We start from the raw sequence: 110,411 nt of genomic DNA, 5'->3' as shown, positions 1-110,411 counted from the left end.
GACGATCTGCGGGCGCTGGCGCACCGGCCGGAGGTCGACGACAAGCTGGCGGGGCTGCGGGCGGAGGTCGGCGACCTCAAGACGATCGTCCGGGTGGACCGGACGGAGCTGTCCAAGAACATCCTGCGCGGCCTGCTGGCGTACCGGGAGCTGCTGACGACGCACCCGGAGTGGCGCGAGCGGGTGGTGCACATGGCCTCGGCGTACCCCTCGCGGCAGGACCTGGCGGTGTACCGGGAGTACACGGCGGCGGTGCGGGACCTGGCGGCGGAGATCAACGCGGAACTGGGGACGGCGGACTGGCAGCCGGTGTTGGTGTCGGTGGAGGACGACTTCGCGCGCTCGCTGGCGGCGTACCGGATGGCGGACGTGGCGCTGGTGAACCCGGTGCGGGACGGGATGAACCTGGTGGCGAAGGAGATCCCGGTGGTGTCGGAGGCGGGGTGCGCGCTGGTGCTGTCGACGGGGGCGGGGGCGTACGAGGAGCTCCGCTCGGACGCGCTGACGGTGAACCCGTACGACGTTTCGGAGACGGCGGCGGCGTTGCACGCGGCGCTGTCGATGCCGGAGGCGGAGCGGGCGGAACGCACGAAGCGCCTCGCCGCGGCGGCCACGTCCCTTCCCCCGACGGCCTGGTTCACGGCCCAACTCTCGGCCCTCCGCGAGCCGTGACGCCGCCCTTGCCGGGGTGCCCGGACGCTGCCCCGGCCTGAGCCTGCCCTTGTGGGCCGGAGCGCCGGCCATGGCCGCGGCCGGAACCCTGGACCGTGCCCTTCCCTGGACCGTGCCCTTCCCTGGGCCGGGGCCGGGGTGCCCGTGCCGTGCGCGAGGCCTGACGGCGCTGGGCGGGGTGCCCTGCCCTTGCCGCACCCGGGCGGACGGGCGGCCCGTATCCGGGCCCTGATCGGCTGCGGCGCCGCCGCGCAAGCGCCCCCGGGCTCCGCCCGGGCCTCGCGGGGCTCCGCCCCGCACCCCGCGCCTCAAACGCCGGCGAGGCTGAATATGCCACCCCCTGGCGCTTGCTTCCCAGGCGGAGCCCGGCCTCTCAGCCCCGTCCGGGCTGCTTTCAGCCCCGCCGGCGTTTGAGGCGCGGGTCCGGGCGGAGCCCGGGCCTCTCAGCCCCGCCGGCGCTTGAGGCGCCGGTCCGGGCGGAGCCCGGGGAACCGTGGAAGGGCGGGTGGGGGACCGGCTCCGCGCCGCGGCACCCCGGTACCCCGCCCAGCGGGACGGTACTCCGCTCGGGCAACCCCGCAGGCCCCGCTCAGCCCCGCAGGGCCCCCGCCAGGGTCGCGAGGAACGCCGCGACCTCCGCCGGCCCCGGCAGGACCAGGTCCGCCCGGGAGGCCAGCTCCGGGACCTCCGAGGAGCTGCACACCAGCAGCCCCGGCACCCCCTCCGCCCGCCGCTTCTCGACGGCGGCGTACGCCGCGAGGTCCCCCAGGTCGTCCCCCGCGTAGAGCACCGCCTCCGCGCCGACCTCATCCAGGTACTCCGTCAGGGCGACGCCCTTGTCCATCCCCGGCGGCCGCAGCTCCAGCACCGCCCGCCCCGGCTCCACCATCAGCCCGTGCCGCGCCGCCAGCTCCGCCAGCGGCTCCCGCAGCGCTTCGAACGCCGCCTCCGGGTCCTCGGCGCGCCGGGTGTGGACGGCCAGCGCCCGGCCCTTCTCCTCGATCCAGGTCCCGCGCCAGGCCCCGATCGACTCCAGGAACCCCGGCAGCTCGGCCCGTACGGCCGCCACCCCCGGGTGCTCGGCGGGCGCGTGGACGAGCCCGCTGACGGCGTCCCACCGCTCGGCCCCGTAGTGCCCGAGGACGACGAGGTGTTCCAGGCCGGGGACCTCCGCGAAGCCCCCCTTCCGGACGGCGACCCCGGCCGGCCGGCCGGTGACGACGGCCACGGCCAGCACCTCGGGCGCGAGCGCGGCCAGCGCCGGTACGGCGTCCGGGTGGGCGCGCGCCTGGTCGGGGTCGGGAACGATGTCGGCGAGGGTGCCGTCGAAGTCGAGGGCTACGACGGATCGGCGCGGCGCGCGGAGGAGGGCTTCGAGTCCCTCGCGTCCGGCGGCGGTGGCGGGCACGGGCATCGGCGTTTCGTGCGCATGGCTCCCCATGGGGAAGACCCTAACGGTCCAGTCGTACGACTGCTATCGCCGGGCGCGCTGTGCCGCGCGGATCCGCCGGAGCCGGTTGACCGTGCCCGGCGCGTGCTCCAGTGCCCGCGGGTCGTCCATCAGGGCGTTGAGCAGCTGGTAATACCGGACCGGGGTCATCCCCAGCCCTTCCCGGATGGCCCGTTCCTTGGCTCCGGGCCCCGACCAGGTGCGTCCCTCGTACGCGAGCACGGCGGCCTCGATGGCCGTCAAGCGCCCGTCGTCCGTCATACCGCCAGATTAACGCCGCCCACCGACACGCCCACGTGCACACCCCCGGCACACCCCGGTACACCCCGGCCGGAGCCGGCGATGGCCTCAGTGGTTGCCGTCCGCCTTGCGTGCCGCGTCGGCCATGTCCCCGAGCACCTTCTCCGGCTGACCGCCCGGTTGGACCACCTTGCCGATGTTCTGCTTGACGTCCTCGCTCACCCCGGCCCACGACTTCTTGCCGACGGGGTACAGCCGCGCGGTCGGCAGCGCCGTCAGGAAGGTCTTGAGCTGCGGCGCGGGGCCCCCGCCGCCGACCGCCGCCGCCTCCATGGCCCGGTAGCCGCTGGTGGTCACGGGCAGCAGGTCGTACTTGTTGGTGAAGGCCGTCACGTTCTTCGCCTCGTAGAGGTAGTCGAGGAACTTGCCCGTCTGCGACTTGTGGCCGTTCTTGAACGCCATGACCCAGTCGGCGACCCCCATCGTGGGGTGGTCGGTGCCGTCGGCCGTCGGCATGGGCACCATGCCGAACTTGATCCCCTTGTCGCCGGCCTGCTTGAGCAGCGTCGGGTGGCCGTTGAGCATGCCGACCTCGCCCCGCGCGAAGGCGTCGAAGGCGGCCTGGCGGTCGAGCCTGCCCGGCTCGACGGGGCCGGTGAGGCCCTGGCCGACCATCCTGTCGCGCAGGAACTCGAAGGTCTTGACGTTCTCGGGGGAGTCGATCTCGTAGCTGTCCTCGTTGTCGGTGTAGCCGCCACCGCCCGACAGCATCCACATCATCGACTCGGCCTGTGCCTCTTCGCGGCCGAGCGGCAGCGCGAAGGGGGTCGGGACTCCGGCGGCCTTGAGCTTCTTGGCGGCCGCCTCCAGGTCCGCCCAGCTCTTGGGCTGCCAGCCGGCCCTGCTGTCCTTGGGTATGACGCCGGCGTCGGTGAGCAGCTTCTCGTTGTAGAAGAGCAACCGGGTGCTGGCCACGAAGGGCATGCCGTACTGGGTGTGCTTGACCTTGCCGGCGTCGGCGAGCGGTCCGAGGAAGTCGGCCTCGGTCTGCACGGAGAGCAGTTCCTCGGCGGAGTAGAGCTTCCCGGCTTCCGCGTAGTCGGCGTAGGCGCCGATCTGCGCGATGTCGGGGGCCTTGTGTGCCTTGACCATCTCGGCGACCTTGGCGTCGACCTCGGTCCAGGAGTAGACGCTGACCTCGACGTTGATCCCGGGGTGGGTCTTCTCGAAGGAGTCCCCGAGCTGCTTCCAGTAGGCGGCGGAGGAGTTCTGCGGATTGTCGCCGTAGTCGGCCGCCACGACCCGGAGGGTCACCTCGTTGTTCCCGGTGAGGCCGAGGGCTCCGCAACCCGTCAGCGTCACGGCGGTCAGGCAGAGCGCGACCCCGGTCGCGGCCACGCTCAGGTAACGGCCCTTCACAGTTCTGATCCACCCCTTGTCGTACCTACTATTCGTCGTAAGGTCTACACCACTTTCCGGCTGCTTCACATTCGGAACGCGCCGCTCGCCCGGACCGTGTCCGGACCGTTGCCGGAGCGGGCCCCGGATTTGTATGGCGACTCAACATTCCCCCCAATGGACTAGACCTTTGCCTCCCGAGCACGCGAGACTGTCCTCTGTGAAACCCGTGAAACACGTCATCGCCCTCGATGTGGGCGGCACCGGGATGAAGGCCGCCCTCATCGCCGAGGACGGCACCCTGCTGCACGAGGCGCGCCGCGCCACCGGCCGCGAGCGGGGCCCCGGGGCCGTCGTCGAGACGATCCTCGACTTCGCCGCCGCCCTCCTCGCCCACGGCCGTGAACACCTCGGCCGGGCCGCCTCGGCCGCCGGCGTCGCGGTTCCGGGCATCGTCGACGCCGAACGCGGGACCGCCGTCTACGCGGCGAACCTGGGCTGGCGCGACGTACCGATGCGGGACCTGCTCGCCGCCCGCCTCGGCGGCATCCCGGTGGCCCTCGGGCACGACGTGCGCACGGGCGGCCTCGCCGAAGGCCGCATCGGCGCGGGCCGCGGCGCCGACCGGTTCCTGTTCGTCCCGCTCGGCACCGGCATCGCCGGCGCCATCGGCCTGGCCGGCCGGATCGAGGCCGGCGCCCACGGCTACGCGGGCGAGATCGGCCACATCGTGGTCCGCCCCGGCGGACCGGCCTGCGGCTGCGGCCAACACGGCTGCCTGGAGACCCTCGCCTCCGCCTCCGCCGTCAGCCGCGCCTGGGCCGCCGCCTCCGGCGACCCCGACGCGGACGCCGCGCACTGCGCCAAGGCCGTCGAGTCCGGCGACACCCGCGCCCGGGAGGTGTGGCTCACCGCCATCGGCGCCCTCGCCGACGGGCTGGTCACCGCGATCACCCTGCTGGACCCGCGCACGGTGATCATCGGTGGCGGCCTCGCGGAGGCGGGGGAAACCTTGTTCACACCACTTCGGACGGCCGTGGAGGAACGCGTGACGTTCCAGCGACTGCCCGAGATCGTTCCGGCCGCCCTCGGGGACACCGCCGGATGCCTGGGCGCAGGGCTGCTCGCCTGGGACCTACTCGCCACGGAGGTACCTGCCTGATGGCCGCAAGCACACAGAGCACTGTTCTGTCCGGTGCCAAGGTGGTGCTGCCCACCGGGACCGTGGCGGGCGGCCGCGTCATCGTCGACGGCGAGCGGATCGCCGGCAGCGCCTCCCCCGACGCCCCCGTCACCGACCTCGCCGGGCACTGGATCGTCCCCGGCTTCGTGGACATGCACAACCACGGCGGCGGCGGCGCCTCGTTCACCTCCGGCACCGCCGAGGAGGTCCTCAAGGGCGTACGCACCCACCGCGAGCACGGCACCACCACCCTCGTCGCCTCCACCGTCACCGGCGAACTCGACGAACTCGCCCGCCGCGCCGGACTGCTGGCCGAACTGACCCAACAGGGCGAGATCGCGGGCATCCACTTCGAGGGTCCCTTCATCAACGCCTGCCGCAAGGGCGCCCACAAGGCGGAACTTCTGCGCGACCCCGACCCGGCCGAGGTCCGCAAACTGGTCGACGCCGCGCACGGCGCCGCCCGGATGGTCACCCTCGCCACCGAACTCCCCGGCGGCCTGGACTCCGTACGCCTGCTGGCCGAGCACGGCGTCATCGCCGCGATCGGCCACACCGACGCCACCTACGACCAGACCCGCCGCGCCATCGACGCGGGCGCCACCGTCGCCACCCACCTCTACAACGCGATGCCCGGCCTCGAACACCGTGCCCCCGGCCCGATCGCCGCGCTCCTGGAGGACGAACGGGTCACCGTCGAGCTGATCAACGACGGCACGCACCTGCACCCGGCCATGCTGGAACTGGCCTTCCACCACGCGGGCGCCCACCGCGTCGCGCTGATCACCGACGCGATGGACGCGGCCGGCTTCGGCGACGGCACCTACCACCTCGGGCCGCTGGAGGTCGAGGTCAAGGACGGCGTCGCCCGCCTCGTGGAAGGCGGCTCCATCGCCGGCTCCACGCTGACCCTGGACACCGCCTTCAAGCGAGCGGTGACCGTCGACAAGCTGCCCGTCGAGTCGGTGGTCCAGGCGATCTCCGCCAATCCGGCCAAACTGATCGGCCTGTACGACCAGGTCGGCTCGCTGGAGCCCGGCAAGTACGCCGACCTCGTGGTCCTGGACGCCGAGTTCGCGCTGCGGGGCGTCATGCGGCGGGGCGAATGGATCGTCAACCCCGGTCTGGTCCCAGGGCGCTGAGCGGCCGATCGGCTGGACGGCAACGGGCCGTCGCCCGCCGGACTGGGCGGACGGCCCGCGGTTTGGCATGATCCCGGCACACACCAAGACCGGGGCTGACCATGATCCTCACCGTGACCCTCAACACCGCGCTCGATGTCACCTACCGGGTGCCGCGACTGCTCCCGCACACCTCGCACCGCGTCACCGGCGCGACCGAACGCCCCGGCGGCAAGGGCATCAACGTCGCCCGCGTACTCGCCGCCCTCGGCCACAAGGTCACGGCGACCGGCTTCGCGGGCGGCGCGGTGGGCGCGGTCCTACGGGAACTGCTGGCCGCCGACCCCGGCGTGACGGACGCCCTGCTGCCCTGCGCCGGCGCCACCCGGCGCACGCTCGCGGTGGTCGACGAAGCCTCCGGCGACACCACGCAGTTCAACGAACCGGGCCCGCAGATCACTTCCGCGGAATGGGCGCGCTTCCAGTCCCGCTACGAGGAACTCCTGGACGGGGCCCGCGCGGTCGCCCTCTGCGGAAGCCTGCCGCCGGGCGTACCGGTGGGCGCGTACGCCGTGCTTGTCCGCACCGCCCGCGCGGCCGGGGTCCCCGTACTGCTCGACACCAGCGGTGAGGCGCTGCGCCGCGGTGTCGCCGCCCGCCCCGAGATGATCAAACCGAACGCAGCCGAACTGGCCGAACTGACCGGCTCCCGCGACCCGCTGCCCGCCACCCGCGACGCCCGCCGGCGCGGCGCCCACGCGGTGGTCACCTCCCTCGGCCCGGCGGGGCTGCTCGCCGCCACCGCCGACGGCACCTGGCAGGCCTCGCCGCCCCGCCCGCTGGCCGGCAACCCCACCGGGGCCGGCGACTCCGCCGTCGCGGGCCTGCTCTCGGCCCTCACCGAGGGCCTGGACTGGCCCGCCCGTCTGACCCGCGCCGTCGCCCTCTCGGCGGCCACCGTCCACGCCCCGGCGGCGGGAGAGTTCGACCCCCGCACCTACGAACAGGTACGGGGGTCGGTGAAGGTGACGAACGCTCAGGCGTGACGACCCGCTACGGCTTCTGAAGCCAGAGCTGGTCGATGATGATCTCGCACTGGTTGCCCGTCTCGCACGACATCCTGATGGTGTTCGGACCCTTCTTCAGGTCCACCAACGAGTACGTGTACGTCCACTTGTCCCACTCGCCCGGCTTGGCCTTGGCGAAGTTCTTCATGTTTATCGGACGGCTCTGCTTCTCGCCGTTGACGGTGAGCGTGGTATTGGCGTCATTGCCGGGAACGGAGTAGCTGATGTAGACCGCGTACTGGGCCTCCTTGGCCACGTCCAGGCTCCAGGTCAGCGCAGCACCGGGCTGGTTGAAGTTGCCGACGTACTGGCCGCCCGTGCTCTTCGCACCGGGCACCGTGCTCGTCAGCGCCGCGCCGCCCGTCAGCGTCATGCCCGCACCCGAGGCGTCCGCCTTGGGCAGCGGGCCCTCCGACGGCTGCGGGGAACCGCTCGCCTTCGGACTCCCGGAGTTCTGCGGGGCGGCCGACTGCTGGTTCTGGCCGTTCGCCTGATTCTTGTCCTTGTCCTTGCCCTTGTCACCGAAGGCCAGGGCCGCGCCGATGCCGATCGCCACGGCGGCGACCACCGCGACCGCCGCGATGAGCAACCCACGCCGACTCGACCCGCCGCCACCGCCGCGCCCCCCGTGACCACCGTGGCCGTCGCTGCCGGGGAGCGGCTGGGACTGCGTCTGCTGCTGCGGAACGCCGTAGCCACCGGCCTGGAGCGCCTCGGGAGCCTGGTACTGGGCCTGGTAGCCCTGCGGGCCCGGCTGCGCCGGCCCCGGCTGGTACGGGACGGCACCGCGCTGGCCGCGCCGGTCGCCGACCGTGCGCACCTGGTTGTACGAGGTACGGGGGACACCGGGCTGCACTCCGCCCTGCCCCCCTGCCGCGGGGCCGGGGTATCCGTATCCGCCCGGGGAACCGGGCGGGGTGGCACCGGCGGCCTGGCCGTCCGCGTAGAGGTAGCCGAACGGATCTTCGTCCTCGGGCTGGTTCGCCCCGCCGTGCGGACCGCTGTTCGCGGGCGTCGTCATCGCAGGTCACTCCTTTCGACCCACGGGAGCCTACCCCGAACACGTGCGCCCACGGGCGGCCGATCGGCTCAGCCGGCCCGGCGGTGGGCCTTGGAGCGAGACCTCTTCTCGATGTACATCCGCTGGTCGGCGGAGCGCAGCACCTCGTCCGCGGACATGCCGCAGCTGGCCCAGCCGATGCCGAAACTCGCCCCGACGCGGACCGCGCGGCCGTCCACCCGGATCGGCGGGATGATCGCGTTCCGCAGCCGGACGGCCAGGTCGGCGGCGTCGGCCGCGCCCAGCCCGTCGGCGAGGACGACGAACTCGTCACCGCCGAGCCGGGCGACCGTGTCACCGTCGCGCACGCCCGTCGTCAGTCGCCGGGCGACCTCGATCAGCACCGCGTCGCCGGTGTGGTGACCGAACCGGTCGTTGATCGACTTGAAGCCGTCGAGGTCGCAGAAGAGCACCGCGAGCCCCTTCGTCCCGTCGTCGATGTCAGTGGCGGGTGCGACGGTGTGCACGTGGTGGTCGTACGGGCCCACCTCCCCCGGTCCCGTGCCCGGTCCCGCCCCCGCGACCGGCCCCACGCCCTGCCCCACGCCCTGCCCCACGCCCTGCCCCTCGAAAGGGTCGCCGTACCCGTCGGGGCGAAAGCCGTGCTCGACGGCACCACCTCCCGCCTCCGGACGCCCCTCGAAGGCCGCGTCCAGCGCCTCCACGGCCGTCGCCCGCACGGACTGTGGCCGGCGGCACAGCCGCGCCCCGAGCCGCGAGCGCAGTTCGGCGCTGTTGGGCAGGCCGGTCAGCGCGTCGTGGCTGGCCCGGTGCGCGAGCTGGAGCTCGTGCCGCTTGCGCTCCTCGATGTCCTCGACGTGGGTGAGCAGGAACCGCGGCCCGTCGGCGGCGTCCGCGACCACGGAATTGCGCAGCGAGACCCACACGTACGTCCCGTCGCGCCGGCCCAGCCGCAGCTCGGCCCGGCCGCCCTCGGCCGAGGTGCGCAGCAGCGTGCCGATGTCCTCGGGGTGGACCAGGTCGGAGAAGGAGTACCGGCGCAGTACGGAGGCCGGCCGGCCCAGCAGCCGGCACAGCGCGTCGTTGGTCCGCAGCAGCCGGCCGTGCTGGTCACCGCCCATCTCGGCGATGGCCATACCGCTGGGCGCGTACTCGAAAGCCTGACGGAACGACTCCTCACTGGCGCGCAAAGCCTGTTGCTCGCGCTCCAGCCGGACCAGGGCCCGTTGCATGTTCGCGCGCAGCCGCGCGTTACTGATCGCAATCGCCGCCTGGAAGGCGTACATCTGGAGCGCCTCGCGCCCCCACGCGCCCGGCCGGCGGCCGTTGCGCGGTCTGTCCACCGAAATGACACCCAGAAGTTCCCCGCCGGACGCATACATGGGGGCGTAGAGCCGGTCTTCGGGATGCCACTCGTCCACGAAGCGGGGATCGGGACCCTCGGTGTGCCACTGGGGCACGTCGTCCTCCAGCAGGACCCAGCCCTCGGTGTGCGGGATGAAGCGGAGCCCGTCCCAGTTCTCACCCATCGTCAGCCGGCGCTCCCAGGAGAGGCGTGACCCGACGCGACCGGTGATCAGGGCCTCGGCGGCCGGGTCACCTGCGAAGGCGGCCACGACCAGATCCCCGTCAGGGCGTACGAGGTTGACGCAGGCGAGTTCGTAACCGAGGCCCGCGACGATGCCGTCCACGACGGTCTGCAGAGTGTCCGCCAGGCTCCGGGCCGTATTGAGGTCGGCCACCACCCGGTGCAGTTGCCGCAGGGTCGCAAGACGGACGTACGGCTCCGACTCGGTCTCCATTGCTCGCTCTCCCCGAGACCTCGACAGCAACTCCAGGTGTGTCATCGGCGGTTCGTTGCGGTGTCCCGTCCACTGAATCACAGTGAGCTGTGCGGCAGGTACACAGGGTCAACAAATCTTGCCGTCTGTGACTCAAGTCACATGAGATGAAGAACGTGTCCTGAAAAGGCGCGAGAGCCTCCGCCACCACTGGGAGCGCTCCCTCCCCTTTCCGCGGGCAAACGATACGCGCGGTCCTAGGACCGGGGGTCCGTACGCGCTTGGGACCAGGGCCCGATGTGCGCGCGGGAGAGCGAGACTAGCGTTCCAGGCGTGCCGAAGACGACCCTGGAACCCACTGCCGCAGCCGACACCCCGCATCCTGAGGGGGTGACCGAGGAAGAATTCCGGGCCGCCATGTCCCGACTGGCGGCCGGCGTAACGCTGATCACCGCCCACGAGCCCGCCCTGACGTCCGACGGCCCGCGGGGGGAGGACGTGGGCATGACGGCGACCGCCTTCATGTCGGTGTCCCTGGACCCGCCGCTGGTACTGGTGAGCCTGCGCGAGGGCTCGCGGATGGACGACCTGCTGGCGGAGCAACCGATGTGGGCGGTGTCGATCCTCGCGGACAGCCAGCTCCAGGTCGCCGGCCGGTTCGCGATGAAGGGCCGGATCAGCGACCGGCTGCTGTTCGAGGGCGTGCCGTACGAGCGGGGCCCGCTCTCCGGGGCCCCGCTGCTGACGGGGGCGCTGGCCACGCTGGAGTGCCGTACGGAGTCCCGCGTCCCGGCGGGCGACCACACCCTGGTCATCGGCCGCGTCCTGTCGGCCGCCCTCCCCGCCTCGGACGCCCCACCCCTCACCTACTTCCGCGGCCGCTACCGCCACCTGTCCGGGTAGGCCTCCTTCCGGCCCCGCCGGGGCAAACTCAGCCCCGCCGGCGATTGAGGCGCGGGGTCCGGGGCGGAGCCCCGAAAGCCCGGCGCAGCCGGGGCCGCTCGCGCAGCGGCGCCGCACCCCACCACCACCGCCCCGCCGGAGCAACCGGCGGAGCAACCGGCTACCAGTCCCGCCCCGTCCGCCCCCGCTTGGTCTCCGCCCGCACCTTCTTCTCCCGCAGCCGCCGCTCGTTGATCCCGCGCGGGATCTTCGTCGCCCGCCGCTGCTTAGGCGGCGGCGCCGTCGCCTCCGCCAGCAGCGACGCCAACCGCACCAACGCCATCTCCCGGTTACGGAACTGCGAGCGGTGCTCGGACGCCCGGACCGTCAGCACCCCGCCGACCAGCCGGGACGCGAGCCGTTCCAGCGCCCGCTCCTTCCACACCTCCGGCAGCGCCTTCGTCGCCCCGAGGTCGAACAGCAGTTCAACCCGCGAGTCGGAGGTGTTCACGTGCTGGCCCCCCGGCCCGGAGGAACGCGAGAACCGCCAGCCGAGCTCCCCCTCGGGCAGCACGACGGAACCACGGATGACATAGGGACCAGGCATGCCCCTATGATCCGCCCCGCCACCGCACCCCGTCACCCCATTTCCCCGCCCGGGCCGGCCCCGTACGCCCGTCGGACGGGCCTGCGGAACCTACCGCCCCCCTCCCCGCGTTATGGAGGGCAGCGGTACCTTGACCACGTCCGGCGGTCATGTGATTGAGGAAGGGACACCAGTCAAAATGGCAGTAAGCCTGTCCAAGGGCGGCAACGTCTCGCTTAGCAAGGAGGCCCCCGGCCTCAGCGCCGTCACGGTCGGCCTCGGCTGGGACGTCCGCACCACCACCGGTGTCGACTTCGACCTCGACGCCTCCGCCATCGCGGTCAACGCGACGGGCAAGGTCGTCTCCGACGGTCACTTCGTCTTCTTCAACAACAAGTCCACCCCGGACCAGACCATCGTCCACACCGGTGACAACCGCACCGGCGAGGGCTCAGGCGACGACGAGTCCATCAAGGTCAATCTCGCCGGCCTCCCGGCCGATGTCGACAAGATCGTCTTCCCGGTGTCCATCTACGACGCCGAGTCCCGCAGCCAGAACTTCGGCCAGGTCCGCAACGCGTACATCCGCGTCGTGAACCAGGCCGGCGGCGCCGAGATCGCCCGCTACGACCTCTCCGAGGACGCGGCGACCGAGACCGCCATGGTCTTCGGCGAGCTCTACCGCAACGGCGCCGAGTGGAAGTTCCGCGCCGTCGGCCAGGGCTACGCCTCCGGCCTGACCGGCATCGCCCAGGACTTCGGCGTCAACGTCTGACCTTCCGGCACAGCCGCCGACGCGGCCCCCTCCCGCCATCCGGGAGGGGCCCCGTCGCAGCACGTCGGCGCTACGGCTTCGGGCTGTCCCCGCCGTACAGCCATACGTCCCAGACCTTCTTCAAATCGCGGCCCGTCTTCTGCTGCGCGTAGGCGGTGAAGTCCGCCGTACTCGCGTTCCCGTGCCGGTGGTCCGCGGCCCAGCCCCGCAACAGGGCGGAGAACCGCTCGTCGCCGACCTCCTGCCGGATGCGGTGCAGCACCATCGCGCCCCGGTAGTACACCGGCCCGTCCGAGATGTCCGCGGGCCCGGGCGGGGCCGCGGGCGGGAACGCGTCCCAGTCGGAAGCGAGCGTCCCGTCGAGGGACGTATCACCGGCAAGGAGCGCGTCGAACCGTTTCTGCGCGCTCGGCCCGCCGTGGTCCTCCGACCACAGCCACTGCGCGTACGTCGCGAACCCCTCGTTGAGCCACATGTCCTTCCAGGACTTCGGCGACACCGAGTCGCCGAACCACTGGTGCGCGAGCTCGTGCACGACGAGTTCCGCCGAAGGCGCCCCCGAGTAGACGGGTTTGGTCTGCGTCTCCAACGCGTAGGGCAGCGTCCCGTCCGGCATCACGACCGTGCCCACCGTGGCGAAGGGGTAAGGCCCGAACCGTCCCGCACCCCACTCCACCACCTCCGGCAACCGCCGCAGCGCCGCCGCGCTCCCGGCCTCTTCCCCGGGTGCGACCGCGTCGTAGACGCCGATGCCCGAGGCCGTGCGGCCCGTGGCCACCTTGAACTTCCCGATGGCCACCGTGGCCAGGTAGCTCGCCATCGGCTCGGCGCTGTGCCAGGCGAAGGCGGTCCGCCCGTCGCCGGTGTCCCTGCGGGAGCGCAACTCCCCGTTGGAGACCGCCTCGTAGCCCTGCGGGACGGTGAGGGTGATGTCGTAGGACGCCTTGTCGCTCGGATGGTGGTTGCCGGGGAACCAGGTCATCGATCCGACCGGCTCGCCGACCGCGACGGCGCCGTCCGCCGTCGTGATCCAGCCCTCCGGGGAACCGTCCGCGTCGGTGAGGGGCTTGGGCGTGCCGCTGTAGCGGACCTCCGTACGGAAGACCGCGCCCTTGCCGATGTCCTCGCGCGGGCGCACGGTGAGCTCCCGGCCCGTCCGGTTGTACCGGGCCGGCTCGCCCTCGACGGTGACCGCGTCGACGCGCAGCCCGCTGAAGTCGAGGTTGAAGGCGCTCAGCGTCTGTTCCGCGCGGGCGGTGATGACGGCCCGGCCGGTCAGCCGGCCGCCGGGGGGCCGGTAGCCGAGGTCGAGGGCGTAGTGGTCGACCTGGTAACCGCCGTTGCCCGCCTTGGGGAAGTACGGGTCCCGCAGCCCCGACGCGCCCGGCCGCCCCTGCACGGTCGTCCCCGTACAGCCCGCGGTGAGGGCGAGGAGGACGGCGACCGCTGGGGCGGCGAGGCGGGCGAGCGTGCGGTGATCCACGCGTTCGATCCTATGCGGGCGGGCGGAAGGCGGCCCGTTCCGCGGTCAGCCCCGGTCGTCCGGGGCGTCGACCCCTGCGTGTCGAGGACGTCGACCCCTGCGTGTCGAGGACGTCGACCCTACTTGTCCAAGGCGTCGACCCCGGCCTTGGCGAACTTCTCGTCCAGGTCACCGCTCGGGGCGCCGGCCACGCCGATTCCCGCGACCGGGGCGCCCTTGGTCTGCACCGGGGTGCCGCCGGCCAGGAAGAGGGTGCCGGGGATGTCCTTCAGGTTCGGGGTCTGGGCGAGCCGGCCGGCGAGCACCGAGGTCGGGGCGTTCCAGGACACGGCGGTGAACGCCTTGCGCTGCGCCGACTCGTAGGACTGCGGGCCGGCTCCGTCGCCGCGCAGCGTGACGACGGTGTTGCCACTGCGGTCCACCACGGCGACCGTCACCTTCTGGCCCTCCTTCTCGGCGGCCTGGAGCGCGGCCTGCGCGGCGCGGGTGGCGGCGTCGACGGTCAGGTGGGTCGTGGTGGTGAAGTTCTTGTCGTCGCCGCCGCCCTGCTGGGTCTCGCTCTTCACGGCGACGGCCGCCGGGGCGGACTCGGTCTGCGCGGCGCTCGCGCTGACGGCGCCGAAGGCCCCGGCGCCGAGCGCGACGGCGAGGGCGGTACCGGTGAGGACGCGGGTGCGGATGTTCATGTCTGCTGCTCCTGAGGGCGTCGGGGCGGGCGGCCTGTGCGGCCCGGGCGACTGCCACGGCCGCCGCTGCTCCAAGCCTCGGGCCGCACCCCGGGGCCGGCCGTCCCCGTACCGGCTCGCGACGGCGAGCGCACCGGATGACGGCGGGGTCATCCGATCGGTCGATGCGGACCCGGCAGGTCGAGGGATTGGCTCAGGATGGACGTACGCACCACCCACCCCAGGAGCACCCCGTGAGCAGCCAGGCACCATCGCCGGGGCCCGCCGACACCCACACCGGCACACGGACGGTGGCCGCCGTCACCCACACGGCGTTCTTCCTCCTCCTCGGCGCCTCGATGGCCCGCTTCCTGCTCCACCACCCCGGCGACCCCCGCACGCCCTGGGTCATCGCACTCGGCACCGCCCTCGCCCTGCTCTACGTCCTCGGCCCCGCCCTCGGCGCCGCGCCCACCCTGCGGCGACTGCTCTGGCTCGGCGTCGTCGTCACCACGTACGTCGTCCTCGTCCTCCTCGCACCCAGCTTCGCCTGGTGCGCCGTGCCGCTCTTCTACACCGCGCTGCGCACCCTGCCCCCGCGCGCGGCGGTCGTCCTGGTCGCCCTGCTCACCGCCCTCGTCGTCGCCGCCCAACTCAAGCTCTCCCCGTCCTTCGACCCGAACCTGCTCCTGGCCCCGCCCGCGGTCGCCGCGCTCGCCACCGCCGTCTTCGTCCACATGGAGCGCCAGGCTCGGGCCCAGCGGACCCTGATCGACGACCTCATCCGCACCCGCCGGGAACTGGCCGCCACCGAGCGCCGCGAAGGCACCCTCGCCGAACGCCAACGGCTCTCCATGGAGATCCACGACACGCTGGCGCAGCACCTGTCCAGCCAGCAGATGCTGCTCCAGGCCGCCGACCGCACCTGGGACAGCGACCCCACCACCGCCCGCGCGCACGTCCGCACCGCCACCGACATCGCCGCGCGCGGCCTCGCCGAAGCCCGCCGGCTGGTCCACGACCTGGCGCCGCCCGAGCTGGCGGGCGGCGGACGCCTCGCGGACGCCCTGCGCGCGCTGGACGCCGGCCCGGACATCGAGGTCCGGTTCCACCTTGAGGGCACGCCCGCGCCACTGCCCGACCGCGCCGAATCCGCGCTGCTGCGGATCGCCCAGGGCGCCCTGGCCAACGTACGGGAGCACTCGGGGGCCCGTACCGCGGCCCTGACCCTCAGCTACCTGGGCGATCAGGTCGTCCTGGACATCGCGGACGACGGCCGGGGCTTCACCGCGCTCCGCGAACCCGGCGGCGAAATCCCCGACCGGGGCCACGGCCTCCCGGCGATACACGCCCGCGTGCGGCAGCTCGGCGGCACCCTGACCCTGGAATCCGCCCCCGGCGAAGGCACCGTCCTGTCCGCCGCGATCCCCCTGGAGCCGGTCCGATGACCACGATCCTCCTCTGCGACGACCACGTGGTGGTCCGCGCCGGTCTGCTGGCCCTGCTGGGCAGCGAACCCGACATCGAGGTGCTCGGCGAGGCGGGCAGCGGCGAGGAGGCGGTCGCACTGGCCGCGAAGCTCCGGCCCGAGGTGGTGCTGATGGACCTCCAGCTCGGCGAGGGCATCGACGGCGTGGAGGCCACCCGCCGCATCACCTCGGCACCGAACCCGCCGCACGTGCTGGTCCTGACGACCTACGACACGGACGCCGACATCACCCGCGCCATCGGAGCGGGCGCCACGGGCTACCTCCTCAAGGCGGAACGCCCCGAGGAACTCTTCGCAGCGATCCACTCGGCGGCAGTGGGCCGCACCACCCTCTCCGCACCGGTGGCGAGCCGCGTGATGGCCCACATGCGCGGGTCCCGCCCCACCCTGACGGAGCGCGAACTGGACATCCTCGGCCAACTCGCCCGCGGCCTCGGCAACCGCGACATCGCCCGCGCCCTCTTCATCAGCGAAGCCACGGTCAAGACCCATTTGCGCCGCATCTACGACAAACTCGGCGTCGACACCCGCGCGGGGGCCGTCTCGGTGGCCAAGGAGCAACGCCTCCTCCCGTAACCCCCGCCCACCCGGCCGGGCACCCTCCCACCGGGCCCCGCCCCCCGCACCGGCCCCACCCGTCACCGTGACACCATCAATACGTGCTCGACATCGGCTACTCCCTCTCCCGCCGCTTCCCCGACCCCCCGCAGACCGACTACCGCTCCGCGGACGTCCACACCCTGCGCCACGACCTCTTCTGCGGGGACGTCTACCTCGCCGACACCCACGCCGACCGCGAACTGTCCACAGCCTGGGGATGGGTGCCCGTCCTCGACTTCGCCTGGGCACTGTGCGACATCGTCGAGCAGCTCGACCAAGACCCCCGCGGCAGCCGCTCCGCCAACCGCCAGTACGCCGAACTCGACTTCACCGAGTCCTCCGACCGCATGCTCTTCGAGCGCCGCTTCGGCTGGGTCGACATCGAGGCCGACTGGATGCCGCCCGAGGAATCCCCCCTCACCTTCACGCACCGCCTCCTCCGCCGCGAGGCCCGCGACTTCCTGCAGGACCTCATCGCCGACCTGATCGACATGCACGACGGCCTCGCCGACAACCCCGCCATCTGGACCCTCCAGGCCCGCTTCCCCCGCGTCCCGGCCTAGGCCCCGCGGCCCGGGCCCCGCCCCGCTACGGGACCACCCGCAGCCCCAGTTGCGCCGCCAGGGCCGGGGCCAGGTCGTAGAGCTGCGCCGGGCTGATCACCGCTCCGGCCAGGGCGTCCACTCCCCGCGCGATGCCCAGCTCCGCAGCCTCCCGCAGGTCCACGTCCGTCATCCGCGCGCCATGGAAGTCCGCCCCCCGCAGCGTGCAGTCCCGGAACTCCACCCGCTCCAGCACCGCCCCCGCGAAGTCCGGCTCCACCAGCACGCACCCCTCGAAGACCACGTCCTTGAGCCGCGCCTTGCGCAGGTTCAGGTAATCGATCTTGCCGCCCCGCACGACCACCCGCTCCAGCACCGCCCCGTGCAACTGGACGCCGCCCAGCCGAGCCTCCACCAGTTCCACGTCCCGCAGCGACGCCCCCGACAGGTCCGTCCCCACCCCCCGCACCCCCTCCAGCACCGAGTCCAGGATCCGCGCCTTCGCCAGCCCCGCCTCGTCCAACGCACACCGCCGCACCGCACAGTCCATGAACCGGGCCCCGATCCCCTCCTGACCGCCCAGGTCCAGGTCCGCGAACTCCACGCCGTCGTAGTCCCCGTCCGGCTCCAGGCCGCCCCCCTCCCACGCCACCAACTCCGGCAGCCGCACCTCCGTCCGCTTCGCCGCCCTCACCGAGCCACCCGACCCCCGACCCTGCCCATTGCGCACCATCCCCCCATCGTGACGCACACCACTGACAGCGCCCCTTCTAGACCCCGTCGTCGAAGGGCAGCCCGGCCAGCCGGCCCAGCGCCTCGTCCGTCAGCCGGTACACCGTCCACTCGTCCTGCGGCCGGGCGCCCAACGCCTCGTAGAACGCGATCGTCGGCTCGTTCCACTTGAGCACCGACCACTCCAGCCGCTCGTACCCCCGCTCCCGGCAGATCCGCGCCAGCTCCGCCAACAGCGCCTTCCCGTACCCGCCGCCGCGCGCTCCCGGACGTACGTACAGGTCCTCCAGGTAGATCCCGTGCACCCCGCGCCACGTCGAGAAACTGAGGAACCACAGCGAGAACCCGACCGGCTCCCCCTCCTCCGTCTCCGCGACGTGCGCGAACGCCGCCGGCCGCTCCCCGAACAGCGCCTCCCGCAACTGCTCCTCGGTGGCCCGCGCCTCCTGCGGCACCTTCTCGTACTCCGCCAGCTCTCGGATCATGGAATGGATGACGGCGACGTCCGCCACCTCAGCGCTACGAATCATGCCCGCACCCTACGACCGCCCCGCCCGACCGCCCCGCCCGGCCACCCCGCCCGGCCACCCCGTGCGCATCAGCCAACCGGCCCCCGATCCGCCCCCGAAACGCGACACCCCGTCCCTGGACACCCCTCGGAAACCGGGTGTAGCAACTCCCCCATGACGATCAACGGCGGCATTTCCTTCTGGTACGCGACGGATCACACCGCCACCGCACCGCCCCGCGCCCCCCTCACCTCCGACACCACGGCAGACGTCGTCATCGTCGGCGGCGGCTACACCGGCCTGTGGACCGCCTACTACCTCAAGGCATCCGCACCCGACCTCCGCGTCACCGTCCTGGAGCAGAAGTTCTGCGGCTACGGAGCCTCCGGCCGCAACGGCGGCTGGCTCTACAACGGCATCGCCGGACGCGACCGCTACGCCGCGCTCCACGGCCACCAGGCCGCGCTCCGCCTCCAGCGGGCCATGAACGAGACCGTCACCGAGGTCATCGACATCGCCGCCAAGGAGGACATCCGCGCCGACATCCACCACGGCGGCGTCCTCGAAGTCGCCCGCACCCCCGCCCAACTCACCCGTCTGAAGACCTTCCACGAGGCCGAGCTCTCCTTCGGCGAAACCGACCGCGTCCTCCACGACGCCGTCGACACCCGCGCCCGCGTCGATGTCGCCGACGCCGTCGGCTCCAGCTGGTCCCCGCACGGCGCCCGCATCCACCCGCTGAAGCTGGTCACCGGCCTGGCGGCGGCCTGTGAACGGCTCGGCGTGGTCATCCACGAATCGACCCCCGTCACCGAGATCGTCCCCGGTCGCGCCGGCACCCCGTACGGCGCCGTCCGCGCCCCGTACGTCCTGCGCTGCACCGAGGGCTTCACCGCCGCCCTCAAGGGCCACAAGCGCTCCTGGCTCCCCATGAACTCCTCGATGATCGCGACGGCCCCGCTCCCGCCCGAGGTGTGGGACTCCCTCGCCTGGTCCGGCCGCGAGGTGCTCGGCGACATGGCCCACGCCTACATGTACGCCCAGCGCACCGCCGACGACCGCATCGCGATCGGCGGCCGCGGCGTCCCCTACCGCTACGGCTCCCGCACCGACAACGACGGCACCACCCAGGAACGCACCATCGCCTCCCTCACCACCCTGCTGACCTCCTTCTTCCCGGTCCTCACCGGAGTGGAGATCACCCACGCATGGTCGGGGGTGCTCGGCGTCCCCCGCGACTGGTGCGCCACCGTCGCCCTCGACCGCACCACCGGCCTCGGCTGGGCCGGCGGCTACGTCGGCTCGGGTGTGGCCACCGCAAACCTCTCCGGACGCACCCTGCGCGACCTGGTCCTGGGCGAGTCCACGGACCTCACCGCCCTCCCCTGGGTCAACCACCGCGTCCGCCGCTGGGAGCCGGAACCCTTCCGCTGGCTCGGCGTCCAGGCCCTCTACGCCGCCTACCGCGAGGCCGACCGCCGCGAAACCGCCACCCACACCCCCACCACCACCCCCCTGGCCCGCCTCGCCAACCGCATCTCGGGCCGCCACTGACCGCCCCCGGAACACGCGGAATGCCCCGGACCCTGAGGGCCCGGGGCATTCCGCTTCCGTACGAATCCCTGCGGCAGGCAAACACCTGACCTGGGACAGAGCCCCCTGTCGGATTCGAACCGACGACCTACGCATTACAAGTTGTCCGATCTTGGTCCGCACTCATCCGTCGGCATTCATCACACGCGCGAAACTCCAGCTCAGACCATGGGCCGGACCCCCACAGACATCCAGACGCGAGGATGGATTTCCCTCTCATTGAGCCCACGGCTGAGACCACGCGGACAGCAGCGATCACTTCAGTCGCAACTGATCACCGGCGGCCGTGACCTGCGGCCTTCTAAACGCTCAGTGTCCTGACCTGCTGCTGAACTGTCGGCGGTTGTCGGCGTTGGTCCTTGTTGAGCGCCCTTCCAACGGCCCCGGAGACGGCCAGTGGGAGGGCGCTCAGCTATCGAAGGCGACACCCGCTTTGTAAGTTCGATCCGAGCGCGGTGACGCTTCCTCTCCCTGGCGGGGTCCGGCTGGCAGCTATTGCAGTGCCTGCTAACCCATGCGGTTACTGGGCGATTAGGGGTCAGAAGCGGGGGGCGCTGTGACTGATCGCCACAACCGTCCGTCTGGTGGCGGCGAGACACTGCCGTTCGCAGCAGTGAGTGGCCCTTCTGTATCTCGAATCAAACCTTGACGGCTGAACAAGCGCGCGGCAGGCCAGCGTCCTAGGCTAGTTGTAACAGCCTCAGAGGGTAACCCGGAATCTCCGACTATAGACCAGGAAACGTGATGTCGAACTCCCGCAGAGCGGCACTCCTGAACGCCTTTACACCGTCTCATGAAATCACGGACCCAAAGCTATTTGCAGGAAGGCATAAGCAAGTCCGGGAGCTGACGGATGCACTGCAGACGGCTGCGTCGATCCCGTTGATTTACGGAGATCGAGGACTAGGAAAGACAAGCCTGGCGATTCAAATGCAATGGATCTCGATGGGTGCAACCGAGTTGCTTGACTCCATGGGTTCATCTGATCACGCCATCGATCAGGAAAATGCTTTCATGGTCTTCTACGCGACTTGCTCAGACGAGATTCACAACGACGCCGACCTGCTGCAGTTGCTCATCAACTGCATGGAGGAAGTAGATATCGAGAGCGAGAACAAAAAAGCCTCCAAGCTTGTCGACAGAAAGACGAGGAAGCAGATCAGCCTCAAGATAGTTCAGCTTGAGTCCACGAAAACTTATCAGCAGGAGGCCGGTAGGATCAAGCATGAAAAGCTCAGTCAATCAGAAAAGCTACTAAGGCTCGTCAGAGCCTTGATGGAATCCACTGGGCAGCGGCGGATTCTCTTCTTTATCGATGAACTCGACAGAGTGGCCGATCTCTCAGGATTCGCATCGTTTCTGCATAATTGGAGCAGCCCCGAACTGCGATTTGCATTGGTCGGGGCGGCGCAGAGCATTGCCGACCTTCACCTATCTCATGAGTCGATTGATCGCCATCTGGCGCCTGTACTTGTGACGCGGATGACGAAAGGCGAGTTGGCTGACGTCATAGACCGTGCAGTGCATTCGATGCACACGCAGGGCATGCATTATAAGTTCGCTACTGATGCAAGGACTCGGCTAGTCAGAATAGCGGGTGGGTTCCCTTGGTTTGTTCATGTCATTGGCCAGCAAGCCCTGTTGGCGGCATACGAGCAAGGGAGTGTGACCGTGTCTGATGAAAACATAACGGAAGCAATAAGGAAACTCTCCGAGGAGCGTTTTGCGCAGCAGTTTGCTGATTCCTATCGACATGCGGTGCGTGACTCTACAGCGCGAGAGAAGGTGCTGCGACTCTTTGCCGCTTGGCCCGACGAAGACATCCCAACAGGGGACGCTTATGCAATTCTCCGAAATTGCGGAATACCGAAGCCGTCGACATACACGAAGCAGCTCAAGTCGCCCGAGTATGGAGAGGTTTTGACATCCCCTGGATACCAGCAGAGTACTGTTGTTCGATTCAAAAATGAGATGTTCAGGCGATATGCCTACCTCCGCCCTCCTATTCATGACGTGATTAACGTGAGTGGGATCGAGGCCGCGATTGCCTCGCACTCTCGGGGAGGGTAGTCTTCTATGTTGGATTGGGTACCGGTCACAGAATCTTCACTGGTCGCCGCTTGCGCGTACGATGAAGCGGCGGAAAGAATCTTCGTGCAGTTCCACTCTGGGACGGTCTGGCAGTTTGAAAACTGCAGTCGGGAAATGTGGCGACCTTTGACAATCCCAGGTACCAGTAAAGGGCGGTACGTTCAGGACGTACTATCAAGGCAAGTGCATCACGCAGTCGGGTGATGCCGGATAAGAAAAAGAGTTTCCCGAGACGCCCGTGTATGGCGCAGTCTACGACTCCATTAGGCGGAACGGCTTTGGGGCGAGTGATCGCGGCGCTTTAGCTTGTGGTGCGTCGGGCACTCTGTGGACCTGCCCGTAAAGCATGACGTTAGGGCCGTGATCTAAGGGGCTGACGGCGGGCAGGATCTTCTATCCCGCCGTTGCACACGCTTGCCCGATGCGCACCGGTCCCGGGCATAGGAGCCGTCACGTCATGAATCGGAAATTAGACGGCTCGCGAAGCCCTCAGCGCGGAGACGTTCATAGGCGGCAGTGACCCGGGCGGGAACTTCCAAGCGGACCATAAAGCCTTGCTGCGGGTAGATGAGCAGGCGCTGCTGAGCGCCCACAACCATGTCTAGGACGAGCCGAAGATCCTTCATCGAGTCCACGTACTCCGCGAGCGTCATCGGCGCAGAGGCGCTGATGAACTCGACTTCCGGCCAGAGCTTCCGAGCAGTCGCGTACGCCCGCCGCTCCTCGTAGGGCTTGCTGGCGAGCAGTACAGACGAAACTTCCACTCCGCGCTCCGCGAGTAGTTCACGGGAAAAGCGGATGTTCTCGCCGGTGTTCCGCGCCTTCGGCTCGACAAGCACTGCCTCCGCCGGTACGCCCAACTCCAGAGCCCGCTCCCGGTAGTGCTCCGCCTCGCCCCGCGGCATCCGCTGGCGCGTGGTGCGGCTAGTGGCTCCCGTGAAGACGATGAGCGGCACCAGCCCGCGCTGATACAGGTCCACCGCCACATCAGCCACGCCCAGGTCATGACTGCCAAGCCCGATGGCTACCGAGCACGGCCGTAGCTCGTGGTGCATCTGCTGGAAATCCCAAAGGCACTGGGCATCAGCCCAAGCCTGTTCCGAAATCACTGGGCCACTTCCCGCGCCGAGTCGGGGACCTTAAAGTCATATGCCCACGCGAAGCGAGTCGCTGCGTGGAGGCCAATGGCGAACTCGACCACGGTCCCGTCGGCCGTGTAAGTCGTGCGGTGCAACTCGACCACCCACTCGCCGGGCGCCAACTGCAGCAGCGCGGCCTCGTCGGGCTTGGCCACCCGGGCAAACAGCTCCTCCCGCATGTGGTCGATCTCGTAGCCCGCGTCGTACAGGACGCGGAACCCGCCCCCTCGGCCGGCGGGGCCTGGGGTCGGGTCAACGATGCGCGTTCCCTCTACGTGCTCGGGCCGGTAGTAGCTGGTCAGCGTGTGCGTCGGCTGGTCGCCTTCTTTCACGAGCCTGGCTCGCGCGTACACCTCGGCGCCCTCGGGAAGCCCGTGAGCCGCGGCCACCAGCGGAGGTGCCGGCACGCGGCTGACGCTCTGAGTCTGTTCCCCGCGCTTGTAGGCGCGGCCGGACGCGACGCGGTCGGCAATGAACGCGACCTCGTCCCCGTCTCGCCACTTCGCCTTGTCGTACCGAGCGATGCCGAGCCGTTTCAGCGGCGCCTGTTCGCGCACGACCGTGCCATGCCCCCGCGAGGACGTCACCAGGCCCTCGGCTTCGAGCGCCTTGTACGCCGCGTGAACCGTGGACTTGGAGCCCTCGCCCGCGTCCACCAGGTCCCGAATATGCGGTAGCTGCTGGCCAGGGGCGTAGTCGCCGCTTCGGATGCGCTCGGCCAGCTTGTCCGCCAGCTCTCGCCACTTCGGTGCCATGCGAACTCCTCTCGATGTGCTCAGTCAAACACAGTCCCAGGACTGTTGACAGTCCTGGGACTGTGGGTCCATAGTCATCCACAGAAGTCCGCAGTCCTAGGACAGCGAACCGGAGAGCGCCTATTTGGGCTGCTCTCGGCGCCCGGAGAGCCCGGAGTGGCTCGAAGGAAGCGGCGGTTCCTTGAGAACTCAACAGTGGATCGAGGTATCCGCCCCCCTCCGAGAGGGCGGCGTACGCGGGTCCTGTCCCCACGTACGGATCAGCGCCAATCACCAACCCCTCCGCTGCCCTCTGCGCAGCGGCCGGTTGCCTCCTCCGTCCGTCCGGCGCCTTTGCGCTGTACGGACGGGGCCGAGGGGAGCCGGACGTTCCGGCCCCGGAAGGGGTTCGAGATGAACAAGAAGCTCGCCGCGGCGATCCAGCGTGACAACGAGCTGGAAGACGCCGGCATGCACAGCGACGACCGCAAGACCTGCTGGAGCCACCAGAGCTGGGCCGAGGACTGCGCGGACCAGCCGTTCCACACGCAGCCGAGCGTCAGCCACTACCCGCGCCCGGCCTGACCTTCTACCCCAACGAAGTGCGGCCCCGGTGTTCGAGCACCGGGGCCGCTTCGAGCCGTCCACCTGCTAGGGAGAACACGACTCATGAAACACATCGTTGCACGTCAGAGGCCCGTTACGGTCCTGCCGGCGGACCTGGAGCCGTCGGGCGCGGAACTGGACGCGATCGAGACCGAGATGCCGGTGGTCCTGGCCGAGGTCGAGTTGCTGGACGCGCTGATCGCGCTGCTGGACCGCCCGGCGTCCGAGTTCGACGCCCAGCGCGTCCGGCGGGCCCGCAACCGGGTGCTGACGGCCCGGCGGGAGCTGGCTAACCACACCATCGGCATCACGGTGTCGGGGGACGTGGCATGAGTAAGCAGATCTTCGGAGCCCAGTTGTCGCTGCGCTGCTGCGACATCGCCGCCCCGGACGGGACGGCCGGACCGTGCTGGCAGATGTACGTGGCCATGACCGGTCTGGTGAGCGAGTGGCCTACCTTCACCTGGCCGACCTCTACCGAGATCCCGAGCGTCCTCGCGCGGCAGGCGGCCCTGGCGTATCTCGGGTTCACGCTCGCCGAGGACGTGGAGTGGGAGTGGACGGAGCACGTCGGTCCCGGCTACCACCACCACCGCCCCCGCGTCCTCCTCATCGGCGCGGCAAAGGTCCGGCCTCTGGCGCAGGGGGCGCCGTGAACAGCGTTCATTTGCGTTCATCGGAACGCGCGCTGGCCGTGGGCACGTGGCTGATCGTGGGCGGGGCGATGCTCTACTCCGTCCTTACCGTCACCCCGCTGATGGCCGCGCACACCCCCGGCGCATGGGTGTGGACGGCGCCGATCCTGCCGCTCGTGGTGGATGCGGCCGTGGTCATCGTGGTCCGCCTCGACTCGGTCCTGGCCCGTCTGGGCGGGCACGGCGGCACCTGGCCGGTGGCCCTGCGGTGGATGACCGGCGCCATGACCCTTGCCCTCAACATCGGCGCGTCCGCCCTGGTCGGGGACCTGGTCGGGGTCGCCATCCACTCCGTCGCACCGCTCCTCCTGATCGTGACGGCGGAGGCCGGCCTCGCCTACCGGCGGGCCCTGACCGCCGCCGTGCGGGCCCTGGAAGCCGAGCAGCACGCCAAGGAGCAAGCACGGGCGAAGGCGGTCCAGGACCGCGAGGACGCCCGCGAACAGCGGGCCCGTGAACGCCGCGAGCACGAGGCGGCCATCGCCCGTGAACAGCGTGAACACGAAGCCCGACTCATCCGCGAAGAAGCCGAACGCCAGGACCGCATCCGCCGCGAAGCACAGGAGCGTGCGGAGGCATCCGAGCGTGCGGAGCGCGAGGCCCGTGAACGCCGTGAACACGAGCGTGAACAGGCCCAGGCCGAGCGTGAACGCCTTGAACGCCAGGCAGCGCAGCAGCGCGAGCTGGAAGCCCAGCAACGGGCCGAGCGTGAGCGCCGTGAACGGCTCCGTGAACAGGAACGCATCGAGTGTGAACGCGCAGCGCTGCTGTCCGCCGGACCGCCGGCCGAGAAGCTCCCCGAGGACCAGGCCCGCGCCACCGTCCGCGCCGCGTTCAACGCCGGACTCGCCGTTCGGGTCGCCGCGGAGCTGACCGGCTGGTCCGTGGGCTGGGCCTCCACCCGCTACCAGGAACTGCGCGACGCGAACACCTCCCCCGCCCTGGAAGGAGCCACCCCGTGAAGCTCTCCCCGAACACCACCCCCGCCGAGCCGGACAACCTGCTGATCCGGATGCACAACCAGGTCGCCGCGGCCGTCGATGTAATCGGGACCCTGGCTTACCACGGCTCGGGCTGGCGTTGCCACGGCTGCGGCGACCGCTCCGAGATGCTCGACAACCTGCTCTTCACCCGCCGCACGGCGAACGAGCACGCCGACACCTGCCGGGCCGCCTACCACCGCCTCGGCTGATGAGCACGCTGCCCGTCTACTCCTGGCGCCTCGCCCCGGACGGCTTGGCCACCCGCCGACAACTCCGCGCCCAAGGGCTCCGCCCCGGCGGACAGGACGTCGCCGCGCAGGTGGAACGGCCCCGCTACCGGCGCGGCCCGCTGGTCGCCTACCTCTACCTCGTGGAACACGCCAAGCCGGTCCGCCCGATGACCGCACGGAAAACCGCGGCCCTCGCCAAGGCGAACGCGGCCCGCCGCACCTGCCCCCAGTGCCGCACCGATGCCGGGTACGTCATCCCGGCCTCGCTCGGCATGTGCGTCCCCTGTGCCTACCCCGATGAACAGCGCGTCGCCTGAACCACTCAGCAAGGGCCCGGCCGTAGGCCTCCTACAGCGACGGCCGGGCCCTCTTCTCCCGTGAAGGAGCACGTTCAGCATGACCGAGACCATTACCGAACCGCAGGCTCCCCCCGAAGAATCCACCCCCGCCCCGACTTTGCCGGAGGCCGACAAGCCCGCTCCGGCCAAGGACGTCGAGCACACCCCGGGCGGTTTTCCGGTGGTGCCGTTGTCCCTGTCCGGGGCAAACACCACGGCGGGCCTGCTCGCCGCCTCTGCCCTGGTCGGTGGGCCGCTCGCGGCGGCGGTCGCGATGACCGGCGCCGCAGTCCTGGGAACCGCCGCCGTGCGGCGCCGCTCCAAGGCCGGCGCGAAGAAGACCGCTGCGAAGCCGTCCGAGGGCGCCGGCCGGACGCCGGGCGGAAAGGGTGGCCGTGGCCTCTTGGGCCGGGTGCCGTCCCAGCCCCGCCTCTCATCACGTGCCGGTGGTGGGGGCGCCGGCGCCCGAAAGGCCGCTGCCGGGCGGCAGGTCGGGCATCGCGCGGGCGCCCCCTCTGGCCGGTCCGCTTCAACTGCAGGCAAGTCCGGGGTGTCCTCGGCTCGTCAGCGGGCTGCCCGTGCGGCTGCGGGTCTGGCTGGTGGCCGGGCCGGTCAGGTGCAGGCACTGCGTTCCCAGGCCCGCACACAGTCCCCGACGCGGGCGGCTTCGCGCGCGGCGACGGTGCAGGCCCGTCGGCAGGTCGCCGACTCGCGGCGGGCCGCCAAGGCCGCCGAGCGCGCCAACACCACCGGCGGCAAGCCGCGAGGGGTGGCGGCGCGGACCCTGGCGAAGGGCATGGGAAAGGCCGGCGCCGTTCGGGACATGGCTGTCGGCGCCGCCCGGTCCGTGCGGGATCGCAGCTCCGGCCGGGCCGTGGCCTCGGGCCGTGAGGGTGTCCGGTCGGCAGCACTCTGGGCGAGGGTCGCCCAGCTCAAGGCACCTGCCCAGAAGGCGGCCCGCAAAGCCCTGCTCCGCTCCGCCGCCCGCTTCCACGGGCGTCGGGCGCTGGCCGCGTTGTGCGGGCTGCTGGCCGGTGTGGTCGGCATGGTCACCACTCCGCTGGGGCGAAAGCTCGGCTGGGCGTGGCTGATGCACCCCGGACGGCGCCTCTACCGACTTATCGCCGGCCGCGCCGAAGCCGAGCGCGAGACCCGGGACGGGGAGATCCGCGCCCGGCTCGACCAGGACGAGAAGGCCGCCGAGATGGAAGCGGCGGCCGAGCTGGAGCAGGACGACGAGCAGCAGATCACCGACCGGGTTGAGCGGCCCGAAGGACAGGTCCCCGCACCTCCCGTCAGCGAAGGAGCACACGAGATGGACAGCACCACGTCCGGGTTCAGGTTCGAGGAACTGGCCGCAGAGATGGAACAGGCCGCCCAGTCCTACGAGCCGGAAAGCGCGATGGAGATCCTGGCGATGATCGAGGGCCTGCCCCAGGCTCTCGGCTCGATCGCGAACATCATGCAGATCCTCGCGGAGCGCTCCGACTCGGAGTTCCCGCTGGAGAAGGAGGTCGCGGGCGGCTTCAACGACATCTACGGCGCCCTGAACTCTGCCACTGCCGTCGCCGAGGACCTGGGCGCGGTGTTCCGGCAGGCCCACGAGGCCGACATCGCCCGCCACGAGGACCCCCGCAACGGGCCCGACGCCGAGAAGGGCTGGAACGTCTGATGACCACCACTTCCGCCATCAAGCACGAGGGTTTGGCCTTGGACTGGGCCGCGGGACACGGTCCGGTGACCGGGGCCCTGTCCGCGACGACCGGCGCGTTCGCCGTCGCCACTGTCGGCACCCTCGCCCACATGCCGCCCACCTGGGCGCTCGCGGTCGGTACGGTCGGCGCGATCGGCCACACCGCCACCGGTCTCCGCCAGAAGCTGGCCGGCCGCACCATCGGCGCCCGGGCCGCTTCCTGGCTCCTCGGGTCCGGCTGGACCACCTGGGCGCTCGCCACCAACCCGCTGACCTGGACCGCCCTCGGTTCTCTCGCGGTGATTGGGGTCGGCATGGGCGCCGCCGCCCGCTCCGTCGGCTTCTACGAGGAGGCCCGCGAGCTGGAAGCGCTCGCGGCGGCCGAACGGCAGGTGGCCCGGGAACTGTCGGCGGAGCGGCGGGAGATCGCATCCGAGTGGGTCGACCGCATCGAGCGGGTCTGCCACATCACCGTTCGCGTTCTGGCGGTCGAGATGTGGCCGACCGGCGCCGGGTTCACCATCGACGCCGAACTCCCGCCCGGCGGCATCACCTACGCCAAGATCGCCACCGAGTCCGCGCGCTTGTCCGCCGACGCCCGGCTGCCGCACGGCTGCACCGCCACCGCCTCCCGCGGCATCCACCAGGGCCGCGTCCTCATCGACGTAACCACCGTCAACGTCCTGGAACAGGAGATGCCCTACCCCGCCAACTACGGGCCGCTGTCGGTCCTGACCGGCATCCCCTGGGGCGTGCGCACGAACGCCGACGAGGTTCCGGTGTTCCTGCGCGAGCAGTGCGCCCTCGTCGTCGGCCCCACCGGATCGGGCAAGACCAACATGGTCCACACGATCCTCGCCGGGTTTGCACGCTGCACCGACGTCATCACCTGGGTGATCGACCTCAACGCCGGTTCCGCCGGCCTGCCCTGGGTCCGCACCGAGGGCACCGGGGGCGCGCGACCGGGCATCGACTGGCTCGCCTCCACCCACGAGGAAGCCCTGATCATGCTGGACACGGCGATCCGGGTGGCCAAGCACCGCAAGATGGCCTACCAGGACCTCATGTCCAAGGCGAACACCGACCTCCTTCCAGTCAGTCACGAGATTCCGCAGATCGAGATCGTCATCGATGAGGGCGCCGAGATCCTCGCCTCCACCGACAAGCAGCACCGGGTCCTCGCCCGGAAGATCCTGGAAGTCATCCGGATCGCCCGCGCCATGGCGCTCCGGACCGTGCTGACCGCGCTCGGCGCGACCGGCGCCGTCCTCGGGGACCTGATGATCCGCCGTGAAGCCAAGGTCCGCGCCGCCCTGACCGGCGGAGAGACCGAGGGCATGGATCTGTCCAAGCTGTTCCCGGGCTCTCGGGGACTCAAGGTCGACCAGGCCCCCTACAAGGGCGCCGGGTTCCTCGGCACCCCCGAATCCGGGATCGGCCTGTTCAAGTCCTGGCGGATCAAGCCCGCCCAGATCCGCGACATCGTCATCGCCACCTCCGACCGACACCCCCGCCTCGACCCGGTCTCCGCGAAAGCCGCGGGCCCCGACTACGCCCGCCGCTGGGACCAGGCCCGCACCGCCTGGATCACCGAGCACCACACCACCCCGCCCACCGACGAAACCCCGACGCCGGGCGGGGGCCTGAACCTCTCCGCCCTCCGCACCGATGCCGCCCCGGTAGCTCCGGCACTGGATGCGGTCGACGCGGAGTTCGAGCGGCTCATCGGCATCGAGTTCACCACCACCCCCCAGCCCCAGACCCCCGACACCCCGCAGGAGCCCGACGAGGCGAAGCCGGAACGGACGGGGCTGAACCTGTCCGCGCTCCGCGACGACAAGGAGACCGGGCCCTCCTGGCTCCCCGACGCCATCGCCGCGATCCGCGCGGCCGGCGCCGAGGGCATGAAGCCCGCCGCCGTCGCCGACCTCGTCGGCCGCAGCCGCGAAGCCGTCCGCAAGACCCTCAAGGCCGCCGCCGAACGCGGCGAACTCCACTACCGCGACCGGGGCCCGCACTCCGTCTACGTCCACCCCGACCACGCCTGAACGCTCACACACCGCTACCGCCTACTGCCTACCGCCAAATTGGCAGTAGGCCCCGTGCGGGCCTCCTACTGCCCACCAGGCGCCTTCACCAGCTGTTTTGGCAGTAGGCAGTACCGGGTTGGCAGTAGGCAGTAGGCAGTAGCCGCACACACGCAAAGCGACCACCCACGCGGGCGGCCCCACCACCAAAGGGGCCGCCCGCACCGCGTCCAGGAGCCTGCAATGCCCTATGAGCACACGACCGCGAGCGCCACCCCGCCCGCCCGCTACGGCGACCCGATCTACCACCCCACCACCATCCAGCAACCCGTCATGCCGCTCGCGGAACTCCCGCCCGGGGTCGAGCTGGTCACCCTCCCGAACGGCTACCGCACCCTCGCCTACACCCAACCCACCACCCCGCCGCCCGCGCCGGCCGCCCAGCCGATCCCGGCCTGGGCCAAGACCACCGCCCTGCTCGCCCCGACCGTCGGCGGCGGGATCGCCGCCGCCGGGTTCGGGATCTCCTACGCCGCCCCGGGACTGATCGCCATGACCGACGCCCTCTGGGCCGCCATCGCCCTCATCGCCGCCGGCACCCTCGCCCCGATCCTCCTCCGCACCGGACGCGGAACAGGTAGGGGGACCGAGCCGGTCCAGCACGTCACCCAGAACATCACCGCCTCCGGGATGTTCGGCCGCGCCACCGGCACCCTCAACAACCGCTGAAAGGGCCAACCACATGGACCAGGACCCGCCCCCGCTGTCGGAGCTGATCTCCGACGCGGTCGCGCTCCTCACCGGCAAGCACACCGTCCGCTGCCCGCAGCCCGGATGCCGCGTCAGCGTCCGCTACCGCCGCGTCACCCCGACGAAGCCAAGCGCCTCACCGAGCTCGCCACCGACCACACCCGCCACTGACCAGCACAAGGAGGAGAACCGTGCGATTGCGCATCCACCGCACCAACTGGCCCCGTCCGGCCCTGGTCCTGACCGACACACCCCGCCTCGACTGCCCCGACTGCCAGGGAATCGGCGGCCACAACCACGACTACGGCGACCACGAAACGGGCGAGTACGCGGGCACCGAATGGGAGCCCTGCCACTGCTGGGACGAAACCCGCCGATGGGTCCTCCTCCCGCTCCCGCGCCGTCGGGACTGGCACGGGGCCAGTACGGACCCGTCGGCCGGCGCCTACAGCGACGAACCGCCGTTCTAGCAAACGCCGAGGGCGGCCCCGTCTCGGCAAAGTCCGGGCCGCCCTCTTCCAGCTACCACTGGAGGAATCCAGCATGACCTATCAACCCGCATCCGCGCTGCTGACGGCCGCGCTCGATGCCGCCGCCCTCGGCTGGAGCGTTTTCCCGCTCCGGCCAGGGCAGAAGCGGCCCGCTCTCCACGGTGAGGAGCACTGCCCCGTCCTGGGCGACTGCGCCGGCGGGCACCGCAAGTGGGAGGACCGGGCCACCAGCGACCCGGACCGAATCCGCCGCGCGTGGGACCGGCTCCCCTTCAACGTCGGCATCGCGACCGGCCCGTCGAACCTCGTCGTCGTGGACCTGGACGTGCCGAAGGGCAAGGGCAGTTCGGACGCGCCTTGCGGCGCGGACACTTTCAAGGCGCTCTGCGAGCGCGCCGGGCAGGCCGTCCCGGCCACGCTTTCTGTGCGGACTCCGACCGGCGGGTCTCACCTGTACTTCACCGCTCCGGCCGGGGTCCGCCTCGGCAACACGGCGGGCCGTCTGGGCAGGCTGATCGATACCCGCGCGTGGGGCGGGTACGTCGTCGCCCCGGGCAGCGTCACACCGGCCGGGGCGTACGAGGTCACCCACCCGGCGGCCCCGGAACCGTTCCCCACCTGGCTCTACGGGCTGCTGGCACCTAAGCAGGCCCTGCGCAAGCTCACCGGCCGCCCCGCCACCCTCCGGACCGGCAAGTACGCGACCGCCGCCCTGAACGCCGAGACGGCATCGGTCGAATCGGCCCAGGCCGGAGAGCGCAACGGGACACTGCTGCGGGCCGCCCGCGCTCTGGGCCGGTTCATCGCCGCGGGCGACCTCCCCCGCGATGTGGTGGAGGAGGCTCTTCAATGGGCGGGGGAGTCGGCCGGCTTGCCGTCTGCCGAGTGCCGCAACACGATCCGCTCCGGTCTGAACTGGTCCATCGCCCGCAACGCGATGAGGCGGACGGCATGAACCAGCGTCCCCGCTCCTCCTTGAAGAGCCTCCCCGCATCCCCCACCGGCCTCGACTCCGCCGAACCTGCCCCGGCCACAGGCGGCAGTGGTGCGCCGAAGGTCGTCGCCGAAGGCGTCCCTTCATCTCTTCGCAGTGACCCGCGCCCGGCGGACGGCCGGTACGTCGTCGCCGTTCTCCACATCTGCGCCCCGCGCGGCGCGGTGGCGACCGGCCACTCGAAGTGCGAATGCGGCCATGACCGCAGTGCTGTCGGACACAACAACGTGCTCGCCCTCATCCAGCTCCACACCGACCACCGCACCGTGTGCCCGCTGGGCCGCGTCTCCACCGACCGGAGGAAGGCCGCATGACCCTCGACACCCGGACCCTGCCCGCGCCCACGCAGGCCGCCACCGACGGTTCGGTGCTGCTGGACCAGGTGGAAGCCTTCCACCGCCGGTTCAACGTCTTCCCCACCGAAGCCGCCTACGTCGCCGTCACCCTGTGGGACGCGCACGCACACCTGCTGGACTGCTTCGACTCCACCCCTCGCCTCGCCTTCCTCTCCCCAGAACCCGGCTCCGGGAAGTCCCGCGCGCTGGAGATCGTGGAAACCCTGGTCCCCCAGCCGCTCGTGGCCGCGAACGCGTCCGCACCGGTCCTCTTCCGGGCCGTCTCCACCCTGGAGACCCGGCCCACGATCCTCTTCGACGAGGTCGACACGATCTTCGGCCCCAAGGCCGGGGACAACGAACCGCTGCGCGGGTTCCTGAACGCGGGGCACCACCGGGGCGCCGGCATGTGGCGGTGCGTCGGAGACGGCACCAACCAGACCGTCCAGGAGTTCCCCAGCTTCTGCGTGGTCGCCATGGCCGGACTCGGCTCGCTGCCCGACACGATCCTGACCAGGTCGGTCATCATCCGGATGCGCCGCCGGGCCCGCAACGAACGCGTCCAGCCGTTCCGCCGCCGCCTGCACGCCCCCGAGGGCCACGCCCTCCGCGACCGGCTCGCCGTATGGGCCGACAGCGTCCGGCACCTGGTCGACGGCGTGTTCCCGGACATGCCGGAAGAGGTCACCGACCGGCCCGCGGACGTGTGGGAGCCCCTCATCGCCGTCGCGGACGCCGCCGGAGGCGACTGGCCGGCCCGCGCCCGCTCCGCGTGCGCCGAGATCGTGGCCGCGTCCAAGCAGGACGACAAAGGCAGCATCGGCATCCGCCTGCTCACCGACCTCCGAGACCACGTCTTCGAAGGCATCGAGCGGCTGCCCACCGTCGCCGTGCTGGACCGCCTCTACGCGCTGGAGGAAGCGCCCTGGGCGGACATGGGCGGCAAGCCGCTGACCTCCCGGGGCCTGGCGAAGATGCTCGGCGAGTACATGACCGGAGACAACAAACCGATCGAGCCCCGCAACATCAAGACCGGCTCCACGGTCCTCAAGGGCTACTACGCGGCCGACCTGGCCGACGCCTGGGCGAGGTACTGCCCTCCCCCCACCCCCTGAGAATCCGCTACTGCCGCTACCTCCGCTACCCCGCAGGTCACACCCCCTGCGCCGGTAGCGGATAGCCCGAAAACATCCGCTACCCCAACAGTCACACCCGCTACCGGCCCGGCCCCCAGCGGCCGGGCCGGTCGCGCATCTATCCGCTACCGCTACCCAATCCGCTACCACGATCAAGCCCCTGACCAGGGCGGTAGCGGAGGTAGCGGCAGTAGCGGATTTCTACAGACGGGGCGCAGCCCCGACATCCAATCGCCGTGGAGGCACTTCGATGACCACCGCAGCCATGCCCGTCGCCCCCGTCCTCTGCACGGTCGAGTTGGCGGCCGAGTTGCTGTCGCTCGGCCGCTCCACCATCTACGAGCTGATGGCCGCCGGCGAGTTGCCCTTCGTCAAGGTCGGTCGGGCGCGCCGAATCCGCCGGACCGACATCGACGCGTTCGCCGCCCAGCTCCAGCCCCAGTCCGTCTGATCTCAGCCCAGCCCAGGCGGCCCCGGGAAGTCCCCGGGGCCGCCTTTCGCATGGAGGAGTACATGAGTCCCCGTAAGCCGAACATGGAGTCGTCCATCTACCTGGGCAGTGACGGGTGGTGGCACGGTCGAGTCACGATGGGCGTGAAGCCCGACGGCGGCCCGGACCGCCGGCACCGCCGGGGCAAAACCGAGGCGGAGGTCGCCAAGAAGGTCCGCGAGCTGGAGAAGCTGCGCGACGAGGGCCGGGCCACGAAGGCCGGGCGGAAGCCGACCGTCGCTGAGTGGATGGACACGTACCTGACCACGATCGCGAGCTTGAAGCTCAAGCCGCGGTCCCTGGACGACTACTGGTCGAAGACCCGCAACGACATCATCCCGGGCGTCGGGAAGCACCGCCTGGACAAACTCGCGCCGGAACACCTGGAGGTGATGTACGCGGCGATGCTGGACGAAGGGCACGCCGCGTCCCACGTGCTCAAGGTGCACCGGATCCTCTCTCGGGCCCTGAAAATCGCCCACCGTCGCAGGATCATCAACGAGAACGTGGCCACGCTCGTGGACCCGCCGTCCGTGGACGAGACGGAGGCGAACCCGTTCTCGCGGGACGAGTCGAAGGCCTTCCTCGCCGCGGCCGCCAAACGGCCCACGTTCATGCGGTGGGCGATCGGCGTCGGCATGGGCTTCCGGCAGGGCGAGGTGCTGGGCCTGCGCTGGGCGTACGTCGACCTGGAGCACGGACTGTTCCACCCGGCCTGGCAGCTACAGCGCCTGACGTGGAAGCACGGTTGCAAGGAACCGCACGGCTGCGGGGCCCGGCTCCACCGGTTCGAGCCGTGCCCGGCCGACTGCTCGGTGCACAAGGGCTACAAACGCGGGTGTCCCCCGCCTTGCCCGAAGACCTGCCGGCGGCACGCCGGCACCTGCCCCGAGCGAAAGGGCGGGGGCCTGGCCTTCACCCGGCCCAAGACGAAGAAGAGCCAGAACCCCGTCCCCATCCCGCCCCCCTTCCTGCCGTACCTGCTGGAACACAAGGCGAGGCAGGACGAGCAGCGGCAGGCGGCCGGAGACCTCTGGGAGGAGTGTGGAGCGGTGTTCACCCGCGCCGACGGCCGGCCACTGGACCCGCGGGCCGACTGGGAGGAGTTCAAGGAGCTGCTCTCAGAGACGGGGATCAGCGACCGCCGCCAGCACGATGGGAGCCGTCACACGGCAGGCACGATCCTGAACGAGCTGGGGGTGGACATGCCCACCATCATGGAGATCCTCCGGCACACCCAGATCAGCCAGACCCGCCGCTACGTCAAGGGCCGCTCCGAGCTGTCCCGCGAGGCGATGCGCCGGATGGGAGAGGCCTTCATGCCGGCGCCCGCGACCCGCTCCGCACCCGCCCTGGGACCTGGCTCCGGAGCCGTGTCTGAGACCAGAACTGAGACAGAGAGCACCCGTGCGGCCCGTGCCCGTCGCCGCCGCAAGATCCGCTGAAACAGGAAAGCCCAGCTCAGACGGCGTCCGAGCTGGGCCTTACGTAGAGCCCCCTGTCGGATTCGAACCGACGACCTACGCATTACAAGTGCGTTGCTCTGGCCGGACTGAGCTAAGGAGGCGACTGACACCGCGCGACGCGCAGAATCGCCTTCACTTTACACAGCCCGCCAACCCGCCAGCCAGGAACTTTCCGACGGGGGTGCTGACAGGAGGCGGGCGGGCGGGTAGCGTCGGGCGCAGTCCGATTACTGGACTAGACCTTCCACTCGGATCGTCCGGCACGTTCCTGCCGGTAGAAGGGATTCACCACCATGGCTTCTGTCACCTTCGACAAGGCGACCAGGCTCTACCCCGGCGGCGACAAGCCCGCCGTCGACCAGCTTGAGCTGGAGATCGAAGACGGGGAGTTCCTCGTCCTCGTCGGCCCCTCGGGCTGTGGCAAGTCCACCTCGCTGCGCATGCTCGCCGGCCTGGAGGACGTCAACGGCGGCGCCATCCGCATCGGTGAGCGCGACGTGACGCACCTGCCGCCCAAGGACCGGGACATCGCGATGGTGTTCCAGAACTACGCGCTCTACCCCCACATGTCCGTCGCCGACAACATGGGATTCGCCCTGAAGATCGCCGGCGAAGACAAGGCGACCATCCGTCGCAAGGTGGAGGAGGCGGCGAAGATGCTCGACCTCACCCAGTACCTCGACCGCAAGCCGAAGGCGCTCTCCGGCGGCCAGCGACAGCGCGTCGCGATGGGCCGCGCCATCGTGCGCAAGCCGCAGGTGTTCCTCATGGACGAGCCGCTGTCGAACCTCGACGCCAAGCTCCGCGTGTCGACCCGTACGCAGATCGCCGCGCTCCAGCGCGACCTCGGCATCACCACCGTCTACGTCACCCACGACCAGGTCGAGGCCATGACCATGGGCGACCGGGTCGCGGTCCTCAAGGACGGTCTGCTGCAGCAGGTCGACACCCCGCGCAACATGTACGACCGGCCGGCGAACCTGTTCGTCGCCGGGTTCATCGGCTCGCCCGCCATGAACCTCGTCGAGGTGCCGATCACCGACGGCGGCGTGAAGTTCGGCGAGAGCGTCGTCCCCGTCTCCCGCGAGGCACTGACGGCCGCCGCCGACACGGGCGACCGCACGGTGACGGTCGGCGTGCGTCCCGAGCACTTCGACATCGCCGAGGCGGGCGGCCTGACGATCACGGTGAACGTGGTCGAGGAGCTGGGCGCCGACGGCTACGTCTACGGTTCCGTCTCCGACGCCACCGCCGGCCGGCAGGACCTCGTGGTCCGCGTCAACGGCCGCCACGTGCCGGAGAAGGGCTCGACCCTGCACGTCGTGCCGCGCCCCGACGAGATCCACGTGTTCTCCACGTCCTCGGGCGCCCGCCTCTCCGACTGACCGCACCGACCGACCGCACCGACCGCACCGACCGCACCGACCGACGGTCGGCACACCGCCGGTGAAGGGGCGTCCCGCCAAGGGGCGCCCCTGCGCCGCGAGTTGCGGCGGGCCGTAACCTGAATCCCGGGCAGATCGGGCCATTCGGCCCTACCCGTCAACCTCGGAATCGAAAAGCCACGTCGAACCGTCCCCCGACCGGGTGACCGAATGTCGCCATGCCTTCACCGAGCGCTACTCTCGCCTTCGTGACCCACACTGCCCGCCGTATCGGCCGATCCCTCGCCCTGGTCCTGCCCGTCGTCCTGGTCCTGTCCGGGACGCTGGCGGTCACCATGGTCCCCTGGGCGGACAACTCCTCCTCCCAGATCCTGACCGCCTCCGCCGAAGGCGTGTCCGTTCCCGCCAAGCCGCGCGCCGCGCAGGATCTGCTGCGCGACAAACTCCTCACCGAGCTGCGCCAGGGCGAGGAGCCGGGCGACGTCCTCACGCACCTCCAGCAGGAGGTGGACCGGCGGCCCTCGCTCGCCGAGCACTGCGTGGGCATCGCGCGGGCACTGGGCCGGGCCGCCGTCGAGGCGTACGGGCCGACGAAGGCACAGTCCTTCGCCCGCCCCGTTTGCGACACCTCGTACGCGTCCGGCGTCGCCTCCATGGGCTGACGGTCCTTCCAGCCGGTTGACGGCCGCCGAGTCGGCCGTCGCCGGAGGGGCGTCCTGCCTACGCTGGCGGGCATGACCGACGTATCCCCCGTACCGCCCCAACCCACGCACGACGCGGCCGCGTTCCCGACCGCCCCCACCCAGGCCGTGGTCCTGGCGGGCGGCCAGGGCACGCGGCTTCGGCCGTACACGGACGACCGGCCGAAGCCGATGGTCGAGATCCCGGGGACGGGCATGCCGATCATCGGGCACCAGCTCGCCTGGCTGGCGGCGGAGGGGGTGACCGATGCCGTCGTCTCCTGCGGGCACCTCGCCGGTGTGCTCCAGGACTGGCTGGGCCGCACCCGGCTCCCGCTGCGCGTGACGACCGTGGTGGAGGAGGAGCCGCTGGGCCGCGGCGGCGGCCTCAAGTACGCCGCGCGCCACCTCCCGTACCCGGACCAGCCCTGGTACGCGACCAACGGGGACGTGTGGACCCGGTTCTCGCTGCGCGAGATGGCGGCGTTCCACCGGGAGCGGGACGCGGTCGCGACCCTGGCGCTGGCACGGCCGCGCATCCCGTGGGGGGTCGTGGAGACCAACGAGTTCGGGCAGGTGCTGGACTTCATCGAGGCCCCGCAGTCGCCGTATCCCGTCAACGCCGGCGTGTACGTCTTCAGCCCGCAATTCGCGCCGCTGCTGCCCGATTTGGGCGATCACGAGCGCACCACCTTCCCCCGACTGGCCCGCGAGCGCCGGCTCGCGGGCTTCCCGCTGCCCCAGGGGGCCTACTGGCGGGCGATCGACACGGCGAAGGACCTGACCGAAGCCGCCCGGGAGTTGGCCGCGTACGGCGGCTCCTGAGCGGTCGTAACGAAGGCCTGGGCGGTCGTACGAAGGCGCTCCTCGGCGCCCGGAGACCCGCATGCCGAAGGGCCCGGCGCGCTCCTCGCGCACCGGGCCCCGGGCCGGGTAGGACGGTCCCGGAAGGGCTGTCAGCCGAGCAGACCCCCGACCAGGCCGGGCTTCTTGCCGGTGCTCCCGCCGCTGCTGCCACCGCTGCTGCCGCCGTTGCCCGAGGACGACGTCGGCGGCTGCTGGGGGCCGGACTGGCGCGGTGTACTGCGCGGGGCGCTCTGGCTCCCGGCGCCGCTCCGGCTCGCGGACGGCGACTGCGCGCCCGTCCCGGCGCTCTGCGAGGGCGCCGAACCCGCGCCGGTGTGACCGGACTTGGCGGCCGGCGTGGAGGCGCTCGCCGAGGGCGTGGCCGGCTTCGACGGCTGCTGGGAGGGCTGCCGCTGCTGCTTGGCCGGGGCCTGCGCCGGCAGCGGGGTACCGGGCAGGTAATTGCTCGGGGCCCGGCCGGGTCCCGGGACGGTGACCACGGCGGTGGACCGGACGGCCCCGCCGAGGACGGAGCCGACGATCAGGGCGAGCCCGCAGATCACACCGCCCATGAGGGCCCCGCGCCGCAGGACGCGCCGGCGCAGTTGCCAGACCTCGGAGCGCGGGCCGAGCGTGCGCCAGGCTTCGCCCGCGAGGCGTCCGTCGAGCGAGTAGACGGGGGCTCCCGCGATGATCAGGGGGCTCCAGGCGGCGAGGTAGATGATGTCGGGCGCGTCGTAGGCCGGGACGGTCTTCCAGCTGACCGTCATCAGCAGGGCGGCGGACAGCAGCGCGCCGAAGCAGGCGGCGAACCGCTGCCAGAGCCCGAAGACGGTGAGCACGCCGACGATGACCTGGAGGAACGCCACGGTGAGCCCGGCGCCGACCGGGTGCGCGAGCGCGAAGTCGCGCAGCGGCTCGGCCAGGGCCCAGGGGTGCAGGGTGTGCAGCCAGGTGACCATGGAGCCGCGTTCGCCGCCGTCGAAGTAGACGGGGTCGCAGAGCTTGCCCATGCCGGCGTAGATGGAGATGAAGCCGAGGAAGACGCGCAGCGGGAGCAGCACGACGCCGAGGTTCATCCGGCGGCCGGGGTAGTACGAGGCTTGCGCGCGGGCGTCGGCGGCGGGCCGCCGGGACCGGTCGGCGGGTGCGCCGTCCTCGTCGTACGCATACGCGTACGTGTACGCGTCGTCGTGTCCGCTGCCGTGGCCCGGGCCGTAGCCGTCGTCGTAGCCGTCGGGCGGGCCGTAGTCGTGCGAGCGCCGCGCGGGCTGCGGGACCGCGCCGAGGGGGCGGGTCTCGTCCGGGTCGCCGTAGGTGCGCTGACCGATGACGGTCGGCGTGGCGAGGGTCTCGTCGGCGAGGTCGTGCGCGAGGTCGACGCGCGGAATGGTCTGGGTGGCTCCCCCGTCGAACTGGTCGTGGCCGCGGCCCGCCTCCCGGGCGGCCCGGAGCAGTCCGCCCATCGCGGCTGTGTCGCCGGTGTCGGCCTTGCCGCTCCAGACGACGGGCGCCCGGCGGCGGGTCGCCCCGGCGGCCGCGACCGCGGCACCTCCGAGGACGGCCCCCCGGGCCGGGGCGTTGGCGGGCATCGAGGGCTTGGAACGCGCGCTCGGGCTCGGTGCGAGCCGCACGCGGAAGCTTGCGTGGTTGACGATGACCTGTGCGGGATCGCACGGCACCTTGACCATGCTCAGCGCGGGCTGGTCGTCGAACCCTGACGTTCTGGTGTCCACACTCATCTAACCGAGTGACGAGTGATAAGGACACTGCCTTGACAGCAGGGATGTGTCCGAGACCCGTCAAGATCAAGTCACCCCGCCCGAAAGGGGCGGGGTGACACGCTCACGGGTCACGTTCCCTGAGCCAACCGGATCAAGGGACGCGGGGCTGTCAGGTGCGCGGGGTCTCCGCGCGGCGGCGGGCGGCCTCGTAGAGCACGACGCCCGCGGCGACGCCGGCGTTCAGCGACTCCGCGCCGCCCGGCATCGGGATGCGGACGAGGTAGTCGCAGTTCTCGCCGACGAGGCGGCCGAGGCCCTTGCCCTCGGAGCCGACGACGATGACGACCGGGCCGGCGAGCGCCGCCAGGTCGTTGACCGTGTGCTCGCCTTCGGCGGCGAGGCCGACGATGGCGATGCCGGCCTTCTTGTACTCCTGGAGGGCGCGGGTCAGGTTGGTGACGCGGGAGACCGGGGTGCGGGCGGCGGTGCCGGCGGAGGTCTTCCAGGCGCCCGCGGTCATACCGGCGGCGCGGCGCTCGGGGATGACCACGCCGTGGCCGCCGAAGGCGGAGACGGAGCGGACGATCGCGCCGAGGTTGCGCGGGTCGGTGACGCCGTCGAGGGCGACGATCAGCGGGTCCTCGCCGTTGTCGTAGGCGGCGGTGGTGAGGTCCTCGGGGTGCGCGTACTCGTACGGCGGGACCTGGAGGACCAGGCCTTGGTGGTTGAGCCCGTTGGTCATGCGGTCGAGCTCGGGGCGCGGCGCTTCCATCAGGTTGATGTTGCCGCGCTCGGCGGCGAGCTGGAGGGCGTCGCGCACTCGCTCGTCGTTCTCGATGAACTGCTGCACGTAGAGGGTGGTGGCGGGCACGCCGTCGCGCAGCGCCTCGAAGACCGGGTTGCGGCCGACGACCATCTCGCTGGTGCCCTTGGGGCCGCCGCGGCGGGGGGCCGGGCGGCGCTTGGCGGCCTGCTTGGCCATGGCGTTGCTGATGCGGTGCGCTTTGTGCTTCTTGCGGTCCTCGGCCTTGGGCGTCGGGCCCCTGCCTTCCAGGCCCTTGCGCCGCTGGCCACCGCTGCCGACCGTAGCGCCCTTCTTGTTGGACGTGCGGCGGTTCCTGCGCTGGCTGTTCCCGGCCATGACCTCTACCTGTTTTCGTTGATGCTGCGGTGTGTACGTATGAAGAGTGTGCCGCCCGGGACGCCGGGCGGCACAGCGGGACTGCTCCGGTGGGCTCAGCGGGGGCCGAGCGTCCAGCGGGGTCCCGTGGGGCTGTCCTCGATGACCAGGCCGGACTGCTGGAGCTGGTCGCGGATCGCGTCCGCGGTGGCCCAGTCCTTGCGGTCCCGGGCCGACTCGCGCTGCTCCAGGACCAGGCGCACCAGGGTGTCGACGGCGCCGTGCAGATCCTCGCCGCGGTCGGTCTCATCGGCCCAGAACGGGTCGAGCGGGTCCAGGCCGAGGACGCCCAGCATGGCCCGCACCTCGGACAGGCGCGCGATGGCCGCGTCCTTGTCGTCGGCGGCGAGGGCACTGTTGCCCTGCCGGACCGCGGTGTGCACGATCGCGAGGGCCTGCGGCACGCCGAGGTCGTCGTCCATGACCTCGGCGAAGGCGGGCGGTACTTCGGCGGCCGGTTCGACGGGGCCGCCGGCCTTCTCGATGACGCGCTGGTAGAAGCCTTCGATGCGGGCGAAGGCCGACTCGGCCTCGCGCAGCGACTCCTCGCTGTACTCGATCATCGAGCGGTAGTGCGGGGTGCCGAGGTAGTAGCGCAGGACGATCGGACGCCACTGCTTGACCATTTCGGAGACGAGGACCGAGTTCCCGAGGGACTTGGACATCTTCTCGCCGGTCATGGTGACCCAGGCGTTGTGGACCCAGTAGTTGGCGAACGTGTCGCCGAACGCCTGGGCCTGGGCGATCTCGTTCTCGTGGTGCGGGAAGATCAGGTCCAGCCCGCCGCCGTGGATGTCGAACGCCTCGCCGAGGTACTTGTGCGCCATGGCGGAGCACTCCAGGTGCCAGCCGGGACGGCCGCGGCCCCACGGGGTCTCCCAGTCGGGCTCGCCCGGCTTGGACGCCTTCCACATGGCGAAGTCGCGCGGGTCGCGCTTGCCGGTGATGCCTTCCTCGGCGGGCTGGCGCAGGTCGTCGATGTTCTGGTTGGACAGGGACAGGTAACCCGGGAAGGAGCGCACGTCGAAGTAGACGCTGCCGTCGGCCTCGTACGCGTGACCGCGCTCGATCAGGCCGCGCATCATCTCGATCATCTCCGGCACGTGGCCGGTCGCGCGGGGCTCGTAGGTGGGCGGGAGGCAGCCCAGGGCGTGGTAGCCGTCGTTGAAGGCGCGCTCGTTCTCGTAGCCGATGGACCACCAGGGGCGACCCTGCTCGACCGACTTGGCGATGATCTTGTCGTCGATGTCCGTCACGTTGCGGATGAAGGTGACGTCGTAGCCGCGGTAGGCGAACCAGCGGCGCATGATGTCGAAGTTCAGGTACGAGCGGACGTGTCCGATGTGCGGGGCGGCCTGCACCGTGGCGCCGCAGAGGTAGATCGAGACACAGCCCGGGGTGACCGGGGTGAAGTCGCGGATCTGCCGGGCGCTGGTGTCGTACAGGCGAATAGTCACGGCATCCAGGGTAGTGCGCCCGTAGCAGTGCCCCGCGACCCTTTGCGGACGCGGGGCCCCGTTTGTTGCCGAAGCGGTGTCGCCGCGGGCGTCACCGGGTCCGGTTCCTCCGGTAGACGAGGGCGGTGGCGATGGCGGCGAGCCCTTCGGCCCGGCCGGTGAGACCGAGACCGTCGGTGGTGGTGCCCGAGACCGATACCGGGGCGCCGGCGGCTGCCGTGAGCACCTTCTGTGCCTCTTCGCGCCGCTTGCCGATCTTGGGGCGTACGCCGATCACCTGGATCGCGACGTTCCCGATCTCGAAGCCCTCGGCCCGGACGATACGGGCGGCCTCCGCGAGGAGCGTGACGCCGGCGGCGCCGGACCACTCGGGGCGCGAGGTGCCGAAGTGCGCGCCGAGGTCGCCGACACCGGCGGCGGAGAAGAGGGCGTCGCAGGCGGCGTGCGCGGCGACGTCTCCGTCGGAGTGTCCGGCGAGGCCGTCCTCGCCCTCCCACAGCAGGCCGGCGCACCACAGTTCGCGGCCGGTCTCGAAGGCGTGCACGTCGGTGCCGATGCCGACGAGCGGGATCAGCGGGGCGGCGGGCAGGGCGTCGGCGGGGGCACCGGCACCGGTGCTCGCGTCCTGACCGGCCGAACCTGCGGGGCTAGTACGCATCGGTGGCCCTCCTGCGGGCGAGTACGGCCTCGGCGAGGACCAGGTCGAGCGGGCGGGTGACCTTGAAGGCCTCTTCGTGGCCGGGAACCGTCACGACGGTGACGCCGAGGCGTTCCACCATTCCGGCGTCGTCCGTGGCGCCCTCGCCGTTGACGGCGAACGTCTCGTGCGCGCGGCGCAGCGTGGCCAGGTCGAAGCCCTGCGGGGTCTGGACGGCGCGCAGCCGCGCGCGTTCCGGGGTGGCGACGACGGGCTCCGGCTCGCCGGGCTTGCCGGGCTCGACCTCCTTGACGGTATCGGCCAGCGGCAAGGCGGGCACCACGGCGGGGGCGCCGTCGCGGACGGCCTCCACGACGGCGTCGACGGTCTCCACGGGGACCAGCGGGCGGGCCGCGTCGTGGATGAGTACGGAGGTGACGTCCGCCGGGAGCGCCTCCAGGCCGGCGCGCACCGACCCCTGGCGGGTCTCCCGTCCAGGTACGACGAGGACCTCGGTCCGCTCCGGCAGCGGGTGCTCGTCCAGCAGGCGGCGCACCTCGGCCGCGCCGTCGGACGGGGCGACGACCACGACCAGGGACACCGCGCGGGAGCGGGCCATGGCGCGGACGGCGTGGATCAGCATCGGGGTTCCGCCGAGGGCCCGCAGGGCCTTGGGGGCACCGGGGCCGAGGCGTACGCCCCGCCCGGCGGCCGGGATGACGGCGGCGGTGCGGTGGGGGCGCGATTCGTCAGACATCAGTAGCTCCGAGCCAGGTTTGTGACTTCCGCCGACATGGGTATGGCGTTGGAGGTGACTCCGGGTGCGACGCCCTCGCCCCTTCCGTGACGACCGGTCGAGTCGGCTGCCCGGACCCGAGGCACTCGTGAGAAGGCGCGCGAAAAGGCGTGGGAACAGACATGCCGCAGCGCCCGGCGACAAGTTTCCTTGTCATCGGGCACCGCGGCACAACTGTCTGCGAAGGGCCTGCACGACGGGATCCGTGGAGCTGGATCCGTCCGGCTCGTCGCGTACGGGTTCTCGCGTCAGGACGCGAGGACCTCGTCGAGGAGGGCCTCGGCCTTGTCCTCGTTGGTGTTCTCGGCGAGCGCGAGCTCGCTCACCAGGATCTGGCGCGCCTTCGCGAGCATGCGCTTCTCGCCCGCGGAAAGCCCGCGCTCACGCTCACGGCGCCACAGGTCGCGCACGACTTCGGCGACCTTGATGACGTCGCCAGAAGCGAGCTTCTCCAGATTTGCCTTGTAGCGCCGGGACCAGTTCGTCGGCTCTTCTGCATACGGTGCGCGGAGCACCTCGAAGACCCGGTCCAGCCCGTCCTGGCCGACTACGTCGCGAACGCCGACGAACTCCGCATTGTCCGCAGGCACACGAACCGTCAGGTCGCCCTGGGCGACCTTGAGCACCAAGTAGGTCTTGTCCACGCCTTTGATCTGACGAGTCTCAATGGCCTCGATCAGCGCGGCCCCGTGATGGGGATAGACCACGGTGTCGCCAACCTTGAACGTCATGTGACAGGTACCCCTTCCGTGGCTATCCAGGGTAACACGAGAACTGACCGTTATGAATGGCGTTTTCGCAGGTCAGGGCACATCTCGGGGCTTGACAACAGCGACACGTACGTGCTGCGGAGGGCTTCCGGAAGGGGGTATTCGCAGGTCGGAGGCGCTGTGCGGACCGGACGAAACGACCACGCTACACCCGTGGGACGCGCCGCTCGATGTGACATACGTCCCGTTTTGCCGGGTTCGGAGGCTGAAAACCGAACTACTCCGTTCGACTGGCGGGCGCCCGTACGGAGTGGTTCCGGCCCAATCCTCGAATTGATCATCGAGGGGCGTTCCGCGGAATCGGGAAATCGATCACCAAGATTCGGGGGGATGCGAGATCCGCGGGCGCACGGGAAGCCGCCGGCGCGGTGGTCGCGGACCATCCCGGAGTGATCGCGGACGGTTCCCCCCGGTGATCGCGCGGACCCGTACAGGGCGGCCCGGGCACTGCGGAGGGTCGGGTGCGGGGGCGGGGCGGCGGCTCGGTAACCTAAGCGCGCTGACACACCCTTAGGGCGGCTTTACCTCAGCCGTCCGACGGGGCACCTCCCCCGGCGCGAGCCGGGGTCGTCCACCTTTCCGTCCGTACGTCCAAGGAGTTGCCGCCGCCGTGAGCCGCAGCCTTCGACGCGGCGCTCTCGCCGCTACCGCCATCGTGTTCTCGATCGCTTCGCTCTCCGCATGCGCTGCGGGCAACGACGCGCAGACTCTGGAGATCAAGCCGGACAACGCCGCCGTCACCAAGGGCGACATCAAGATCCAGAACGCCCTCGTGATCACCCAGACCAAGGACAAGAAGGGCCCCGCCGCCGTCTCCGCGACCGTCTTCAACGGCGGCAGCACCCCCCAGACCCTCGACGGCATCACCCTCGCGGGTGGCAAGGCCAAGGTGACGCTGAAGCCGGCCGAGGGCTCGGGCAAGATCACCGTCCCGGCCGGCGGTTCCCTGGTGCTCGGTGGCAAGGGCAACGCCTCCGCCGTCGTCGAGGGCGGCCGCGAGGCCGTTCAGGACGGCAACGTGCAGGAGGTCGTCTTCCAGCTCAGCAGCGCGGGCGACGTGAAGCTGAGCGCCTACGTCGTCCCCGGCGCGGGCATGTACGCCGCCTTCGGCCCGACCGAGGCCCCGGCCGCCGCCCCCGGCGCGGCCGGCGCGAGCCCCTCGGGCAGCCCCTCCGGTACCCCGGCGGGCGCGCCGTCCGGCAGCCCCTCAGGCGCCGTGTCGGGCGCCCCTTCGGGCTCGCCGTCCGGAACCCCCTCGGGCGCCGCGTCGCACCCCGCCGATCACTGAGCGGCGCTTACACGACGTACGAAGGGAAGGGCCCCGTCCACCGCGGATGGGGCCCTTCCCTTCGTACGTGGCCGCGGCTGCGGCTGCGGTTTACGGCTCGAACTTGTAGCCCAGGCCGCGGACCGTGACCAGGTAGCGCGGCGCGCCCGGGTCCGGCTCGATTTTGGCGCGCAGGCGCTTGACGTGGACGTCGAGGGTCTTGGTGTCGCCGACGTAGTCGGCCCCCCACACCCGGTCGATCAGCTGCATGCGGGTCAAGACCCGACCCGCGTTGCGCAGCAGCATCTCCAGCAGGTCGAACTCCTTGAGCGGGAGGTCCACCTTCCCGCCGGCGACGGTGACCACGTGCCGGTCCACGTCCATCCGCACTGGTCCGGCCTCCAGCGCGGCCGGGGTCACCTCCTCCGGCTCGCCGCGGCGGCGCAGGACCGCGCGGATGCGGGCGACCAGCTCCCGCGAGGAGAAGGGCTTGGTCACGTAGTCGTCGGCTCCTATCTCCAGGCCGACGACCTTGTCGATCTCGCTGTCCTTGGCGGTCACCATGATCACCGGGACGTTGGAGCGGCCGCGCAGCTGGCGGCAGACTTCCGTGCCGGGCAGGCCGGGAAGCATCAGGTCGAGGAGGACGAGGTCGGCGCCGTTGCGCTCGAACTCCTCAAGCCCGTCGGGGCCGGTCGCGGCGATCGCGACCTCAAAGCCCTCCTTGCGGAGCATGTAGGACAGGGCGTCGCTGAAGGATTCCTCATCCTCGACGACGAGCACTCGGGTCACGGAAGGACCTCCGGGGCAGGGATGGTTGTTTCTGAGTCGAGCAGGGGTTGGGCCGAGGGGGTGGAGGCCGAGGGGGTCGAGGGGGTGGTGGCGGCCGGGACGGGGGCGGTCGCTTCCGGAAGGCGCAGGGTGAAGGTGGAGCCCTGTCCCTCCGAGCTCCACACCGACACCTCTCCGCCGTGCGAAGCCGCCACGTGCTTCACGATGGCGAGGCCCAGTCCGGTTCCTCCCGTGGCGCGGGAGCGGGCCGGGTCGACGCGGTAGAAGCGCTCGAAGATGCGCTCACGGTCCTTTTCCGGGATGCCGATGCCCTGGTCGGTCACGGCTATCTCGATCAAGTCTCCTCCCGGCGCGGTCACCCGGCGCGCGGCGATGCCGACGCGGGTGCGGGCCGGGCTGTAGTTGACGGCGTTCTCCACGAGGTTGCCCAGCGCCGCCGCGAGCTGGCCGCGGTTGCCCCACACCCGCAGGTCGGCGGTGCCTCCGGCGGCCATGGTGATCTGCTTGGAGGTCGCGGTGTGGCGGCAGCGGTCGATGGCCTCCGCCACCAGGGTGTCCACGCGGACGGGCTCGGCATCCTCCAGCGGGTCGTCGTTCTGCACCCGGGAGAGGTCGATGAGCTCCTGTACGAGGTTGATCAGGCGGGTGGCCTCGATCTGCATGCGACCGGCGAAGCGGCTGACCGCCTCGGGGTCGTCGCTGGCGTCCATGACGGCCTCGGAGAGCAGGGAGATCGCCCCGACGGGGGTCTTCAGCTCGTGCGAGACGTTCGCGACGAAGTCACGGCGGACCGCCTCGATCCGTCGGGCCTCGGTCAGGTCCTCTACCAGCAGCAGCACCAGGCGGGAGCCCAGCGGCGCCACGCGGGCGGAGACGGCCAGGGCCTCACCGCGGCCGGTGCCGCGCCGGGGCAGATCGAGTTCGATCTGGCGTATCTCCCCGTCCCGGCGGGTGTCGCGGGCCATGTGCAGCATGGGCTCCACGGCGAGCTTGCCGCCACGGACCAAGCCGAGGGCGTACGCCGCCGAGCTGGCCTTGACGACCGCGTCCCCCTCGTCGAGCACGACGGCGGAGGAGCGGAGCACGGAGAGGACGGTGTCCACTCCGGGCGGGAGCACCGCGTTGATGTCGGGGCGCATGGAGCTCCGGGTGGGGCGGGCCTGGTCGCGCTCGCTCCAGCGGAACGCCAGCATCGCGATCACACCGGTGCACAGCCCGGCGATCGCTGCAGCTGCGGCGACCGCCGCGTTCACGTCCATGCATCCAGGTTAAGCAGGCGCGATGACACTTCCACAGCCGTTCGGGTGGCAGCTCGAACACTCGTCGCCCAGAGTTCACCGTGGCGATGGTGCTGATTCACTTGGGGTGCCGGAGTCGGACGCGTTCGCGGCCCACCGTGGCACCGTGGGGCCGGATGGCCCCCGCGGCCCCACGGCCGCCGCGGCCGCCGGAGCGCCTCGCGGCGCGCAAGAGCGAGCGGTCGGCAGTAGCGAGCAGGCAGAGCAGGCAAGAGAGGGACACCCATGCGCGACGCGTACCACGAGGAACTGGACTCGATCGGAGAAAGCCTGGTCGAGATGGCCCGGCTCGTCGGTTCCGCGATCGGACGGGCCACGACGTCCATGCTCGACGCCGACCTGAAGCTGGCGGAGAGCGTCATCGCCGCCGACCAGAAGGTCGACGATCTCCAGCACGACCTGGAAGCCCGCGCGATCGCGCTGCTCGCCCGGCAGCAGCCGGTCGCCACCGATCTGCGCATCGTGGTGACCTCGCTGCGCATGAGCGCCGACCTGGAGCGCTCCGGCGACCTGGCGCAGCACGTGGCGAAGCTGGCGCGGCTGCGTTTCCCGGACCGGGCGGTGCCGCGGGACCTGCACGCCACCATCTTGGAGATGGGGCAGTTGGCGCAGCGGCTGATGGCGAAGGCGGCCGAGGTCATCATCACGAAGGACGTGGACCTGGCGCTCCAACTGGAGCAGGACGACGACGAGATGGACCAGCTGCACCGCACGCTGTTCCAGCACCTGATGGACGACCGCTGGAAGCACGGCATCGAGACGGCGGTCGACGTGACGCTGCTGGGCCGCTACTACGAGCGCTTCGCGGACCACGCGGTGTCGGTCGCGAAGCGGGTCGTCTACCTGGTGACGGGCGAGCACGCGGACGAGCTGCAGCCGCCGACCCAGGCCGAGGGCGTCTGAGCGTCGAGCGTCTGGGCGTCTGGGCGTCTGGGCGTCTGGGCGTCTGGGCGTCTGGGCGTCTGAGCGCATCGAGCCCCAATGCGCCGTTGACGCGCCGGGGCCACTGGGCGTGAATGGGGGCGAAGGCACACCGCCTGCGCACCGCCCGCGAGGAGGATCCATGCCCGATTCCCCCGTCCCCATCACCCCGGAGCACGAGCGGCCGCAGCCCCCGCCGGCGCGGGAGCCGCTGCGCCTGCCGCTGCTGGCGGCCTGCGGCTGTGGCTCGGGCTGCGGCTGCGGCTGCCAGTCCGGCGCCCCCTGCCAGTGCGGCGGCTGACCCACCCCAGGCCCGGCGCCCCCGAAGGGCCCCCGTCCGCCCCCAACCAGGCGGACGGGGGCCCTTCGCCGCTCGGGCGGGCGGACACGGGGCGGCGCGTCCGGCAGGCGGGTTAGGGCCCCGTGGCGGCGAGGGCGGTGCGGATCGCGTCGAGGCGCGCTGTCAGTTCGGCCAAGGAGCACTCGACGCGGGCACCGTTGATCGGCTCGAAGTCCGTCACTCCGGGCGCTGTGGCCAGGTAGTCGGAGGGCGTGATCGCCCAGCCCTCGATCGGACTCCAGCCGGCCTGGACCTCGGCGTTCCGCCCGTCCCCGGACGACACGCGCAGCCACGCCGTGCACTGGTCCGAGAAGTCGTACGGCAGATGGGCGACCCCGCCCAGCTCTTCGAGCCGCGCGACGTGGGCGGCCCACTGCCCCACGAGTTGCGCGAGCCGCGGCCCCAGGCCGCCCGCGACCGCGGGACCGTCGTCGAGGGCGAAGTAGTAGGAGTCGCAGGTGTGCCGGTAGGAGCCGAGGCGCAGTCGGAGATCGCCGTGATCCCCCCGCGTGCGGACTCGGTCGAAGTGCAGGGCGACATCCGCTGCCACGCGCGTTCCCTCTCACGCTCGGGCCCGGCGCGACGAGAAGCCCCCCACCCGCCGGGAAACGGCGGGTGGGGGGCTGTTTCGTGCGTCGGGGTTACTTCTTGCCCTGGTTCTTGACGGCCTCGATGGCAGCCGCGGCGGCGGTCGGGTCGAGGTAGGTGCCGCCCGGGGTGAGGGGCTTGAAGTCGGCGTCCAGCTCGTAGGAGAGCGGGATGCCGGTCGGGATGTTGAGGCCCGCGATGTCGGCGTCCGAGATGCCGTCCAGGTGCTTGACCAGGGCGCGCAGGGAGTTGCCGTGCGCGGCGACCAGGACCGTGCGGCCGGTCAGCAGGTCCGGGACGATCGCGTCGTACCAGTACGGGAGCATCCGGACGACGACGTCCTTGAGGCACTCCGTGCGCGGGCGCAGCTCCGGCGGGATCGTCGCGTAGCGCGCGTCGTCGGACTGGGAGAACTCCGTACCGTCCTCGAGCGCCGGCGGCGGGGTGTCGTACGAGCGGCGCCACAGCATGAACTGCTCCTCGCCGAACTCGGCGAGCGTCTGGGCCTTGTCCTTGCCCTGGAGGGCGCCGTAGTGGCGCTCGTTCAGGCGCCAGGAGCGGTGGACCGGGATCCAGTGGCGGTCGGCGGCCTCCAGCGCCAGCTGCGCGGTGCGGATCGCGCGCTTCTGGAGCGAGGTGTGCACGACATCGGGGAGCAGGCCGGCGTCCTTGAGCAGCTCACCGCCGCGGACCGCCTCCTTCTCGCCCTTCTCGTTGAGATTGACGTCCACCCAGCCGGTGAACAGGTTCTTCGCGTTCCACTCGCTCTCGCCGTGACGGAGGAGGATCAGCTTGTACGGTGCGTCGGCCATGCGTACGAGCCTAATGGACGGCCCAGGGCCCTCGCGCGCGGTGTCCACGGCGGTCGGCGGCCCCTCTTCCGGTCTTGGCCACGGCCCGGTCGAGCGCCCCGGCCGGCCGCGCCGACTCCCCGCCGAGCCGCGCCGATTGACGGTCGGCGTCAATTGGGTGGCGGCCCGACGACGGCCGCTCGTAGGGTGCGGAGAGCCGAAGAGGCACTTACTTGCTGTCGCTTGATCGCCTGGGGGAGTCCGTATGTCGGTGGGCCGTTTGACACGGGGGGCGCGGGAGAGCGTGGCGGGACTGCCGCGCGCCTTCTGGTGGCTGTGGACGAGCACGCTGATCAACCGGCTAGGGGCCTTCGTCGCCACCTTCATGACCCTGTACCTGACCATCGACCGCGGCTACTCGGCCTCCTTCGCGGGTCTGGTGCTGGGCCTGCACGGCCTGGGCGGCGTGCTCTCCTCGCTGGTCGCGGGGGTGTTGACCGACCGGCTGGGGCGGCGGCCGACGCTGCTCGCCGCGCAGCTCTCCACCGCGTTCTCGGTGGCGCTGCTGGGCTTCATGGAGCATCCGGGGGCGATCGCGGCGGTGGCGCTGCTGGTCGGCATGACCTCGAACGCCTCGCGCCCGGCGGTCACCGCGATGATGGCGGACATCGTCCGGCCCGAGGACCGGGTACGGGCCTTCGCGCTGAACTACTGGGCCATCAACCTCGGTTTCGGCGTCAGCGCGATGGCGGCCGGGCTGGTGGCGGAGTACAGCTACCTGGTCGGCTTCCTGGGCGAGGCGACGCTCACCCTGCTGTGCGCGGTGCTGGTGTTCGCGAAGCTCCCCGAGTCCCGCCCGGTGCGGGACACGACCGGCGGCGCGGACGACGGACCGGCGATCGGGCTGGGGACGGTGCTGCGCGACAGGCGGTTCATGGGCGTCGTCGGGCTGTCGTTCCTGATCTCGCTGATCTTCACCCAGGGTTCGGTGGGTCTGCCCGCGGCGATGGGCGCTGCCGGCTACTCGGCCGGGGACTACGGGCTGGTCGTCGCGGCGAACGGGTTGCTGATCGTGCTGCTCCAGATCCCGGTCACCCGGTTCATCGAGCACCGGGACCCGCAGCGGCTGCTGGTGATCTCGGCGTTGCTGGCCGGCTACGGGTTCGCGATGACGGCCTTCGCCGGGTCGCTGTGGGCGTACGCGCTGACGGTGTGCGTGTGGACGCTGGCGGAGATCGTGAACTCGCCGACGCAGATGGGGCTGGTGGCGCGGCTGTCCCCGGTGCACGGGCGGGGGCGCTACCAGGGGATGTACACGATGTCGTGGGCGGTGGCCTCGCTGGTGGCCCCGCTGATGGCCGGCTACGTGATCGACCACCTCGGGGCCGCGTGGCTGTGGGGGGCGACCGGGGCGCTGGGCACGGTGGCCGGACTGGGGTACTGGCTGCTGATGCGGCGGCTGCCGGCGGAGCGGCCGGCCGTGGTCCCGATCCCCGTCGTCCCGGCCCAGGCCCCCGATCCGGCCGTCGCCTGAAGCCGGCGGGCCGGACGCGTCGGGCCGGGCGCGTTCGCACCTGGCACGTCGGGCCGGACGCGTCAGGACCGGCGCATCAGCGGCGGGCGCCTCAGGCCGGGCGCGTCAGGTGCCGGAACGCGTCGAGGTTGCGGGTGGATTCGCCGCGCGAGACGCGCCACTCGTACTCGCGCCGGATCGCGCTCGCGAAACCCAGCTCCAGCAGCGTGTTGAACGCGCCGTCCGCCGCCTCCAGGACCGTACCGAGGAGCCGGTCCAGGTCGGCGGGGGTGATCACGCTCAGCGGGAGCCGCGCCGTCAGGTAGACGTCGCCGAGACCGTCGACCGCGTAGGCCATCCCGTACAGCTTGAGGTTGCGCTCCAGCAGCCAGCGGTGGACGCCCGCCTCGTTCTCGTCGGGGTGGCGGATGACGAAGGCGTTCACCGACAGGGAGTGTTTGCCGACCCGCAGCGAGCAGGTGGTGCTCAGCTTGCGCGTGCCGGGCAACTGGACGACGTAGGAGCCCGGTGCCGGGCTCTCCCAGTCCAGGCCGGCCTCGGAGAGGGTGTCCTCGACGATCGCGGTGGTGTCAGCGTCTGCGTCAGCCATGGTGGGAGCGTACGCGACGGCGATGATCATGCATCGCCGCGGTGTAGACGTCCGCCGTGCCGCTCGCCGCCGTGTCCCAGCCGAAGAACTGCGCGTGCCGTGCGGCCTCGGCGCCCATCCGGTCCGTCAGTCCCGGTTCGTCCACGAAGCGGCGCAGCTCGCGCGCGTAGTCCACCGGGTCGTGGCCGGCTACGAGGATGCCCGTCACACCGTCGTTGACGGCGACCGGCAGCCCGCCGACCTCCGCCGCGAGCACCGGGGTGCCGGTGGCCTGCGCCTCGATCGCGACGAGTCCGAAGGATTCGTTGTACGAGGGCATGACCAGCACCGACGCCGCCCGGAACCAGTCGGCGAGCCGGTCCTGCGCCACCGGCGGGTGGAAGTGGACGACGTCCGCGATGCCGAGCTTCGCGGCGAGCTTCTGCAGCCCCTCCGGCTTGGCGAGGCCGCTGCCGCTGGGGCCGCCGACGACGGGTACGAAGAGCCGCGCGCGCAGCGACGGATCGCGGTCCACCAGCTCCGCGACCGCCCGGAGCAGGATGTCGGGGGCCTTGAGCGGCTGGATGCGGCCCGCGAAGAGCGGGATCACGGCGTCCTGCGGGAGTCCGAGGCGGGCGCGGGCGGCGGCCCGGCCGTCGCCGACGGTGAAGCGGTCGAGGTTCACGCCGGGGTGGACGACGGCGACCTTGCCCGGGTCGGCCTCGTAGTGCCGGACGAGTTCGTCGGCCTCCTCGGCGGTGTTGGCGATGAGCCGGTCGGCCGCCGCGACGATCTGGGTCTCGCCGATGACGCGGGCGGCGGGCTCGGGGGTGTCGCCCTCCGCGAGCGCCGCGTTCTTGACCTTGGCCATGGTGTGCATGGCGTGCACGAGCGGCACGCCCCAGCGTTCGGCGGCGAGCCACCCGACGTGGCCGGAGAGCCAGTAATGGGAGTGGACGAGGTCGTAGTAGCCGGGGCGGTGCCCGGCCCACGCCTGCATCACGCCGTGGGTGAAGGCGCAGAGCTGGGCGGGCAGCTCCTCCTTGGCGAGGCCCTCGTACGGGCCCGCGTCCACGTGCCGGACGAGGACGCCGGGGGCCAGCTCGACCCGGGGCGGCAGCCCGCCGGTGGTGGCGCGGGTGAAGATCTCGACCTCGATGTTGATCGCGGCCAGGCGCCTGGCGAGCTCGACGATGTACACGTTCATCCCGCCGGCGTCACCGGTGCCGGGCTGGTGCAGCGGTGAGGTGTGCACGCTGAGCATGGCGACGCGGCGGGGCTTGCGGGAGTGGCCCACGGCCGGGAGCCGCAGGCGGGGCGGCTCGTGGCGGGTCGATCGGGCCGCGGCGATACGGCCGCTGATACTGCCGCCGAGGCGGGACACGTACTGGCTCAAGGGAGCAGTTCCTCTCGCTCGGACGGCGCGCTGGGGCATGACGTAGGGCATGGCTCGCAGAGCGCGGTCAGCGCCCTGCAAGGAGTGCAACCCGGATGGACGCGTCCCGCATTCCGGGGTGGACGGATTTCCCCGCTTCTTTTCGCTCCGCATACGCTCGGCGCATGGTTTCCCGCAGCACCCCACCGCCCCCCAGACGCCCCGTGGGCACGGTCACGCGCGGGACCACGAACCCGAACCGGCTGCGCCGGATGGACCGCTGGATCGCCGCCACGCACGGGGCCGCGCTGCGCCGCGCGGAGGCGCCGGTGGCGGTGGACCTCGGCTACGGGGCCGCTCCCTGGACGGCGGTCGAGCTGCTGGCCCGGCTGCGGGAGGCGGCGCCCGGGGTGCGGGTGGTCGGCATCGAGATCGAGCCGGCGCGGGTGGCGGGGGCGAAGCCGTACGAACGGGAGGGGCTCAGCTTCCGGCACGGCGGCTTCGAGGTCCCGCTGGACGGTGGGGCGGCCCCGATGCTGATCCGCGCGGCGAACGTACTGCGTCAGTACGACGAGGAGCAGGTCGAGGCGGTGTGGCGGCGGCTGTGCGCGCGGCTGGCGCCGGGCGGGCTGCTCGTCGAGGGGACGTGCGACGAGATCGGGCGGCGACACGTATGGGTCGCGCTCGGGCCCGAGGGGGCGCGCACGGTGACCTTCGCGACCCGACTGGGCTCCCTGGAGCGCCCCTCGGATCTGGCGGAGCGGCTGCCGAAGGCCCTGATCCACCGCAACGTGCCGGGTGAGCCGGTGCACGCGTTCCTGCGCGACTTCGACCGGGCGTGGGCGGCGGCGGCCCCGTACGCCTCCTACGGGGCCCGGCAGCGCTGGATCCGGACGGCGCGGGCGCTGGCCGGCGACTGGCCGCTCGCGGACGGGCCGGTGCGCTGGCGGCAGGGTGAACTGACCGTGCGCTGGGAGGCGTTGCGCCCGGCGGGGTGAACATCGCCGGGCGCGAAACCGGGGTGGGGAACCGGGGTGGGGAACCGTCCGTTGAGCGGGCGGTGCGGGGTTATCCACAGAGGGTGTCGGAATTCACCGACTCGTGGCACCATCCCGAATGCCAGAGTAAGTTACTGATGAATAGTCAGATGTGATACCCGGTGATATCCGTGTGTCCCATCCGACTTGGGGCGCCTGGGGGGAACCATGGGGACCGTGAAGCGAGCGCGTCGGCGGGGCGCATCCGCTCTCACGCTGCTGTGCGCGATGGCGGTACTGGCGAGCGCGCCGACCCTCGGCCTCGCGGGGACCGCGTACGCGGCGCCCGGCGCGCCGAGCGCGCCCACCGCTCCCGCGGCGCCGGAACCGGGGACCAAGTCCCTGGAGGAGGTCCGCCAGGAGATCGACGAGCTGTACCGCCGGGCCGGGACGGCCACGGACGCGTACAACCAGGCGGAGAGCGAGACCAAGGCGCAGTCCGAACGGGTCGTGGAACTCGCCAAGCAGATCGCGGCCGGCCGGGAGCGGATCACCTCGCTGAAGGACCGTGCGGGCGCCGCCGCCCGCGCCCAGTACCGCTCCGGTGGCCTGCCGCCGGGTGCGCGCCTCGCGCTGAGCGGCAGCCCGAGCCAGTACCTGGACGGCGCGGACCGGCTGCGGCAGGGCGAGAAGGCCACCGCGGACCTGCTCGCCGACCTGAACCGCACCCAGAACGACCTCCAGCGGTACGCGAAGGACGCGAGCGCGCTGTGGCAGAAGCTGGAGGCGAACCGGGTCAAGCAGGAGACCGCCAAGAAGGAGATCGAGGAGAAGATCAAGGCGGCCCAGGAACTGGAGAGCAAGCTGGAGGCCGAGGAGAAGGCCAAGCTGCTCCAGTTGGAACAGGACGCCCAGCGCCAGGCACAGACGGCCTGGCTGTCGTCGGGCGTCCTGAAGGAGATCAACGGCACGGCGTCGGAGGCCGGGAAGAAGGCCATCCGGTTCGCCACCGCCCAGGTCGGCAAGCCGTACGTGTGGGGCGCCGTGGGCCCGGACTCGTACGACTGCTCCGGACTGACCTCGCAGGCGTGGCTGGCGGCGGGCCGGGGCATCCCGCGGACCTCGCAGGAGCAGTTGCGACTGCTGCCCAAGGTCGCGATCAAGGACATGCGTCCGGGCGATCTGATCATCTACTTCGACGACGCCAGCCACGTCGCCCTGTACGTCGGCGACGGCGCGATCATCCACGCCCCGCGGCCGGGCCGCAACGTCACCCTCGCGGGCGCGGGCTCGATGCCGATCAAGGCAGTGGTCCGCCCGGACGCGTGACCGGACGGTACGCCCGGAGGGGGTCCGCCCCGGGGCGGCGCCGGACCGGCGCGAAGCCCCCTCCCGCCGTCTCGGTGGGCGGGACGCCGCGCCGCCCGCGTCGTGACGTTGGTCATCCCGCGTCGGGGCTTTCCCCGCGATAACGGCATATGACGCGGGCTCCGCCCCGCGCCGCCGTTCCCCCGCCCGCACCGGCCCGCTAGGGTCGACCGCATGAGCGCACCCTCGGGGGGAGCGAAGGAACCGAAGACGATGCCCGCACCCGTACCGCGGCCGCGGGACACCCTTGTCACCCAGGTCGGCCAGGCAGCCCTGCCCGCCGACTCGGCCCCGGCGACCCCCGCGCCCTCCCTGACCCTCCTGGTCATCGAGGACGACCCCGCCGGCGACCTCACGGTCCCTGAGATCCTGCACGCCGACGGCCACCGCATCCGGCTCCGCACCGCCCGCAACCTCACCGAGGCGGCCCGGCTCCTCACCCCCGACGTGCAGTGCGTGCTGCTCGACCTCTCCCTGCCCCACCCCGGCGGAGCCAAGGACGACCCGCTCGCCACCCTCCGCGAGGTCCTGCGGATCGCCCCGCGCCACGCCGTCCTCGTCCTCACAGCCGAGGCCGACGCCGAGCGCGCCGCCGAGGCCGTCCGCGTAGGGGCCCAGGACTTCCTCTTCCGCGACGAGCTCGACGGCCGTCTCCTCAGCCGCGCCATCCGCTACGCCGTGGAACGCAAGCGGGCCGACATCGCCCAGTACAAGCTCGCAGAATCGAAACTGCGCGCCCAGGAGAACGCCCGCCTGGAACGCGGACTGCTGCCCAACCCACTCCTCGAGGGCTCGGACCTCCGCTTCGCCGCCCGCTACCGCCCGGGCCGCAGCCGCGCTCTGCTCGGCGGCGACTTCTACGACACCGTCCGCACCCCCGACGGCACCGTGCACGCCATGATCGGCGACGTCTGCGGCCACGGCCCCGACGAGGCCGCCCTCGGCGTCGAACTGCGCATCGCCTGGCGCGCGCTCACCCTCGCCGGCCTGTGCGGGGACGACCTGCTGGCCACCCTCCAGCAGGTGCTGGAGGTGGAGCGGCCCTGCGACGAGATCTTCGCGACGCTGTGCACGGTGGACATCTCCCCCGACGGCCGCCACGCCGGTCTCTGCCTGGCAGGCCACCCGGCCCCGCTGATCGTGCGCGCGGGCGGCTCGGCGAGGCTCCTGCCGTACGAGAGCAGCGGTCCGGCGCTCGGGCTGCTGCCGAAGGCCCGCTGGCCGCGCCGGCAGGTCGAGCTGGGCGGCGCGTGGAGCCTGATGCTCTACACCGACGGCCTGATCGAGGGCCGCGTCGGCGAGGGCAGGGAGCGGCTCGGCCAAGACGGCATGGTCGAGATGATCAACCGTCACCTCGACGCCGGCCTGCGCGGCGAAAGCCTGCTGGAAGCCTCCGTCACCGAGGCCCGCCGGCTCAACGGCGGCGAACTGACCGACGACGTCGCCGTGGTGTTGCTCTCGCGCGAGACGGGCTGACCCCGGCCCGCGCCGAGCCGAGCCGCGCCGCGCCGGCCGGGACCCCGCGGGCCGCCATACCCGCTAACGCCCGCCGTTGTACGGCCCGTACGGGCCGTCGCTGCTGCTGCCGCCACTACGCCGGCCGCCGCCCGAGACCTGCTTGAGGGCCGGTCGGACGTCGACGAAGAAGACGATGGTCGCCACCAGGCCGGCGATCTCCAGGAACAGCATCCCCAGGAAGAAGTCCACGAGGACCGTGACACCGAGGATGACCAGCCAGAAGGTCTTCGTCTGCTTGTCGGCGGCCCGGTACGCGTCCTCGCGCGCGATCAACGCGAGCACGAAGGCCACGACGGCGAGCGCCAGCATGGCGAAGCCGAGCAGGGGGAGCACCCCGTTGTCGAAACCGTTCATCAACATCGCCCGACCGCCTTTTCCCGCGTCCGCCGCCTGATACCGCCCGATACCGCCTGCCTCCACGCTACTGGCAGAGCCGCCCTCACAGAGGACAACGGACCGGGCACCTTCCAGGTGCCCGGTCCGTCCTCACCTCACTCGGCCCCACTCGGCCTCGCGATCAGCTCTCGTCGCCGGTCGTGGCGGCGGTCTTCTTCACCGGGGCCTTGCGGGCGGCGGGCTTCTTCGCGCCGGCCCGCTCCTCGTCCGAGGAGGACGCGCCGGTCCCGGCGGCGGGGCCGCTCTGGGCCGGGACGTCCGGCTCCACGGCCGCGGCGATGTCGACGATCTCCTCGGAGACCCCGCCGCGCCAGGCCCGTACGGCCTGCTCGCCGTGCTCGGCGACCTTGTCGTAGGTCTCCTTCGCCCGTACGGCGTACTCGGCGGCCACGCCCACGCCGCGCAGGGCCAGGTCCTGTGCCGTCTCGCCCAGCTTCTTGGGGTCGATCGCACCGAGCACCTCGGCGACCTTGGCCGCGACGACCTCCTGCGCCTCCTTGGCCTTCTCCTGCACGATCTTCGCGTCGGTGTTCCTGACGGCATCGATGCGTGCGGGGGCCTCGGCGCGCAGCTGCTCGATCAGTGCGGGCACCTTCTTCGCCTGCTGCACGGCGAGGTCGGCGGTGCCGGCGGCGAAGTAGAGGGGGGTCGGGTCGGTGAGGGTCTTCTTCAGGTCATCGGCGATGGCCATGTGCTGGTCCTCCCGGATCACAGTCGGTTCGTGCGTCAGTTCGTGTGGGGTTTCTCGTCGTCGGCACCGGCCGGCTCCGCCTCCGAGGCGTTCTCCTTGCGGAACGACTCGTAGACCTGGAGCAGTACCTGCTTCTGCCGCTCGTTTATGGACGGGTCGGCGAGGATGACGGCCCGCGTCTCCACCTCGTCGCGATCCCGTTCGTCCAGGATCCCGGCCTGCACGTACAGCGTCTCCGCGGAGATCCGCAGCGCCTTGGCCAGTTGCTGGAGGATGTCCGCGCTCGGCTTGCGCAGCCCGCGCTCGATCTGGCTCAGGTACGGATTCGACACCCCCGCCGCGTCGGCCAGCTGGCGCAGCGAAAGCTGAGCCTGCCGCCGCTGCTCCCGGAGGTACTCGCCGAGGTTTCCGACGTTGAGCGATGCCATGTCCCCATGCTGCCCGAGACTGCTAACTATTGCAAGCAGGCGCTTGCAATAGCTCCCGGTGGTACCGTCGAAGGCATGGACCCGCAAGAGCTCGCCAACCTCGCGCATCTGCGTCGGGCGCGGGATCTGATCGACCGGGAGTACGCCCGCCCGCTCGATGTGCCCACGATGGCGCGCCACGCGCTGATGTCACCGGCGCACTTCTCGCGGCGGTTCCGGGCGGTCTACGGCGAGACGCCCTACAGCTACCTCATGACCCGCCGGATCGAGCGGGCGATGGCGTTGCTGCGCGCCGGTATGAGCGTCACCGACGCGTGCATGACGGTGGGCTGTACCTCGCTCGGCTCGTTCAGCTCGCGGTTCACCGAGATCCTGGGCGAGACCCCCAGCGCGTACCGCGGCCGGGAGCACCGCGCGGTGGCCGCCATGCCCGCCTGCGTGGCCAAGGTGTACACGCGGCCCACCCGGGAAACGCCGAGCAGGATCGAAGAAGCGGGCCCCGTGGCCGCCGCCTAGCGTGGACGGCATGAACATCTCCCTCCAGTACTGCCACATCACCGTCAACGACGTGGACGAGGCGCTCGGCTTCTACCGCGACGCCCTCGGCCTCGAAGTCCGCAACGACGTCGCCTCCGGCGACCACCGCTGGGTCACCCTCGGCAGCCCCGCGCAGCCCGGCCTCGAAATCGTCATCTCCGAACCGCACGCGGGCCGCTCCCAGACCGACGGCGACGCGCTCCAGGAGCTGCTGACCAAGGGCGTGCTGCCGATGGTCGTCTTCCGCAGCGACGACCTCGACGCGACGTTCGAGAAGGTGCGTGCCTCGGGCGCCGAGGTGCTCCAGGAGCCCATCGAGCAGCCGTGGGGCCCGCGCGACTGCGCGTTCCGTGACCCCTCGGGCAACCTCGTACGCATCAACCAGGCCCCGGCAGCGGCGTAGGGGGGACGCCCGCCGACGGCCCGCGAACCGCGCGCCAACCCGCCCGCGAACCGCCCGCCAACCACCGCTGACCGCCCGCTACCCGCCGGCCTCCGGCGCGGTACCGATCAGCACCGTCGCGTGGAACTCGTCCGAGGTGACCGCGTGCACCGCGAGGCCGCCCGAGGTCAGGGCCGACGCCGTCAGCGGGGACTGGCGGGCGCTCGTCTCGATCAGCAGCCGGCCGCCCGGGGCCAGCCATCGGGTAGCCTCCGCCGCCACCCGGCGGTGGACGGCCACCCCGTCCGGGCCGCCGTCCAGCGTGGCCGTGGGCTCGTGGTCGCGGGCCTCCGCCGGCAGGAAGGCGATCTCGCCGGTCGGGACGTACGGGGCGTTGACCACGAGTACGTCCACCCGCCCCCGCAACGAGTCGGGCAGGGCCGCGTACAGGTCGCCCCGGTGGACCCGGCCCCCGTACGGCGTCACGTTGCGCCGCGCGTACACCAGCGCACCCTCGTCGATGTCCGCCGCGTGCAGCTCCACCCCCGGGACCCGCGAGGCCACGGCCGCTCCCAGCGCGCCCACCCCGCAGCACAGGTCCACGACGACGGCCCCCGGACCGGTCCGCGCCACCGCCTGCGCCGCCAGGAACTCGCTGCGCCGGCGCGGTACGAAGACCCCGGCGCCGACCTCCATGTGCAGCCCGCAGAACTCCGCCCAGCCGACGACCGTCTCCAGCGGTTCGCCGTCCACCCGGCGCGCCAGCAGCTCCGCGAGGTGCCCCTCGTCCCGGGCGGCCCCCGTCAGCAGCTCCGCCTCCTCCTCCGCGAAGACGCAGCCGGCCGCGCGCAGGCGTTCCACCAGTGTCGCCACGTGTCCCACGTCTCCCACGTATCCCCGTCCTCGATGTTGACCCCGCCGGAGCGACGATACGGGCGCCGCCGGCCGTGTCGTGCGTGGTGCGGTCGTTCAGAAGATGTCCGGGCACCAGGGCCGGCGGGCCGTGCGGAACACCGCGTCCGCCAGGGCCAGCGCCCCCGGCCGCTCCTCCGTGACCAGGCCGAGCGCCGCCAGCCGGACCGCCGACTCGTCGCCGAGGTACAGCGATCCGAGCGCGGAGACGTCCAGCCGCAGATCGGCCGGCTCCCGCGTACGGACGCACTCCCCCGTGCCCGCGTCCAACCGGTAGCGCCCCTCGGCCGGCCCCGCCGGGTTCGTGACCTCCAGCACCAGGACGCCCGGGACGGCGTACGTCCGCGCCCCCAGCGCCCGCTCCACGTCCAGCACCCGCACCCACAGGGAGTCGGCGGCGGTCACGAGGCGGGCGGCGCGCGGGTCCGGCAGGAGCCGCGGGAGCAGGTCGTCGGGGGCGCGGTAGCCGGTGCGCACCTTCTGCACCCAGTCGATGGAGCACAGGAAGTGCCACAGCGCCCGCTCCGCGGCCGGGGTCACCGCGATCAGGTCCCGCACCTGCACGGTGTTCTGCGGGATCTTCGCGTCCGTCCAGTGGTCGTCGGCGCCGTAGGCGACCAGCCCCTCCACCTCACCCTCCGCCGTGCGGTACACGGCGAAGAACTTCGGCTTGTACGGGTCGACCGAGATCGACTCCAGGCCGGTGCGCAGGTTCCACCAGCGCTCGCCCCGGTCGACCGCGCCGGGCGTCCGCGCCCGCAGCCGCTCGTGCAACGGGGGCCCCACGCGCCGCACCTCGGCGGCGTCCACGAACTCGACCCGGCCACCGTCGGCGGGCGCGGCCCGGTGCGGGTCCAGTCCGCTGCGCGGTACGTCGATCTCCCACTCCGAGACGCAGGCGGCGGGGCCGAACCCGTAGCGCCCGTAGATCGGGAACTCGGCCGCGATCAGGGTCGCGACGGTGTCGCCCCGGTCCCGGGCGGCCGTCAGCTCGGCGGCCATCATCCGGCTCAACAGGCCCTGGCGGCGGTGCGTGGGCAGCACGGTGACGTTCGTGACGGCACTGGCGGGCACGGCCGCCCCGCCGGGCACCGTCAGCCGCTGGGCGAACGAGCGGAAGGTGGCCACGCAGCGGCCGGTGCCGGTGTCGAAACCGCCCTGGTTGCGGGCCAGATCGCCGTTCTTGGCGCGCTGGACGACATCCGAGTCGGTCACCGGGTCGGCCAACAGGAAGCCGGTGTTCACGGTCTGGAGCCATTCGCGGAGTTCGGCTTCGGTTATCGGCCGGATGTCAGCGCTCATAGCCGCCCACGCTAATCGGCCGGCCGGCCGAGGTCGCCTGATTTTCCGCACGGCCCGCCGCGCATGGATACGGCCCGTGGATACGGCCCACGGATGCCGCCGGTGGATACGGGCCGCCGCGCTACGCCAGCAGGTCGTCGACCTGAGCCTCGCCCTCGCGGTAGCGCCGGGTGATCTCCGCGCTGGAGTCGTCCGCCATGCGCTGCAACTGCTGTCTGCGCCGCGAGACCTGCTGCTCGTAGCGGATCAACCGGGCCATCGCCTCGTGCAGTTCGGCGTCCGTGCGCGCGCCCAGGTCCGACAGCTCCACGTCCGACAGCATCTCGGCCGCCAGCAGCCGCGACTCCTCGCTCTGCGGGGTGCCGAGCGTGACGTGCCGGGCGGAGGCGCTGCGGCTGGACGGGGCGTCCGCGAGGATCTCCGAGAGCCGGTCCACCACCGGCGACTCGGGATCCGTACGCCGGGCCAGCTCGGCGCGCAGGATGTCGATACGGCCGTGCAGGAGTCTGCGTACATAGCTCAGGTCGGCCTCGTCGCGCTGCGCGTCGCGGCGCAGGGCGCGCAGCTCCGGCAGCCCGAGCGCGGTGGCCGGGATGGTCGGTCCCGGGTCGCCGCCGCCCCGCTGGGCGGGCGGCCGGCCCGCCGACGACGCGGATACCGCGGGTACAGGTACGGAGGTACCAGAGGTGTTCATGCGTTCGTGTCCGTCCCCTCGACCGGTGCTGGGGGCACCGCCTTCCAGCATCGTGCCACTGACCGCGGTGCCGACGCAGTCCCACGCCACCCGATCGGCCCCGGACGGGTGCACGCCTGGTACACAGGTGGTATGCGAGCAGTGGTGCAGAGGGTGGACGGCGCGAGCGTCGTGGTGGCCGGCGAGACCGTCGGGGAGATCGTGGGCGAGGGCTTGTGCGTACTGGTGGGGGTGACGCACGACGACACGCCGGAGAAGGCGGCGCTGCTGGCCCGCAAGCTGTGGTCGGTGCGGATCCTGGAGGCGGAGAAGTCCTGCAGCGACGTGAACGCGCCACTGCTGGTGATCTCCCAGTTCACGCTCTACGGGGACGCGCGCAAGGGACGGCGCCCCACCTGGAACGCGGCCGCGCCCGGCCCGGTGGCCGAGCCGCTGGTCGACGAGGTGGTGGCACAGCTGCGGGCGCTGGGCGCGACGGTGGAGACGGGCCGGTTCGGGGCGGACATGCGCGTCTCGCTCACCAACCACGGCCCGTTCACCATCGTCATCGACATCTAGAGGGCCGGATGCCTACGGCGCGACGACGACCTCCTGCGCTGCGGCCGTCGTACCGACCAGCAGCGGCGCGTCCACCGGAACGTTCCGCTTGACCAGGGCCAGCGCGATCGGCCCCAGCTCGTGGTGGCGGACCGCGGTGGTCACGAAGCCGAGCTGGCGGCCCTCCTCCCCGTCCGACGCGAGCCGTACGGGAGTCCCGTGCGCCGGGAGCAGCACCTCGGAACCGTCCAGGTGCAGGAAGACCAGGCGGCGCGGGGGCTTCCCCAGGTTGTGGACGCGGGCCACCGTCTCCTGGCCCCGGTAGCAGCCCTTCTGGAGGTGCACGGCGGTGCCGATCCAGCCCAGCTCGTGCGGGATCGTGCGGTGGTCGGTCTCCTGGCCGAGCCGCGGCCGGTGCGCCTCCACGCGCAGTGCCTCGTACGCGAGCAGCCCGGCGGCCGGGCGGTGCGCGGCGGCGAACTCCTCCAGCTCACCGCGGGGCAGGAACACGTCCCGGCCGTGCGCGGTCTCGCGTACGGCGAGCTCCTTGGGCACCTCGGCGATGGAGCCGGCCGGCAGGTGCACGACCGCGAAGTCCTCCGTCCGGTCGGCGACCTCGACCCGGTAGAAGAACTTCATCGACTCCAGGTAGCCGATCAGCGCCTCCTGTGTGCCGGGCTCGACGTGCGCCCACACCGTCTCGCCGTCGTCGACGAGGTACAGGGCGTGCTCGATGTGCCCGTTGGCGGAGAGGATCAGCGCCTCGGTGGCCTGCCCGGGCGGCAGGTCGGTGACGTGCTGGGTGAGCAGCAGGTGCAGCCAGCTCAGCCGGTCCGGCCCGGTGACGGTGACGACCCCGCGGTGGGAGAGGTCGACGAACCCCCGGCCGTCCGCGAGGGCGCGCTGTTCGCCGTACAGCTCTCCGTAGTGGGCGGCGACGCCCTCGTCGCGGCCTTCGGCCGGTACGGCGCCGGGGAGATGGAGCAAGGGGCTGCTGGTCATGGCACCAAGCGTACGGCCCCCTCAGGCGGAGCCGGAGCGATGTGCGGCGGCGGATCCGGAGCGCTTCTCGGCGGCGCAGTCGGCGCACAGCCCGAAGATCGCGAAGTGCTTCATGTCGGTCTCGAAACCGAAGGTGGTACGCAGCTTCGCGGTGAACTCGGCGGCGATGTCCACATCGGCCTCGATCACCTTGGTGCAGTCGCGGCAGACCAGGTGGATGTGGTGGTGCCGGTCCGCGAGGTGGTAGGTGGGGGCGCCGTGCCCGAGGTGGGCGTGGGAGACCAGCCCTAGCTCTTCGAGCAGCTCCAGCGTGCGGTAGACGGTGGAGATGTTGACCCCGGAGGCGGTCTTGCGGACCTGGGCGAGGATCTCGTCCGGGCTGGCGTGCTCCAGGGTGTCGACCGCTTCCAGTACGAGCTGGCGCTGCGGTGTCAGCCGGTAGCCGCGCCGGCGCAGGTCGCTCTTCCAGTCGGCGCCTTCGACACCTTCGGTGCTTCCGGTGCTTTCCGTACGTCGGGCGCTCTCGGTGCTGTCGGTGCTCACCACCCGGTCAGTGTAAGCGCGCGAGGGGACCGCGGGCCCGGCCCGCGGTCCCCTTCTCGCACAGGCTGTGGATGTCCGCTCAGCGGAAGAACGCGATGCCGTCGTCCGGCATGTCCGGGAGGTTGCGCGCCATCTCGGCGACCTCCTCGGGCGTGACGACCTTCTTGAGCTGGGCCGACATGTACGGGCGCAGCTCGATCTCAGGGGTGGTCTTCTCACCGACCCACATCAGGTCGCCCTTGACGTACCCGTAGAGCCGCTTGCCGCCGCTGTGCGGGCGGGACCCGGCGGTGCGCGCGACGGCGTCGGTGACCAGGTCGATCTGCGGCTTCTTGTCGGCGAGGTCGCCGTACCAGATCTCGACGACGCCCTGGTCGCGGATCATGACGATCTCGACCTTGCGGTCCGCGTCGATGCGCCAGTAACCGCTCTCGGTCTCCAGCGGCCGCACCTTGTTGCCCTCGGCGTCGAGCACCCAGGTACGCGAGCGGTACTCCAGGAAGTCCCGGCCGTCGTGGCTGAAGACGACTTCCTGGCCGAAGTTGCACTTCTCTTCACCGGGGTAGTCGAAGACGCCCGCGCCCTCCCAGGTACCGAGGAGGAAGGCGAGGGGGACGAGGCCCGGGTTCAGGTCGGACGGGATCTGGATCATGGGTGGCTGCTCAGACGATCTGTGTGAGGGGTTCCGGGGGCCGGGGCGGGCAGTGGCCGATCGGGACGATCAGCGCTGGCCCTGGTACAGCTTCTTCACGGCGAGGCCGGTGAAGGCGAGGACGCCGACGCAGACCAGGATGAGCAGGGAGGTGAAGAATGCCTCAAGCACGGGGTGCTCCTCGGAGTTTTATGGACGGTACGGGGCCGGTCCCCAAGCCTACTGGCCCGGGGACCGGCGCACTGTGTGAGGTAGCCCGTACCGTGCTCAGCCGAGCAGCTGACTCTGCAGGACCACCGTCTGGTGGAAGGGCACGACGGCCGCACCGCCCTTGCGGGACTGGATGACCACGGCCTGCACGTCGCCCGCCTGGAGGCAGCCGAGCCGGGTCTGTTCCTCCCCGAAGGGCTTGGGTTCCTCGTACAGCGCGATATCGGTGCCGCTGACCACGGCGCTGGTGTCGGCATCGACGCCGGCCTTCATCCATTCCGGGTCGACGGAGAGCGAGGTCGCGTCGGTCAGCCGGACGTCCGGCTTACAGCCCTGGAAATTGTCCACGAATCCCGAGGAGTGGAAACGCAGCAGGTAGATACGGGTCCGGGTTCCGTCGGGCATGATCCACGACCGGCCGGTGATCTTGCGGAGGCCGCCCCACTCAAGGGACTCCTTCAGCTTCGGCCGGGCGTCGGCCGGGTACTCCTCCAGGAACGCGTCGGACGGGACCACCGCGTCCTTGTCCGCCTTGAACGCGGTGTCGGGCCGGGCACCCACGGGGGCCGCGAGCAGCAGGGCGCTCAGGTCCGCGTAGTGCGTGGCGCCCTTGTTGTCCGCGCCCGCCGGGAGGGGGGCGCCCGGCGGCGGCGTGGGCCTGGCCTGCGCCGGGTACGTCCAGCGGCCGTCGGACCGGGTGGACAGACCGGGGAGGTCGGTCCGCTGTTGCTGCGTGACCCCGTACGCGGTGCCCGCGCCGGCCGCCGCGAAGACGACCCCGGCGGCGGCCCAGCGCAGGACGGCGAACAGCTTGCGGCGGTCCCTCGGCACGACCGTGACAGACTCGACGGTCGGCTCGACCGGCGGGACGACCGGCGGGACGACCGGCGGCACGTTGCCGGTGCCGGCACCGGTGCCGGTGGTCAGTTGCTCGGTCACGCGGACTCCCCGGGGGTCTCGAGACGGGTCAGTTGCTTCTCGAACAGGTCGACGGCCTGGTTCACGGCGATCGCCGCCCCGTACGTCCGGAAGGTCACCAAAACGTCCCCTTCGGCGGCCACACAGTCGAGGGAGTCGAGCTTGTCTTTCTTCTCTATGTCGTCCGGCCGGTCGCCGACGACGTTCGACAGGACGCACTTGGCCTGCGGGAAGCCGTCCACGGCGGGCACCTGACGCTTGTTTCCGGTCCGCTCGCCGAGCTTCTCCAGAACGGCCAGCACCTTCTTGTCGACCTCGGCAAGGGAGGCGACGGCCTGGGAGTCGGCCTGCATCAGCTCGATCTCGCTGACCGACCGCTCCGGGAAGGTGGTGAAGCTGCGCCCGGCCACCCCCTTGAGCTTCAGACCGGCCAGTGCCTTGTCCCGTCCTGCGCGTTCCTCTTCGGAAAGGCCGGAGCGGGAGTTCTTGAACGTCTGGAGCGCGCGTTCGCCCGGCACGTAGAAGTCGTTGCCCTCGCCGTCCAGGTCGGGTCCGGGCTGGTCGCCGGCGTCCATCGGCAGCAGCTTGGCCGCGAGCGCGGTGGGCGGCACCGTCGGAACCGGCTTCGGTTCGAGGTCCGAACGGACTCCGTCCGGACGCCAATACCGCGTCGGGGAGGTGCGGTCGGCCTCGTCCAGCCGGGCCGACGCCAGGAAGCCGCCGCCCGCGAGGACGGCGAGTGCCAGGCCGGCGGCGAGCATGACGACCGTCTTGCGGTTCGTCGTGCGCGCGGGCCCGGCGGCGGACGGTCCCTCAGCCGGCTCCGCTTCGGTCGCGGCCTCGGTGGTCTGCTCGCTCACAGCCGCTCCAACTGTCGCTTGGCGAGAGCGTTGATCTCGCCCTCGGAGAGATCGGCCCGCTTGTTCACGATCTTGATGTCCATGACGATGTCACCGCGTCGGACGACTGCTTCGCCATAACGCAGGGGAAGGTAGCCGGGCTTCTCCTTGACCTTGGAGAGCCAGGCGTGGCCGAACTCGGCGGGGACTCCGGGCAGGGCATAGCCGCTGTTGCCCGCGTAGTCGTCGTCGGGCATGAAGTCCAAAAAGCCACTGGCATACCTCTGGGCGCCGGAACGCTCCCGGAACTGGATCAGCCGGATGTCGATGGCGTCGTTGCCCTCGTGCCAGCTCACGTGGGCGGCCCGACGCACTCTGCCGTCGATCAGCGAGGGAAAGCCGCCGGCGGGCCTTTCGAAACCGTCCGTCGCGAACTCGTCCGGCGACTCGTACCCCGACTCCGCGTCCTGCGCACCGGCCGGGGCGTCCAGGAGCTTCTTCGCCAGGTCCTCGTCCGCCTTGTCCCACCGGTTCGCGTTGATCGTCCGCTGGGTGGTCGCGTCGTTCGCCGCGATCGGGGCCGGCATCGCCAGGTCCTGCCGGGCCAGCGGCGGCAGCGGCGTGGGCGGGCGTCCGTACTGGACGGCGTAGCCGGTCACCGTGCCGGCGACGGCTCCCAGGACGAGGGCGCCCGCGACGAGCAGCGCGGCGCGCCGCCCCGCCCGTATCCGGGACGCGGGCAGGGGCTGTTCTTGTTCCAAGGGTGGTCCCCCCACGGGACGTGAGGCGGCGGTCCGATACCGGCGCACAGACGGGAGACAGCCTGCGTCAGGTCCTGGTTGTACGCACCCTTATTACATTTTGATACCGGGAGGTTCTACTCTTCGCGCCGGTCCTCGCGGCGGTCCTGCGGGCGTCGCTTCCCGTCCAGTTCGTCCCACCACTCGTCGGACTTGGGGTCGCCCGAGGGGTCGTCCCACCAGCGGTCCTCCGGGCCGCGCCGATTCGCGGTCATCGCGGCGAACGGCGGGATGACCATGGCGACGACGCACAGCGCGACGGCGGCCTCCACCGACCACAGGCGCACGAACGCCCAGGCGGAGACGAAGAGGAACAGACATCCGCCCATCATCAGGAAATAGACGCGGCGCCGCTTGGCGTACATACCTCCAGAGTAGGGCGGTCCCGCAAAGGCGCGAAGGGCCGCGCCGAGCCCGGACGGCGCGAAGGGCCGCACCCCGTTCCAGTGGCGTCCAACCCCCTGGGGTGCGGCCCTCCGGCCGGTCATACGTGGAGCTGCGGTCAGACCGCGATCGCCACGTCCGTCACTCCGCCGGCCTCGGCGACGACGACGGCACGGTCCGCCTGGGCACCCGGGACGAGCGCCCGCAGCGTCCAGGAGCCGGTGGCGGCGTAGAAGCGGAACTGGCCGGTGGCCGAGGTCGGGACCTCGGCGGTGAACTCGCCGGTCGAGTCCAGCAGCCGTACGTAACCGCTTACGGGCTCGCCGTCCTTGGTCACCTGGCCCTGGATGGCGGTCTCACCGGGCTTGAGCGTGGCGAGGTCGGGCCCGCCGATCTGTGCTCCACACATGTTTCTCTGTCCTGTCCTAGAGAGAGCTGGTACCGCGTACGGGGCGACGCGCGCCGCTGCCTACTTGTTCGGGCCGAGCTCGATCGGCACGCCGACCAGCGAGCCGTACTCGGTCCACGAGCCGTCGTAGTTCCTGACGTTCTCCTGGCCCAGGAGCTCGTGCAGCACGAACCACGTGAGCGCGGAGCGCTCACCGATGCGGCAGTAGGCGATGGTGTCCTTTGCCAGGTCGACCTGCTCGGCCTCGTAGAGGGCGGTCAGCTCTTCGTCGGACTTGAAGGTGCCGTCGTCGTTGGCGTTCTTCGACCAGGGGATGTTGCGGGCGCTCGGCACGTGGCCGGGGCGCTGCGACTGCTCCTGCGGGAGGTGCGCCGGGGCGAGCAGCTTGCCGGAGAACTCGTCGGGCGACCGGACGTCGACCAGGTTCTGGTTGCCGATCGCGGCCACGACGTCGTCGCGGAAGGCGCGGATCGAGGCGTCCTGGGGCTTGGCCTTGTACTGGGTGGCCGGGCGGTTCGGGACGTTCTTGCCGTCGACCAGGTCGCGGGAGTCGAGCTCCCACTTCTTGCGGCCGCCGTCGAGCAGGCGGACGTCCTGGTGGCCGTAGAGCTTGAAGTACCAGTAGGCGTAGGACGCGAACCAGTTGTTGTTTCCGCCGTAGAGGACGACCGTGTCGTCGTTGGAGATGCCCTTGGCGGAGAGCAGCTTCTCGAAGCCCTCCTGGTCCACGAAGTCACGGCGGACCGGGTCCTGGAGGTCGCTCTTCCAGTCGATCCGGACGGCGTTGGTGATGTGGTTCTTGTCGTAGGCGGACGTGTCCTCGTCCACCTCGACGATGACGACGTTGGCGTCGTTCAGGTGGGCCTCGACCCAGTCGGCGTCAACGAGGACGTCGCTGCGGCTCATGGTTTCTCCTCCGGGGCAGTGTGCGGCGGGACGGTGCTGGTGCTGCTGCGGGGTGGTGCTCGTGCGCGACGCTCCGGACGGCGGCCGGCGGTGCCCTGCGCGGGGAGGCGTCAGGGGGCGGCGGGGCGGGTCGCGGGGGCGGTCACGCGGGGAAGGCCGTCTACGGCCGGTGGAGCGGAAGGGCTCACACCGCTAGATGGAGCGACAGAGCATGGCGGCGACGCGACACAGGTCTACTGCCCGCCGCTTCGTGAGGTCCGCCTGCTGATGCTTCATAGGTAGGGATCGTAGGGACGAATCGGCCGCCCTGTCACCGGTGTGTCATATGGCGAGACAGGATCGTCCGAATGGCGGGACGAGGAGAGCCCCGGAGGCCGTCTCACGGCCTCCGGGGCTCCTTCTGGCGGTCCGCCCATCTGCGGATCGGACCTGGCCGTCTCACGATCCGGCCAGCACCACGTCCGTGCCCGTCAGCGAGAGGTGTACGCCCGCCTCGTCCGAGGTCAGTGCCGAGAGCTGGAGCCCGGCCGGCAGGCCCCCGTCGACCGAGCGGTCGAAGTCGGTCTGCTTCCGCACGAGCCGCTCAAGGCCGGGGATGCCCTCGCCCGGCACCTCGTCGGCGCGCACCCGGACGATCTTCCCCTTGCCGGACGGGGCGTCCGCGAGGGTGACGGTCGACACGACGCTGCGCGTCAGGCTCTTGCCCAGGATCTCCACCCGGGCGGTGACCTTCACCTTCCCCGGCTGCCCGCCGTAGGCGACGGTGACGCCGGTCTGCGACGCCTCGGTGAGGTCCGCGTACGAGACGAACGCGGTGCCCTCGGCGCGCCGGGCCGTGCCGCCGCTGTAGTCGCCGTTCAACTCCACCCCGTGGAAGGACGCGTCGAGCCGGGTCAGACGGGTCTTGCGGCCGTCGGCGGTGGCCTCGACCCCCTTGAGCGTCAGGTCGACCTGGTCGAGGTCGTGGCTGAGCGCCTGGGTCAGGAAGGGGAATCCGTGGATGTCCACCTCGGCAGTGCCCGCGAGCCCCTGACGGGCCTGTATGCGTTCGGCGAGCCGGTTCTCGGCATAGCCGACCGCCCAGCGGTCGGCGCCCACGAAGAGCCCTCCCAGGATCACTGCGATGATGACGACGACGCGTAGAAAACGCACGTGCCCCTCCCCCTACTGATCGGTACGTGCGCTCTAGTTGACCATGTCCGGACATGTGGCCGCCGTCAGCACGGCGGTCAGCCGACCACCCGGCCCATCAGGTAGACCGCCGGCGCGGCGGCCGCGAGCGGCAGCGCGACACCGGCCGTCATGTGGACGAACTTCGACGGGTAGTCGTACGCGGCCACCCGCAGCCCGACCAGCGCGCACACGCCGGCCGCCAGCCCGACCAGTGCCCCGCCTGCCCCGAGACCGTTCAGCGAACCGACCGCGATGCCCGCGCCGGCCGCGGCGGCCAACGAGACGGCGACGGAAGCCGGGGACGGAAGCGGCAGCGCGCGGGCGAAGACGGCCACCGCCACGGCGGTCGCGCCGACGCCGACGGCGGACGAGTCGGCGGCCAGGAACCCGGCGCAGACGATGGCGAGGGCGGCCGAGGCCACCGAGGCCATCAGGCCGTACATCCGCTCGTCGGGGTCGGCGTGGCTGCGCAGCTGGAGGACCAGGGTGAGCAGCACCCAGGCACCGAGGGTGCCGATGATCGCGCCGGGGCCGTACGCCTCGTCCACCGCGAGCACCGCCGCGTCCGCGACGACGGCTCCGGCGAAGGCGAGGGCGATGCCCTGGCGGGCGGGCCACATGCCGTTGAGGCGGAACCAGCCGGCCGCGGTGAGCCCTTGGAGGGCGATCAGCGGCACGAGCAGTGCGAGGTCGCCGAGCGCGGCGGCGCCGGCCAGCAGCAGCCCGAGGGCGGCGGTCAGCAGCGCCGACTGCGGGCCGGGGTCGATGATCGGCGACCGGCCCTCGGCGCGGGCCTGGGCGGGGTCGACGGCGCGCAGGGTGTTCCCGGCCAGGGTCGGCGGCGAGTAGTCGGGCTCCTCCTGCTCCTCGACGGACTCCGGCACTCCGCGCGGAGCGGCGTGCGACCGGGGGGCGGCGTGCGACCGGGGTGCGGCGTGCGACCGGGGTGCGGCGTGCGCGCCGGTCGGCGGGGCCATGGCGTCCGTGATCGGCGGGAGGTAGGCCGTCGCGGCGGCGTCGTCGCTCCGCACGGGCGGCAGGTACGCGGTCGCGGCGGCGTCCGCGTGCGAAGGCGCGGCAGCCTGGGGCTGGAGGTAGGCCGTCGAGTCGGCCCAGTTCCCGGGAGCGGGGGCGGGGGACGCGGGGGCCTCCTCGCGGAACCAGCCCTGCGGGGCCATGTCGTCCCGTACCGGCGGCAGGTACGCGGTCTCCGCCTGCCACTCCGGCGCGGGCGCCTGCTGCGGGGCCTCCTCGCGGAACCAGCCCTCGGGCACCACCGGAGGCTGCGCGTGGGACTGCTGCTGCGGCTGCGGCTGCGGCTGCGGCTGCGGCTGCGGCTGCTGCGGGGCCTGCTCCCGGTAGGGCGGCAGGTACGCGGTCTGCGCGGCCCAGTCGGAGGCGGGCGCCTGGGCCGGGGCCGCGTCCCGGAACCACCCCTCGGGCGCCACCGGCTGCTGCCCCTGGCCGGGCACCCCGCCCAGCGGCGGAGCGGGCGGCTGCGGAACCTGCTGCACCGGCACCGGCACCGGCTGGTAGCCGGTCTCCCAGGTCTCGGACTGCCAGGTCTGGGTCCCGTACGGGTCCTGCGGGGCGCCCTGCGGCTGCTGTTGTTCGTCGGAGTTGCTCATCGGCTCCCGCTCACCCGCCCGCGAACGGCGGAAGCACCTCGACGGTGCCCCCTTCCGTCAGCAGGACGGCATCGTGCGGGCGCTTGCCCACAGGCTCGTCGTTCACGAGGAAGGAGCAGCGCAGCAGGACCCGGGTCAGTTCACCCGGGTGGCGTTCCCGCACGGCGTCGAGCGCCTCGGCCAGCGTGCGCGCCGAGTACGGCTCCTCCGCCGTCTCGGCGGCGGCCTTGGCCGCCGCCCAGTAGCGGATGGTTCCGGTTGCCACTGCTGCTCCCATCGTCGGCTCTCTACCGTCGGCCTCCATGATGACGCCTCCCACCGGATGCCCGGCGTGGCGGGAACCACAGAAGAGGGATCTGATGAGACCTCGGCCGCGAAAGGGCCCGTGGGCTATCCTGGCGGTGCAGAGGATCCGGGCAACGTAGCCCCCGGGTCCTTTTGTGCTTTCAGCACGTTGAACGGACCGAGAACAGGTGCCGTCCGGGCCCCAGGGCGCGGGGACCGGGCGGGCGCCACACGAAGTCGTACGAAGCAGTGCCGCGAAAGTCCTCGACGGGACCGAGGAGGAACCGAGTGATGGACCAGCGAACCGTGCACGCGCACAGGGGCGTGCACGACCACCCGACCCGGGCAGGTGGTCGGGCATGAGCTCGCTCCTGCTCCTCACCAACGCCCTGCAGCCGTCCACCGAGGTGCTGCCGGCACTCGGACTGTTGCTCCACAACGTCCGGGTCGCCCCCGCGGAGGGCCCGGCCCTCGTGGACACGCCCGGCGCCGACGTGATCCTCGTCGACGGCCGCCGCGACCTGCCGCAGGTGCGGTCGCTGTGCCAACTGCTGCGCTCCACCGGGCCCGGCTGCCCGCTGATCCTCGTCGTCACCGAGGGCGGCCTCGCGGCCGTCACCGCCGACTGGGGCATCGACGACGTCCTCCTCGACACCGCCGGGCCGGCCGAGGTCGAGGCGCGGCTGCGGCTGGCCACCGGCCGTCAGCAGCTCGGCTCGGACGACTCCCCGATGGAGATCCGCAACGGTGACCTGTCGGTCGACGAGGCGACGTACTCCGCGAAGCTGAAGGGCCGGGTCCTGGACCTCACCTTCAAGGAGTTCGAACTGTTGAAGTACCTCGCCCAGCACCCGGGCCGGGTCTTCACGCGTGCCCAGCTCCTCCAGGAGGTGTGGGGCTACGACTACTTCGGCGGCACGCGGACGGTGGACGTCCACGTACGGCGGCTGCGCGCCAAGCTCGGCCCCGAGCACGAGTCGCTGATCGGTACGGTCCGCAACGTCGGCTACCGCTTCGTCACGCCGGAGAAGGTGGAACGGGCGGCGGCGGAAGCGGCGGCCCAGGCCGCCGCGGCCCTCCCCCGGATGGAGGAAGCCCCGGTCACCGTCCAGTCGGCAGGACGCCCTGCCCAGAGGTAGGTCACCCCGCGTAGACTGCCGCGCGTGGCCAAGGTGACGCGGGATGACGTGGCGCGACTTGCGGGTACCTCTACCGCCGTCGTGAGCTACGTCATCAATAACGGACCCAGGCCGGTTGCCCCGGCCACGCGCGAGCGTGTACTCGCCGCGATCAAGGACCTGGGCTACCGGCCCGACCGGGTGGCCCAGGCGATGGCCTCGCGGCGCACCGACCTCATAGGCATGATCGTGCCCGACGCGCGGCAGCCGTTCTTCGCGGAGATGGCGCACGCGGTCGAACAGGCCGCCGCCGAGCGCGGGAAGATGGTGCTGGTCGGCAACTCGGACTACCGCGACGAGCGCGAGGTCCACTACCTGCGGGCCTTCCTCGGCATGCGGGTGTCCGGGCTGATCCTGGTCAGCCAGGGCATGAGCGAGCGTGCGGCCTCGGAGATCGAGGCGTGGGACGCCCGGATCGTGCTGCTGCACGAACGGCCCGAGGCGATCGACGACGTCGCGGTCATCACGGACGACATCGGCGGCGCGCAGCTCGCGACGCGGCACCTGCTTGAGCACGGGCACCCGTACGTCGCCTGTATCGGCGGCGTCGAGAACACCCCGTCGGTCGGCGACCCGGTCGCGGACCACGTCGAGGGGTGGCGCCGGGCGATGCTGGAGGCCGGGCGGTCGGTGGAGGGCCGGCTGTTCGAGGCCCCGTACAACCGCTACGACGCGTACACGGTCGCCCTGGAGGTCCTGTCGGGCCCCGACCGGCCGCCGGCGATCTTCTGCGCGACGGATGACCAGGCGATCGGTGTGCTGCGGGCGGCGCGGGAGCTGCGGATCGACGTGCCGGGGGAGCTGGCGGTGGCCGGCTTCGACGACGTCAAGGAAGCCGCCCTGACGGACCCGCCGCTGACGACGATCGCCTCGGACCGCCCGGCGATGGCCCGCGCGGCGGTGGACCTCGTCCTGGACGACGCCCTCCGCGTGGCCGGCTCGCGCCGGGAGCGGCTGAAGCAGTTCCCGTCGGCACTGGTGATCCGCCGCTCCTGCGGCTGCCGCCCGCTTTCTTGACGCGCCCCTCGCACCACTCGGCCCTTGCGGGCCTCCCGGGCTTCGGCACGCTGCCCCGAACTCCGTCCGGCGGACGCCGGGCGGAGCCCCCGCCCTTGCCGCCTTCCGGCCGCCGGGCCCATCAGCCTCGCATTCGAGGCGCGGGCCCCGGGGCCCGGCCCCCCGGCAACGGCGCCGCACCCGCCACCGGGCCCGGCCCAATCCAGCCCCGCCGGCGTTTGAGGCGCGGGGCGGAGCCGCGCAGCGCCCGGCGCAGCCGGGGCCGCACTCCGCGAAGCGACCGGCCTTATATCGGGCATACACGGTTCTGTCGGGCTTCTCAGCCGGGACTCAGATTGCTCTCATGATCACGGGACACAGTGCAGACATGACCGACAGCTTCCGCCGCGAAGGCGAGTACCACGAGTACCCCCCGCCCCCCGCGTACCCCCCGGCGGCAGCCCCCGCGCCGCCCAGGGCGCGGCGGCCCGTCGCACTGCTCGCCGCCGTGGCGATCGCCGCAGCCCTCATCGGCGGCGGGACCGCCGCCGCCGTCGAGGAGCTGCTCGTACAGCACGGCACCGGCGCCGCCGGCATCTCCGGCACCAACGTCTCGCAGTCCAGCACCGGCACGGTCGCCGGCGTCGCCGAACAGGTCAGCCCCTCCGTCGTCCGGATCGACACCAGCACCGGCTCCGGCCAGGGCACCGGCTCCGGCATCCTCCTCACCGCCGACGGCGAGATCGTCACCAACAACCACGTCGTCAGCGGCGCCACCGAGATCCAGGTGACGACGAGCGACGGCAAGAAGTACGCCGCCAAGACCCTGGGCACCGACCCCGCCAAGGACCTGGCCCTCATCAAGCTCCAGGGCGCCTCCGGCCTCAAGGCCGCGAAGCTCGGCAACTCCGACAACCTCCGCGTCGGCGACCAGGTCGTCGCCATCGGCTCCCCCGACCGTCTCACCGGCACCGTCACCAGCGGTATCGTCTCGGCGCTGAACCGCGACGTGAGCGTCCCGAAGTCCGAGGAGCAGCAGACCCCCCAGCGCCGCCAGGGCGGCGGAGGCTGGCCCTTCTCCTACGACGGTCAGCAGTTCAACGGTGGCACCGGCAAGAACACCACTTCGTACAAGGCCATCCAGACCGACGCCTCCCTCAACCCGGGCAACTCCGGCGGGGCCCTCGTCAACATGAACGGCGAGATCGTCGGGATGCCCTCCGCGATCTACTCCCCCTCGGCGGACAGTGCCGGCGCCGGCAGCGTCGGCCTCGGCTTCGCCATCCCGGTCAACACGATCAAGGGCGAGCTGTCCTCGCTCCGCCAGGGCGGCACCGGCACCGACAACGGAACCGGCAACAGCAACGGCACCGGTGCCGACAGCGGCGGCGACAGCGGCCTGAACTCCTTCTGACGCTCCTGGCCCGAGGGGGTGTCTGACGGATCAGGGCCGGGCCCGGCCGCCTGGCCGTCCGACCCTGATCCTTCTGACACCCCCTAGCCTGGGGAAGCCGCCGCACCACCGACCGACCACCACCCTGGGGGACCGACCATGGCCGCAACGACTGCCGGAAGCGCCGAAGGCGACCCCCAGCGCGTCCTCGTCGTCGACGACGAGCCGGCCGTCCGCGAGGCCCTGCGCCGCAGCCTGGCCTTCGAGGGGTACGCGGCAAAGACCGCCGTCGACGGGCTCGACGCCCTCGACAAGGCGGCCGCGTACGCCCCCGACCTGATCGTCCTGGACATCCAGATGCCGCGCATGGACGGTCTCACCGCGGCCCGCCGGCTGCGCGCCTCCGGCAGCACCACTCCCATCCTGATGCTGACCGCCCGCGACACCGTCGGCGACCGCGTCACCGGCCTCGACGCGGGCGCCGACGACTACCTCGTCAAACCCTTCGAGCTCGACGAGCTCTTCGCCCGGGTCCGCGCCCTGCTGCGCCGCAGCGCCTACGCCGCCCCCGCGCCCGCGCCCGGCAGCGCACAACCCGAGCACACCCTGACCTTCGGCGACCTGCGCATGGACCTCACCACCCGCGAGGTCACCCGCGCCGGCCGCCCCGTGGAACTGACCCGTACCGAGTTCACGCTGCTGGAGATGTTCCTCTCCCACCCCCGCCAGGTCCTGACCCGCGAGCAGATCCTGAAGACGGTCTGGGGATTCGACTTCGAGCCCAGCTCCAACTCCCTCGACGTGTACGTGATGTACCTGCGCCGCAAGACCGAGGCCGGCGGCGAGCCGCGCCTGGTGCACACCGTGCGCGGCGTGGGGTACGTACTGCGCGCGGGCGAGAGCGGACCGGAATGAGCCCGGTCGCCCGGTTCCGCGGCCTGCCGCTGCGCTCCCGGTTGGCCCTGTTGGTGACCGTGGCGGTGGCGGTCGCCGTGGCGGCCGTCGCCGTCGTCAGCTGGTTCATGGTCCGTACCCAGCTGAGCGACCAGCTCGACAGCTCCCTGCGCTCCACCAACGCCAGCGCGCAGGCCAACCAGACGCTGTCCGAGGTCGGCTGCCGCGAGAAGGTGCCGGGCGCCGTCGTCAACAACCTGAGCGCACAGGTGCAGATCGTCCTGCCCTCGGGCGGCCGGTGCTGGGTGGACGGCAAGAACACCCTCCCGGTGACCGGGTACGACCTCCAGGTCGCCCAGGGCCGGCGCGGGGCCGTGCTGTACGACGGCCGTACCACCGAAGGCACCCCGGTACGGGTCTACACGCAGCCGGTGAACGTCAGCGGGCCGGTGGGCGGCACCGTCGCCATCTCGGTCGCCAAGCCGCTCGCCGACATCGACAGGCCGCTGTCCACTTTGGCCTGGGTGCTGCTGTTCGTCTCCGGCGTCGGTGTCGTCGGCGCGGGCGTGGCCGGGCTGTGGGTGGCCCGGACCGGTCTGCGGCCGGTCGACGAACTGACCGGCGCGGTCGAGCACATCGCGCGCACCGAGGACCTGACCGTGAGGATCCCCGACGACGGCGACGACGAGATCGCCCGCCTGTCGCGGTCCTTCAACTCGATGACGGCGGCCCTCGCCTCCTCCCGCGACCGCCAGGCCCAGCTCATCGCGGACGCCGGGCACGAGCTGCGCACCCCGTTGACCTCGCTCCGCACCAACGTCGAACTGCTCGCGCGCAGCGAGGAGACCGGCCGGGCCATCCCGCCGCAGGACCGCAAGGAGCTGCTGGCCTCGGTCAAGGCGCAGATGACGGAGCTGGCCGCGCTGATCGGCGACCTCCAGGAGCTGTCCCGGCCGGACGCCGCGGCCCACGTACGGCTGGAGGTGGTGGCCCTGCACGACATCGCGGAGACGGCGCTGTCCCGGGCCCGGCTGCGCGGCCCCGACCTGACCTTCGGCTCCGAGCTGCGGCCCTGGTACGTACGGGGCGAGGCGGCCGCGCTGGAGCGGGCGGTGGTCAACCTGCTGGACAACGCGGTGAAGTTCAGCCCGCCGGGCGGCGTGGTGGAGGTGGCGTTGCGGGCGGGCGAGCTGACCGTACGGGACCACGGGCCCGGTGTCCCGGCCGATGACCTCCCGTACGTCTTCGAGCGGTTCTGGCGTTCCCCGTCGGCACGCGCCCTGCCCGGCAGCGGGCTCGGTCTGTCCATCGTGGCGCGTACGGCGCAGCGGGCGGGCGGGAGCGCCGAGCTGCGGGCGCCGACGGACGGCGGGCCGGGCACCGAGGCGGTGCTCCGCATCCCGGGGGCGCCGACCCCGCCGCCCGCTCGGACCCCGTCAGTTGTGTCGGATCAGTGAGGCGATCAGGCCGGCGCGGGTGCCCGGAAAGTCCATCGGGACGATGCCGAGCCCGGTGCGGCCCGCCGTCTCGGCGCCGTCGACGAAGGCGTGGACCTGCGGGTTGAGCCGGTCGGAGTTCCAGCGCGGGGGCATGTACGCGGAGGTGCTGGTGTAGTTCACGAACAGCTTGCCGGGCTGTTGGACGGCCCGGCGGAACTGGTCCTCGATCTTGCCGCGTTTGGCGAACGGCTCGGCGTTGTAGTCGTCCTGGATGTCGAAGACGTTCCCGTCGCCGTAGCGCAGGCCGGGCAGCCCGCCGTTGTCGGCGAGCAGCACCACCTTCCCGCGCGCCTGGCCGACCGAGCCGGGCAGGGCGTCGGCGATCCGGAACAGCGGGCGCCAGCCCCGGTTGTCGAGGTAGTCGTCGAAGACGACCCGGAAGGTCGCGTCGCTCTCGGTCGAGTACTCCTGCTTGACGCGCATCAGCACGGTCTCGGAGGGGTGCGCGGCGAGGAAGTTCCGACAGGCCACGAGGACGTCGCCGAACATCAGGCCCTGGTAGAAGGTGCCGTGGTGGATCGCGAACGATCCGCCGGTGACCCGGCAGCGGACATCGAGGAACCGGATGCCGGAGTCGAGCTGTTCGGCGATCGAGGTGTTCTGGCAGGCGACGTAGAGGCCGCCCTGGCGGGCGCCGGAGTCGTGGGTGCCGGGGATGGTCATCCGCTGGAGGGGCGTGGAGTCGGCGAGGCCGGCCATCCAGTCCTGGGTGCCGAGCGCGGCGCCGGCCGTACGGGCGGAGAAGGTACGGCCGGCGAAGGCACGCGCCGCGGCCGGGGCCGTACGGGCGGAGGCCGGGGTCGCCGCGCCCAGTGTCAGCGCCGCGCCCGCCCCGGCCGCCAGCGCCCCCGTGAGAAATGCCCGCCGATCCAGTGCCATGCCCGCCCCTTCTCCGGTCCAGTGGTCGGACCGGAGTATGGCGTGCGGGAGCGGCCTTTACTACCCGTCGGTACGGGTCATCTTTCGAGCAACTCGGCCATGGCACGCAGCCCTTGGGCCAGCTCGCGCCCGTTCGGCGCCTCCTGGGGGTCGGTCAGCGCCTGCACCATCACCCCGGTGAGCAGCGCGAGGTGCACCGACCCGAGGCCCCGTACGTCCTCCTCCGAGACCGCTTCCTCCGCCAGGCCCCGCCAGTGGGCGGCGACCATCCGGCGCGAACCGCGCTGGGCGGCGGCCAGGGTCGCGAGCAGCTCGGGTGAGGACTGCGCGTGCACGAACGCCTCGATGGAGGCGATCCACAGCCAGCGCGTCTCGCCGAAGTCCGCGATCTTGCGGTCCCACATGTCGGCGTAGCGCTCCGCGGCGGTGTCCCCCTGTCCGTCCAGCCGGCCGGCCGCCGCCGACCACTCGTCCATGGCCGCGAACAGCGCCTGATCGAGCAGGGCCTCGCGGGAGCCGAAGTGGTAGCCGATCGCCGCCATGCTCACCCGCGAGGCGGAGGCGATGTCGCGCACGGTGGTGCGCAGGTACCCCTTCTCCTCCAGGCAGCGGCGCGCTCCGGCCAGCAGGTCCTCGCGATTTCCCATGCCGGGATCGTAGCCGCGCCGCCGATTGCGCAATCGCCCAAGACGCACGTATTGCGCGAGCGCCCAAATCCTGGCAGGGTCGTACCCGTCACCACAGGACGCCCCGAGGAGAGCGGTAACCATGCGCCACGAGCTGACCGTCGACGGCCGCACCCTGTCGTACCTGGACTTCGGCGGCCCCGGCCGCCCCCTGCTCGCCCTCCACGGCGGCATGTCCGAGGCCCTCGCCTTCACCGGCCTCGCCGAGTCCCTCGGCGCCGACTGGCGGGTCATCGCCCCCGACCAGCGCGGCCACGGCGACTCCGACCGGGCCCCCCACTACCGGCGCGAGGGCTACGTCGCCGACGCCGTCGCCCTGCTGGACCACCTCGGACTCGACGCCCCCGTACCCGTGCTCGGCTACTCCCTCGGCGGCCTCAACGCCATCCACCTCGCCGCCGCCCACCCGAGCCGGATCAGCGCGCTGATCGACGTCGACTGCGGCGTGGAGGTCAACCCCGGCGGGAACGAATGGATGGCCTTCCTCCACACCATGCGCTACACCGCCCCCACCCGCGAGGAACTCCTCGACGCGGCCGGACCGGTCGGTGCCCGGTTCGTCGAGCAGGCCCTGCGCCCGCTCCCCGACGGCGCCGGCCGGCGGCTCCCCTTCCACCCTCAGGACATGCTCGACTCCGTCGAGTCCTGCCGCGGCGACCACTGGGACGCCTGGCTCGGCAGCGACTGCCCCGCCCTGCTCGTCCACGGCACCCACAGCCGGTCGCTCCCGCAGGGGCAGGCCGACGCGATGGTCGCCCGGCGGCCCGGGACCTCGTACGCCCCCCTGGACGGCGACCACTTCGTGCCCTTCACCGACCCGCAGGGCTTCCACAAGGCCGTCGGGACGTTCCTGGCCACCCTGTGACCGCCCCACGACGAGAAAGGGGCGGCGGGCCGCCCGGCCCACCGCCCCTCCGGGGCTACCCGCCCCGTTCACCGACTACTTGACGACGGTGATCCGGTCCGCCGCCGGCGGGGCGATCGGGGCCGCCGCCGAGGACTTGTTCAGGTACGCGTTGAAGCAGTCCAGGTCGGACGCGCCGACCAGCTTGTTGGTGTGCTCCTTGAGGACGGTGAAGCCGTCACCGCCGCCCGCGAGGAACTCGTTCATCGCGACCCGGTAGGTCTTCGCGGGGTCGATCGCGGCGCCGTTCAGCTTGACCGAGTCCACGACGACGCGGTCCGCGCCCGCCTTCGTCATGTCCAGGGTGTAGGTGAAGCCCTTGGAAACCTGGAGGATCTTCGGGTTCGGCCCGTTGACCGGCCCGGAGACCTGCTGCCGGAGCGCGGTGACGAGCTGGGCGCCGGTCAGGTCGACCACGTTCATCATGTTGGTGAACGGCTGGACGGTGTACGACTCCCCGTACGTCACCACCCCGTCGCCCTCGCTCCCGGCGGCCTTGTAGGCCAGGTCCGCGCGGATTCCGCCCGGGTTCATGATCGCGAGCTGGGCCCCGCCCTTGTCGGCCGGCGCGAGCGCCTCCAACTGCGCGTCGGCGATCAGGTCACCGAGCGGCTTCTCCGGGGCCTCCGAACCGCGGCCCGGCACGTCCGCCGAGATGTAGCCCTCGGGGCGGTTCGCGATCGGGGCCGCGAGCGCGTTCCAGCGCCGGATCAGGTCGGTCATGTCCCCGGCCTTCGGCAGGTCGCGGCCGACGATCTTCTGGACGGGCTTCGGCGCGCCGGCCGGCGTACGGACGATGTCCTTGGTCTGCCGGTCGTAGGTGAGGGTGGTGTCCGTGAACAGCCGGCCGTAGGAGGCCGCCGAGGTCACCGTGCGCGGGTTGCCCGCCGGGTCGGGGATGTCGCAGGAGTACGCCTGGTGGGTGTGGCCCGTCACCAGCGCGTCGACCTTCGGGTCCACGTTCTTCGCGATGTCGACGATGGCACCCGAGATGCCCGCGCCCGCGCCGGGCACGTCGCAGTCGTAGTTGTACGCCCCGCTCGCGGGCAGACCGCCCTCGTGGATCAGCGCGACGATCGACTTCACGCCCTGCTTGTTCAGCTCGTCGGCGTACTTGTTGATCGTCTCGACCTCGTCACCGAACTTGAGGCCCTTGACCCCGTCGGCGGTCACGACGTCCGGGGTGCCCTCCAGGGTCACACCGATGAAGCCGATCTTCACGTCCCCCTTCTTCCAGATGAAGGTGGGCGACAGCAGCGGACGCTTGGTCTTCTCGTCCGTCACATTGGCCGCGAGGTACTGGAACTCCGATCCAGCGAAGGTCTTGCCGTACTCGAAACAGCCGTCGACGGGGTGACAACCGCCGTACCGCATCCGGCGAAGCTCGGTCTTGCCCTCGTCGAACTCGTGGTTGCCGACGCTGGTGACGTCCAGCTTCAGCTTGTTCAGCGCCTCGATCGTCGGCTCGTCGTGGAACATGCCGGACAGCATCGGGCTGGCGCCGATCATGTCACCGGCCGCGGCGGTGACGGAGTACTCGTGCCCCTTGCGGGCCTCACGCAGCGCGGTCGCCATGTACTCGATGCCACCCGCGGGTATGGCCTTGGTCGTGCCGTCGGCCTGGCGTTCGCTCACGGTGCCGGACGAGCCCTGCGGGGGCTCCAGCGTGCCGTGGAGGTCGTTGAACGACAGCATCTGCACGTCGACGGTACGGCTCTTGGCCGCACCGCCACCGGCGGCGGCACCGGCCGGCAGTGCGGCGGCGACCATCGCGCCGGCCCCGGCCGTGAGCGCGAGGGCGGAGAAGGCCAACCGGCGGGAGCGGCGGTGCCGTTGTGGCGTCGCTGACATTTGGTCCCCTTTGTGGACAGCGATACAACTTGGGAGGTCCGCCGAAGCCTAAGGTCAACGCGCGTAGCGTGTCAGGCCCTAATCGGTTACGGGCAGGTTGCGGTCGTACCGTGGAGTCATGACTGACGCAGCAGCGGCCCTTGAGCCGGGACGGCAGATTGAGATCCTCGACGAACTGACGGAGGAACAGGCCGACGCCGTACTCGCCCTGATCGCGGACGCGGCGCGGAGCGACGGCACCACCGCCGTGTCCGAACAGGGCCGGCTCCAACTCCGCGGCGGACGCCGCGAGGGCATCCGGCACTTCCTCCTCACCGACAAGGGACGGCTCGCCGGATACGGGCAACTGGAGGACACCGACCCGGTGGAGGCCCCCGCCGCCGAACTCGTCGTGGACCCCTCACTGCGCGGCCGCGGCCACGGCCGCGCCCTCGGCTCCGCCCTGCTCGCCGCCTCCGGCAAGCGGATCCGCGTATGGGCGCACGGCGGCAAGTCCGCCGCCCGCCACCTCGCTCAGGTACTCGGCCTCACCCTGTTCCGCGAACTGCGCCAGCTGCGCCGCCCCCTCGGTCCCGACGCGCCGCCGCTGCCCGAGGCGGTCCTGCCCCCCGGCGTCACCGTCCGCACGTTCGTCCCCGGCGCCGACGACGCGGCCTGGCTCGCCGCCAACGCCGCCGCCTTCGCCCACCACCCCGAACAGGGCTCCCTGACCCAGCGGGACCTCGACGACCGGACGTCACAGCCCTGGTTCGACCCCAAGGGCTTCTTCCTCGCCGAACGCGACGGCGAGCTGATCGGCTTCCACTGGACGAAGGTCCACGCCGACGAGCGGCTCGGCGAGGTCTACGTCGTCGGCGTCCGCCCCGGCGCCCAGGGCGGCGGCCTCGGCAAGGCCCTCACCGCGATCGGCCTGCGCCACCTCGCCGAGGCCGGCCTGCCCACCGCCATGCTGTACGTCGACGCCGACAACCCGGCCGCCCTGGCCGTCTACGAGGGCCTCGGCTTCACCACCCACGAGGTGGACCTGATGTACCGCACCGAGAGCTGAGCCGAGCCGAGCCGGCGCACGCGGTACGGGCCCCGCGCCCGGGGCCCGTACCGCACGCCGGGGCGGACGCCGTCGGACGCGATACGGCGCCGCGCGCGACCGGCGACGTACTCGTGCGCCAGGCGGACCCGGGAAGCCATGCGCCATTCACCGCGCATTAAGCAGCGCTTGCCAGTCTCCCCCCATGCACCCCCGACTCCGACTGACGGCCGACCCGTCCGACGCGCCTGTCCTTCCGCTCGCGCGGAAGAATGGAGTCATGAGCCACCAGCCCAGCGCAGGCCCCACCGAGGTCCCCGCCCAGCACCCGTCTCACACGTCCCCCGCGGCGAAGGCGCGCATCGGCTCCATAGCCGCGCACCGCCCCCACGTCGATCTCGCGCCGGATCTCGCGCCCGATCTCGACTCCGACCCGGACGCCTACGACGGCAAGGACGGCGACGAGCTGCCCGCCGGGCGGTTCCTCGACCGGGAGCGCAGCTGGCTCGCCTTCAACGAGCGGGTCCTGGAGCTCGCCGAGGACCCGGCCACCCCGCTGCTGGAACGCGCGAACTTCCTCGCGATCTTCGCGAGCAACCTGGACGAGTTCTTCATGGTCCGCGTCGCCGGCCTCAAGCGCCGCATCGCGACCGGCGTCGCCACTCGTTCGGCCTCCGGCCTCCAGCCCCGCGAAGTGCTGGACCAGATCTGGACCCGCTCGCGCGAACTCATGGCCCGGCACGCCGCCTGCTACCAGCAGGACATCGCCCCACAGCTCGCCGAGGAGGGCATCCACCTCATCCGGTGGCCCGACCTCACCGAGAAGGAGCAGGCCCGGCTCTTCACCCTGTTCCGCAACCACATCTTCCCGGTGCTCACCCCGCTGGCCGTGGACCCCGCGCACCCCTTCCCGTACATCTCCGGCCTCTCCCTGAACCTGGCCGTCGTCGTGCGCAACCCCGTCAGCGGCCACCGCCACTTCGCCCGCGTCAAGGTCCCGCCGCTGCTCTCGCGCTTCCTGGAGGCATCGCCGCAGCGCTACGTGCCGCTGGAGGACGTCATCGCCGCGCACCTGGAGGAGCTCTTCCCCGGCATGGAGGTGCTCGCGCACCACATGTTCCGCGTCACCCGCAACGAGGACCTCGAAGTCGAGGAGGACGACGCCGAGAACCTCCTCCAGGCCCTGGAGAAGGAACTCATGCGGCGCCGCTTCGGGCCGCCCGTGCGCCTGGAGGTCGAGGAGTCCATCGACCCCGGCGTCCTCGACCTGCTGGTACAGGAGCTCAAGGTCACCGCGGCCGAGGTGTACCCGCTGCCCGGGCCGCTGGACCTCACCGCCCTCTTCGGGATCTCCTCCCTGGACCGGCCCGAGCTCAAGTACCCGAAGTTCATCGCCGGCACCCACCGCGACCTCGCCGAGGTGGAGTCAGCGTCCGCGCCCGACATCTTCGCGGCGCTGCGCGAACGGGACGTCCTGCTGCACCACCCGTACGACTCCTTCTCCACCTCCGTCCAGGCGTTCCTGGAACAGGCCGCCGCCGACCCGGACGTCCTCGCGATCAAGCAGACGCTGTACCGGACCTCCGGCGACTCCCCGATAGTCGACGCCCTCATCGACGCCGCCGAATCCGGCAAGCAGGTCCTCGTCCTCGTCGAGATCAAGGCCCGGTTCGACGAACAGGCCAACATCAAGTGGGCACGCAAGCTGGAGGAGTCCGGCTGCCACGTCGTCTACGGCCTCGTCGGCCTCAAGACCCACTGCAAGCTGTCGCTCGTCGTCCGCCAGGAGGGCGACCAACTCCGCCGCTACTCGCACGTCGGCACCGGCAACTACCACCCCAAGACCGCCCGGCTCTACGAGGACCTCGGCCTCCTGACCGCCGACCCGCAGGTCGGCGCGGACCTCTCCGACCTCTTCAACAGGCTGTCCGGATACTCACGGCGCGAGACCTACCGCCGGCTGCTGACCGCGCCCAAGTCGCTGCGGGACGGGCTCATCGCCCGCATCGACAAGGAAGCCGACCACCACCGGGCCGGCCGGCCCGCGTACGTCCGGCTCAAGATGAACTCCATCGTCGACGAGGCCCTCATCGACGCCCTCTACCGGGCCGCCCAGGCAGGCGTGCCCGTGGACATCTGGGTCCGCGGCATCTGCGCCGTACGACCCGGGGTCCCCGGGCTGTCGGAGAACATCCGGGTCCGCTCGATCCTCGGCCGCTTCCTGGAACACTCCCGGGTCTTCGCCTTCGGCAACGGCGGCGAACCCGAGGTGTGGATCGGCAGCGCCGACATGATGCACCGCAACCTCGACCGCCGCATCGAGGCACTGGTCAGGGTCACCGACCCGGCCCACCGCGCGGCACTGGACCGGCTGCTGGAAACCGGGATGTCCGACGACACCGCCTCCTGGCACCTGGGGCCGGACGGCGAATGGACCCGGCACAGCACCGACTCCGAAGGCCAGTCGCTGCGGCACGTACAGGAGACGCTCATAGACGCCCGGAGGCGCCGGCGTGGCTCAGCCAAACCATGACCTTATGACGGGGACCGGGACCGGGACGGCGGGCGATGTGCTCGGCGCCTACCTGCGCTCCCAGGCCACCGCCTTCCTGCGCGCGCTGCGCCTGCACGACGAGGGCGCGGCGGGCGGAGCCGGTCCCGCAGAGGAGGGCGACGCGGCGCTCGGCCTGCGGGGGGCCGCGCGCCGCATCGCCTCCTCCCTGACCACCTTCCGCGCCGTCGCGGAGTCCTCCTGGGCGGACGGGCTGCGCACCGAGCTGGTGTGGCTGTCCTCGACCCTGGCCGACGAGCACGCGCACGCCGCCCGGCTGGCACGGCTGATGGAAGCCCTGCACCGGCTCTCGGGCGCCGCGGAGGTCCCCGCGCCGCGCGGTGGCGCCGGGTCCCTGACGGTGGGCTCCGCGCGGGCCGGCGCGCTGCTGGAGCGGCAGCTCACCCTGGCACGGACGCGGGCCCACTCGACGACCCTGTCCGCGCTGGGCTCCTCCCGCTTCCACGCGGTCGCGGACGCGGTGGCGGTCCTCGCATCGGAGGTGCCGCTGGACCCGGTCGCGGCGCGGGGGCGGGTCGAGGACGTACTCGTACCGTTGGCCGATGTGGCGCGGGCCCGGGTGGACGCGGCGGTGGCGGCGCTGCCGCCGCGGCACTCGCCGTACTCCGCGCAGGACGACGGCGCGTGGCACGAGGTACGGCGGCTGCTGCGGGTGCACCGGTACGCGCGGGAGGCGCTGGGTGGGGAAGTGGCCCGCCTGGTGGCCGCCGGCGAGGCCCTGGACCGCCACCGAGAGGCGTCGGAAGCCGCGGCCGCCTCCGCGACGGCGGCCCGGACCCCACGCATCGCCCCGACGACGGCCTACGCCCTGGGCGTCCTCCACGCGGACCAACGCCACGCGGTCGACGCGGCCCGCCACGCCTTCGAGTGCCTGGCCCCTTTCTGAGCACCCTCGCACCACTCGGCCCTGGCGGCCCTCCCGCGCTTCGGCGGGCTGCGCTGAACTCCGTCCGGCGGACGCCGCACCCGCCCACCGGGCCCGCGCCCGCGCTTGAGGCGCGGGGGCCCGGGGCCACCCACCGGGTCCGGCCCAATCCAGCCCCGCCCGCGCTTGAGGCGCGGGGCGCGGGGCGGATACACGCACAGCCCGGCGCAGCCGGGGCCGCTCGCACAACGGCGCCGCACCCGGCCACCATCCCAGCCCCGCCGGCGTTTGAGGCGCCGGAGCCCCGGGCGGCCCCCCGGCAACGGCGCCGGACCGGCGAGTTCCGGCCACCCACACCCCCACCCCGACGGCCAGGACAAGGTCACGACGGCATAACGTGCGGGTAACGTACCGTTACGTCCAGGTACAAATCCCCCCAACCGCACCGGGCCGTCCGCCACGGTTCACCCCCCGTTCACCAACCCCCGTCGACCGCGTCACCTGTTTTGCCTAATTTCAGTAGCGCAAGGTGCGAGCCGAACCCGGGCCCGCCCCCGGCCCGCACCACCACCACCCCGCAGTCCTCTTCGCACGCCGCCCCGACACAGAAAGCGGCCGGCGGCTTCTGGAAGGAACACCCGAAAGTGAAGCTTCAGCGCAAGAGCATGCTTCGTGCCTCCGCCCTCGGGGCGCTCGTCGTATCCGGCGCCCTGGTCCTCACGGCGTGCGGCTCGGACAACAACACCAAGGCCGACTCCTCGGCGAGCGGCAAGGCGTCCGCCCCGGCCGCCGGCGACATCAAGTGCGACGACGCCAAGGGCAAGCTGCTCGCCTCGGGCTCCTCCGCCCAGAAGAACGCCGTCGACCTGTGGGTGAAGGCGTACATGTCCGCCTGCTCCGGCGTCGAGGTCAACTACAAGTCGTCCTCCTCCGGCGAGGGCGTCGTCGCCTTCAACCAGGGCACCGTCGGCTTCGCCGGTTCGGACTCCGCGCTGAAGCCCGACCAGGTCGAGGAGTCGAAGAAGGTCTGCACCGGCGGCCAGGGCATCAACCTGCCCATGGTCGGCGGCCCCATCGCCATCGGCTTCAACGTCGCCGGCGTGGACAAGCTGAACCTCGACGCCCCGACCCTCGCCTCGATCTTCAACGACAAGATCAAGAAGTGGGACGACGAGGCGATCAAGAAGCTGAACCCGGGCGTCACGCTTCCCTCCACCGCCATCCAGGCGTTCCACCGCTCCGAGGACTCCGGCACCACCGAGAACCTCGGCAAGTACCTCAAGGCCACCGCACCCGACGCGTGGACCTACGAGGCCGCGAAGAAGTGGCCGGCCCCCGGCGGCCAGGCCGCGTCCGGCTCCGCCGGTGTCGCCTCCCAGGTCAAGGCCGTAGACGGCGCGATCGGCTACTTCGAGCTCTCCTACGCCACCTCGCAGAACATCAAGACGGTCGACATCAACACCGGCGCCCCCGCCCCGGTGAAGGCCACCGCCGACAACGCCTCCAAGGCCATCGCCGCCGCCAAGATCGCCGGGACCGGCTCCGACCTGGCGCTTAAGCTCGATTACACGACCAAGGCCGACGGCGCGTACCCGATCGTCCTGGTCACGTACGAGGTCGTCTGCGACAAGGGCAACAAGGCGGAGACCCTGCCCACGGTGAAGTCCTTCCTGACCTACACCGCCTCGGACTCGGGCCAGAAGGTCCTCTCCGACAACGGCTACGCGCCGATCCCGGCCGAGATCAACACCAAGGTCCGCGAAGTCGTCAAGTCGCTGTCCTAGGCCCTGTCGCGGGACGCGCGACCCGTCCGCGCGGGTCGCCGTCCGCGCGGGCCACGCATACGTGAGTCGCTGACGCGTGAGCCCCGGGGTGCGGTGTCCGGTCCCCGTCCGGACCGGACACCGCACCCAGAGGCCCCTCCCCTCCACCCGTGGAGGGGACCCCCGGACGAGGTCCGGGGAGGATCCGGTGCACCGCCGCCAGGGGGCCCGCCCCCGTCCAGACCGGAAAGACCATGGCTTCCACCACACCCACCCCGCTCGACACGGCTCCGCCGGTCACCACGAGCGCAGGATCCACCGGCCGCGCCGGTGACAAGATCTTCGCCGGGCTCTCCAAGGGCTCCGGCATCCTGCTCCTGGTGATCATGGCGTCGATCGCCGTCTTCCTCAGCTACCGCGCCTCGATCGCACTGTCGAAGAACGAGGGCAACTTCCTCACCACCTTCGACTGGAACGCGTCGGCCAACCCGCCCGTCTTCGGCATAGCCGTCCTGCTCTTCGGAACCGTCGTCAGCTCGATCATCGCGATGGCCATCGCGGTTCCGATCGCCGTCGGCATCGCCCTCTTCATCTCGCACTACGCGCCGCGCAAGCTGGCCGCGCCCCTCGCCTACGTGGTCGACCTGCTGGCCGCCGTGCCGTCGATCATCTACGGCATCTGGGGCGCCCTCTTCCTCGTCCCGTACCTCGGCGGCCTCAACCTCTGGCTCGACGAGTACCTGGGCTGGACCTACGTCTTCGACAAGACCCAGGTCGGCGTCGCCCGCTCGCTCTTCACCGTCGGCATCCTGCTCGCGATCATGATCCTGCCGATCGTGACGAGCGTCAGCCGCGAGGTCTTCCTTCAGGTCCCGCGCATGAACGAAGAGGCCGCCCTGGCCCTCGGCGCGACCCGCTGGGAAGTCATCCGCATGTCGGTGCTGCCCTTCGGTCGCTCCGGCGTCATCTCCGCCTCCATGCTCGGCCTCGGCCGCGCGCTCGGCGAGACCATGGCCGTCGCCACCGTCCTCTCCCCGAGCTTCCTGATCTCCGGCCACATCCTGAACCCGGGCGGCGGGACCTTCGCGCAGAACATCGCCGCGAAGTTCGACGAGGCCAACGAGTTCGGCCGGGACGCGCTGATCGCCTCCGGTCTGGTCCTCTTCCTCCTCACCCTGCTGGTCAACGGTGGAGCTCGCATGATCATCGCCCGCCGCAAGGAGTACTCGGGGGCGAACGCCTGATGAGCCACACGATCCAGGACCAGCGGCCCGCCCGGGCCCGAAAGTCCGCCGCCCCCTCCGGTCTCACCCGCGGCGGCCTGCCCCGCTGGGCCCCGGCCGGCATCGGCGCCTTCTCGGTCGCCCTCGGCTGCGGAATCGGCGCCGTCTTCGGCCTCCAGAGCAAGATCCAGTGGGGGCTGCTCGCCGCCCTGCTCTTCGTCACCGTCACCTACCTCGCCAGCTCGGTCGTCGAGAACCGCCGCCAGGCCAAGGACCGGGTCGCGACCTCCGCCGTATGGGTCTGCTTCCTCCTCGCGGTCATCCCCCTGCTCTCACTGATCTGGACCACCGTCAGCCGCGGCATGAACGCCCTCGACGGCGACTTCCTCAGCCACTCGATGAACGGCATCACCAGCTTCGAGAAGGGCGGCGGCGTCTACCACGCGCTGCTCGGTACCCTCGAACAGGTCGCCCTGGCCACCGCGATCGCCGCGCCCGTCGGCCTGCTGACCGCCGTCTACCTGGTCGAGTACGGCCGGGGTCCGCTCGCGAAGGCCGTGACGTTCTTCGTCGACGTCATGACCGGCATCCCCTCCATCGTCGCGGGCCTGTTCATCCTCACGACCTGGAACCTGATGCTCGGCTTCGGCCCCTCCGGCTTCGCCGGTTCGATGGCCCTGTCGATCCTGATGATGCCCGTCGTGGTCCGCTCCACCGAGGAGATGCTCAAGCTCGTCCCGAACGAGCTGCGCGAGGCCGCCCTCGCCCTCGGCGTGCCGAAGTGGCGCATGATCCTCAAGGTCGTGCTCCCCACCGCCATCGGCGGCATCGCCACCGGCGTGACGCTCGCCGTCGCCCGCATCGCCGGCGAGACCGCGCCGATCATGCTGCTGGTCTTCGGCACGCAGCTCATCAACGGAAACCCCTTCGAAGGTGCCCAGTCCTCGCTCCCGCTCTACATCTGGGAGCAGTACAAGGTCGGCAGTGAAGCCTCCTACGACCGGGCATGGGCCGCGGCCCTCGTCCTGATCGCCTTCGTCATGATCTTGAACCTGGTGGCTCGCGGCATCGCGCGCTGGAAAGCCCCGAAGTCCGGCCGCTAGGTATCGACTATGCGGCTCCGCCGCGTGTGACCGCATGAAAGAGAAGTGACCCCCTCATGGCCAAGCGAATCGACGTCAGCGGCCTCTCCGCCTTCTACGGCAACCACAAGGCCATCGACGACATCTCGATGACCGTGGAGCCGCGCTCCGTGACCGCCTTCATCGGCCCGTCCGGCTGCGGCAAGTCCACCTTCCTGCGCACCCTCAACCGCATGCACGAGGTCACCCCGGGCGGCCGCGTCGAGGGCAAGGTCCTGCTGGACGACGAGAACCTGTACGGCCCGGGCGTCGACCCGGTCTCCGTGCGCCGCACCGTCGGCATGGTGTTCCAGCGCCCCAACCCCTTCCCCACCATGTCGATCTTCGACAACGTGGCGGCGGGCCTGCGCCTGAACGGCGGCCACAAGAAGTCCGAGCTGGCGGGGATCGTGGAGCGGTCCCTCCAGGGCGCCAACCTCTGGAACGAGGTCAAGGACCGCCTGAACAAGCCCGGCTCCGGCCTCTCCGGCGGCCAGCAGCAGCGCCTGTGCATCGCCCGCGCCATCGCGGTCGAGCCCGAGGTCCTACTGATGGACGAGCCCTGCTCCGCGCTCGACCCGATCTCCACCCTCGCCATCGAGGACCTGATCGGCCAGCTCAAGGAGCGCTTCACGATCGTCATCGTGACGCACAACATGCAGCAGGCGGCCCGCGTCTCGGACCGCACCGCCTTCTTCAACCTCGCCGCGGTCGGCCAACCCGGCAAGCTCGTCGAGATCGACGACACGGACCGGATCTTCTCCAACCCGTCCGTCCAGGCGACCGAGGACTACATCTCGGGCCGCTTCGGCTAGACCCGAACCCCCGCGGATGTACCGAGCGTCCTGCGGTGCTGCATGGCGGTGCCACCGCAAGACGAAAGGGCCGGCTCCCCCTGGGTGGGGGGAGCCGGCCCGCTTTCGTACCGCGCGCCGGTCGACCGGCGGGGGTCGACCGACGAAGGCGTCAGCCGACGAAGGCCAGGTCCACGACCCAGAAGCACAGCGCGGCGACCATGGCCGCCGCCGGCATCGTGATGAACCAGCCGAGGATGATGTTCTTGGCTACGCCCCAGCGGACCGCGTTGACCCGCTTGGTCGCGCCCACACCCATGATCGCGGAGGTGATCACGTGCGTGGTGGAGATCGGCGCCTGGTACAGGTACGAAGCCGTGTACATGATCGACGCGCCGGTCGTCTCGGCGGCGAAGCCCTGCGGCGGATCCAGCTCGATGATCTTGCGGCCGAGCGTACGCATGATGCGCCAGCCACCCGCGTACGTACCGAGCGACAGCATCACCGCGCAGGCGAACTTGACCCACACCGGGATCGGGGCACCGGCCGACTGCACATCGGCGATGACCAGCGCCATGACCACGATGCCCATGGTCTTCTGCGCGTCCTGGAGGCCGTGGCCGAGGGCCATCGCGGCCGCCGAGACGGTCTGCGCGATACGGAAACCGCGCTTGGCCTTGTGCGGGTTGGAGCGCCGGAACATCCACATGATCGCGACCATCACCAGGTAACCCACGATGAGGCCGACCACCGGTGACAGGAACATCGGGATGACGACCTTGTCCAGCACCCCGCTCCAGATGACGCCGATCCCACCCGCCAGCGCCGCCCCGACCATCCCGCCGAAGAGGGCGTGCGAGGAGGACGACGGCAGGCCGAAGTACCAGGTGACGAGGTTCCAGATGATCGCCCCGACCAGCGCGGAGAACAGGATCCACATGCCCCGGTTGCCCTGCGGCGTCTCGATGAGCCCCTTGCTGACCGTCTTGGCCACGCCGCTGCCCAGGAAGGCACCGGCCAGGTTCATCACGGCGGCCATCGCGAGCGCGGCACGCGGGGTCAGCGCACGCGTCGAGACCGAGGTCGCGATCGCGTTCGCCGAGTCGTGGAAGCCGTTGGTGTACGTGAAGCCGAGCGCGACACCGATGGTCACGATCAGCGCGAAGGTGTCCACGAGGTTCAGGACTCCTTGACCGCGATGGTCTCCACCGTGTTCGCGACGTGCTCGAACGCGTCGGCGGCCTCTTCCAGCACGTCGACGATCTGCTTGAGCTTCAGCACCTCGATGGCGTCGTACTTGCCGTTGAAGAGCTGGGCGAGCAGCTTGCGGTGGATCTGGTCGGCCTGGTTCTCGAGGCGGTTGACCTCGATCCAGTACTCGGTCAGGTTGGTCATGGTCCGCAGGTGAGGCATGGCCTCGGCGGTCAGCTCGGCCGCCCGCGCCAGCACCTCGATCTGTTGCTCGACACCCTTGGGCAGTTCCTCCACGTTGTAGAGGACGACCAGGTCGACCGCCTCTTCCATGAAGTCCATGATGTCGTCGAGGCAGGACGCCAGACTGTAGATGTCCTCGCGGTCGAACGGCGTGATGAAGGAGGAGTTCAGCTGGTGGAAGATCGCGTGCGTGGCGTCGTCCCCCGCGTGCTCCGCAGCCCGCATCCGCTCCGCGATCTCGGCCCGGGCGGCGGTGTCCGCTCCGAGCAGTTCCATCAGGAGCTTCGAGCCCGTGACGATGTTGTCCGCGGATGCGGCGAACATGTCGTAGAAGCTCGTCTCCCTGGGGGTCAGACGAAATCGCACGTGAGGTCCTCGGGGTGCATTGGATTCGGTCAGGCTGATGCTAGGCGCATCCCCCGGCCACGGCTAACCGGCGGTTCACCAGTGTCCTCCATCAGGCACAGTAGGGGAGCAAGGACCCCCGCCCCCTCGGGCGCGGCCCGGTAACCTATACCTGTGAGGGGTATGCACCTACCCGGTACCCCCCTCGTCCGGACCACGGGAGGATCGCATGACGACCATCGAGGCGGAAGGCCCCGGAGCCGGCGGGGTCGCCGCGGCGCCCGTCCACGGCTACCACCACCAGAAGGACGAGCACCTCAAGCGGCTGCGCCGGATCGAGGGGCAGATCCGCGGTCTCCAGCGCCTGGTCGACGAGGACGTCTACTGCATCGACATACTCACCCAGGTCTCGGCGAGCACGAAGGCGCTCCAGTCCTTCGCGCTCCAGCTGCTGGAGGAGCACTTGCGGCACTGCGTCGCGGACGCGGCCGTCAAGGGCGGGACCGAGATCGACGCCAAGGTCGAGGAAGCGACGAAGGCGATCGCCCGCCTGCTGCGCACCTGACCACCACCTGCACGGGCCCGGCGGCCGACCGCCGCCGCGGCCACCCCACGACTCCCGAGATTCGACTCCCGAGATCCGCTCCCGAAGTCCGCTCCCGAGGGATCAGGGCGCGATGCCCATCAGCACCTCGTCGATGCGGTCCTGGCTCAGCCGGTCCTCGGCCGCCGCCGACGCCGCGATGATCAGCTCACCGCACAGCTCGATCTCGGCAAGCGCCACGTGGTCCTGCACCGTCGCACCGCACACGGGAGTCACGCGTGTCACCTCTCTCTGCCGCTCTCTTGCCGCCCGGCTTCCCAGCCTAGGGAGCGCCCCTCGCGGTGCGCATGACACGGATGGACCATTTCCGGATACCGGGCCATGGCCCGATCGCACGACCGCCGCCGCGAAGCCCGACTATTCGGCGATCTTCCCGGCGTAAATGTCCCGGCTTGGCGGCAATGTCACGGTCACCGGAGTCCCGAACCCGTAGAGCAGCGTGGTCGACGACACATCGATCACGCCATTGTTGACATAGCTGAAGCGGTGCCGGACCTTGCGCAGCCGCCCTTCCATGTCCAAGTAGGCGTCGAACGGGACCGTGTCGTTGCTGAACCCTTTCGCCGCCGCCTCCAACGCTCCCCGGACCCCCGGCGAGGCACTGCGCGCGGCCCGCCCGATGTCGGTGGTGCCCTGGTAGTGCCGCACCTTGGTGCCCGCCAGGTCGGTCTCGCCGACGTACGTGACCTGCTGCGCGCCCCGCAGCAGTTCGGCGGCGACCAACGGGTCGGTGGCGCCGCCGGTGACCAGGTTCCCGTCCGCGAGCGTCGTCGTGTCCACCCGGACCCACTTGTCGGCGGGGACGCCCGCACCCCGGTTCTTCATGTAGAGCGCGCCGGGGACGAGGAGCTCGGTGATCGGCCGGTGCTCCGCCTTGCCGGTCACATCGGCCGGCAGCATCACCAGCAGCTGGCCCATCCGGCTCTTGAAGTCGACGCCGCCCTCGCCGCGGATGGTGACCCGGGTTCCGCCGGTCGCCATCTCCATCGCCGTACGGGCCTGCGCGCTGCCCGCGCCGGTGAGCGCGTCGGCGGCGCCGCGGACCACCGCGGCCGGGTCCTGTGGAGGCCGGTCGTCGCCGCTCGCCGGGCCGCCGCAGCCGCTGATCACGGCCACGGCCACCGCGACGCCGGCGGCAAGCACCGCCTCACCCGCACGCCCTCGTCGCCGCCTGTGCTGGTGCACCACCATCGCCTGCCAACCCCCAACGCGTGCCCGCTGTTTGCCCGAGGCCCCACCCGTTCCGTTTAACGAGGTCCGGGGTGTCCCGTCACGGGCCGCTGCCGGTACCGTGGTGGCGTGGATCCGCACACCGAAGCGAGCGCGTCTCCTCCGCTTACCGCTGTGCCGCCGCCCCGTGACCCGGGCGAGCCCGCACACATCACGAGCACCGCCGAACGCGGGTCGTTCTGCCTGGCGGTGTGCAGCTGCGGCTGGACCGGCCCGGCCCGCCGCTCCAGAGACCTGGCCCGCAGGGACGCCACTCGGCACACGTCGGGGTAGCCGGGGCGTGTCGCCCGTTCGGACGGCCCCGACTGGCCGGGCCACCCGCCACCGGGTGCCCTTGACTCATGCCAGGACCTCGACGGGGACCCCGTTTCGCGGCGCTCGTCTGGGCCGTGTCGCTCATCGCCCTGACCCCGCCCGCGGCCTCGGCCCGCCCGGTCGGCTCCGCCGACGGCCCGGCCGACGTAGCCCTGGCCATCGCCGTCACCACGGCCGCGGCCATCGCCACGGGCCTCTGGCTCCGCTCCCGATACCACCGCGACGACCACGACGACGACTGACCCCCGCGGCATCACTCCGGCCCCGCCGGGGCAACCCCCCACCCCGGCCGAATCCAGTCCCCGCCGGCGTTTGAGGCGCGGGGCGCGGGGCGCGGGGCGGAAGCCCCGAAAAGCCCGGCGCAGCCGGGGCCGCCCCGCGCAACGGCACCGCACCCGGCCACCGCCCACGCCCGGCCAGGGCTCAGGCCGCGAGGTCCTTCTCCCCGGCCCCCGCCTCGACCCCCGCCCCCGCCACCGGCCGCGCCACCACGGCCCCCCGCCCACGCCCTCGCACCACCCGCACCACCGGCCCCAACACCGCCATCGCCAGCGGCGCCGGCACCAGCACCACCGCCGTACCCAGCGCCAGCCCACCCACCACGTCCGTCGGGTAGTGCACCCCCATGTACACCCGGCACAGCCCTTCCAGCAGTGCCAACCCGATCCCGATCGCCCCGAGCCGCCGGTTCGCGACGAAGAGCCCCACACCCAGCGCCATCGCCATCGTCGCGTGGTCGCTCACGAACGAGAACCCGGACGCGTCGACCCCGCCCCCGCCGCCCACCACTTCCAGCCCCTCGTGCTGGAGGAACGGCCTCGGCCGCCCCACGAACCCCCGCAACGGCACGTTCACCAGCAACGCGATCCCCGCCGCCACCGGCGCCCACACCAGCGCGGCGAACGACTCCGCCACGCTCGTCTCGTCCTGCCGCCGCAGCCCGCGCCAACACCACAGCACCAGCAGGACCAGCGCCAGGGGAATCCCGTAGTCGCCGATGACGCTCACCGCGCGGTCGATCCAGCCCGGCGCGCGCCGGGCCAGGCCGTTGATCTCGTACAGCAGGCTTACATCCACATTCGGCCCACCGGTCGTGAGTCCAGCCATGGTGATGCGGTCCCTTGCCCTTGCCTAGGTCCGTGCGGACGCACCCGGCGCACGCCTCGTCATCCCCCGCCGATCAGCTCCTGTGCCCATGGAACGCCCGTCGTGGCACGTACGTTCCACTCTCCACGGGATGATCACTCCAACGTTATCCAAGAGAGACTGATCGTCGCAGCTCAGGGCCCGTGCTTAACGCTCCGTCACGAGCCCTGCGTGGCACCCGCCGTACGCTCCGGAAGAGCCTCCGCGCCGTCCTTCGTGACCCTGGTCGCACCGAAGTAGTCAGGGGTGTCGATCTTGTCGAAGCGGATCACCGCACCCGTGTAAGGCGCGTTGATCATGTAACCGCCACCCACGTAGATCCCGACGTGCCGAATGTCGCGAGAGTTCGTCAGATCATCGGAGAAGAAGACCAGATCACCGGGGAGCAGTTCCCCACGCGAGGGGTGCGGCCCGGCGTTGTACTGGTCGTTCGCGACGCGCGGCAACTCGACGCCCACCGACTCGTACGCCGCCTTGGTCAACCCCGAGCAGTCGAACCGCCCGTCCTGGTCGGCCGTCCCGTTGCCACCCCACAGATACGGGGTCCCCAACTGCTTCTGCGCGAAGTACAGAGCTCCTGAAGCCTGTTGCGACGGCGTGACCCGGCCGAGCGGGCGCTCGAAGCTCTTGGCCAGAGTGGTAATCGTCTTTACGTACCCTTGCGTTTCCTTGTACGGCGGCACCCCGCCGTACTTGATGACCGCGTAGGACCCGGCGTTGTACGCCGCGAGCATGTTCCCCGTCGCGTCGCCGCCCACCCCCGCTACGTCCTTGGCCAGCTCGCAGTCATACGAAGCCGCCGACGGAATCGCGTCGTTGGGGTCCCAGATGTCCCGGTCGCCGTCACCGTCACCGTCCACCCCGTGCCCGGCCCAGGTCCCCGGGATGAACTGCGCGATCCCCCGCGCGTCCGCCGGACTGACGGCATTGGGGTTCCAGCCGCTCTCCGAGTACAGCTGGGCGGCCAACAAGGCCGGGCTGATCGCCGGGCACAAGGTGCCCCACTTCTGCACCAACGACTGGTACTTGCCCGGCACCGCGCCCTTCGCCAGCCCCAGTGCCCTGCCGCCGGCGCCCGCACCCACCAGTCCCGCCGCCGCGGAGTACGTCCCCACGACGAGCAGCACGAGGAAGCTCAGGGCCACTGCGATTCCGATCCCGCCTGCCATCCAGAATCTGCGCACCCGTCAACCCTCCCCCACACCGCCCCATTCCGACGGGTCATTCCCGTCTCCCGCGCCGACAACCCGATCAACCCACCCGGAAGCCGGAACACCCGACGCCGCGTACCGGTTCGGAACGTCCCCGACGTCGTGGAACCCCACCGCCCAGTCTCCCGGGTCACCGGCGAGCGGCAAAGCCCCCCATGCCTTCCCGGCCACGCGCCGGCCGAAAGCGACCCCGTCGCCCTTACCTCGGCGCGACGAACAGGCTCTGCGCGCTGCGCCCGATGGGCCCCTTCTCGTCGTGCAACCGCGCGTCGGCGAGACCGATCCCGGCCGCGTCCACGCTCGTACGGGCCTCCACACACGCCCACTCGCCAACCGGATGGCGGTGCAGATGGACGGTCAGGTCCCCGTTGACGAAGACGTAACGGCCGAAGTCCAACACCGCGCTGATGCCGTTGCCCGAGTCGGCGGCGATCAGCACCCGGTCCAGCGGGCGGGGCTCCTCCCCCGCGATCAGCGGCACCCTCATGCGCATCCAGCAGGTGCCCGGACCCGGCTCGGCGAACGCCCCGGCGACGAACCGGGTCTCCATGGCCGTGTGGTAACCGATCTCCCACGGCAGCTCGAACGGGGTCTGCGCCACCTCACCCGGCGGAGGCAGCTCCGGCCCGGGCACCACCGCCGGCACCGCCTCCCGCGCGACCCGGATCCGCAGCGCCCGAGCGAGCATCACCGGCGCGGCCCCGGCCGGGGCGAGGGCGGCCTCCACCACCTCGGTACCGCGGCCGGCGCGCACCACGCTGGTGGTGATCTCCAGCTCGCCGATCGGTACCGGGCGCAGGATCTCGTACGTGATCCGCGCGATCCGCATGTCCTCGCGCGCGCCGGCCCGCTCCTCGACCGCCCGCCCGAGCAGCGCGGCCGGCGGCCCGGCGTGCTGGGAGCGCTCGTCCCACGGCCCGCGCGTGAACGCGGTGGCCAGGAAGCGCCCTGTGTCCACCCGCTCGAAGAACCCCTCGGCAACACCCATGCCCCGCACGCTACCCACAGGTAACCCCCGGCACCACCCCCTCGTCCCCCGCTACCACCCCCGAAAACCACACCCGCCGGCCCGCGATCGCCGACCCACCGCCGCGACCGGGGACAATGGGTGGGTGCCGACCAACCCCACCCCCGCCCTGCACGCCGACTGCGCCAACTGCTTCGCGCTCTGCTGCGTCGCCCTGCCCTTCGCCAAGTCCGCCGACTTCGCCGTGAACAAGGCCGCCGGCACCCCCTGCGCCAACCTCCGCCAGGACTTCCGCTGCGGCATCCACACCGGCCTGCGCGACAAGGGCTTCCAAGGTTGCACGGTCTTCGACTGCTTCGGCGCGGGCCAGCAGGTCTCCCAAATCACCTTCGGCGGCCGCGACTGGCGCACGCACCCCGGCACCGCCCGCCGGATGTTCGATGTCTTCCCCGTGATGCGGCAGCTCCACGAGCTGCTCCACTACCTCACCGAGGCCCTCGCCCTCCCGGCGGCGGCCCCCCTCCACGAGGACCTGCGCGCCGCGCTCGCCGCGACCACCGAGGCCACCGGGGCGGACGCCGACACCCTCGCCCCCTTCGACGTCGGCGCCCTGCGCCAGGACGTCAACAGCCTCCTCCTCAAGACGAGCGAACTCGTCCGCGCCACCGCCCCCGGTCCGAAGAAGAACCACCGCGGCGCCGACCTGATGGGCGCCCGCCTCGCCGGCGCGGACCTGCGCGGAGCCAACCTGCGCGGCGCCTACCTGATCGCCGCCGACCTCTCCGGCGCCGACCTGCGCACGGCCGACCTCATCGGCACGGACTTCCGCGACGCCAACCTGTGCGACGCGGACCTGCGCGACGCCCTCTTCCTCACCCAGCCCCAGCTCAACGCCGCCCGCGGCTCCGCCACCACCCGCATACCCCCTTCTCTGACCCGCCCCTCCCACTGGGCCTGAGCCACCCCCCACCACCGGCCCCCACCAGCGGTCCCGCCGCGCACACCCCGCCGCACCGGCAATCATTGCCCGGCGTCATGCACCGTGATACACAGAGTGACCATACGTTCTTCCGTATACACACCGTTTCCGCCCAGGTCAGGGCGACGAGGCGGGGGCCGGCCCGGGAGAACGGGTAAAGAGAGCCGTCAAGTCGACGACGAGGGCGGTTTCATCAGGGAAGATAGTGCGTAACCCCTGCCGTCGGGCAGGGGCTACCGGAACTACCCATACTGGGGCGGTGAGTTACATGATCCTGGCAGCCGAAAAGGGCGACATCACCACCATCATCGGCGGAATCGCCCCGAACTGGGGGCCGTTCGGCAGTCTCGGCAACGAAGCGAAGGTCATGGTCGAGGTGGTCATGGCCGTCGCGATCCTCCTCTGCCTCGGCATCGCCATCTGGGGCGCCGCCAAACAGCGCATCGGCGCGACGGCCCTGCGCGACACGTTCAGCGCGGAACAGGGCAAGGGCCTGATCGTGGCCGGACTCACGGGCGTCTTCATCATCGGCTCCCTGGGCACCCTCTTCACGATCGTCTACGGAATGGCCGTCTAGCCGTGCCGCCCGCCGGCCGTCGTACCTGATGGCGAATCAACACACCGCGGCCACCCGGCCACGAGCGCTACCGTCGTACGACGCGGAGGGGGCGGACACGTAATGAGCAACGACGACCAGTACGGTGGCGGCGGCTACGGCGAGGTCGGCGGCACGGGCCAGACCCGCACCCGCCTCCCCGACACCCCCACCGACCCCTACGGCACCCCCCGCCGCACCCCCCGCGCCTCCCGCAGCCTGATCACGGTGGTCGGCGTCGTGGTCCTCCTCATCGCCGCCATCGCGTTCGCGAACCAGTCGGGGGACACCACACCACCCGCCTCCTCGGACAAGGCCCCGGCCACCACCCCCACCGCCCCCACCGGCACCCGCCCCCTCACCCCCCAACCCGGCACCCTCCCCAAGGGCTTCGCCCACGACGAACAGGGCGCCCAGTCCGCCGCGTCGAACTACGCCGTCGCCCTCGGCTCCGACGGCATGCTCAAGCGGGACCAGCGCCACGCGATCATGGACGCCCTCTACACCCCCGCGGCGTCGGCCGCGCGCAAGGGCACCCAGGACTCCGCCTACTCCACCGCCTTCCTCGCGAGCCTCGGCCTCGACGCCGACGGCAACGCCCCCCAGGGCAGCGTCTTCGTCACCCGCGCCGTCCCCGTCGGCACCCGCGTCGACAGCTACAGCCCCACCAACGCGAAGGTCTCCGTCTGGTACACGGGCCTGCTCGGCATGTCGGGACCGAAGTCGACCGACCCCGTGCGCACCACCTGGAAGACCTGGACGTTCGAACTGACCTGGACCGGCGAGGACTGGAAGGTCAACGCCGACACCCAGCAGGACGGCCCCGCCCCCGTCCCGGGCGACGTCCCCGCCTCCACGTCCGACGACATCAGCAAGGCCGTCAAGGAGTTCGGAGGGTTCACCTATGCCCGGTAGCCGCCGTAACGGCCGGCCCTTCCGCATCGCCGGAACACTGGCCGCCGTACAGACCACACTGGTCGTGCTGTCCGCCCGGGCCTTCGCCGCACCCACCCCACCGCCCACGGCCACCCCCACCCCGAGCGCGTCCCCCCCTCAGAGCGGCAAGTGCGAAGGGGTCATCGGCCCGCTCAAGGAATCCTGCGAGCGCAGCGTCGGAGGCAACCCCACCGGCAGCCCCAACACCGGTCTGACCACCAACACCCCCGACGCCATCAACCCCCTCGCCTCCCTCGCCAAGGGCTGCGCCGACGCCGCCGCCTGGATCATCGGCAAGCTCGGCCAAGCCATCAAGGGCACGGCCACCGTCGACTTCACCAACCCCGCCTTCCTCCAGCAGTACGCGGTCGTCTTCGCCGCCAGCACCATCCTCACCCTCGTCCTGTGGCTCCTCGCCGTCGCCAAGCGCGCCATCCGCGGCGTCCCCCTCACCACCGCCATGTCCGAAGCCATCGGCTTCCTCTGGCTCACCGTCCTCGCCTCCGCCTTCACCCCCCTCATCCTCTACACGGTCGTCTCCGCCACCGACGCCGTCACCCAAGTCATCGCCACCGCCACCGGCGGCCAGGGCGACGTCTTCTTCGGCTCCTTCGCCGAAGCCCTCAAGAAGGGCGACGACATCGGCGGCGGCCCCATCATGCTGATCGTCGTCGCCCTCGTCACCGTCCTCGCCGCCGGCGTCCTGTGGCTGGAGCTCGTCATCCGCGCCGCGCTCCTCTACGTCGGCGCCCTCCTCGGCACCGTCGTCTACGCCGGCCTCGTCGACCGCAACATGTGGGGCCACGTCCGCCGCTGGGCCGGCATCATGATCGCCGTCATCCTCGTGAAGCCGGTCATCGTCATCGTCCTCGGCCTCGCCGGCGCCCTCGCCGGCGACAAGGGCCCCGACGCCTTCTCCGCCGTCGTCTCCGGCCTCGCCATCATCCTCCTCGCGATCTTCGCGTCCGCCATGATCTACCGCTTCGTCCCCGGCTTCGGCGACGAGATCGCCTCCGCCCGCTCCAACCGCAGCAAGGCCACCGACGGCGCCCAGGCGGCCGCCGTCATCAGCTCACCGGCCTCCCTCGTCTCCCAGGGCATCAAGACACACAGCAGCCGCGGCGCCCACCGCGCCGGCGGCGGCGAAGGCGGCGGCGCCCCCCGCCCCGCCAACCCCATCTCCGGAGGCGTGGCCGCCCACAGCAGCCGCCCCACCGGCGGCGGATCCGCCGGCGGAACCGTCCCCTCCGCCGCACCCGCGCCCCGCACTGGATCGAGTACGAGGAACACAGGAGGTGACGGGCGTTGACGACCCAGTCCCACCAGCTCCACCCGGTCGCGCCCCGCCGCACGTATCTCATCGGCCGCGCGAGGCCGAACGCGATCGTCGGCAAGAACCGCGAAACCGGCGAGATCGCCCTGATCATCGTCGGCGCGTTTTTCGGCATGATGAGCGGACTGCTCGTCCCCGACCTCGCCCTGCGCATCGTGAGCCTCGCCGGCTTCCCCCTGCTCGCGCTCGCCGCCGTGTACGTCCCCTACAAGGGCCGCACCTTCTACAAGTGGTTCGAGATCAACCGCAGCTACAAACGCACCCTGCGCCGCGCCGCCACCTACCGCTCCGGCGCCATGGAAGCCGGCGTCCGCGCCGCCGACGGCCGCGAGGTCGAAGTCGGCCCGCCCCCCGGCATCGGCCGCATCAACTGGCTCGCCGCCCCCTTCGGCCCCGACGAGATCGCCGTCCTCCTCCACGCCGACCGCCGCACCGTCACCGCCGCCATCGAGATCGAGGGCCCCGGCGTCGGCCTGCGCGACAGCGAGGACCAAGAAGCCCTCGTCGACCGCTTCGGCACCCTCCTCAAGCACGTCGCCAACGGCGACGGCTTCGTCACCCGCCTCCAGATGCTCGCCCGCACCCTCCCCGCCGACCCCGACGCCCACGCCAAGGACGTCGCCCAGCGCGGAGACACCAAGGCCCCCGTCTGGCTGCGCGACTCCTACGACCAGCTCCAGTCGATGGTCTCCACCTCCTCCGAGCAGCACCGCGCCTACCTCGTCGCCTGCATGCACTACACGCGCGAACTCGCCGCCGAGGCCCACACCATCGCCCGCGCCTCCACCCCCCACAAGGGCCGCAAACTCGACCGCGACGCCGGACTCGCCATCGTCATGGCCCGCGAGCTCACCGACATCTGCGCCCGCCTCGCCGAAGCCGACATCCGCGTCCGCCAACCCCTCGGCCAGGGCCGCCTCTCCTCCCTCGTGCACTCCATGTACGACCCGGACCACCCCATCGACCACATCCAGGCCATGACCAAGCGCAACGCCTGGCCCGCCGAACTCGACGCCGTCGAACCCACCTACCTCCAGGCCAAGACCCGCGAGTCCTCCACCCGCGCCCCCTGGTGCCACGCCACCGCCTGGGTGAAGGAATGGCCCATGACCCCCGTCGGCGTCAACTTCCTCGCCCCCCTCCTCGTCCACACCCCCGACGTCATCCGCACCGTCGCCGTCACCATGGACCTGGAGCCCACCGAAGTGGCCATCGAGCGCATGCTCACCGAGAAGACCAACGACGAGGCCGACGCCAGCCGCGCCGCCAAGATGAACCGCACCGTCGACCCCCGCGACATCGCCGCCCACGGCCGACTCGACCAAAGGGGTGAAGATCTGGCCAGCGGTGCGGCGGGAGTCAACCTCGTCGGGTACATCACGGTGTCCTCGCGTTCACCCGAGGCCCTCGCCCGCGACAAGCGGACCATCCGTGCCTCGGCCGGCAAGTCCTACCTGAAACTCGAATGGTGCGACCGCGAGCACCACCGCGCCTTCGTCAACACCTTGCCGTTCGCCACCGGCATCCGACGCTAGCCGGAAGGAAGCGCCGCCCATGCGAGACCCGATGTCCGCGCTGACGGACGCCTTCACCAGCTTCCTCTTCGGCAAGGTCGAAACCACCCGCCTGCCCGTCCGCACCTCCACCGGCCAGGCACAAGCCGTCTACCTGCCCACCGCCGCCCCCGGCCTCGGTGACTCCGGTGTCATCATCGGCCGCGAGGTCTACAGCGGCAAGGGCTACATCTACGACCCCTTCCAGCTCTACGGGCAACAGCTCCCCGCCCCCCACTGGCTGGTCCTCGGCGAATCCGGAAACGGCAAGTCGGCGCTCGAAAAGACCTACGTCCTACGCCAGCTCCGCTTCCGCGACCGCCAGGTCGTCGTCCTCGACGCCCAGGGCGAAGACGGCGTCGGCGAATGGAACCTGATCGCCCAGCAGCTGGGGATAACCCCCATCCGCCTGGACCCGATCGCCGCCAACGACGACGGGATCCGCCTCAACCCCCTCGACCCGGCGATCACCACGACCGGACAACTCGCGCTGCTCCGCACCATCATCGAAGTAGCCATGGGACACGGCCTCGACGAGCGCGCGGGCTTCGCGCTCAAGGTCGCGCACGCCTACGTCGTCGACACCGCCCGCGACCGCCAGCCCGTCCTCACCGACATCGTGGAACAGCTGCGCCACCCCAAACCCGAATCCGCCGAAGCGATGAACGTCGACATAGACGATGTCCGGGCCTGGGGCCTCGACGTCGCCCTCGTCCTCGACCGCCTCGTCGACGGCGACCTCCGCGGCATGTTCGACGGCCCCACCACCGTCGGCATCGACCTCGACGCCCCGCTCATCGTCTTCGACCTGTCCCACATCGACCGCAACTCCATCGCGATGCCGATCCTCATGGCGATCGTCGGCGTCTGGCTGGAACACACCTGGATCCGCCCGGACCGCAAGAAGCGCATCTTCCTCGTCGAAGAGGCATGGCACATCATCAACAGCCCCTTCGTCGCCCAGCTGTTCCAGCGCCTCCTCAAGTTCGGCCGCCGCCTCGGCCTGTCCTTCGTCGCCGTCGTCCACCACCTCTCGGACGTCGTCGACGGAGCGGCGGCCCGCGAAGCCGCGGCCATCCTCAAAATGGCCTCCACCCGCACCATCTACGCCCAGAAGGCCGACGAGGCCCGCGCCACCGGCCGCGTCCTAGGCCTGCCCCGCTGGGCCGTCGAAATCATCCCGACCCTCACCCCCGGCATCGCCGTCTGGGACGTCAACGGCAACGTCCAGGTCGTCAAACACCTGATCACCGAAGCCGAACGCCCCCTCGTCTACACCGACCGCGCCATGACGGAATCCTCCGCCCCGCAACTCCCCGACGACCTGCTGGCGGCCGAACTCGAAGCGGAACAGCGCGCCCTCCTCATGGAACGCCACCGCAACGGCGGCCCCGGCTCGGCGACCACGGTGGCGTAGCCATGCCCGACCCACGACGTACGGACCCACCCGCGCGCACCGGAGGCATTCCCGACGGAGTCCTGGTCGGCCTCCTGGCCTTCCTCCTCGGCCTCGCCGTCCTGATCTGGTCGGCCACCGGCCTGGCGGCCCTCTTCGCGAAGGGCGCCTGGCCGGCCACGGTCACGTTCACCCGCACCCCGGGGGCCGTCCGCGCCCTGATAACGGAACCCCACGACATCGCCGCGGCCTGGCCGGACACCGACCCCGCGGCCCTCTCCGGCTGGGGCCTCTTCTGGGGCCTCTTCATCAGCCAGCTCCTGATCCTGCTGGTCCTCACGGTCTTCACCCTGGGCCTCATCACCCGCGCCCGCGCCCGCCGCCACCCCAACCCAGCCCCACAGCCACCCCCAGCCGCGGCGACACAATCAGCCCCGCCGGCACACCCAGCCTCGCCGGCGGCGTTCGAGGCGCAGGGGTCCGAGGCCCACGCCCCCAGCACTACAGCCGCACCGGCACCGCCACCCGCACCGCCACCCGCACCGGCCCCCACCGACGACGCCTACCGCTACGGCTTCGGCTACGCCCCCACCCCCACACTCACCCCCACCGCCACGGCCCCCGCCACAACGCCCCGCCTCGCGTACGCCCCACCCCCCACCCGCCACTCCGCGGCCACCACCTTCCTCACCCAGGCAGACGGCGCGGCACTCGTCGTCACCTCCTCCCCCACCCTCTGGTCCACGACGAAGGACGCCCGCGCCAAACTCGGCCCGGTCCTCCTCTACGACCCCACCCACCTCTGCGACACCCCGGCCCGCATGCACTGGAACCCGACCGAAGGCTGCGCCGACCGCGACACCGCCGCCGCCCGCGCCATCGCCCTGCTGGCCCCCGTCCGCCCCCAGGCCCGCATGGACGCCGCCATCGCCGACACCGCGGAAACCCTCCTCCGTAGCTGGCTCCACGCCGCGGCCCTCGACGACCGCCCCTTCAAACAGCTCCACCGCTGGGCCCAAGGCACCAACGCCCAGGACCCGGTCCGGATCCTGCGCACCCACCACCAGGCCGCCCCGGGCTCCGCCGGCGAACTCGAAAGCGCCCTCACCGCCCACTCCGAACGACGCGAGCACGCCCAGCACCTGACGGCCCGCGCCCTCTCCTGCCTCACCTCGGTGCACATCCGCGAGGCGTGCAATCCCCACCGAACGGATTCGCTGACCCTGGCATCGTTCATCAGCGAGGGGGGAACCCTCTATGTGGTGGGAGAACCCCTGGAAGACCCCCGTACCCACCCGGGTGCGATGCCCCTGCTGACCGCACTCGCCGCAAGCGTGGTCGAGCATGGCCGTCGCATGGCCGCCAGGTCATCCCACGGTCGGCTCGACCCACCACTCACGCTCGTCCTGGACGACATTGCCGCCGTCGCCCCCATCCCACAGCTCCCCGAGCTGCTCCAGGACGGCACGCTCCCCCTTCTCGCCCTCTGCCGGAGCCGGGAACAGGCCCGCGCCCGTTGGCCGGAGGCCGCCGAATTCACCCCCGCCGGCCGCCCGACCGGCCCGGGCACCCACTAACCCCGCCCCGGCCTCGCGAACACGTACTCCCGCTCCTTGGCCCCGCCCGGATCCCCCGGCATCGGCACGGTCACCCCGCTCTCCCGGAAGCCGAACCGCCGGTAGAACGCCTCGGCCCGCGCGTTCTCCTCGTGTACGAAGAGACGTACGCGCTCCACCCCCGGCCCCTCCAACGACCACGCCCATTCCAGCGCGGCCTCGAACAACGTCTCCGTCAGGCCCGTCCCCCGCTGCTCGGCCCGCACGAACACACCGACCAGGTGCCCCTGCTCCTGCTCGACCGGCTTACCGAAGTAGTCCGGCACGCCGGCCGCCTCGACCAGCAACGTCACCGACCCGTCCCACTGCCCGTCCGCCGCCTCCGCGACGAACTGCCGGGCGCCTCGCCCTTCGCAGGCCCGCTCCGTCCGTCCCTGCCAGAACTCGTCCGGCTGAGCCTCGGCCTCTTCCACCGACTCCAGGAAAGCAACGGCTGCCGCCGGATCCCGCAGCGCGATGAGCCGCAGCTCCTTCGCCTTGTCCCATTCGTCGCGCCGCACCGGCCGTATCACATGTCGTGTCATAACAGCGGATCCAACCACACGCCCCCGCGCGCCCGCTCCACATAATCCATCCGGCCGGTGAACGCAGAAAAGCCCCGCACCGAACCCGGTAAAGGGCTGGTGCGGGGCTTCCGCAATGATTGTTCGGCGGCGTCCTACTCTCCCACAGGGTCCCC

114 protein-coding genes, 1 tRNA gene and 2 pseudogenes (1 of these 117 running past the window's edge) are annotated in these 110,411 nt (G+C 71.4%); 62 read left to right on the top strand and 55 right to left on the bottom strand.

Features of this window, described 5'->3' with window-relative positions; translation table 11 throughout:
- Positions 1-672 carry the end of a trehalose-6-phosphate synthase gene (locus tag ABZ934_RS19635; protein ID WP_361314633.1) on the top strand. The gene continues 765 nt to the left of window position 1, outside the view, so 672 of the gene's 1,437 nt are visible here — the last part of the coding sequence; its start codon lies beyond the left edge, outside the window; it ends in the stop codon at positions 670-672.
- A 589-nt stretch (positions 673-1,261) separates the two neighbouring features.
- Here the strand turns inward: ABZ934_RS19635 and otsB are convergent.
- From otsB to ABZ934_RS19620, 3 genes are all read right to left on the bottom strand, one after another.
- Positions 1,262-2,113, bottom strand: a complete 852-nt coding sequence (gene otsB / locus ABZ934_RS19630) for a trehalose-phosphatase (protein ID WP_361314630.1) — start codon at positions 2,111-2,113, stop codon at positions 1,262-1,264.
- Positions 2,114-2,146: 33 nt separating this feature from the next.
- Positions 2,147-2,383: a DUF3263 domain-containing protein gene (locus ABZ934_RS19625; RefSeq protein WP_361314627.1), complete on the bottom strand. Its 237-nt coding sequence runs from the start codon at positions 2,381-2,383 to the stop codon at positions 2,147-2,149.
- An 87-nt stretch (positions 2,384-2,470) separates the two neighbouring features.
- The gene (locus ABZ934_RS19620) at positions 2,471-3,781 is read right to left on the bottom strand and encodes an extracellular solute-binding protein (RefSeq protein ID WP_361314625.1); all 1,311 of its coding nucleotides are present in this window, start codon (positions 3,779-3,781) and stop codon (positions 2,471-2,473) included.
- A gap of 208 nt (positions 3,782-3,989) precedes the next feature.
- Here ABZ934_RS19620 and ABZ934_RS19615 point away from each other — a divergent pair, with 208 nt between their 5' ends.
- The 3 genes from ABZ934_RS19615 to ABZ934_RS19605 all read left to right on the top strand — a co-directional run bounded on the left by ABZ934_RS19615 (position 3,990) and on the right by ABZ934_RS19605 (position 7,110).
- Positions 3,990-4,922, top strand: coding sequence for an ROK family protein (locus ABZ934_RS19615; protein ID WP_361314848.1), 933 nt, complete (start codon positions 3,990-3,992; stop codon positions 4,920-4,922).
- On the top strand, positions 4,922-6,085 hold the full coding sequence (gene nagA, locus ABZ934_RS19610) for an N-acetylglucosamine-6-phosphate deacetylase (protein ID WP_361314623.1): 1,164 nt from the start codon (positions 4,922-4,924) through the stop codon (positions 6,083-6,085). Before ABZ934_RS19615 ends, nagA begins: the two co-directional genes overlap by 1 nt.
- A gap of 101 nt (positions 6,086-6,186) precedes the next feature.
- A complete protein-coding gene (locus tag ABZ934_RS19605) occupies positions 6,187-7,110 on the top strand; it encodes a 1-phosphofructokinase family hexose kinase (RefSeq protein WP_361314621.1) in 924 nt (307 codons plus the stop codon).
- A 7-nt stretch (positions 7,111-7,117) separates the two neighbouring features.
- Here ABZ934_RS19605 and ABZ934_RS19600 read toward each other — a convergent pair whose 3' ends face one another.
- Together ABZ934_RS19600 and cdgB are read right to left on the bottom strand one after the other, a co-directional pair.
- A complete protein-coding gene (locus tag ABZ934_RS19600) occupies positions 7,118-8,152 on the bottom strand; it encodes a carbohydrate-binding protein (protein ID WP_361314618.1) in 1,035 nt (344 codons plus the stop codon).
- 68 nt (positions 8,153-8,220) lie between these two features.
- On the bottom strand, positions 8,221-9,954 hold the full coding sequence (cdgB, locus tag ABZ934_RS19595; RefSeq protein ID WP_361314615.1) for a diguanylate cyclase CdgB: 1,734 nt from the start codon (positions 9,952-9,954) through the stop codon (positions 8,221-8,223).
- Positions 9,955-10,266: 312 nt separating this feature from the next.
- Here cdgB and ABZ934_RS19590 point away from each other — a divergent pair, with 312 nt between their 5' ends.
- Complete coding sequence (locus ABZ934_RS19590; RefSeq protein WP_361314612.1) at positions 10,267-10,836, top strand: flavin reductase family protein; 570 nt, start codon at positions 10,267-10,269, stop codon at positions 10,834-10,836.
- 160 nt (positions 10,837-10,996) lie between these two features.
- Here the strand turns inward: ABZ934_RS19590 and arfB are convergent, their stop codons facing one another.
- Complete coding sequence (arfB, locus tag ABZ934_RS19585; RefSeq protein ID WP_361314609.1) at positions 10,997-11,422, bottom strand: alternative ribosome rescue aminoacyl-tRNA hydrolase ArfB; 426 nt, start codon at positions 11,420-11,422, stop codon at positions 10,997-10,999.
- Positions 11,423-11,600: 178 nt separating this feature from the next.
- Between arfB and ABZ934_RS19580 the strand changes: the two genes are divergently transcribed.
- Entirely contained in the window at positions 11,601-12,176 is a 576-nt protein-coding gene (locus tag ABZ934_RS19580) for a TerD family protein (protein ID WP_136213763.1), read from the top strand.
- 70 nt (positions 12,177-12,246) lie between these two features.
- Here ABZ934_RS19580 and ABZ934_RS19575 read toward each other — a convergent pair whose 3' ends face one another.
- The gene (locus ABZ934_RS19575; RefSeq protein WP_361314606.1) at positions 12,247-13,659 is read right to left on the bottom strand and encodes a M1 family metallopeptidase; all 1,413 of its coding nucleotides are present in this window, start codon (positions 13,657-13,659) and stop codon (positions 12,247-12,249) included.
- 119 nt (positions 13,660-13,778) lie between these two features.
- Positions 13,779-14,345, bottom strand: a complete 567-nt coding sequence (locus tag ABZ934_RS19570; RefSeq protein WP_361314603.1) for a heme-binding protein — start codon at positions 14,343-14,345, stop codon at positions 13,779-13,781.
- A gap of 233 nt (positions 14,346-14,578) precedes the next feature.
- Between ABZ934_RS19570 and ABZ934_RS19565 the strand changes: the two genes are divergently transcribed.
- The 3 genes from ABZ934_RS19565 to ABZ934_RS19555 all read left to right on the top strand — a co-directional run bounded on the left by ABZ934_RS19565 (position 14,579) and on the right by ABZ934_RS19555 (position 16,976).
- The gene (locus ABZ934_RS19565; RefSeq protein WP_361314600.1) at positions 14,579-15,772 is read left to right on the top strand and encodes a sensor histidine kinase; all 1,194 of its coding nucleotides are present in this window, start codon (positions 14,579-14,581) and stop codon (positions 15,770-15,772) included.
- On the top strand, positions 15,769-16,389 hold the full coding sequence (locus ABZ934_RS19560) for a response regulator transcription factor (RefSeq protein ID WP_361314597.1): 621 nt from the start codon (positions 15,769-15,771) through the stop codon (positions 16,387-16,389). The genes ABZ934_RS19565 and ABZ934_RS19560 overlap by 4 nt, the downstream gene beginning before the upstream one ends.
- 83 nt (positions 16,390-16,472) lie before the next feature.
- A complete protein-coding gene (locus ABZ934_RS19555) occupies positions 16,473-16,976 on the top strand; it encodes a hypothetical protein (protein WP_361314594.1) in 504 nt (167 codons plus the stop codon).
- 25 nt (positions 16,977-17,001) lie between these two features.
- On the opposite strand, the gene ABZ934_RS19550 is transcribed toward ABZ934_RS19555, so the two are convergent.
- Both ABZ934_RS19550 and ABZ934_RS19545 read right to left on the bottom strand, forming a co-directional pair.
- Positions 17,002-17,688, bottom strand: coding sequence for a pentapeptide repeat-containing protein (locus tag ABZ934_RS19550; protein WP_361314591.1), 687 nt, complete (start codon positions 17,686-17,688; stop codon positions 17,002-17,004).
- Positions 17,689-17,725: 37 nt separating this feature from the next.
- Complete coding sequence (locus ABZ934_RS19545; RefSeq protein WP_361314589.1) at positions 17,726-18,217, bottom strand: GNAT family N-acetyltransferase; 492 nt, start codon at positions 18,215-18,217, stop codon at positions 17,726-17,728.
- 153 nt (positions 18,218-18,370) lie between these two features.
- On the opposite strand from ABZ934_RS19545, the gene ABZ934_RS19540 reads away from it, so the two are divergent.
- The 3 genes from ABZ934_RS19540 to ABZ934_RS19530 all read left to right on the top strand — a co-directional run bounded on the left by ABZ934_RS19540 (position 18,371) and on the right by ABZ934_RS19530 (position 22,084).
- A complete protein-coding gene (locus tag ABZ934_RS19540) occupies positions 18,371-19,750 on the top strand; it encodes an FAD-binding oxidoreductase (protein ID WP_361314586.1) in 1,380 nt (459 codons plus the stop codon).
- A gap of 783 nt (positions 19,751-20,533) precedes the next feature.
- Positions 20,534-21,859, top strand: a complete 1,326-nt coding sequence (locus tag ABZ934_RS19535) for a hypothetical protein (protein ID WP_361314583.1) — start codon at positions 20,534-20,536, stop codon at positions 21,857-21,859.
- Between the two features lie 6 nt (positions 21,860-21,865).
- On the top strand, positions 21,866-22,084 hold the full coding sequence (locus ABZ934_RS19530) for a KTSC domain-containing protein (RefSeq protein ID WP_361314580.1): 219 nt from the start codon (positions 21,866-21,868) through the stop codon (positions 22,082-22,084).
- 251 nt (positions 22,085-22,335) lie between these two features.
- Here the strand turns inward: ABZ934_RS19530 and ABZ934_RS19525 are convergent, their stop codons facing one another.
- Both ABZ934_RS19525 and ABZ934_RS19520 read right to left on the bottom strand, forming a co-directional pair.
- Entirely contained in the window at positions 22,336-22,989 is a 654-nt protein-coding gene (locus tag ABZ934_RS19525; protein ID WP_361314578.1) for a YdcF family protein, read from the bottom strand.
- Positions 22,986-23,774, bottom strand: coding sequence for a GntR family transcriptional regulator (locus ABZ934_RS19520; protein ID WP_361314575.1), 789 nt, complete (start codon positions 23,772-23,774; stop codon positions 22,986-22,988). The genes ABZ934_RS19525 and ABZ934_RS19520 overlap by 4 nt, the downstream gene beginning before the upstream one ends.
- 393 nt (positions 23,775-24,167) lie before the next feature.
- Here ABZ934_RS19520 and ABZ934_RS19515 point away from each other — a divergent pair, with 393 nt between their 5' ends.
- The 15 genes and pseudogenes from ABZ934_RS19515 to ABZ934_RS19445 all read left to right on the top strand — a co-directional run bounded on the left by ABZ934_RS19515 (position 24,168) and on the right by ABZ934_RS19445 (position 35,966).
- Positions 24,168-24,338, top strand: coding sequence for a hypothetical protein (locus ABZ934_RS19515; RefSeq protein WP_361314572.1), 171 nt, complete (start codon positions 24,168-24,170; stop codon positions 24,336-24,338).
- Positions 24,339-24,422: 84 nt separating this feature from the next.
- The gene (locus ABZ934_RS19510; protein WP_361314569.1) at positions 24,423-24,692 is read left to right on the top strand and encodes a DUF6284 family protein; all 270 of its coding nucleotides are present in this window, start codon (positions 24,423-24,425) and stop codon (positions 24,690-24,692) included.
- Positions 24,689-25,015 (top strand): DUF6303 family protein, encoded by a 327-nt coding sequence (locus ABZ934_RS19505; protein WP_361314566.1) that lies wholly within the window; start codon positions 24,689-24,691, stop codon positions 25,013-25,015. The genes ABZ934_RS19510 and ABZ934_RS19505 overlap by 4 nt, the downstream gene beginning before the upstream one ends.
- Positions 25,012-26,016, top strand: coding sequence for a DUF2637 domain-containing protein (locus ABZ934_RS19500; protein ID WP_361314564.1), 1,005 nt, complete (start codon positions 25,012-25,014; stop codon positions 26,014-26,016). The genes ABZ934_RS19505 and ABZ934_RS19500 overlap by 4 nt, the downstream gene beginning before the upstream one ends.
- Positions 26,013-26,246 (top strand): hypothetical protein, encoded by a 234-nt coding sequence (locus ABZ934_RS19495; RefSeq protein ID WP_361314561.1) that lies wholly within the window; start codon positions 26,013-26,015, stop codon positions 26,244-26,246. Before ABZ934_RS19500 ends, ABZ934_RS19495 begins: the two co-directional genes overlap by 4 nt.
- Positions 26,246-26,584 carry an RRQRL motif-containing zinc-binding protein gene (locus tag ABZ934_RS19490; RefSeq protein WP_361314558.1) on the top strand — a complete coding sequence of 113 codons (339 nt, stop codon included), beginning with the start codon at positions 26,246-26,248 and terminating at the stop codon, positions 26,582-26,584. The genes ABZ934_RS19495 and ABZ934_RS19490 overlap by 1 nt, the downstream gene beginning before the upstream one ends.
- A 79-nt stretch (positions 26,585-26,663) precedes the next feature.
- A complete protein-coding gene (locus tag ABZ934_RS19485) occupies positions 26,664-28,277 on the top strand; it encodes a hypothetical protein (protein ID WP_361314555.1) in 1,614 nt (537 codons plus the stop codon).
- Complete coding sequence (locus tag ABZ934_RS19480) at positions 28,277-30,346, top strand: hypothetical protein (RefSeq protein ID WP_361314553.1); 2,070 nt, start codon at positions 28,277-28,279, stop codon at positions 30,344-30,346. The genes ABZ934_RS19485 and ABZ934_RS19480 overlap by 1 nt, the downstream gene beginning before the upstream one ends.
- Positions 30,347-30,568: 222 nt before the next feature.
- Entirely contained in the window at positions 30,569-31,054 is a 486-nt protein-coding gene (locus tag ABZ934_RS19475) for a hypothetical protein (RefSeq protein WP_361314550.1), read from the top strand.
- Positions 31,055-31,266: 212 nt separating this feature from the next.
- Entirely contained in the window at positions 31,267-31,545 is a 279-nt protein-coding gene (locus ABZ934_RS19470; RefSeq protein ID WP_361314547.1) for a hypothetical protein, read from the top strand.
- 73 nt (positions 31,546-31,618) lie between these two features.
- The gene (locus ABZ934_RS19465) at positions 31,619-32,521 is read left to right on the top strand and encodes a bifunctional DNA primase/polymerase (RefSeq protein WP_361314544.1); all 903 of its coding nucleotides are present in this window, start codon (positions 31,619-31,621) and stop codon (positions 32,519-32,521) included.
- Positions 32,518-32,874, top strand: coding sequence for a hypothetical protein (locus ABZ934_RS19460; protein ID WP_361314541.1), 357 nt, complete (start codon positions 32,518-32,520; stop codon positions 32,872-32,874). The genes ABZ934_RS19465 and ABZ934_RS19460 overlap by 4 nt, the downstream gene beginning before the upstream one ends.
- A pseudogene (locus ABZ934_RS19455) lies at positions 32,871-34,007 on the top strand (DUF3631 domain-containing protein); the annotation flags it as partial. The gene ABZ934_RS19460 and the pseudogene ABZ934_RS19455, both read left to right, overlap by 4 nt.
- A gap of 274 nt (positions 34,008-34,281) precedes the next feature.
- The gene (locus tag ABZ934_RS19450; RefSeq protein ID WP_361314538.1) at positions 34,282-34,482 is read left to right on the top strand and encodes a helix-turn-helix domain-containing protein; all 201 of its coding nucleotides are present in this window, start codon (positions 34,282-34,284) and stop codon (positions 34,480-34,482) included.
- A 62-nt stretch (positions 34,483-34,544) separates the two neighbouring features.
- Positions 34,545-35,966 carry a tyrosine-type recombinase/integrase gene (locus tag ABZ934_RS19445; RefSeq protein WP_361314535.1) on the top strand — a complete coding sequence of 474 codons (1,422 nt, stop codon included), beginning with the start codon at positions 34,545-34,547 and terminating at the stop codon, positions 35,964-35,966.
- Between the two features lie 47 nt (positions 35,967-36,013).
- On the opposite strand, the gene ABZ934_RS19440 is transcribed toward ABZ934_RS19445, so the two are convergent.
- A tRNA-Thr gene (locus tag ABZ934_RS19440) sits at positions 36,014-36,088 on the bottom strand.
- Positions 36,089-36,280: 192 nt separating this feature from the next.
- On the opposite strand from ABZ934_RS19440, the gene ugpC reads away from it, so the two are divergent.
- From ugpC to ABZ934_RS19425, 3 genes are all read left to right on the top strand, one after another.
- Positions 36,281-37,372 carry a sn-glycerol-3-phosphate ABC transporter ATP-binding protein UgpC gene (gene ugpC / locus ABZ934_RS19435; protein WP_361314532.1) on the top strand — a complete coding sequence of 364 codons (1,092 nt, stop codon included), beginning with the start codon at positions 36,281-36,283 and terminating at the stop codon, positions 37,370-37,372.
- A 248-nt stretch (positions 37,373-37,620) separates the two neighbouring features.
- Entirely contained in the window at positions 37,621-38,034 is a 414-nt protein-coding gene (locus tag ABZ934_RS19430; protein WP_136213738.1) for a hypothetical protein, read from the top strand.
- 72 nt (positions 38,035-38,106) lie between these two features.
- Complete coding sequence (locus ABZ934_RS19425; RefSeq protein WP_361314529.1) at positions 38,107-38,877, top strand: nucleotidyltransferase family protein; 771 nt, start codon at positions 38,107-38,109, stop codon at positions 38,875-38,877.
- A 131-nt stretch (positions 38,878-39,008) separates the two neighbouring features.
- On the opposite strand, the gene ABZ934_RS19420 is transcribed toward ABZ934_RS19425, so the two are convergent.
- From ABZ934_RS19420 to ABZ934_RS19395, 6 genes are all read right to left on the bottom strand, one after another.
- Complete coding sequence (locus tag ABZ934_RS19420) at positions 39,009-40,640, bottom strand: DoxX family membrane protein (RefSeq protein WP_361314526.1); 1,632 nt, start codon at positions 40,638-40,640, stop codon at positions 39,009-39,011.
- 151 nt (positions 40,641-40,791) lie between these two features.
- Positions 40,792-41,763 (bottom strand): 23S rRNA (guanosine(2251)-2'-O)-methyltransferase RlmB, encoded by a 972-nt coding sequence (gene rlmB / locus ABZ934_RS19415; RefSeq protein ID WP_361314523.1) that lies wholly within the window; start codon positions 41,761-41,763, stop codon positions 40,792-40,794.
- Positions 41,764-41,858: 95 nt separating this feature from the next.
- Positions 41,859-43,259 carry a cysteine--tRNA ligase gene (cysS, locus tag ABZ934_RS19410; protein ID WP_361314520.1) on the bottom strand — a complete coding sequence of 467 codons (1,401 nt, stop codon included), beginning with the start codon at positions 43,257-43,259 and terminating at the stop codon, positions 41,859-41,861.
- A 91-nt stretch (positions 43,260-43,350) separates the two neighbouring features.
- Positions 43,351-43,848 carry a 2-C-methyl-D-erythritol 2,4-cyclodiphosphate synthase gene (ispF, locus tag ABZ934_RS19405; protein ID WP_361314845.1) on the bottom strand — a complete coding sequence of 166 codons (498 nt, stop codon included), beginning with the start codon at positions 43,846-43,848 and terminating at the stop codon, positions 43,351-43,353.
- A gap of 58 nt (positions 43,849-43,906) precedes the next feature.
- Positions 43,907-44,653, bottom strand: a complete 747-nt coding sequence (gene ispD, locus ABZ934_RS19400) for a 2-C-methyl-D-erythritol 4-phosphate cytidylyltransferase (protein WP_361314517.1) — start codon at positions 44,651-44,653, stop codon at positions 43,907-43,909.
- Positions 44,654-44,940: 287 nt separating this feature from the next.
- Positions 44,941-45,423, bottom strand: a complete 483-nt coding sequence (locus tag ABZ934_RS19395) for a CarD family transcriptional regulator (RefSeq protein WP_003953493.1) — start codon at positions 45,421-45,423, stop codon at positions 44,941-44,943.
- A 649-nt stretch (positions 45,424-46,072) separates the two neighbouring features.
- Between ABZ934_RS19395 and ABZ934_RS19390 the strand changes: the two genes are divergently transcribed.
- Entirely contained in the window at positions 46,073-46,750 is a 678-nt protein-coding gene (locus ABZ934_RS19390) for a DUF461 domain-containing protein (RefSeq protein WP_361314514.1), read from the top strand.
- A 90-nt stretch (positions 46,751-46,840) separates the two neighbouring features.
- On the opposite strand, the gene ABZ934_RS19385 is transcribed toward ABZ934_RS19390, so the two are convergent.
- Together ABZ934_RS19385 and ABZ934_RS19380 are read right to left on the bottom strand one after the other, a co-directional pair.
- Positions 46,841-47,521, bottom strand: coding sequence for a response regulator transcription factor (locus ABZ934_RS19385; RefSeq protein WP_361314511.1), 681 nt, complete (start codon positions 47,519-47,521; stop codon positions 46,841-46,843).
- Positions 47,518-48,780, bottom strand: a complete 1,263-nt coding sequence (locus tag ABZ934_RS19380; RefSeq protein ID WP_361314508.1) for an ATP-binding protein — start codon at positions 48,778-48,780, stop codon at positions 47,518-47,520. The genes ABZ934_RS19385 and ABZ934_RS19380 overlap by 4 nt, the downstream gene beginning before the upstream one ends.
- Positions 48,781-49,044: 264 nt before the next feature.
- Here ABZ934_RS19380 and phoU point away from each other — a divergent pair, with 264 nt between their 5' ends.
- Together phoU and ABZ934_RS19370 are read left to right on the top strand one after the other, a co-directional pair.
- Positions 49,045-49,722, top strand: coding sequence for a phosphate signaling complex protein PhoU (gene phoU / locus ABZ934_RS19375; protein ID WP_361314505.1), 678 nt, complete (start codon positions 49,045-49,047; stop codon positions 49,720-49,722).
- Positions 49,723-49,882: 160 nt separating this feature from the next.
- Entirely contained in the window at positions 49,883-50,041 is a 159-nt protein-coding gene (locus ABZ934_RS19370; protein WP_361314502.1) for a hypothetical protein, read from the top strand.
- Between the two features lie 112 nt (positions 50,042-50,153).
- Here the strand turns inward: ABZ934_RS19370 and ABZ934_RS19365 are convergent, their stop codons facing one another.
- The gene (locus ABZ934_RS19365; protein ID WP_361314499.1) at positions 50,154-50,630 is read right to left on the bottom strand and encodes a hypothetical protein; all 477 of its coding nucleotides are present in this window, start codon (positions 50,628-50,630) and stop codon (positions 50,154-50,156) included.
- Positions 50,631-50,721: 91 nt separating this feature from the next.
- Positions 50,722-51,480 carry a phosphoglyceromutase gene (locus ABZ934_RS19360; protein WP_361138235.1) on the bottom strand — a complete coding sequence of 253 codons (759 nt, stop codon included), beginning with the start codon at positions 51,478-51,480 and terminating at the stop codon, positions 50,722-50,724.
- A gap of 244 nt (positions 51,481-51,724) precedes the next feature.
- Between ABZ934_RS19360 and ABZ934_RS19355 the strand changes: the two genes are divergently transcribed.
- On the top strand, positions 51,725-52,993 hold the full coding sequence (locus tag ABZ934_RS19355; protein ID WP_361314497.1) for an MFS transporter: 1,269 nt from the start codon (positions 51,725-51,727) through the stop codon (positions 52,991-52,993).
- A gap of 91 nt (positions 52,994-53,084) precedes the next feature.
- Here ABZ934_RS19355 and ABZ934_RS19350 read toward each other — a convergent pair whose 3' ends face one another.
- Together ABZ934_RS19350 and mshA are read right to left on the bottom strand one after the other, a co-directional pair.
- Complete coding sequence (locus ABZ934_RS19350; RefSeq protein WP_361314494.1) at positions 53,085-53,582, bottom strand: YbjN domain-containing protein; 498 nt, start codon at positions 53,580-53,582, stop codon at positions 53,085-53,087.
- Positions 53,575-54,957, bottom strand: coding sequence for a D-inositol-3-phosphate glycosyltransferase (mshA, locus tag ABZ934_RS19345; RefSeq protein ID WP_361314491.1), 1,383 nt, complete (start codon positions 54,955-54,957; stop codon positions 53,575-53,577). The genes ABZ934_RS19350 and mshA overlap by 8 nt, the downstream gene beginning before the upstream one ends.
- A gap of 164 nt (positions 54,958-55,121) precedes the next feature.
- On the opposite strand from mshA, the gene ABZ934_RS19340 reads away from it, so the two are divergent.
- The 3 genes from ABZ934_RS19340 to ABZ934_RS19330 all read left to right on the top strand — a co-directional run bounded on the left by ABZ934_RS19340 (position 55,122) and on the right by ABZ934_RS19330 (position 58,757).
- Positions 55,122-55,934, top strand: a complete 813-nt coding sequence (locus ABZ934_RS19340) for a class I SAM-dependent methyltransferase (protein WP_361314488.1) — start codon at positions 55,122-55,124, stop codon at positions 55,932-55,934.
- 207 nt (positions 55,935-56,141) lie between these two features.
- Positions 56,142-57,242, top strand: coding sequence for an NlpC/P60 family protein (locus ABZ934_RS19335; RefSeq protein WP_361314485.1), 1,101 nt, complete (start codon positions 56,142-56,144; stop codon positions 57,240-57,242).
- A 213-nt stretch (positions 57,243-57,455) separates the two neighbouring features.
- A complete protein-coding gene (locus ABZ934_RS19330) occupies positions 57,456-58,757 on the top strand; it encodes a fused response regulator/phosphatase (RefSeq protein ID WP_361314482.1) in 1,302 nt (433 codons plus the stop codon).
- A 63-nt stretch (positions 58,758-58,820) separates the two neighbouring features.
- Here ABZ934_RS19330 and ABZ934_RS19325 read toward each other — a convergent pair whose 3' ends face one another.
- The 3 genes and pseudogenes from ABZ934_RS19325 to ABZ934_RS19315 all read right to left on the bottom strand — a co-directional run.
- Entirely contained in the window at positions 58,821-59,159 is a 339-nt protein-coding gene (locus tag ABZ934_RS19325) for a DUF2516 family protein (protein WP_361314479.1), read from the bottom strand.
- A 157-nt stretch (positions 59,160-59,316) separates the two neighbouring features.
- Entirely contained in the window at positions 59,317-59,886 is a 570-nt protein-coding gene (locus ABZ934_RS19320) for a hypothetical protein (RefSeq protein WP_361314476.1), read from the bottom strand.
- An 89-nt stretch (positions 59,887-59,975) separates the two neighbouring features.
- A pseudogene (locus ABZ934_RS19315) lies at positions 59,976-60,314 on the bottom strand (helix-turn-helix transcriptional regulator); the annotation flags it as partial.
- Positions 60,315-60,389: 75 nt separating this feature from the next.
- Here ABZ934_RS19315 and ABZ934_RS19310 point away from each other — a divergent pair.
- The gene (locus tag ABZ934_RS19310) at positions 60,390-60,830 is read left to right on the top strand and encodes a helix-turn-helix transcriptional regulator (protein ID WP_361314473.1); all 441 of its coding nucleotides are present in this window, start codon (positions 60,390-60,392) and stop codon (positions 60,828-60,830) included.
- A gap of 10 nt (positions 60,831-60,840) precedes the next feature.
- Positions 60,841-61,254, top strand: a complete 414-nt coding sequence (locus ABZ934_RS19305) for a VOC family protein (RefSeq protein ID WP_361314470.1) — start codon at positions 60,841-60,843, stop codon at positions 61,252-61,254.
- 78 nt (positions 61,255-61,332) lie between these two features.
- On the opposite strand, the gene ABZ934_RS19300 is transcribed toward ABZ934_RS19305, so the two are convergent.
- The 3 genes from ABZ934_RS19300 to ABZ934_RS19290 all read right to left on the bottom strand — a co-directional run bounded on the left by ABZ934_RS19300 (position 61,333) and on the right by ABZ934_RS19290 (position 64,141).
- Complete coding sequence (locus ABZ934_RS19300; protein ID WP_361314842.1) at positions 61,333-62,115, bottom strand: putative protein N(5)-glutamine methyltransferase; 783 nt, start codon at positions 62,113-62,115, stop codon at positions 61,333-61,335.
- 87 nt (positions 62,116-62,202) lie between these two features.
- A complete protein-coding gene (locus ABZ934_RS19295) occupies positions 62,203-63,447 on the bottom strand; it encodes a GNAT family N-acetyltransferase (RefSeq protein ID WP_361314467.1) in 1,245 nt (414 codons plus the stop codon).
- A gap of 121 nt (positions 63,448-63,568) precedes the next feature.
- Complete coding sequence (locus ABZ934_RS19290) at positions 63,569-64,141, bottom strand: AmfC protein (RefSeq protein WP_361314464.1); 573 nt, start codon at positions 64,139-64,141, stop codon at positions 63,569-63,571.
- Between the two features lie 132 nt (positions 64,142-64,273).
- Between ABZ934_RS19290 and dtd the strand changes: the two genes are divergently transcribed.
- Positions 64,274-64,699 carry a D-aminoacyl-tRNA deacylase gene (gene dtd / locus ABZ934_RS19285; protein ID WP_136213713.1) on the top strand — a complete coding sequence of 142 codons (426 nt, stop codon included), beginning with the start codon at positions 64,274-64,276 and terminating at the stop codon, positions 64,697-64,699.
- A 12-nt stretch (positions 64,700-64,711) separates the two neighbouring features.
- Here dtd and ABZ934_RS19280 read toward each other — a convergent pair whose 3' ends face one another.
- The 13 genes from ABZ934_RS19280 to ABZ934_RS19220 all read right to left on the bottom strand — a co-directional run bounded on the left by ABZ934_RS19280 (position 64,712) and on the right by ABZ934_RS19220 (position 74,407).
- Complete coding sequence (locus tag ABZ934_RS19280; RefSeq protein WP_361314461.1) at positions 64,712-65,680, bottom strand: folate-binding protein; 969 nt, start codon at positions 65,678-65,680, stop codon at positions 64,712-64,714.
- 21 nt (positions 65,681-65,701) lie between these two features.
- Positions 65,702-66,136 carry a transcriptional repressor gene (locus ABZ934_RS19275; protein ID WP_361314839.1) on the bottom strand — a complete coding sequence of 145 codons (435 nt, stop codon included), beginning with the start codon at positions 66,134-66,136 and terminating at the stop codon, positions 65,702-65,704.
- A 166-nt stretch (positions 66,137-66,302) separates the two neighbouring features.
- Positions 66,303-66,875 carry an FABP family protein gene (locus ABZ934_RS19270; protein ID WP_361314458.1) on the bottom strand — a complete coding sequence of 191 codons (573 nt, stop codon included), beginning with the start codon at positions 66,873-66,875 and terminating at the stop codon, positions 66,303-66,305.
- 267 nt (positions 66,876-67,142) lie between these two features.
- Positions 67,143-68,024, bottom strand: a complete 882-nt coding sequence (locus ABZ934_RS19265) for a hypothetical protein (RefSeq protein WP_361314455.1) — start codon at positions 68,022-68,024, stop codon at positions 67,143-67,145.
- Positions 68,021-68,863, bottom strand: a complete 843-nt coding sequence (locus tag ABZ934_RS19260; RefSeq protein WP_361314452.1) for a hypothetical protein — start codon at positions 68,861-68,863, stop codon at positions 68,021-68,023. The genes ABZ934_RS19265 and ABZ934_RS19260 overlap by 4 nt, the downstream gene beginning before the upstream one ends.
- Positions 68,860-69,603 (bottom strand): hypothetical protein, encoded by a 744-nt coding sequence (locus tag ABZ934_RS19255; RefSeq protein WP_361314449.1) that lies wholly within the window; start codon positions 69,601-69,603, stop codon positions 68,860-68,862. Before ABZ934_RS19255 ends, ABZ934_RS19260 begins: the two co-directional genes overlap by 4 nt.
- Positions 69,604-69,719: 116 nt before the next feature.
- The gene (locus tag ABZ934_RS19250) at positions 69,720-70,007 is read right to left on the bottom strand and encodes a DUF3099 domain-containing protein (RefSeq protein ID WP_361314446.1); all 288 of its coding nucleotides are present in this window, start codon (positions 70,005-70,007) and stop codon (positions 69,720-69,722) included.
- A 137-nt stretch (positions 70,008-70,144) separates the two neighbouring features.
- Positions 70,145-70,435 (bottom strand): DUF1416 domain-containing protein, encoded by a 291-nt coding sequence (locus tag ABZ934_RS19245; RefSeq protein ID WP_030030422.1) that lies wholly within the window; start codon positions 70,433-70,435, stop codon positions 70,145-70,147.
- Positions 70,436-70,495: 60 nt separating this feature from the next.
- Positions 70,496-71,341, bottom strand: coding sequence for a sulfurtransferase (locus ABZ934_RS19240; protein WP_361314443.1), 846 nt, complete (start codon positions 71,339-71,341; stop codon positions 70,496-70,498).
- Between the two features lie 192 nt (positions 71,342-71,533).
- Positions 71,534-71,617 carry a putative leader peptide gene (locus ABZ934_RS19235; protein ID WP_359921537.1) on the bottom strand — a complete coding sequence of 28 codons (84 nt, stop codon included), beginning with the start codon at positions 71,615-71,617 and terminating at the stop codon, positions 71,534-71,536.
- A gap of 162 nt (positions 71,618-71,779) precedes the next feature.
- Positions 71,780-72,493: a DUF2993 domain-containing protein gene (locus tag ABZ934_RS19230; RefSeq protein ID WP_361314441.1), complete on the bottom strand. Its 714-nt coding sequence runs from the start codon at positions 72,491-72,493 to the stop codon at positions 71,780-71,782.
- 77 nt (positions 72,494-72,570) lie between these two features.
- Positions 72,571-74,142: a hypothetical protein gene (locus tag ABZ934_RS19225; RefSeq protein ID WP_361314438.1), complete on the bottom strand. Its 1,572-nt coding sequence runs from the start codon at positions 74,140-74,142 to the stop codon at positions 72,571-72,573.
- A 10-nt stretch (positions 74,143-74,152) separates the two neighbouring features.
- On the bottom strand, positions 74,153-74,407 hold the full coding sequence (locus tag ABZ934_RS19220; RefSeq protein WP_190187233.1) for a MoaD/ThiS family protein: 255 nt from the start codon (positions 74,405-74,407) through the stop codon (positions 74,153-74,155).
- 379 nt (positions 74,408-74,786) lie between these two features.
- Between ABZ934_RS19220 and ABZ934_RS19215 the strand changes: the two genes are divergently transcribed.
- From ABZ934_RS19215 to ABZ934_RS19195, 5 genes are all read left to right on the top strand, one after another.
- Positions 74,787-75,566 (top strand): response regulator transcription factor, encoded by a 780-nt coding sequence (locus ABZ934_RS19215; RefSeq protein ID WP_361314436.1) that lies wholly within the window; start codon positions 74,787-74,789, stop codon positions 75,564-75,566.
- 24 nt (positions 75,567-75,590) lie between these two features.
- A complete protein-coding gene (locus ABZ934_RS19210; protein WP_361314434.1) occupies positions 75,591-76,622 on the top strand; it encodes a LacI family DNA-binding transcriptional regulator in 1,032 nt (343 codons plus the stop codon).
- A gap of 367 nt (positions 76,623-76,989) precedes the next feature.
- A complete protein-coding gene (locus tag ABZ934_RS19205) occupies positions 76,990-78,015 on the top strand; it encodes a trypsin-like peptidase domain-containing protein (protein WP_361314431.1) in 1,026 nt (341 codons plus the stop codon).
- A gap of 138 nt (positions 78,016-78,153) precedes the next feature.
- On the top strand, positions 78,154-78,909 hold the full coding sequence (locus ABZ934_RS19200) for a response regulator transcription factor (RefSeq protein ID WP_361314429.1): 756 nt from the start codon (positions 78,154-78,156) through the stop codon (positions 78,907-78,909).
- Positions 78,906-80,345 (top strand): HAMP domain-containing sensor histidine kinase, encoded by a 1,440-nt coding sequence (locus ABZ934_RS19195; RefSeq protein ID WP_361314427.1) that lies wholly within the window; start codon positions 78,906-78,908, stop codon positions 80,343-80,345. The genes ABZ934_RS19200 and ABZ934_RS19195 overlap by 4 nt, the downstream gene beginning before the upstream one ends.
- Here ABZ934_RS19195 and ABZ934_RS19190 read toward each other — a convergent pair.
- Together ABZ934_RS19190 and ABZ934_RS19185 are read right to left on the bottom strand one after the other, a co-directional pair.
- Complete coding sequence (locus ABZ934_RS19190; RefSeq protein ID WP_361314425.1) at positions 80,325-81,266, bottom strand: phosphatidylinositol-specific phospholipase C; 942 nt, start codon at positions 81,264-81,266, stop codon at positions 80,325-80,327. The two genes, ABZ934_RS19195 and ABZ934_RS19190, sit on opposite strands and share 21 nt — an antisense overlap.
- Before the next feature lie 77 nt (positions 81,267-81,343).
- A complete protein-coding gene (locus ABZ934_RS19185; protein ID WP_361314422.1) occupies positions 81,344-81,913 on the bottom strand; it encodes a helix-turn-helix domain-containing protein in 570 nt (189 codons plus the stop codon).
- 121 nt (positions 81,914-82,034) lie between these two features.
- On the opposite strand from ABZ934_RS19185, the gene ABZ934_RS19180 reads away from it, so the two are divergent.
- Entirely contained in the window at positions 82,035-82,817 is a 783-nt protein-coding gene (locus ABZ934_RS19180; protein WP_361314420.1) for an alpha/beta hydrolase, read from the top strand.
- Between the two features lie 75 nt (positions 82,818-82,892).
- On the opposite strand, the gene ABZ934_RS19175 is transcribed toward ABZ934_RS19180, so the two are convergent.
- Positions 82,893-84,707, bottom strand: coding sequence for a bifunctional metallophosphatase/5'-nucleotidase (locus tag ABZ934_RS19175; protein WP_361314418.1), 1,815 nt, complete (start codon positions 84,705-84,707; stop codon positions 82,893-82,895).
- Positions 84,708-84,825: 118 nt separating this feature from the next.
- On the opposite strand from ABZ934_RS19175, the gene mshD reads away from it, so the two are divergent.
- The 7 genes from mshD (at position 84,826) to pstB (ending at position 94,093) form a co-directional block, all read left to right on the top strand.
- On the top strand, positions 84,826-85,755 hold the full coding sequence (mshD, locus tag ABZ934_RS19170; protein ID WP_361314416.1) for a mycothiol synthase: 930 nt from the start codon (positions 84,826-84,828) through the stop codon (positions 85,753-85,755).
- Positions 85,756-86,014: 259 nt separating this feature from the next.
- Positions 86,015-88,267, top strand: coding sequence for an RNA degradosome polyphosphate kinase (locus ABZ934_RS19165; protein WP_361314414.1), 2,253 nt, complete (start codon positions 86,015-86,017; stop codon positions 88,265-88,267).
- Positions 88,268-88,271: 4 nt separating this feature from the next.
- Positions 88,272-89,192 (top strand): CHAD domain-containing protein, encoded by a 921-nt coding sequence (locus tag ABZ934_RS19160; protein WP_361314411.1) that lies wholly within the window; start codon positions 88,272-88,274, stop codon positions 89,190-89,192.
- A 623-nt stretch (positions 89,193-89,815) separates the two neighbouring features.
- On the top strand, positions 89,816-90,955 hold the full coding sequence (gene pstS / locus ABZ934_RS19155; protein WP_361314409.1) for a phosphate ABC transporter substrate-binding protein PstS: 1,140 nt from the start codon (positions 89,816-89,818) through the stop codon (positions 90,953-90,955).
- A gap of 233 nt (positions 90,956-91,188) precedes the next feature.
- The gene (pstC, locus tag ABZ934_RS19150; protein ID WP_361314406.1) at positions 91,189-92,178 is read left to right on the top strand and encodes a phosphate ABC transporter permease subunit PstC; all 990 of its coding nucleotides are present in this window, start codon (positions 91,189-91,191) and stop codon (positions 92,176-92,178) included.
- Positions 92,178-93,260 carry a phosphate ABC transporter permease PstA gene (gene pstA / locus ABZ934_RS19145; RefSeq protein ID WP_361314404.1) on the top strand — a complete coding sequence of 361 codons (1,083 nt, stop codon included), beginning with the start codon at positions 92,178-92,180 and terminating at the stop codon, positions 93,258-93,260. The genes pstC and pstA overlap by 1 nt, the downstream gene beginning before the upstream one ends.
- Positions 93,261-93,316: 56 nt before the next feature.
- Positions 93,317-94,093: a phosphate ABC transporter ATP-binding protein PstB gene (gene pstB, locus ABZ934_RS19140; protein ID WP_361314402.1), complete on the top strand. Its 777-nt coding sequence runs from the start codon at positions 93,317-93,319 to the stop codon at positions 94,091-94,093.
- Positions 94,094-94,244: 151 nt separating this feature from the next.
- Here the strand turns inward: pstB and ABZ934_RS19135 are convergent, their stop codons facing one another.
- Together ABZ934_RS19135 and ABZ934_RS19130 are read right to left on the bottom strand one after the other, a co-directional pair.
- Entirely contained in the window at positions 94,245-95,246 is a 1,002-nt protein-coding gene (locus ABZ934_RS19135) for an inorganic phosphate transporter (RefSeq protein WP_361314400.1), read from the bottom strand.
- 5 nt (positions 95,247-95,251) lie between these two features.
- A complete protein-coding gene (locus ABZ934_RS19130) occupies positions 95,252-95,872 on the bottom strand; it encodes a DUF47 family protein (protein ID WP_136213688.1) in 621 nt (206 codons plus the stop codon).
- Positions 95,873-96,080: 208 nt separating this feature from the next.
- Here ABZ934_RS19130 and ABZ934_RS19125 point away from each other — a divergent pair, with 208 nt between their 5' ends.
- On the top strand, positions 96,081-96,416 hold the full coding sequence (locus ABZ934_RS19125; protein ID WP_329196972.1) for a metal-sensitive transcriptional regulator: 336 nt from the start codon (positions 96,081-96,083) through the stop codon (positions 96,414-96,416).
- 102 nt (positions 96,417-96,518) lie between these two features.
- Here ABZ934_RS19125 and ABZ934_RS19120 read toward each other — a convergent pair whose 3' ends face one another.
- Both ABZ934_RS19120 and ABZ934_RS19115 read right to left on the bottom strand, forming a co-directional pair.
- The gene (locus ABZ934_RS19120; RefSeq protein WP_361314865.1) at positions 96,519-96,671 is read right to left on the bottom strand and encodes a hypothetical protein; all 153 of its coding nucleotides are present in this window, start codon (positions 96,669-96,671) and stop codon (positions 96,519-96,521) included.
- Between the two features lie 141 nt (positions 96,672-96,812).
- Positions 96,813-97,646, bottom strand: a complete 834-nt coding sequence (locus ABZ934_RS19115) for a hypothetical protein (RefSeq protein ID WP_361314398.1) — start codon at positions 97,644-97,646, stop codon at positions 96,813-96,815.
- A gap of 380 nt (positions 97,647-98,026) precedes the next feature.
- On the opposite strand from ABZ934_RS19115, the gene ABZ934_RS19110 reads away from it, so the two are divergent.
- On the top strand, positions 98,027-98,242 hold the full coding sequence (locus ABZ934_RS19110; RefSeq protein ID WP_361314395.1) for a hypothetical protein: 216 nt from the start codon (positions 98,027-98,029) through the stop codon (positions 98,240-98,242).
- Between the two features lie 181 nt (positions 98,243-98,423).
- Here ABZ934_RS19110 and ABZ934_RS19105 read toward each other — a convergent pair whose 3' ends face one another.
- The 3 genes from ABZ934_RS19105 to ABZ934_RS19095 all read right to left on the bottom strand — a co-directional run bounded on the left by ABZ934_RS19105 (position 98,424) and on the right by ABZ934_RS19095 (position 101,345).
- Positions 98,424-99,107 (bottom strand): phosphatase PAP2 family protein, encoded by a 684-nt coding sequence (locus tag ABZ934_RS19105; protein ID WP_361314392.1) that lies wholly within the window; start codon positions 99,105-99,107, stop codon positions 98,424-98,426.
- 197 nt (positions 99,108-99,304) lie between these two features.
- Entirely contained in the window at positions 99,305-100,315 is a 1,011-nt protein-coding gene (locus ABZ934_RS19100; protein ID WP_361314836.1) for a bifunctional lytic transglycosylase/C40 family peptidase, read from the bottom strand.
- Between the two features lie 241 nt (positions 100,316-100,556).
- Positions 100,557-101,345, bottom strand: a complete 789-nt coding sequence (locus tag ABZ934_RS19095) for a thioesterase family protein (protein ID WP_361314390.1) — start codon at positions 101,343-101,345, stop codon at positions 100,557-100,559.
- Positions 101,346-101,469: 124 nt separating this feature from the next.
- Between ABZ934_RS19095 and ABZ934_RS19090 the strand changes: the two genes are divergently transcribed.
- The 7 genes from ABZ934_RS19090 to ABZ934_RS19060 all read left to right on the top strand — a co-directional run bounded on the left by ABZ934_RS19090 (position 101,470) and on the right by ABZ934_RS19060 (position 109,693).
- Complete coding sequence (locus ABZ934_RS19090) at positions 101,470-102,282, top strand: pentapeptide repeat-containing protein (RefSeq protein ID WP_361314387.1); 813 nt, start codon at positions 101,470-101,472, stop codon at positions 102,280-102,282.
- A gap of 289 nt (positions 102,283-102,571) precedes the next feature.
- Positions 102,572-102,880 (top strand): hypothetical protein, encoded by a 309-nt coding sequence (locus tag ABZ934_RS19085; RefSeq protein WP_136213834.1) that lies wholly within the window; start codon positions 102,572-102,574, stop codon positions 102,878-102,880.
- 102 nt (positions 102,881-102,982) lie between these two features.
- Positions 102,983-103,813 (top strand): hypothetical protein, encoded by an 831-nt coding sequence (locus ABZ934_RS19080; RefSeq protein ID WP_361314385.1) that lies wholly within the window; start codon positions 102,983-102,985, stop codon positions 103,811-103,813.
- Positions 103,803-105,143, top strand: coding sequence for a hypothetical protein (locus tag ABZ934_RS19075; RefSeq protein ID WP_361314382.1), 1,341 nt, complete (start codon positions 103,803-103,805; stop codon positions 105,141-105,143). Before ABZ934_RS19080 ends, ABZ934_RS19075 begins: the two co-directional genes overlap by 11 nt.
- The gene (locus ABZ934_RS19070; RefSeq protein ID WP_361314380.1) at positions 105,140-106,702 is read left to right on the top strand and encodes an SCO6880 family protein; all 1,563 of its coding nucleotides are present in this window, start codon (positions 105,140-105,142) and stop codon (positions 106,700-106,702) included. The genes ABZ934_RS19075 and ABZ934_RS19070 overlap by 4 nt, the downstream gene beginning before the upstream one ends.
- Before the next feature lie 19 nt (positions 106,703-106,721).
- Positions 106,722-108,137, top strand: a complete 1,416-nt coding sequence (locus tag ABZ934_RS19065; protein ID WP_361314377.1) for an ATP-binding protein — start codon at positions 106,722-106,724, stop codon at positions 108,135-108,137.
- A gap of 2 nt (positions 108,138-108,139) precedes the next feature.
- Positions 108,140-109,693 (top strand): type VI secretion protein, encoded by a 1,554-nt coding sequence (locus ABZ934_RS19060; protein ID WP_361314374.1) that lies wholly within the window; start codon positions 108,140-108,142, stop codon positions 109,691-109,693.
- Here ABZ934_RS19060 and ABZ934_RS19055 read toward each other — a convergent pair.
- On the bottom strand, positions 109,690-110,256 hold the full coding sequence (locus ABZ934_RS19055; RefSeq protein ID WP_361314371.1) for a GNAT family N-acetyltransferase: 567 nt from the start codon (positions 110,254-110,256) through the stop codon (positions 109,690-109,692). The two genes, ABZ934_RS19060 and ABZ934_RS19055, sit on opposite strands and share 4 nt — an antisense overlap.
- Positions 110,257-110,411: the final 155 nt, after the last annotated feature.

Origin of the sequence: Streptomyces sp. NPDC046557, assembly GCF_040645975.1 — a bacterium.
Classification (GTDB): domain Bacteria; phylum Actinomycetota; class Actinomycetes; order Streptomycetales; family Streptomycetaceae; genus Streptomyces.
This window is presented reverse-complemented; position numbering and strand designations above follow the sequence as displayed.

Coding starts and splice junctions, on each gene's coding strand:
- pstA (WP_361314404.1), top strand. CDS start 92,178: ATGAGCCACACGATCCAGGACCAGCGGCCCGCCCGGGCCCGAAAGTCC.
- ABZ934_RS19335 (WP_361314485.1), top strand. CDS start 56,142: ATGGGGACCGTGAAGCGAGCGCGTCGGCGGGGCGCATCCGCTCTCACG.
- ABZ934_RS19530 (WP_361314580.1), top strand. CDS start 21,866: ATGTTGGATTGGGTACCGGTCACAGAATCTTCACTGGTCGCCGCTTGC.
- ABZ934_RS19570 (WP_361314603.1), bottom strand. CDS start 14,345: ATGAACATCCGCACCCGCGTCCTCACCGGTACCGCCCTCGCCGTCGCG.
- ABZ934_RS19560 (WP_361314597.1), top strand. CDS start 15,769: ATGACCACGATCCTCCTCTGCGACGACCACGTGGTGGTCCGCGCCGGT.
- ABZ934_RS19535 (WP_361314583.1), top strand. CDS start 20,534: ATGTCGAACTCCCGCAGAGCGGCACTCCTGAACGCCTTTACACCGTCT.
- cdgB (WP_361314615.1), bottom strand. CDS start 9,954: ATGGAGACCGAGTCGGAGCCGTACGTCCGTCTTGCGACCCTGCGGCAA.
- ABZ934_RS19320 (WP_361314476.1), bottom strand. CDS start 59,886: ATGGCCATCGCCGATGACCTGAAGAAGACCCTCACCGACCCGACCCCC.
- ABZ934_RS19165 (WP_361314414.1), top strand. CDS start 86,015: ATGAGCCACCAGCCCAGCGCAGGCCCCACCGAGGTCCCCGCCCAGCAC.
- ABZ934_RS19235 (WP_359921537.1), bottom strand. CDS start 71,617: ATGAAGCATCAGCAGGCGGACCTCACGAAGCGGCGGGCAGTAGACCTG.
- ABZ934_RS19380 (WP_361314508.1), bottom strand. CDS start 48,780: ATGGACGTGAACGCGGCGGTCGCCGCAGCTGCAGCGATCGCCGGGCTG.
- ABZ934_RS19625 (WP_361314627.1), bottom strand. CDS start 2,383: ATGACGGACGACGGGCGCTTGACGGCCATCGAGGCCGCCGTGCTCGCG.
- ABZ934_RS19325 (WP_361314479.1), bottom strand. CDS start 59,159: ATGTTGATGAACGGTTTCGACAACGGGGTGCTCCCCCTGCTCGGCTTC.
- ABZ934_RS19080 (WP_361314385.1), top strand. CDS start 102,983: ATGAGCAACGACGACCAGTACGGTGGCGGCGGCTACGGCGAGGTCGGC.
- ugpC (WP_361314532.1), top strand. CDS start 36,281: ATGGCTTCTGTCACCTTCGACAAGGCGACCAGGCTCTACCCCGGCGGC.
- ABZ934_RS19360 (WP_361138235.1), bottom strand. CDS start 51,480: ATGGCCGACGCACCGTACAAGCTGATCCTCCTCCGTCACGGCGAGAGC.
- ABZ934_RS19600 (WP_361314618.1), bottom strand. CDS start 8,152: ATGACGACGCCCGCGAACAGCGGTCCGCACGGCGGGGCGAACCAGCCC.
- ABZ934_RS19060 (WP_361314374.1), top strand. CDS start 108,140: ATGCCCGACCCACGACGTACGGACCCACCCGCGCGCACCGGAGGCATT.
- ABZ934_RS19115 (WP_361314398.1), bottom strand. CDS start 97,646: ATGGTGGTGCACCAGCACAGGCGGCGACGAGGGCGTGCGGGTGAGGCG.
- ABZ934_RS19310 (WP_361314473.1), top strand. CDS start 60,390: ATGGACCCGCAAGAGCTCGCCAACCTCGCGCATCTGCGTCGGGCGCGG.
- ABZ934_RS19290 (WP_361314464.1), bottom strand. CDS start 64,141: ATGAACACCTCTGGTACCTCCGTACCTGTACCCGCGGTATCCGCGTCG.
- ABZ934_RS19550 (WP_361314591.1), bottom strand. CDS start 17,688: ATGGTGCGCAATGGGCAGGGTCGGGGGTCGGGTGGCTCGGTGAGGGCG.
- ABZ934_RS19485 (WP_361314555.1), top strand. CDS start 26,664: ATGACCGAGACCATTACCGAACCGCAGGCTCCCCCCGAAGAATCCACC.
- ABZ934_RS19075 (WP_361314382.1), top strand. CDS start 103,803: ATGCCCGGTAGCCGCCGTAACGGCCGGCCCTTCCGCATCGCCGGAACA.
- ABZ934_RS19105 (WP_361314392.1), bottom strand. CDS start 99,107: ATGGCTGGACTCACGACCGGTGGGCCGAATGTGGATGTAAGCCTGCTG.
- ABZ934_RS19225 (WP_361314438.1), bottom strand. CDS start 74,142: ATGAGCAACTCCGACGAACAACAGCAGCCGCAGGGCGCCCCGCAGGAC.
- ABZ934_RS19100 (WP_361314836.1), bottom strand. CDS start 100,315: ATGGCAGGCGGGATCGGAATCGCAGTGGCCCTGAGCTTCCTCGTGCTG.
- ABZ934_RS19445 (WP_361314535.1), top strand. CDS start 34,545: ATGAGTCCCCGTAAGCCGAACATGGAGTCGTCCATCTACCTGGGCAGT.
- phoU (WP_361314505.1), top strand. CDS start 49,045: ATGCGCGACGCGTACCACGAGGAACTGGACTCGATCGGAGAAAGCCTG.
- ABZ934_RS19480 (WP_361314553.1), top strand. CDS start 28,277: ATGACCACCACTTCCGCCATCAAGCACGAGGGTTTGGCCTTGGACTGG.
- ABZ934_RS19250 (WP_361314446.1), bottom strand. CDS start 70,007: ATGTACGCCAAGCGGCGCCGCGTCTATTTCCTGATGATGGGCGGATGT.
- ABZ934_RS19450 (WP_361314538.1), top strand. CDS start 34,282: ATGACCACCGCAGCCATGCCCGTCGCCCCCGTCCTCTGCACGGTCGAG.
- ABZ934_RS19180 (WP_361314420.1), top strand. CDS start 82,035: ATGCGCCACGAGCTGACCGTCGACGGCCGCACCCTGTCGTACCTGGAC.
- ABZ934_RS19160 (WP_361314411.1), top strand. CDS start 88,272: ATGACGGGGACCGGGACCGGGACGGCGGGCGATGTGCTCGGCGCCTAC.
- ABZ934_RS19395 (WP_003953493.1), bottom strand. CDS start 45,423: ATGACGTTCAAGGTTGGCGACACCGTGGTCTATCCCCATCACGGGGCC.
- ABZ934_RS19245 (WP_030030422.1), bottom strand. CDS start 70,435: ATGTGTGGAGCACAGATCGGCGGGCCCGACCTCGCCACGCTCAAGCCC.
- ABZ934_RS19425 (WP_361314529.1), top strand. CDS start 38,107: ATGACCGACGTATCCCCCGTACCGCCCCAACCCACGCACGACGCGGCC.
- ABZ934_RS19195 (WP_361314427.1), top strand. CDS start 78,906: ATGAGCCCGGTCGCCCGGTTCCGCGGCCTGCCGCTGCGCTCCCGGTTG.
- ABZ934_RS19580 (WP_136213763.1), top strand. CDS start 11,601: ATGGCAGTAAGCCTGTCCAAGGGCGGCAACGTCTCGCTTAGCAAGGAG.
- ABZ934_RS19505 (WP_361314566.1), top strand. CDS start 24,689: ATGAGTAAGCAGATCTTCGGAGCCCAGTTGTCGCTGCGCTGCTGCGAC.
- ABZ934_RS19460 (WP_361314541.1), top strand. CDS start 32,518: ATGAACCAGCGTCCCCGCTCCTCCTTGAAGAGCCTCCCCGCATCCCCC.
- ABZ934_RS19540 (WP_361314586.1), top strand. CDS start 18,371: ATGACGATCAACGGCGGCATTTCCTTCTGGTACGCGACGGATCACACC.
- ABZ934_RS19270 (WP_361314458.1), bottom strand. CDS start 66,875: ATGATCCAGATCCCGTCCGACCTGAACCCGGGCCTCGTCCCCCTCGCC.
- ABZ934_RS19095 (WP_361314390.1), bottom strand. CDS start 101,345: ATGGGTGTTGCCGAGGGGTTCTTCGAGCGGGTGGACACAGGGCGCTTC.
- rlmB (WP_361314523.1), bottom strand. CDS start 41,763: ATGGCCGGGAACAGCCAGCGCAGGAACCGCCGCACGTCCAACAAGAAG.
- ABZ934_RS19355 (WP_361314497.1), top strand. CDS start 51,725: ATGTCGGTGGGCCGTTTGACACGGGGGGCGCGGGAGAGCGTGGCGGGA.
- ABZ934_RS19420 (WP_361314526.1), bottom strand. CDS start 40,640: ATGAGTGTGGACACCAGAACGTCAGGGTTCGACGACCAGCCCGCGCTG.
- ABZ934_RS19350 (WP_361314494.1), bottom strand. CDS start 53,582: ATGGCTGACGCAGACGCTGACACCACCGCGATCGTCGAGGACACCCTC.
- dtd (WP_136213713.1), top strand. CDS start 64,274: ATGCGAGCAGTGGTGCAGAGGGTGGACGGCGCGAGCGTCGTGGTGGCC.
- ABZ934_RS19280 (WP_361314461.1), bottom strand. CDS start 65,680: ATGACCAGCAGCCCCTTGCTCCATCTCCCCGGCGCCGTACCGGCCGAA.
- ABZ934_RS19475 (WP_361314550.1), top strand. CDS start 30,569: ATGCCCTATGAGCACACGACCGCGAGCGCCACCCCGCCCGCCCGCTAC.
- ABZ934_RS19605 (WP_361314621.1), top strand. CDS start 6,187: ATGATCCTCACCGTGACCCTCAACACCGCGCTCGATGTCACCTACCGG.
- ABZ934_RS19240 (WP_361314443.1), bottom strand. CDS start 71,341: ATGAGCCGCAGCGACGTCCTCGTTGACGCCGACTGGGTCGAGGCCCAC.
- ABZ934_RS19055 (WP_361314371.1), bottom strand. CDS start 110,256: ATGACACGACATGTGATACGGCCGGTGCGGCGCGACGAATGGGACAAG.
- ABZ934_RS19175 (WP_361314418.1), bottom strand. CDS start 84,707: ATGTCAGCGACGCCACAACGGCACCGCCGCTCCCGCCGGTTGGCCTTC.
- ABZ934_RS19370 (WP_361314502.1), top strand. CDS start 49,883: ATGCCCGATTCCCCCGTCCCCATCACCCCGGAGCACGAGCGGCCGCAG.
- nagA (WP_361314623.1), top strand. CDS start 4,922: ATGGCCGCAAGCACACAGAGCACTGTTCTGTCCGGTGCCAAGGTGGTG.
- ABZ934_RS19490 (WP_361314558.1), top strand. CDS start 26,246: ATGAGCACGCTGCCCGTCTACTCCTGGCGCCTCGCCCCGGACGGCTTG.
- mshD (WP_361314416.1), top strand. CDS start 84,826: ATGACTGACGCAGCAGCGGCCCTTGAGCCGGGACGGCAGATTGAGATC.
- ABZ934_RS19545 (WP_361314589.1), bottom strand. CDS start 18,217: ATGATTCGTAGCGCTGAGGTGGCGGACGTCGCCGTCATCCATTCCATG.
- ispD (WP_361314517.1), bottom strand. CDS start 44,653: ATGTCTGACGAATCGCGCCCCCACCGCACCGCCGCCGTCATCCCGGCC.
- ABZ934_RS19065 (WP_361314377.1), top strand. CDS start 106,722: ATGCGAGACCCGATGTCCGCGCTGACGGACGCCTTCACCAGCTTCCTC.
- ABZ934_RS19215 (WP_361314436.1), top strand. CDS start 74,787: ATGAGCTCGCTCCTGCTCCTCACCAACGCCCTGCAGCCGTCCACCGAG.
- ABZ934_RS19295 (WP_361314467.1), bottom strand. CDS start 63,447: ATGAGCGCTGACATCCGGCCGATAACCGAAGCCGAACTCCGCGAATGG.
- ABZ934_RS19205 (WP_361314431.1), top strand. CDS start 76,990: ATGACCGACAGCTTCCGCCGCGAAGGCGAGTACCACGAGTACCCCCCG.
- ABZ934_RS19185 (WP_361314422.1), bottom strand. CDS start 81,913: ATGGGAAATCGCGAGGACCTGCTGGCCGGAGCGCGCCGCTGCCTGGAG.
- ABZ934_RS19515 (WP_361314572.1), top strand. CDS start 24,168: ATGAACAAGAAGCTCGCCGCGGCGATCCAGCGTGACAACGAGCTGGAA.
- ABZ934_RS19200 (WP_361314429.1), top strand. CDS start 78,154: ATGGCCGCAACGACTGCCGGAAGCGCCGAAGGCGACCCCCAGCGCGTC.
- ABZ934_RS19330 (WP_361314482.1), top strand. CDS start 57,456: ATGAGCGCACCCTCGGGGGGAGCGAAGGAACCGAAGACGATGCCCGCA.
- ABZ934_RS19520 (WP_361314575.1), bottom strand. CDS start 23,774: ATGGCACCGAAGTGGCGAGAGCTGGCGGACAAGCTGGCCGAGCGCATC.
- pstC (WP_361314406.1), top strand. CDS start 91,189: ATGGCTTCCACCACACCCACCCCGCTCGACACGGCTCCGCCGGTCACC.
- ABZ934_RS19510 (WP_361314569.1), top strand. CDS start 24,423: ATGAAACACATCGTTGCACGTCAGAGGCCCGTTACGGTCCTGCCGGCG.
- ABZ934_RS19110 (WP_361314395.1), top strand. CDS start 98,027: ATGCCAGGACCTCGACGGGGACCCCGTTTCGCGGCGCTCGTCTGGGCC.
- arfB (WP_361314609.1), bottom strand. CDS start 11,422: ATGCCTGGTCCCTATGTCATCCGTGGTTCCGTCGTGCTGCCCGAGGGG.
- ABZ934_RS19125 (WP_329196972.1), top strand. CDS start 96,081: ATGACGACCATCGAGGCGGAAGGCCCCGGAGCCGGCGGGGTCGCCGCG.
- ABZ934_RS19340 (WP_361314488.1), top strand. CDS start 55,122: ATGGTTTCCCGCAGCACCCCACCGCCCCCCAGACGCCCCGTGGGCACG.
- pstB (WP_361314402.1), top strand. CDS start 93,317: ATGGCCAAGCGAATCGACGTCAGCGGCCTCTCCGCCTTCTACGGCAAC.
- ABZ934_RS19085 (WP_136213834.1), top strand. CDS start 102,572: ATGATCCTGGCAGCCGAAAAGGGCGACATCACCACCATCATCGGCGGA.
- ABZ934_RS19305 (WP_361314470.1), top strand. CDS start 60,841: ATGAACATCTCCCTCCAGTACTGCCACATCACCGTCAACGACGTGGAC.
- otsB (WP_361314630.1), bottom strand. CDS start 2,113: ATGGGGAGCCATGCGCACGAAACGCCGATGCCCGTGCCCGCCACCGCC.
- ABZ934_RS19190 (WP_361314425.1), bottom strand. CDS start 81,266: ATGGCACTGGATCGGCGGGCATTTCTCACGGGGGCGCTGGCGGCCGGG.
- ABZ934_RS19465 (WP_361314544.1), top strand. CDS start 31,619: ATGACCTATCAACCCGCATCCGCGCTGCTGACGGCCGCGCTCGATGCC.